The 115,343-nt window shown below is 57.6% G+C and carries 103 protein-coding genes, 3 tRNA genes and 1 riboswitch (2 of these 107 running past the window's edge); of the genes, 37 read left to right on the forward strand and 69 right to left on the reverse strand.

The features are described from left to right. The 10 genes from B9A13_RS05700 to B9A13_RS05745 all read right to left on the reverse strand — a co-directional run. Positions 1-711, reverse strand: partial view of a peptide ABC transporter substrate-binding protein gene (locus B9A13_RS05700; protein WP_084234090.1) — the beginning only. Its footprint begins 930 nt before the window's first position; 711 of the gene's 1,641 nt are visible here — the first part of the coding sequence; its start codon is at positions 709-711; its stop codon lies off the left edge, out of view. A 231-nt stretch (positions 712-942) separates the two neighbouring features. Further along, positions 943-2,592, reverse strand: a complete 1,650-nt coding sequence (locus B9A13_RS05705; RefSeq protein ID WP_084234092.1) for a peptide ABC transporter substrate-binding protein — start codon at positions 2,590-2,592, stop codon at positions 943-945. A gap of 151 nt (positions 2,593-2,743) precedes the next feature. Then, positions 2,744-3,706 carry an ABC transporter ATP-binding protein gene (locus tag B9A13_RS05710; protein WP_084234094.1) on the reverse strand — a complete coding sequence of 321 codons (963 nt, stop codon included), beginning with the start codon at positions 3,704-3,706 and terminating at the stop codon, positions 2,744-2,746. After that, positions 3,699-4,703, reverse strand: a complete 1,005-nt coding sequence (locus tag B9A13_RS05715; RefSeq protein WP_084234096.1) for an ABC transporter ATP-binding protein — start codon at positions 4,701-4,703, stop codon at positions 3,699-3,701. The genes B9A13_RS05710 and B9A13_RS05715 overlap by 8 nt, the downstream gene beginning before the upstream one ends. Positions 4,704-4,715: 12 nt before the next feature. Next, positions 4,716-5,720, reverse strand: a complete 1,005-nt coding sequence (locus tag B9A13_RS05720) for an ABC transporter permease (protein WP_084234383.1) — start codon at positions 5,718-5,720, stop codon at positions 4,716-4,718. Positions 5,721-5,766: 46 nt separating this feature from the next. Beyond that, positions 5,767-6,699 (reverse strand): ABC transporter permease, encoded by a 933-nt coding sequence (locus B9A13_RS05725; RefSeq protein ID WP_084234097.1) that lies wholly within the window; start codon positions 6,697-6,699, stop codon positions 5,767-5,769. A 267-nt stretch (positions 6,700-6,966) separates the two neighbouring features. Then, a complete protein-coding gene (locus B9A13_RS05730; RefSeq protein WP_084234099.1) occupies positions 6,967-7,839 on the reverse strand; it encodes a GNAT family N-acetyltransferase in 873 nt (290 codons plus the stop codon). After that, entirely contained in the window at positions 7,839-8,771 is a 933-nt protein-coding gene (locus tag B9A13_RS05735; protein WP_084234101.1) for a DUF2156 domain-containing protein, read from the reverse strand. The genes B9A13_RS05730 and B9A13_RS05735 overlap by 1 nt, the downstream gene beginning before the upstream one ends. A gap of 130 nt (positions 8,772-8,901) precedes the next feature. Continuing rightward, complete coding sequence (locus B9A13_RS05740) at positions 8,902-9,105, reverse strand: PspC domain-containing protein (protein ID WP_084234103.1); 204 nt, start codon at positions 9,103-9,105, stop codon at positions 8,902-8,904. A 132-nt stretch (positions 9,106-9,237) separates the two neighbouring features. Beyond that, positions 9,238-10,401 carry a DEAD/DEAH box helicase gene (locus tag B9A13_RS05745; RefSeq protein ID WP_084234104.1) on the reverse strand — a complete coding sequence of 388 codons (1,164 nt, stop codon included), beginning with the start codon at positions 10,399-10,401 and terminating at the stop codon, positions 9,238-9,240. Positions 10,402-10,780: 379 nt separating this feature from the next. Here B9A13_RS05745 and yfbR point away from each other — a divergent pair, with 379 nt between their 5' ends. The 11 genes from yfbR to B9A13_RS05800 all read left to right on the forward strand — a co-directional run bounded on the left by yfbR (position 10,781) and on the right by B9A13_RS05800 (position 25,765). Continuing rightward, the gene (yfbR, locus tag B9A13_RS05750) at positions 10,781-11,356 is read left to right on the forward strand and encodes a 5'-deoxynucleotidase (protein ID WP_084234105.1); all 576 of its coding nucleotides are present in this window, start codon (positions 10,781-10,783) and stop codon (positions 11,354-11,356) included. 94 nt (positions 11,357-11,450) lie between these two features. Next, positions 11,451-11,720, forward strand: a complete 270-nt coding sequence (locus tag B9A13_RS05755; RefSeq protein ID WP_084234107.1) for an ACT domain-containing protein — start codon at positions 11,451-11,453, stop codon at positions 11,718-11,720. Between the two features lie 15 nt (positions 11,721-11,735). Beyond that, entirely contained in the window at positions 11,736-13,085 is a 1,350-nt protein-coding gene (locus B9A13_RS05760; protein WP_084234108.1) for a PFL family protein, read from the forward strand. A gap of 382 nt (positions 13,086-13,467) precedes the next feature. After that, on the forward strand, positions 13,468-13,977 hold the full coding sequence (locus B9A13_RS05765) for a DUF5104 domain-containing protein (RefSeq protein WP_242942794.1): 510 nt from the start codon (positions 13,468-13,470) through the stop codon (positions 13,975-13,977). A gap of 339 nt (positions 13,978-14,316) precedes the next feature. Continuing rightward, positions 14,317-15,963 carry an ankyrin repeat domain-containing protein gene (locus tag B9A13_RS05770; RefSeq protein WP_159448039.1) on the forward strand — a complete coding sequence of 549 codons (1,647 nt, stop codon included), beginning with the start codon at positions 14,317-14,319 and terminating at the stop codon, positions 15,961-15,963. Positions 15,964-16,381: 418 nt separating this feature from the next. Beyond that, entirely contained in the window at positions 16,382-16,858 is a 477-nt protein-coding gene (locus tag B9A13_RS05775) for a DUF5104 domain-containing protein (protein WP_242942795.1), read from the forward strand. A 508-nt stretch (positions 16,859-17,366) separates the two neighbouring features. Beyond that, entirely contained in the window at positions 17,367-19,355 is a 1,989-nt protein-coding gene (gene glgB / locus B9A13_RS05780; protein WP_084234112.1) for a 1,4-alpha-glucan branching protein GlgB, read from the forward strand. A gap of 87 nt (positions 19,356-19,442) precedes the next feature. Continuing rightward, the gene (locus B9A13_RS05785; RefSeq protein WP_084234113.1) at positions 19,443-20,648 is read left to right on the forward strand and encodes a glucose-1-phosphate adenylyltransferase; all 1,206 of its coding nucleotides are present in this window, start codon (positions 19,443-19,445) and stop codon (positions 20,646-20,648) included. After that, positions 20,645-21,760, forward strand: coding sequence for a glucose-1-phosphate adenylyltransferase subunit GlgD (gene glgD, locus B9A13_RS05790; RefSeq protein ID WP_084234115.1), 1,116 nt, complete (start codon positions 20,645-20,647; stop codon positions 21,758-21,760). The genes B9A13_RS05785 and glgD overlap by 4 nt, the downstream gene beginning before the upstream one ends. A gap of 78 nt (positions 21,761-21,838) precedes the next feature. Continuing rightward, a complete protein-coding gene (gene glgA, locus B9A13_RS05795; protein WP_084234117.1) occupies positions 21,839-23,254 on the forward strand; it encodes a glycogen synthase GlgA in 1,416 nt (471 codons plus the stop codon). Between the two features lie 57 nt (positions 23,255-23,311). Further along, complete coding sequence (locus B9A13_RS05800) at positions 23,312-25,765, forward strand: glycogen/starch/alpha-glucan phosphorylase (RefSeq protein WP_084234118.1); 2,454 nt, start codon at positions 23,312-23,314, stop codon at positions 25,763-25,765. A 400-nt stretch (positions 25,766-26,165) separates the two neighbouring features. Here B9A13_RS05800 and spoIIP read toward each other — a convergent pair whose 3' ends face one another. Then, the gene (spoIIP, locus tag B9A13_RS05805; RefSeq protein WP_084234120.1) at positions 26,166-27,368 is read right to left on the reverse strand and encodes a stage II sporulation protein P; all 1,203 of its coding nucleotides are present in this window, start codon (positions 27,366-27,368) and stop codon (positions 26,166-26,168) included. A 222-nt stretch (positions 27,369-27,590) separates the two neighbouring features. Here spoIIP and B9A13_RS05810 point away from each other — a divergent pair, with 222 nt between their 5' ends. Together B9A13_RS05810 and B9A13_RS05815 are read left to right on the forward strand one after the other, a co-directional pair. Next, positions 27,591-27,857: a hypothetical protein gene (locus tag B9A13_RS05810; protein ID WP_084234122.1), complete on the forward strand. Its 267-nt coding sequence runs from the start codon at positions 27,591-27,593 to the stop codon at positions 27,855-27,857. A gap of 548 nt (positions 27,858-28,405) precedes the next feature. Beyond that, entirely contained in the window at positions 28,406-29,461 is a 1,056-nt protein-coding gene (locus B9A13_RS05815) for a M23 family metallopeptidase (RefSeq protein WP_084234124.1), read from the forward strand. A 320-nt stretch (positions 29,462-29,781) separates the two neighbouring features. Here the strand turns inward: B9A13_RS05815 and B9A13_RS05820 are convergent, their stop codons facing one another. The 13 genes from B9A13_RS05820 to miaA all read right to left on the reverse strand — a co-directional run bounded on the left by B9A13_RS05820 (position 29,782) and on the right by miaA (position 42,719). Beyond that, positions 29,782-31,230 (reverse strand): sensor histidine kinase, encoded by a 1,449-nt coding sequence (locus B9A13_RS05820; protein WP_084234126.1) that lies wholly within the window; start codon positions 31,228-31,230, stop codon positions 29,782-29,784. Then, positions 31,223-31,906: a response regulator transcription factor gene (locus B9A13_RS05825; RefSeq protein ID WP_084234128.1), complete on the reverse strand. Its 684-nt coding sequence runs from the start codon at positions 31,904-31,906 to the stop codon at positions 31,223-31,225. The genes B9A13_RS05820 and B9A13_RS05825 overlap by 8 nt, the downstream gene beginning before the upstream one ends. A gap of 95 nt (positions 31,907-32,001) precedes the next feature. After that, positions 32,002-32,835 (reverse strand): Cof-type HAD-IIB family hydrolase, encoded by an 834-nt coding sequence (locus B9A13_RS05830; protein ID WP_084234130.1) that lies wholly within the window; start codon positions 32,833-32,835, stop codon positions 32,002-32,004. 36 nt (positions 32,836-32,871) lie between these two features. Further along, the gene (locus B9A13_RS05835; protein ID WP_084234132.1) at positions 32,872-33,408 is read right to left on the reverse strand and encodes an energy-coupled thiamine transporter ThiT; all 537 of its coding nucleotides are present in this window, start codon (positions 33,406-33,408) and stop codon (positions 32,872-32,874) included. A gap of 57 nt (positions 33,409-33,465) precedes the next feature. Next, positions 33,466-33,584, reverse strand: a riboswitch (TPP riboswitch). A gap of 29 nt (positions 33,585-33,613) precedes the next feature. Further along, positions 33,614-34,528 (reverse strand): RluA family pseudouridine synthase, encoded by a 915-nt coding sequence (locus tag B9A13_RS05840; protein WP_084234133.1) that lies wholly within the window; start codon positions 34,526-34,528, stop codon positions 33,614-33,616. Then, positions 34,509-34,994 (reverse strand): signal peptidase II, encoded by a 486-nt coding sequence (gene lspA / locus B9A13_RS05845; RefSeq protein WP_084234134.1) that lies wholly within the window; start codon positions 34,992-34,994, stop codon positions 34,509-34,511. Before lspA ends, B9A13_RS05840 begins: the two co-directional genes overlap by 20 nt. 133 nt (positions 34,995-35,127) lie before the next feature. After that, positions 35,128-37,980: an isoleucine--tRNA ligase gene (ileS, locus tag B9A13_RS05850; RefSeq protein WP_084234135.1), complete on the reverse strand. Its 2,853-nt coding sequence runs from the start codon at positions 37,978-37,980 to the stop codon at positions 35,128-35,130. Between the two features lie 66 nt (positions 37,981-38,046). After that, complete coding sequence (locus B9A13_RS05855; protein ID WP_084234137.1) at positions 38,047-38,772, reverse strand: DivIVA domain-containing protein; 726 nt, start codon at positions 38,770-38,772, stop codon at positions 38,047-38,049. Positions 38,773-38,886: 114 nt separating this feature from the next. Beyond that, on the reverse strand, positions 38,887-39,345 hold the full coding sequence (locus B9A13_RS05860; protein WP_084234138.1) for a cell division protein SepF: 459 nt from the start codon (positions 39,343-39,345) through the stop codon (positions 38,887-38,889). Positions 39,346-39,363: 18 nt separating this feature from the next. After that, entirely contained in the window at positions 39,364-40,065 is a 702-nt protein-coding gene (locus tag B9A13_RS05865; protein ID WP_084234140.1) for a YggS family pyridoxal phosphate-dependent enzyme, read from the reverse strand. Between the two features lie 25 nt (positions 40,066-40,090). Continuing rightward, the gene (locus B9A13_RS05870) at positions 40,091-41,323 is read right to left on the reverse strand and encodes a biotin/lipoyl attachment domain-containing protein (RefSeq protein ID WP_084234142.1); all 1,233 of its coding nucleotides are present in this window, start codon (positions 41,321-41,323) and stop codon (positions 40,091-40,093) included. Between the two features lie 13 nt (positions 41,324-41,336). Continuing rightward, positions 41,337-41,573 carry an RNA chaperone Hfq gene (hfq, locus tag B9A13_RS05875; protein WP_084234143.1) on the reverse strand — a complete coding sequence of 79 codons (237 nt, stop codon included), beginning with the start codon at positions 41,571-41,573 and terminating at the stop codon, positions 41,337-41,339. A 207-nt stretch (positions 41,574-41,780) separates the two neighbouring features. Then, complete coding sequence (gene miaA / locus B9A13_RS05880) at positions 41,781-42,719, reverse strand: tRNA (adenosine(37)-N6)-dimethylallyltransferase MiaA (RefSeq protein WP_084234145.1); 939 nt, start codon at positions 42,717-42,719, stop codon at positions 41,781-41,783. 185 nt (positions 42,720-42,904) lie between these two features. Between miaA and B9A13_RS05885 the strand changes: the two genes are divergently transcribed. Then, entirely contained in the window at positions 42,905-43,720 is an 816-nt protein-coding gene (locus B9A13_RS05885; RefSeq protein ID WP_159448040.1) for an EcsC family protein, read from the forward strand. Between the two features lie 82 nt (positions 43,721-43,802). On the opposite strand, the gene mutL is transcribed toward B9A13_RS05885, so the two are convergent. The 13 genes from mutL to spoIID form a co-directional block, all read right to left on the reverse strand. Next, entirely contained in the window at positions 43,803-45,725 is a 1,923-nt protein-coding gene (gene mutL / locus B9A13_RS05890) for a DNA mismatch repair endonuclease MutL (RefSeq protein ID WP_084234147.1), read from the reverse strand. Positions 45,726-45,760: 35 nt separating this feature from the next. Beyond that, positions 45,761-46,471: a CPBP family intramembrane glutamic endopeptidase gene (locus B9A13_RS05895; RefSeq protein WP_084234149.1), complete on the reverse strand. Its 711-nt coding sequence runs from the start codon at positions 46,469-46,471 to the stop codon at positions 45,761-45,763. Positions 46,472-46,607: 136 nt separating this feature from the next. Continuing rightward, positions 46,608-49,223: a DNA mismatch repair protein MutS gene (gene mutS / locus B9A13_RS05900; protein ID WP_423241261.1), complete on the reverse strand. Its 2,616-nt coding sequence runs from the start codon at positions 49,221-49,223 to the stop codon at positions 46,608-46,610. Next, complete coding sequence (miaB, locus tag B9A13_RS05905) at positions 49,223-50,641, reverse strand: tRNA (N6-isopentenyl adenosine(37)-C2)-methylthiotransferase MiaB (protein WP_242942796.1); 1,419 nt, start codon at positions 50,639-50,641, stop codon at positions 49,223-49,225. The genes mutS and miaB overlap by 1 nt, the downstream gene beginning before the upstream one ends. Before the next feature lie 233 nt (positions 50,642-50,874). After that, positions 50,875-52,083, reverse strand: coding sequence for an FprA family A-type flavoprotein (locus B9A13_RS05910; protein ID WP_084234150.1), 1,209 nt, complete (start codon positions 52,081-52,083; stop codon positions 50,875-50,877). Between the two features lie 177 nt (positions 52,084-52,260). After that, positions 52,261-52,512, reverse strand: coding sequence for a CPF_0552 family protein (locus B9A13_RS05915; protein WP_084234151.1), 252 nt, complete (start codon positions 52,510-52,512; stop codon positions 52,261-52,263). Between the two features lie 35 nt (positions 52,513-52,547). Next, positions 52,548-52,736: a transposase gene (locus B9A13_RS05920; RefSeq protein ID WP_084234153.1), complete on the reverse strand. Its 189-nt coding sequence runs from the start codon at positions 52,734-52,736 to the stop codon at positions 52,548-52,550. A 60-nt stretch (positions 52,737-52,796) separates the two neighbouring features. Further along, positions 52,797-53,963 (reverse strand): cation diffusion facilitator family transporter, encoded by a 1,167-nt coding sequence (locus B9A13_RS05925; RefSeq protein ID WP_084234388.1) that lies wholly within the window; start codon positions 53,961-53,963, stop codon positions 52,797-52,799. 118 nt (positions 53,964-54,081) lie between these two features. Continuing rightward, a complete protein-coding gene (locus B9A13_RS05930) occupies positions 54,082-55,566 on the reverse strand; it encodes a sensor histidine kinase (protein ID WP_084234154.1) in 1,485 nt (494 codons plus the stop codon). Positions 55,567-55,569: 3 nt separating this feature from the next. Beyond that, positions 55,570-56,247, reverse strand: a complete 678-nt coding sequence (locus B9A13_RS05935) for a response regulator transcription factor (protein ID WP_084234156.1) — start codon at positions 56,245-56,247, stop codon at positions 55,570-55,572. 82 nt (positions 56,248-56,329) lie between these two features. Continuing rightward, positions 56,330-56,866: a DUF4342 domain-containing protein gene (locus tag B9A13_RS05940; RefSeq protein WP_084234157.1), complete on the reverse strand. Its 537-nt coding sequence runs from the start codon at positions 56,864-56,866 to the stop codon at positions 56,330-56,332. A gap of 122 nt (positions 56,867-56,988) precedes the next feature. After that, positions 56,989-58,158, reverse strand: a complete 1,170-nt coding sequence (locus B9A13_RS05945; protein WP_084234159.1) for an NAD(P)-dependent malic enzyme — start codon at positions 58,156-58,158, stop codon at positions 56,989-56,991. Between the two features lie 127 nt (positions 58,159-58,285). Then, entirely contained in the window at positions 58,286-59,296 is a 1,011-nt protein-coding gene (gene spoIID / locus B9A13_RS05950) for a stage II sporulation protein D (RefSeq protein ID WP_084234161.1), read from the reverse strand. Between the two features lie 329 nt (positions 59,297-59,625). Here spoIID and B9A13_RS05955 point away from each other — a divergent pair, with 329 nt between their 5' ends. Beyond that, entirely contained in the window at positions 59,626-60,996 is a 1,371-nt protein-coding gene (locus B9A13_RS05955) for a citrate/2-methylcitrate synthase (protein WP_084234162.1), read from the forward strand. 317 nt (positions 60,997-61,313) lie between these two features. Further along, the gene (locus tag B9A13_RS05960) at positions 61,314-62,096 is read left to right on the forward strand and encodes a hypothetical protein (protein WP_084234164.1); all 783 of its coding nucleotides are present in this window, start codon (positions 61,314-61,316) and stop codon (positions 62,094-62,096) included. Between the two features lie 323 nt (positions 62,097-62,419). Here B9A13_RS05960 and B9A13_RS05965 read toward each other — a convergent pair whose 3' ends face one another. Together B9A13_RS05965 and B9A13_RS05970 are read right to left on the reverse strand one after the other, a co-directional pair. Beyond that, entirely contained in the window at positions 62,420-63,376 is a 957-nt protein-coding gene (locus B9A13_RS05965) for an SPFH domain-containing protein (RefSeq protein WP_084234166.1), read from the reverse strand. Positions 63,377-63,427: 51 nt separating this feature from the next. After that, a complete protein-coding gene (locus B9A13_RS05970) occupies positions 63,428-63,874 on the reverse strand; it encodes an NfeD family protein (protein ID WP_084234167.1) in 447 nt (148 codons plus the stop codon). Between the two features lie 313 nt (positions 63,875-64,187). Between B9A13_RS05970 and B9A13_RS05975 the strand changes: the two genes are divergently transcribed. The 5 genes from B9A13_RS05975 (at position 64,188) to groL (ending at position 68,961) form a co-directional block, all read left to right on the forward strand. Then, a complete protein-coding gene (locus B9A13_RS05975) occupies positions 64,188-65,294 on the forward strand; it encodes a THUMP domain-containing class I SAM-dependent RNA methyltransferase (RefSeq protein WP_084234168.1) in 1,107 nt (368 codons plus the stop codon). Between the two features lie 87 nt (positions 65,295-65,381). Further along, positions 65,382-66,317, forward strand: a complete 936-nt coding sequence (locus tag B9A13_RS05980) for a diacylglycerol/lipid kinase family protein (RefSeq protein WP_084234169.1) — start codon at positions 65,382-65,384, stop codon at positions 66,315-66,317. Positions 66,318-66,353: 36 nt separating this feature from the next. Then, positions 66,354-66,689, forward strand: a complete 336-nt coding sequence (locus tag B9A13_RS05985) for a hypothetical protein (protein ID WP_084234171.1) — start codon at positions 66,354-66,356, stop codon at positions 66,687-66,689. Between the two features lie 323 nt (positions 66,690-67,012). Next, on the forward strand, positions 67,013-67,297 hold the full coding sequence (locus B9A13_RS05990) for a co-chaperone GroES (protein WP_084234173.1): 285 nt from the start codon (positions 67,013-67,015) through the stop codon (positions 67,295-67,297). Positions 67,298-67,326: 29 nt separating this feature from the next. Further along, positions 67,327-68,961, forward strand: a complete 1,635-nt coding sequence (gene groL, locus B9A13_RS05995; protein ID WP_084234175.1) for a chaperonin GroEL — start codon at positions 67,327-67,329, stop codon at positions 68,959-68,961. 527 nt (positions 68,962-69,488) lie between these two features. Here the strand turns inward: groL and B9A13_RS06000 are convergent. From B9A13_RS06000 to B9A13_RS06040, 9 genes are all read right to left on the reverse strand, one after another. Next, positions 69,489-70,292, reverse strand: a complete 804-nt coding sequence (locus B9A13_RS06000; protein ID WP_242942797.1) for a radical SAM protein — start codon at positions 70,290-70,292, stop codon at positions 69,489-69,491. Positions 70,293-70,378: 86 nt separating this feature from the next. Further along, positions 70,379-70,945, reverse strand: coding sequence for a thymidine kinase (locus B9A13_RS06005; RefSeq protein WP_084234178.1), 567 nt, complete (start codon positions 70,943-70,945; stop codon positions 70,379-70,381). Positions 70,946-70,999: 54 nt separating this feature from the next. Next, positions 71,000-72,076, reverse strand: a complete 1,077-nt coding sequence (gene mutY, locus B9A13_RS06010; RefSeq protein WP_084234179.1) for an A/G-specific adenine glycosylase — start codon at positions 72,074-72,076, stop codon at positions 71,000-71,002. Between the two features lie 170 nt (positions 72,077-72,246). Beyond that, on the reverse strand, positions 72,247-73,560 hold the full coding sequence (locus B9A13_RS06015; RefSeq protein ID WP_084234181.1) for a cation:proton antiporter: 1,314 nt from the start codon (positions 73,558-73,560) through the stop codon (positions 72,247-72,249). A 248-nt stretch (positions 73,561-73,808) separates the two neighbouring features. Further along, a complete protein-coding gene (gene panD / locus B9A13_RS06020) occupies positions 73,809-74,162 on the reverse strand; it encodes an aspartate 1-decarboxylase (RefSeq protein WP_084234182.1) in 354 nt (117 codons plus the stop codon). Further along, complete coding sequence (gene panC, locus B9A13_RS06025) at positions 74,159-75,028, reverse strand: pantoate--beta-alanine ligase (RefSeq protein ID WP_084234389.1); 870 nt, start codon at positions 75,026-75,028, stop codon at positions 74,159-74,161. Before panC ends, panD begins: the two co-directional genes overlap by 4 nt. A gap of 7 nt (positions 75,029-75,035) precedes the next feature. Beyond that, positions 75,036-75,863, reverse strand: coding sequence for a 3-methyl-2-oxobutanoate hydroxymethyltransferase (gene panB / locus B9A13_RS06030; protein ID WP_084234184.1), 828 nt, complete (start codon positions 75,861-75,863; stop codon positions 75,036-75,038). 18 nt (positions 75,864-75,881) lie between these two features. Next, positions 75,882-76,733, reverse strand: a complete 852-nt coding sequence (locus B9A13_RS06035) for a Rossmann-like and DUF2520 domain-containing protein (RefSeq protein ID WP_143806895.1) — start codon at positions 76,731-76,733, stop codon at positions 75,882-75,884. Between the two features lie 170 nt (positions 76,734-76,903). Then, positions 76,904-77,452 (reverse strand): O-acetyl-ADP-ribose deacetylase, encoded by a 549-nt coding sequence (locus tag B9A13_RS06040; RefSeq protein ID WP_084234390.1) that lies wholly within the window; start codon positions 77,450-77,452, stop codon positions 76,904-76,906. 310 nt (positions 77,453-77,762) lie between these two features. Between B9A13_RS06040 and B9A13_RS06045 the strand changes: the two genes are divergently transcribed. Continuing rightward, a complete protein-coding gene (locus tag B9A13_RS06045; protein ID WP_159448041.1) occupies positions 77,763-78,905 on the forward strand; it encodes a GGDEF domain-containing protein in 1,143 nt (380 codons plus the stop codon). Positions 78,906-78,996: 91 nt separating this feature from the next. On the opposite strand, the gene B9A13_RS06050 is transcribed toward B9A13_RS06045, so the two are convergent. Both B9A13_RS06050 and hemW read right to left on the reverse strand, forming a co-directional pair. Continuing rightward, positions 78,997-81,966 (reverse strand): phosphodiester glycosidase family protein, encoded by a 2,970-nt coding sequence (locus B9A13_RS06050; RefSeq protein WP_084234189.1) that lies wholly within the window; start codon positions 81,964-81,966, stop codon positions 78,997-78,999. A gap of 130 nt (positions 81,967-82,096) precedes the next feature. Then, a complete protein-coding gene (hemW, locus tag B9A13_RS06055) occupies positions 82,097-83,290 on the reverse strand; it encodes a radical SAM family heme chaperone HemW (RefSeq protein WP_084234190.1) in 1,194 nt (397 codons plus the stop codon). Between the two features lie 154 nt (positions 83,291-83,444). Here hemW and B9A13_RS06060 point away from each other — a divergent pair, with 154 nt between their 5' ends. After that, positions 83,445-84,353 (forward strand): RluA family pseudouridine synthase, encoded by a 909-nt coding sequence (locus B9A13_RS06060; protein ID WP_084234191.1) that lies wholly within the window; start codon positions 83,445-83,447, stop codon positions 84,351-84,353. Between the two features lie 52 nt (positions 84,354-84,405). Here the strand turns inward: B9A13_RS06060 and B9A13_RS06065 are convergent, their stop codons facing one another. The 3 genes from B9A13_RS06065 to B9A13_RS06075 are packed head-to-tail and all read right to left on the reverse strand — an operon-like array spanning position 84,406 to position 85,593. Continuing rightward, positions 84,406-84,738, reverse strand: a complete 333-nt coding sequence (locus B9A13_RS06065; RefSeq protein WP_242942798.1) for a DUF2087 domain-containing protein — start codon at positions 84,736-84,738, stop codon at positions 84,406-84,408. Beyond that, a complete protein-coding gene (locus tag B9A13_RS06070) occupies positions 84,731-85,108 on the reverse strand; it encodes a GIY-YIG nuclease family protein (RefSeq protein WP_084234193.1) in 378 nt (125 codons plus the stop codon). The genes B9A13_RS06065 and B9A13_RS06070 overlap by 8 nt, the downstream gene beginning before the upstream one ends. Positions 85,109-85,113: 5 nt before the next feature. Beyond that, positions 85,114-85,593, reverse strand: a complete 480-nt coding sequence (locus tag B9A13_RS06075; RefSeq protein ID WP_084234195.1) for a DUF6530 family protein — start codon at positions 85,591-85,593, stop codon at positions 85,114-85,116. Between the two features lie 221 nt (positions 85,594-85,814). On the opposite strand from B9A13_RS06075, the gene spoVAC reads away from it, so the two are divergent. Next, positions 85,815-86,252: a stage V sporulation protein AC gene (spoVAC, locus tag B9A13_RS06080; RefSeq protein ID WP_084234196.1), complete on the forward strand. Its 438-nt coding sequence runs from the start codon at positions 85,815-85,817 to the stop codon at positions 86,250-86,252. A 172-nt stretch (positions 86,253-86,424) separates the two neighbouring features. Beyond that, positions 86,425-87,333, forward strand: coding sequence for an AEC family transporter (locus B9A13_RS06085; protein ID WP_084234197.1), 909 nt, complete (start codon positions 86,425-86,427; stop codon positions 87,331-87,333). A gap of 332 nt (positions 87,334-87,665) precedes the next feature. On the opposite strand, the gene B9A13_RS06090 is transcribed toward B9A13_RS06085, so the two are convergent. Beyond that, positions 87,666-88,067, reverse strand: coding sequence for a hypothetical protein (locus B9A13_RS06090; RefSeq protein WP_084234199.1), 402 nt, complete (start codon positions 88,065-88,067; stop codon positions 87,666-87,668). A 298-nt stretch (positions 88,068-88,365) separates the two neighbouring features. Between B9A13_RS06090 and B9A13_RS06095 the strand changes: the two genes are divergently transcribed. Beyond that, positions 88,366-89,214: a polysaccharide deacetylase family protein gene (locus B9A13_RS06095; RefSeq protein ID WP_084234201.1), complete on the forward strand. Its 849-nt coding sequence runs from the start codon at positions 88,366-88,368 to the stop codon at positions 89,212-89,214. A 93-nt stretch (positions 89,215-89,307) separates the two neighbouring features. On the opposite strand, the gene B9A13_RS14440 is transcribed toward B9A13_RS06095, so the two are convergent. The 8 genes from B9A13_RS14440 to proB all read right to left on the reverse strand — a co-directional run bounded on the left by B9A13_RS14440 (position 89,308) and on the right by proB (position 93,883). Next, positions 89,308-89,538 (reverse strand): VOC family protein, encoded by a 231-nt coding sequence (locus B9A13_RS14440; protein ID WP_242942799.1) that lies wholly within the window; start codon positions 89,536-89,538, stop codon positions 89,308-89,310. Between the two features lie 156 nt (positions 89,539-89,694). Further along, positions 89,695-90,153, reverse strand: coding sequence for a VOC family protein (locus tag B9A13_RS06105; RefSeq protein ID WP_200809690.1), 459 nt, complete (start codon positions 90,151-90,153; stop codon positions 89,695-89,697). A gap of 62 nt (positions 90,154-90,215) precedes the next feature. Further along, positions 90,216-90,986: a 4,5-DOPA-extradiol-dioxygenase gene (ygiD, locus tag B9A13_RS06110; protein ID WP_084234203.1), complete on the reverse strand. Its 771-nt coding sequence runs from the start codon at positions 90,984-90,986 to the stop codon at positions 90,216-90,218. 350 nt (positions 90,987-91,336) lie between these two features. Beyond that, positions 91,337-91,412 (reverse strand) — tRNA-Val (locus tag B9A13_RS06115). 55 nt (positions 91,413-91,467) lie between these two features. Continuing rightward, positions 91,468-91,542, reverse strand: a tRNA-Glu gene (locus B9A13_RS06120). A gap of 33 nt (positions 91,543-91,575) precedes the next feature. Continuing rightward, positions 91,576-91,652: transfer RNA gene (locus tag B9A13_RS06125), tRNA-Met, on the reverse strand. A 159-nt stretch (positions 91,653-91,811) separates the two neighbouring features. Beyond that, entirely contained in the window at positions 91,812-93,059 is a 1,248-nt protein-coding gene (locus B9A13_RS06130) for a glutamate-5-semialdehyde dehydrogenase (RefSeq protein ID WP_084234205.1), read from the reverse strand. Positions 93,060-93,073: 14 nt separating this feature from the next. Continuing rightward, the gene (proB, locus tag B9A13_RS06135; RefSeq protein WP_084234206.1) at positions 93,074-93,883 is read right to left on the reverse strand and encodes a glutamate 5-kinase; all 810 of its coding nucleotides are present in this window, start codon (positions 93,881-93,883) and stop codon (positions 93,074-93,076) included. A gap of 213 nt (positions 93,884-94,096) precedes the next feature. Here proB and trmL point away from each other — a divergent pair, with 213 nt between their 5' ends. From trmL to B9A13_RS06175, 8 genes are all read left to right on the forward strand, one after another. After that, entirely contained in the window at positions 94,097-94,606 is a 510-nt protein-coding gene (trmL, locus tag B9A13_RS06140; protein WP_084234392.1) for a tRNA (uridine(34)/cytosine(34)/5-carboxymethylaminomethyluridine(34)-2'-O)-methyltransferase TrmL, read from the forward strand. A gap of 145 nt (positions 94,607-94,751) precedes the next feature. After that, positions 94,752-95,945 carry a phosphoglycerate kinase gene (locus B9A13_RS06145; protein ID WP_084234208.1) on the forward strand — a complete coding sequence of 398 codons (1,194 nt, stop codon included), beginning with the start codon at positions 94,752-94,754 and terminating at the stop codon, positions 95,943-95,945. Between the two features lie 56 nt (positions 95,946-96,001). Further along, positions 96,002-96,775, forward strand: a complete 774-nt coding sequence (tpiA, locus tag B9A13_RS06150; protein WP_084234209.1) for a triose-phosphate isomerase — start codon at positions 96,002-96,004, stop codon at positions 96,773-96,775. Between the two features lie 204 nt (positions 96,776-96,979). Beyond that, positions 96,980-98,524: a 2,3-bisphosphoglycerate-independent phosphoglycerate mutase gene (gpmI, locus tag B9A13_RS06155; RefSeq protein WP_084234210.1), complete on the forward strand. Its 1,545-nt coding sequence runs from the start codon at positions 96,980-96,982 to the stop codon at positions 98,522-98,524. 6 nt (positions 98,525-98,530) lie between these two features. Next, positions 98,531-99,829 carry a phosphopyruvate hydratase gene (eno, locus tag B9A13_RS06160; RefSeq protein WP_084234212.1) on the forward strand — a complete coding sequence of 433 codons (1,299 nt, stop codon included), beginning with the start codon at positions 98,531-98,533 and terminating at the stop codon, positions 99,827-99,829. Positions 99,830-100,016: 187 nt separating this feature from the next. Next, complete coding sequence (gene rpoN / locus B9A13_RS06165; protein ID WP_084234213.1) at positions 100,017-101,387, forward strand: RNA polymerase factor sigma-54; 1,371 nt, start codon at positions 100,017-100,019, stop codon at positions 101,385-101,387. Positions 101,388-101,498: 111 nt separating this feature from the next. After that, positions 101,499-102,668 carry a GNAT family N-acetyltransferase gene (locus B9A13_RS06170; RefSeq protein ID WP_084234215.1) on the forward strand — a complete coding sequence of 390 codons (1,170 nt, stop codon included), beginning with the start codon at positions 101,499-101,501 and terminating at the stop codon, positions 102,666-102,668. A 162-nt stretch (positions 102,669-102,830) separates the two neighbouring features. Next, positions 102,831-103,526, forward strand: a complete 696-nt coding sequence (locus B9A13_RS06175) for a M23 family metallopeptidase (protein ID WP_084234217.1) — start codon at positions 102,831-102,833, stop codon at positions 103,524-103,526. Positions 103,527-103,614: 88 nt separating this feature from the next. On the opposite strand, the gene prfB is transcribed toward B9A13_RS06175, so the two are convergent. Continuing rightward, entirely contained in the window at positions 103,615-104,739 is a 1,125-nt protein-coding gene (prfB, locus tag B9A13_RS06180; RefSeq protein WP_084234219.1) for a peptide chain release factor 2, read from the reverse strand. Positions 104,740-104,984: 245 nt separating this feature from the next. On the opposite strand from prfB, the gene B9A13_RS06185 reads away from it, so the two are divergent. Then, positions 104,985-106,049, forward strand: a complete 1,065-nt coding sequence (locus tag B9A13_RS06185; RefSeq protein WP_084234220.1) for a branched-chain amino acid aminotransferase — start codon at positions 104,985-104,987, stop codon at positions 106,047-106,049. 117 nt (positions 106,050-106,166) lie between these two features. On the opposite strand, the gene prmA is transcribed toward B9A13_RS06185, so the two are convergent. After that, positions 106,167-107,138 carry a 50S ribosomal protein L11 methyltransferase gene (prmA, locus tag B9A13_RS06190; protein ID WP_242942800.1) on the reverse strand — a complete coding sequence of 324 codons (972 nt, stop codon included), beginning with the start codon at positions 107,136-107,138 and terminating at the stop codon, positions 106,167-106,169. A gap of 198 nt (positions 107,139-107,336) precedes the next feature. On the opposite strand from prmA, the gene B9A13_RS06195 reads away from it, so the two are divergent. After that, a complete protein-coding gene (locus B9A13_RS06195) occupies positions 107,337-107,774 on the forward strand; it encodes a hypothetical protein (protein WP_084234222.1) in 438 nt (145 codons plus the stop codon). Positions 107,775-107,897: 123 nt separating this feature from the next. Here the strand turns inward: B9A13_RS06195 and B9A13_RS06200 are convergent, their stop codons facing one another. Beyond that, on the reverse strand, positions 107,898-108,770 hold the full coding sequence (locus B9A13_RS06200; RefSeq protein WP_084234224.1) for a DegV family protein: 873 nt from the start codon (positions 108,768-108,770) through the stop codon (positions 107,898-107,900). After that, on the reverse strand, positions 108,770-109,351 hold the full coding sequence (locus B9A13_RS06205) for a DUF1836 domain-containing protein (protein WP_084234225.1): 582 nt from the start codon (positions 109,349-109,351) through the stop codon (positions 108,770-108,772). The genes B9A13_RS06200 and B9A13_RS06205 overlap by 1 nt, the downstream gene beginning before the upstream one ends. Positions 109,352-109,544: 193 nt before the next feature. Between B9A13_RS06205 and B9A13_RS06210 the strand changes: the two genes are divergently transcribed. Then, on the forward strand, positions 109,545-110,234 hold the full coding sequence (locus B9A13_RS06210; RefSeq protein WP_084234227.1) for an SGNH/GDSL hydrolase family protein: 690 nt from the start codon (positions 109,545-109,547) through the stop codon (positions 110,232-110,234). A 247-nt stretch (positions 110,235-110,481) separates the two neighbouring features. Here B9A13_RS06210 and mnmE read toward each other — a convergent pair whose 3' ends face one another. From mnmE to B9A13_RS06225, 3 genes are all read right to left on the reverse strand, one after another. Further along, positions 110,482-111,852: a tRNA uridine-5-carboxymethylaminomethyl(34) synthesis GTPase MnmE gene (gene mnmE / locus B9A13_RS06215; RefSeq protein ID WP_084234228.1), complete on the reverse strand. Its 1,371-nt coding sequence runs from the start codon at positions 111,850-111,852 to the stop codon at positions 110,482-110,484. 33 nt (positions 111,853-111,885) lie between these two features. Then, the gene (locus tag B9A13_RS06220; RefSeq protein WP_084234230.1) at positions 111,886-113,145 is read right to left on the reverse strand and encodes a M16 family metallopeptidase; all 1,260 of its coding nucleotides are present in this window, start codon (positions 113,143-113,145) and stop codon (positions 111,886-111,888) included. 80 nt (positions 113,146-113,225) lie between these two features. Continuing rightward, positions 113,226-115,343, reverse strand: the 3' portion of a protein-coding gene (locus tag B9A13_RS06225; protein WP_084234232.1) for a polyribonucleotide nucleotidyltransferase. Its footprint extends 9 nt past the window's final position; the window shows 2,118 of its 2,127 coding nt (coding positions 10-2,127); its start codon lies off the right edge, out of view — the gene reads right to left on this strand; the stop codon is at positions 113,226-113,228.

A 115,343-nucleotide genomic window follows, 5' to 3' on the forward strand; every position in this document is an offset into this window, starting at 1 on the left:
GGCGTTATAATACTCGGGATTTTTTGAATAGAGCATATACGAGTTGTGGGACCAGTCGGTAAGGACATAGGGGCCGTTGCATACATAGTCTTCAAAAGTCCACTGGTCGCCGTTTTTTTCAATGACATCTTCCCGTACGGGATAGGTGTTGGGAAAAGCGCAGATCTCCAGAAAATACGGGCAGGGTGCCGAAAGCGTGATCTCCACGGTTCTGTCATCCGGCGCCGTTATCCCCAGCTGATCCGACGTCATATCCCCCGCCAGGATTTCGTCGGCATTTTTCACCATCTCCAGGATATAGGAGTATCCCGCGCCGGTGGTGGGATCCATGAGCCGCCGCCACGCGTAAACAAAATCGGAGGCGGTAACTGGCTGACCGTCAGACCATTTGATGTCGTCCCGGAGGGTGAAGGTATAAACCGTGCCGCTGTCGTCCACCGTATAGCCGGCCGCCTGGGCGGGAACGATGTCCCCGTCTGCGTCCAGCCTCATAAGGCCTTCAAAGGCATGGTTTATGAGGGTGGCCCCGTCCACTGTGGCATTGAGCTGGGGATCGATGGTACCCGGTTCCGATCCCACGCATACGTTCAGGTTCAGCACCGGAGCGGCCGTGGGAGTGGCCGCGGCGCCGCCGGTCTGCGCGCAGCCCGCCAGGGCTGCCGCCAGAAGCAATGCGGCAAGAATCGCCGCCGTCACCTGTTTTTTCTTCATCCATTTATCTCCCCTAACTTTTCTCTTTTTCTGCATCGCATCCTATTGAATACTTTCGATAATTTCCGCACAACAGCCGTAATTCGCCGAATATCGGCCGATTCCCATTTTAAACGATCACCCGGATTATTTTACCATAATTTTCGCCTTTCGTACAGGACGATTTCGGGCGAAAAAAGTTCCCCGCGCCGCAAAGGCGCGGGGAACTTTTTAATTCTTGCAGGAAAGGACTCAGGCAGCCATGCTGGTGTACATGAAGTACTTGTAGCCCAGAGGCGAAGAATAGAAGCCCTGGAGATTGGGATTGATCATATAGAGATCGGTGTAGAAATAGATGGGGGCGACGGGCATATCCGCCATCAGAATATCTTCCGCCTCGTGCATCTTGGTGATGCGCTCGGTCCTGTCGGAGGAAGTCTTGACGGCCGAGATGAGCGCGTCATAGTCGGCGTTGGAGTAGTTTGCATCGTTGTTGCCGCCGCCGGTGACCCACATATCCAGGAAGGAGATGGGATCGTTGTAGTCGGCCAGCCAGCCGTGACGGGCAATCTGGAAGTCTCCGTTATGCCGGGTGTCGATAAACGCCGCCCAATCCTGGTTGGTGATGGTCACGGTGACGCCCAGCTCGGTCTGCCACATGTTCTGAAGGGCCTCTGCAATAGCTTTGTGGCCTTCGGAGGTGTTGTACATATACTCCACGGCGGGGAAGCTCTTTCCATCGGGATATCCGGCCTCGGAGAGAAGCTGGCGGGCCTGCTCGCAGTTGGCCTCGTAATCCTCGGTCTTTACGCTGTAGTAATCGCCGCCCACCGCGCGGAAGTCATCGGTGGGAGAAACATCTGACAGTCCGGTGGGAACATACGCAGAAGCGGGAATCTGGCCGCCCTGGGCAACCTGATCCACAATATAGTTTCTGTCGATGACAAGAGAGAACGCCTTGCGGACGCGGGCATCGTCAAAGGGAGCCTTTTCGGTGTTGAAGCAGACAAAATAGGTGCCCATCTGGCCCTCGATGGTAAGCGTGCCGGCTTCTTTCAGGGCGGGGATCTCATTGGTGGGAACATCGTCGATAAAGGCAAGCTCGCCGCTGTTGAAGGCTGCCAGCATGGCATTGGTGTCGTCCATCAGATAGAACTTGATGGTGTCGGGGCCCAGGCTGTCCACGCCGTAATACTCGGGGTTCTTGGAATAGAGCATATACTCGTTGTGGGACCAGTCGGTGAGGACATAGGGGCCGTTGCAGACATAGTCTTCAAAGGTCCACTGATCTCCCTTGGCATCAATGACGTCCTTGCGGACCGGGTATGTGGCCGGGAACGCGGCAATCTCGAGGAAATAGGCGGTGGGGTTATTCAGGGTGATTTCAACGGTCTTGTCGTCTTTGGCGACAATGCCCAGCTCGGAGGGATCCTTCTCGCCGGCCATGATCTCGTTGGCGTTAACCACCATATCGATCATGTAGTTGTACTCGGAAGCCGTCGCGGGATCGACCAGCCTCTGCCATGCATAGACGAAATCAGAAGCCTTGACGGGCTCGCCGTCGGACCACTTGATATCGTCCCGGAGGGTGAAGGTGTATACGGTTCCGGTATCGTCCACGGAGTAGCTGGCTGCCTGGGCGGGAACGATCTCGCCTTCGGAATCCAGTTTCATGAGGCCTTCAAACGCGTGATTGATGAGGGTAGCTCCGTCAACCGCCGTGTTCAGCTGCGGGTCGATGGTATTGGGTTCGGAAGCGATGCAGACGTTCAGGTTGAACGCTTCGGGTGCCGCCGCCGTAGGCGTGGGGGTCGCTGCAGTCTGCGTGCCGCAGCCCGCCAGCAAGGATACCATCAAACCTAAGGCAAGAGCAAGAGCCAATAGCTTTCTGTTTTTCTTCATCAAACAATCCTCCTAATTCTTTTCTTCCCTTATTTATCACTTATTGGACAACACGACCAATACTGAATCAAATTATAATCTATTGTTATGTAAATGTAAACAGTCGCAGCCGCAATTGCCCAAAAATAATACGATTCAATCTGCGGTTCTTCTACAGCAAATGACAGGCCGCCCAGTGCCCGGGCTGGTGCTCAAGGAAGGGGGGCGTTTCTTCGGCACATTTCGGCATGGCATAGGGGCACCGAGTGTGGAACCGGCAGCCGGAGGGGGGATTGATGGGGCTGGGGATATCTCCCTCCAGAACAATCCGCTTTTTCTCTTTGCTCTTCCGGGGATCGGGGATGGGTACGGCCGACAGGAGCGTCCTGGTATAGGGGTGGAGCGGATTTTTATAAAGCTCGTAGCTCTCCCCCAGCTCCACGAGGTTTCCCAGATACATGACCCCGATGCGGCTGCTGATGTGCCTCACCACGGACAGATCGTGAGCAATGAAGAGATACGTAAGCCCCAGTTCCTGCTGCATATCCTCCAGCATGTTTACAATCTGGGACTGGATGGACACGTCCAGAGCGGAAATCGGTTCGTCGCACACGATGAATTCCGGCTGGACCGCCAGAGCTCGGGCGATTCCGATCCGCTGCTGCTGACCGCCGGAAAACTCATGGGGGTACCGGTTGGCGTGTTCGCTGTTGAGTCCCACCTGCTCCAGAATGGTCCGGATCTTGTCCTGGCGTTCTTTTTTACTGCCATAGAGATTGTGGATGTCCATCGCTTCGCCCACGATTTCCCCAACAGTCATGCGCGGGTCCAAAGAGGCGGAGGGATCCTGAAAGATGATCTGCATCTTTCTGCGGTAGGGCAGCATGTTGGCGTGGGTGATATCCTTCCCCCGATACAGGATCTGGCCGGAAGTGGGTTCATAGAGCCGCAGAAGCGTCCGGCCCAGGGTGGTTTTTCCGCAGCCGGACTCGCCCACCAGGCCCAAAGTTTCTCCCTCACGGATATAGAAGCTGACATCCTCCACCGCCTGGACGTTTTTTGTCTTCAGAAGGCCGAGCTTAACCGGAAAGTACTTTTTCAGGTTCTTGATCTCAACCAGCCTGTTCTCATTCATTCCGGCCGCCCTCCTTTCCGCAGTCCCTGGCCAGAAGCCAGCAGGCAGCCGTGTGCCCGCCTTCCACCCGAATGTTGGGAGGGGCCTCCCGGAGGCAAATCTTCATGCAGTGCTCGCAGCGGGGCCCGAAGGGGCAGCCTTCCGGAGGGTCAAGCATGTCCACGGGCGTCCCCTCAATTGGGATGAGCCGCTCGTGGGACTCGGCGTCCACCCGGGGCATGGAGCGGAGCAGCCCATGGGTATAGGGATGCTTCGGGTTGTAGAAGATATCGTTCACCGAGCCGGACTCGATGATGTGGCCGGCATACATGACGGACACCCAGTCGCAGATCTCCGCCACCACGCCCAGATTGTGGGTGATGAAGATGATGGACATATTTATCTTCTGCTGAAGCTGCTTCATGAGCTCCAGAATCTGGGCCTGTATCGTTACGTCCAGAGCGGTGGTGGGCTCGTCGGCGATGAGGAGCTTGGGATTGCAGATAAGTCCCATAGCGATCATCACCCGCTGGCGCATTCCGCCGGAAAACTCATGGGGATACTGGGTCATGCGCTTCTCCACGTTGTTGATGCCCACCAGCTCCAGCATCTCTTTGGCCCGGCGCTCGGCTTCCTTTCTGGGTATCTTTTCGTGGCACAGCACCGCTTCCACAAGCTGATTCCCGATGGTATAAACCGGGTTGAGGCAGGTCATGGGGTTCTGGAAGATCATACTGATCTCGCTGCCGCGCATGGTCTGCTTTTCCTTTTCTCCCATCGCAAGGACGTCTTTTCCGTCGAATATGATGGAGCCTCCCACCACCTTGCCCGGGCTTTGAAGAAGCCCCATAATGGAATACGCCTCGACGCTCTTCCCACTGCCGGACTCCCCCACGATGCCCATGACACGCCCTTTTTCCAGGCTGTAGGAGATCCCGTCCACCGCCTTGACCTCGCCGGCGGAAGTGAAAAAGGAGACCTTAAGGTCTTTTATTTCCAATAAATTCTTGTTCTCCATATTCTCCACCCCCTATTTCTTCAGCCGCGGATCCAGCGCGTCCCGCAGACCGTCGCCGAACAGGTTGAAGGCCAGAATCAGGATGCTAAGAATCACGGCCGGAAAGACCAGACGCATGGGATAGGTATAGATTCCGTTGAGCGCGTCCGAGCAGAGGGAGCCAAGGCTGGCCAAAGGCGCAGCAATGCCCAGCCCCAAAAAGGAGAGAAATGACTCCAGAAAAATGGCCGACGGGATCTGAAGCATGGTGGTTACAATGATCTGGCCGATGCAGTTGGGGAGAAGATGCCGCCGGATGATCCGGGAGCTGTTGGCCCCCAGGGCGCGCGCGGCCGTAACGTATTCCTGCTGCTTGAGCTGCAGGATCTGACCGCGGAGAATCCTCGCCATGCCCACCCAATAGAGCATGCCGAAAACAATAAAGATGCTGATGAGGCCGGGACCCAGCGTGCTGAGAAATCGGAAAAAGTTGTTGCTGTTAAAAGCCTGCTGCAGCGGCACTTTCAGTACGGTGGAAAGCAGCAGGACCACCAGGACGTCCGGAATGGAATAGATGAGCTCCACGATTCGCATCATAATATCGTCCACGCGACCGCCCAGGTATCCGGAAACGGACCCGTAAATGGAGCCGATCACCAGAACGATCAGGCTGGCAATCACGCCCACAGCCAGCGAAATCCGGGAACCGTACATCACGCGGACCAGGAGATCGCGCCCCAGGCTGTCCGTACCGAAGGGATGGGCAAGGCTGGAGGCGAGGTTTTCAGCGCCCCGGATCTGCTGTTCATAGGAGTAGGGGGAGAAAAGCGGGCCGACAAAGGCGAAGAGAAGAAACAGAATGATGACCCCCAGGGCAACCATGGCGACTTTGTTCTTTTTCAGTCTCCGCCAGGCATCCTGCCAGTAGGACATGCTTTTGCGGACCTCGATGAAGGTCTCCTTTTCGCTCTGGGTGGCGGGCTCAAAATCGTCCTCCCGAAAAGGGGGGCACTGGCCCATGGCCAAAATGGACTCCATATCCGGCTGCAGGCTTCCAAAGCCGGGACTCATGGCATCGCGCACGTCAGTCCACCCCCTTTGTAAGATTGATTCTGGGATCCACGACCTTATACAGGATATCCACGATCAGGTTCATGGTCACAATGATGATGGCAAGAAAAATCGTGGTGCCCATGATGAGAGGGTAATCCCGGTTGAGAAGGCTCTGAATGAAGTACCGGCCCAGGCCGCCGATGCTGAAAACCTTTTCCACCACGAAGCCACCGGTGAGGATATACGCGGTGAGGGGGCCCAGGTAGGTGATAACGGGGATCAAAGAGTTCCGCAGGGCATGCTTGAATATGATCCTGTTGGTGGGAAGGCCCTTGGCCCGGGCGGTCTTGATATAGTCCTGCCCGATGGCGTCCAGCATGCTGGAGCGGGTGAGCCGGGCTACATAGCACATGGGATACAGCCCCAGAGAGAAGCAGGGCATAAGATAACTCTGCCAGGTGGTGAGGCCCACCGTGGGCAGCACCTTCCACACCACGCCGAACAGAATGAGCAGCATGGTGGCCACCACGAAGGTGGGAATGGCAATGCCGATGGTGGATATCACCGTCAGGGCATTATCCACCGCCTTTCCTCGGAAGTACGCCTCGATACAGCCGATGGGCACTCCTATCAGCACGGCAAAAACCAAGGCAATGGCTCCCACCTTCGCCGAGATGGGAAAGAGTTCGGATATAATCGTGGTCACCGGGCGGTTCTTCTGCATTTTAAAAGACACTCCGAAGTCGCCCTGGGCCGCGTGAATCAAATAATTCTTCAGCTGGACAATCACGGGCTGATCCAGGCCGTATTTTTCGTTCAAGGCGTCCAGAACCGCCTGGGACGGCGCTTTTTCGCTCAGAAAAGGGCCGCCCGGCACCATATTCATAAGTCCAAAGGTAATACAGGCGATCAGCAGAACCGTCACGGCGGCCATGAGGATCCGCTTCAATATGTATTTTACCATTCCTTCACTTCCCATATATTTCTATAAAATCAGTCCGAAAAAATCGTAATATTTTGTTTATTTTATCCCACAGGCACAGGTTCGTCAAGGCGAAATCTATTCCTGCAGCGCATATATCCATCTATTTCCAACAGAAATGCAGATACTCTCCGGAACGCCGCCGTTGGTTTCCGGTCCGTATCTGCATCGGCAATTTTTCTTCAGGCGCTTATCAAAATCTATTCCGCAGCCACCGAGTCTACCGACAGTATATCGCTTTTCATTTCATCAGTCAAACCCAAAGCCCAAGTATCCCGAGCCGGAAAATGTTTCCCATTTCTTATCCTCGGGAAAATAACGCCAAATCATTCCAAACTCTATGTCCCGGCCATCGGATTCTTTTCCGCATCCCGCCGGTACGCGCACCCGGTACCCCGCCGCGGGAAGTTCCCGCGCAATCAGGTTTAAGCCCTTCTCCAGAAGAGCATCCGGAAGGAGCAGCTCCTTCACCGTTACAAGCTTCCCGGGACCCCGCTCCGCCGCGGCGCAGCCCGTGAAGCCGTCCAGGTCCAGCCTGTACAGATCCGCCCCGGACCGCCGGGACAGACCCTTTTGAAAAAGAGCTCCGTCGGAGCCGCAGCGGACATGGAGACTTCCCGCCAGAAGGCGCTCCCGGAGAGCGTCATATTCCTCCGCTCCTGCCGGCGCCAGTCTGCCGACGGGCCGCCTGACCGGCGGACGTTCAAAACGAAGCTCCCTGTGGGAAAATTTCTCCTCGTAGCCGTGACTTCCAAAATAATCATGGAGGCTCCGCTCCGCCGGAACCAGGATGATATTGTCAACGCCCAGACGCGCGGCGCGGCTGCCCGCTTCCTCCAGGAGAACCGTTCCCAGGCCCCGGCCCTTTACGCGGTCTGCGGAAGCGATGGCATACAGGTACAGCGTCGGCGCGGTTTTTCCCCCGGCGCTCACCAGTCCCATGGGCATGAGAGTCAGCATGGCGGCAAGGACCCCGTCTTCCAGAAGAAGAAGGGTTTCGTCCCGGCGGTAGCGCTCCTTATAATAAGAGTGGATGTAGGACCAGGGATCGTGAAAGCGTTCTCTCCAGATCTGTTTCTGGGCGGTCACGTCCCCGAACCGGGCCAAACGGATTTCGGTCATTACACGCTCTCTCCCGTAAATTCAGATCGGAACTCCGGCTTCAGGGTGGCCACATATTTTTCCACCATGAGATCGGGGTCATAAGACTGCTTAGCGCGGCGGAGGCCCTCGATCCCCAGGTCGTCCTCACGGTTGATATAAACGATGTCGGGGTAAGTTTCGCGGATATACCGGGCGAACTCCCGGTTTATCATGGCGTAGGCTCCCTGCACCGAAGCGTAGGCCTTTTCGAAATGGGTGTCGAAGGTGTCGGAATTCAGGCGCTCCCCGATGGTGAAAGCGATGCATCTGCCGTCCTGGCGGAGAAGCCCGCCGTCCAGCTTCAGCTGCGCAAAGTTGTCAAACATCTTTTCCATGGCCGCGTCGTCGCTCGCCCCGTCCTCGTTTTCGGTTCCATTCAGGCGGTTCCATTCGGCATTGAGCCGGCGGCACTCGTCCAGATTCTTCTCCGTCACGGGCTCGAAGCTCCAGGGTTTTCCGGATTCCAGGAAGCGGTTTATATGGGTGCGCTTCGCGTGGAGCTTCTTCCCGGGCAGCTCCGCCAGCTTTTCCACCTTGTACAGGTAGTCGAAATTGCTGCGTTCCTCCCGGTAAGAAAACCTGCCGGGAAACAAATTTTCCAGTTCGGCCACGGTCCGAAGCGTAAGGCCGATGAGCGTAAATTCCTCGCCGGCAGGCCGGGACTCGCCGCCCAGGTGCAGGAGAATCAGGCGCCTGTCCCCCGCGCCCGCGGGGTACAGGCAGGCGCAGCCGTTTTTCGTGGTCGCCTTGACCAGCAGAAATCCGTCCTGAAGCGCGATTTTCTGGGTAAAAGGTTCGCTCCATACAAAGATGTTGGTAAAATTATATTCACAGCCCCGGTAATCCGACAGGGCAACGGTCCTGTCGAACCACTCCTTGTCGGACAGCTCGGGGGTTTTAAATGGTATCATGCAGTATCCTCTCCGGTATCAATCGCACAGATTTCGGCGCGGCCGCCGGAGGTATCCGGAGCCATGCGCCGATTTTATTCCAATGGACATGGTAATTCCGGGGATAAACGAATCCCCGGAATTGTTCCAGCTACACTACGGAGCTCTTTTTTGGCAAAATGATCGCCGCGATGATGTAGATCGCAATCCCGACGGCAACGCCGCTGGCGAAAATCAGGAGCGCCGCAATCAGGCGGACGATGCTGGGGTCGACATTCAGGTATTCCGCAATGCCGCCGCAGACCCCGGAAATAATTTTGTCGTCGTCAGATTTATAAAGCCGTTTCGCGGTCATACTATGTTCTCCTTCCGCTTTGAAAATTCCGTTTCTTTTTCCGTCCCGACGCCTCCCGCACTCGCAGGAGATCTTACAACCGAGTATACCACAGGGCGGGACGGGGCACAAGAAGGCTGGGGGGCCGCGCTTTTATTTTCCGGTTTCCGCAGGAATCAGCTCGCCGTTTTCCGCAAATTTCATCGGATGCAGCTCCGACTTGGTGAATCTCGCTATCTCGGCCATGCGTATGGCCTCGGCATAGTTTGCGATAAAGGTATAGGCAACGCCGTGCTTTTTCGCCCGGCCGGTGCGGCCGATCCTATGGATGTAATATTCGTTTTCGTCGGGTACGTCGTAGTTGAACACCACGTCCACGTCGTCCACGTCGATTCCCCGTGCGGCCACGTCGGTGGCCACCAGGAGGCGCAGATTGCCCTTCTTGAACGTTGCCATCACCTTTTCCCGGAGGCTCTGCCGGATATCCCCGTGGATACACTCGGCGGGATATCCCCGCATGGAGAGAAGCTTAGTCAGTCGCTCCACCATGAGCTTTGTGTTGCAAAATGCGATGGCCCGGCCGATGTCCTGGGATTCCATGATGCGCACCAGGGCGTCCACCTTGGCGTTTCCGGACACCTGGAGGCTGTACTGCCGGATATCCGGCTTGTTTTCCAGGTCCGCCTCCACGGTGAGCTCCACGGGATCCCGCTGATAAATCCAGGAAATGTCCATCACTTCCCGGGAAATAGTGGCGGAAAACAGGGCCATGTTTTTCCGGTTTGGCATCCTGTCCAAAATCTTGGTGACTTCCTTGATGAAACCCATATCCAGCATGCGGTCCGCCTCGTCCAGAATCGCGGTGCGCACGCCATCTAAACGGATGGTCTTCCGGTTCATGTGGTCCATGAGGCGGCCCGGAGTGGCCACCACGATCTGGGGTTTTCTCTTGAGGGCCTGGATCTGGCGGTCGATGGGCTGGCCGCCGTAGACGCAACAGATCCGGATCCCTTTCATAAACTCGGCCAGGGCCCGGAGTTCGTCGTTGATCTGCATGGCAAGCTCCCGGGTGGGAGCCATGATAACCGTCTGGACCTGCAGGTCCTCGGGGTCGGTCTGCTCCAGGATGGGGATGCCGAAGGCGAAGGTTTTGCCGGTGCCGGTGGGCGCCTTGGCGATCACGTCTTTTTTCTCCATCATGGGAGGGATGGCAAAGGCCTGGATGGGAGTCGTTTCGGCAAAACCCCGCTTTTCCAGGGCGCGGAGGATCTCCGGCGACAGGCCGAGGCTGTCGAAGCGTACGGGCTGATTTTCCATAGTACAATTCCTTTCATTTTACGCTTGATTCAAGGTCTCCAAACAAGCATAAAATGATTGTTTCCCGATGCCCGGCATTCCCCCGGGCACAACCTCAAATCAAAAAGGAGAACGCATCCAAAGCCTTCTCCTTACGGTTCCCGCCATGTCGATTTGTATGCGTGCATTCCTTCTGCAAACAAACTGTATTCATTTTGTATCTGTAGGCTGTAGTAGTATATCATATTCCCCGGTTTTCCGCAATATTTTTTATTGCCGCCGCCTTTTCGCCGTCCTCCGGGATTTACAACCCCCCCCCTGTTGTGATAAACTGAAAATTCAAACGGTTCCAGGCTGCCGGCGGTAAGGCCGGCGGAAACGGCAAAAGGGAGGGGATCGGATGGCCAGCAATTTCTTCGCGCTCATCTCCCGTATGCGGTATATTTCCCGGTGGGGACTCATGCGCAACACCTTCCGGGAAAACATCCAGGAGCACTCCCATATGGTGGCGGTACTGGCCCACGCGCTGGCCGTCATCCGCAGGGACGTATTCGGCGGGGACATCCGGCCCGAGGAGGCCGCGGTGGCCGCCCTCTATCACGACGCCCCGGAGATCCTCACGGGGGATCTGCCCACGCCGGTGAAGTACTACAACCCCGAGATCCGTCTTGCCTACCAGCAGGTGGAATCGGTGGCGGCGGAAAAGCTTCTTTTCATGCTGCCCGAGGAATTCCGGGAGACCTACCGGCCGCTTCTTATAGGCGGCGATCCTGAAATCGCGGAGCTGGTAAAGGCGGCCGACAAGCTCTCGGCCTACATTAAATGCCTGGAAGAGCTGAAGGCCGGGAACGACGAATTCCGGGAGGCGGGAGACCAGATCCGGGGGATTCTGGACGCCTCTCCCCTCCCTGAGGTCCGGTATTTTCTCGATCACTTCCTGCCCGGCTTTTCCCTCACCCTGGACGAGCTGCGGTAACCGGAAACAGCGCGGAGTTTCTGATTTTCTTCTGGGAACAGCATCCCGCGGCTTTAACGCCGCGCCCATTTCATCCATGAGAGGAGCAACCGCCATGCACGCCATCGTCACCGTAATCGGGCGAGACCAGGTCGGCATCATCGCCGACGTATGCACGCGGCTTTCCAGCCACAACATCAACGTCCTGGACATCAGTCAAACCATCCTGCAGGGATATTTCACCATGATCATGCTGGTGGACACCGCGGGATGCGATCTTTCCTTCGACGAGCTGTCCCGGGAGCTTCACGAGGCGGGAGCAGCCCGGCAGCTGTCCATCCGGATCCAGCGGGAGGACATCTTCAACTCCATGCACCGGATCTGAGGCGGGAGGGATACGATGATCAACAACCGGGAAATTTTACAGACGATCGAAATGATCGACCAGCAGCATCTGGATATCCGCACCATCACCATGGGCATTTCCCTTTTGTCCTGCAGTCACCCCGAAATGAAGGAGTGCTGCAGCCGGATTTACGATAAAGTGACACGGCAGGCCGAGCATCTGGTGGAAACCGGGGAGGCAATCGAACGGGAATTCGGCATCCCCATCGTCAACAAGCGCATCGCCGTCACCCCCATTTCGCTGGTGGCGGAGAGCTGTTCGGCGTCGGACTACGTGCCCCTGGCCGAGGCGATGGACCGGGCGGCCTCCGCATGCGGCGTCAACTTCATCGGAGGATTTTCCGCCCTGGTGCACAAAGGATTCACCAACGGGGACCGGAAGCTCATCGCCTCCATCCCCGAGGCCCTGGCCCGGACCGAACGGGTGTGCAGCTCGGTGAACATCGCCACCACCCGGGCCGGCATCAACATGGACGCGGCGGCCCTCATGGGGGAGATCATCTGCCGGACGGCGGAGCTCTCCGGGGGGATCGGCTGCGGCAAGCTGGTGGTCTTCGCCAACGCCGTGGAGGACAATCCCTTCATGGCGGGGGCCTATCACGGGACCGGGGAGCCGGAGTGCGTCATCAACGTGGGGGTCTCGGGCCCCGGCGTCGTGCATCACGCCCTCCAGTCGGTGAAGGGGCAGCCCTTCGACGTGGTGGCGGAAACCATCAAAAAAACCGCCTTCCGGGTGACCCGGATGGGCCAGCTGGTGGCTCAGGAGGCCTCCCGGCGGCTGGGCGTTCCCTTCGGCGTGGTGGACCTGTCTCTGGCGCCCACTCCGGCTGTGGGGGACAGCGTGGCCCGGATCCTGGAGGAAATGGGACTGGAGGCATGCGGCACCCACGGGACCACGGCGGCCCTCGCCCTGCTCAATGACGCGGTGAAAAAGGGCGGCGTCATGGCATCCAGCCACGTGGGCGGGCTCTCCGGCGCCTTCATCCCGGTCTCCGAGGACGAGGGCATGATCGCGGCGGCCCGCCTGGGCTCCCTCTCCCTCGACAAGCTGGAGGCCATGACCTGCGTATGCTCCGTGGGGCTGGACATGATCGCGGTTCCGGGGGATACGCCGCCGGAGACCATTGCCGCCATCATCGCGGACGAGGCGGCCATCGGCATGGTGAACGGCAAGACCACCGCGGTGCGCATCATCCCCGCCCCGGGAAAGACCGTGGGGGACGTCCTGGAGTTCGGGGGGCTTCTGGGCAGCGCGCCGGTGATCGCCGTGCACCCCTTTTCCAGCCGTGAATTCATCGCCAGGGGCGGCCGGATTCCCGCGCCGCTGCACAGTTTGAAAAACTGAGTTTTTTCGTTCCAGCAAATTTCAAGCATCCTTTCGCGCCAGGCGTGAAAGGATGCTTTTATTGTTATCCCCGGTGAGCGGGACGGTTTTTCTCCGGACGGCCATAAAGCGAAAGGAGTAAATCCCGTTTCCGATTTCTCCCCCGCCTATGGCGCCATCGGCGACGGGGTGGTATAATATTCCATGAAAAGGGTAAGCGCAGCGAACGGCTGCCGGGCGAACCGAACCGGCAGACAATATAACCCTATCTGTATCAAAGGATTTTCGTTCTTATAGGAGGCGGGAAATGAGATCCTATGGAATAATGAAACGATTTGTTGCCTTACTATGTGCGTCGGCCATGCTTATGCTGTGCTCGTGTGCCCGAATGGGGGGACCGGTCGTGTATAATGATGACGGATCAAAAGCGGACGCCAGATTGGAAGAGGTCATTGAAGCCATTAAAAATGAGGACAAAGAAGCTTTAAAAGCGATGTTTTCCGAACAAGCGCTAAATGAAGCAGATGACCTTGACGGACAGATGGATTATTTATTAGGATTTATACAAGGGAATATTGAATCCTGGAAATTTCAAGGAGGTAGCGCTGATGGAGCCAACTATGAGGGACATAAAACGAGGAAATCCAGATATTGGTATTCCGTAAAAACGGATAAAGAAGAATACCTTTTCTTCCTGCTGGAATACACGGAAGACACCGATCATCCTGAAAATGTTGGCCTATATATGCTGCAGGTAATTTATATGAAGGATGAGGATACCCAATTTGATGGAGGAAATGATATATTGTGCGCGGGTATTTATAAACCGGAAGAAGAGAACAATGAGACTGTTCAGCCATCTGGAGATATAGAAAAGTCCGAGGGAGAAGAAGAAATAGTTCAGCCGTCTTAACTATGCAGTACTATTCCCATATATGTATTCTCCGAATGATTCTCTTGATTGAGACAAATTACTTATAACTATACAGCTAGTTTGTTTTCCAATGAATAAGCTCCCGCACCTGTATCAACATGGGTGCGGGAGCGTAATATAAATTTAATGCCGGAATGATTAACTTATGCAGTTCTATGACATAAGAGGTTTATGGCAATGAGAAAAAGAGCGGTAAATTTAATACTTATCATTATTCTTACAGCAAACTTAACGGCCTGCTCCGGCGGTAGTGTCAATTCAGCCGGTCAGAATGACCTGAAGATGGCGCGCAGTATTAAATGGGGAAATGTTGAGGCGGTGAAAGAAGCGATCGAAGACGGAGCGGATATCAACCAGATCAGCATCGATAACATCGACATAAATCCCGCAGAATATGCATTGATCGAACAGCAATGGGATGTTGCGGAAGCCCTGATCGGGCGGGGAGCGGACGTCAATTCTGTCGATAGCCGAGGCAAATCGTTACTTATGACGGCGGCGGAGGACGACGCGTTTGACTTTTGCCGGCTTCTGCTGGAAAGCGGGGCTGATGCGTCGCTGTGCGACCGCAATGGACACTCTGCGCTTGAGTATGCCCTGGAGGGGGATACTGCGCTTAGCAATACAAAAGCGACCGATGAGCTTATTACGCTGCTTCTCGGCAGCGGAGCTGAAATCAGACCGGTGAGCTTGCAGGCCCTGATGAGTGAAGAAAACCCCGATGACTGCAGGTACGGTTTGGTGAAGAGGATTTTGGAGGGCCTGCTATCCGAAGGGTATGCTTCCGGCCTGGATTCCGTGCTGGAATCGGCGATACTTGGGCGGGATCCGGAAGTCCGAAGGTTGATTCAAGAGGGAAGCCTGCAGAAAAAATCTGCGCAGCAAGTCCTGTTTTTTACCGCTGCCTTCGGTGATGCGGAAACGCTCCAACTGCTTGCCGATCAGGGATACGATATTTATGCATGCGATAAAAACGGAAATGCTCCTCTTGCGATTGCGGCTCAGAGCGGCAATCTCAGCACGCTGGAATATTACATCGGCCAGGGAGTGAATCTGGAAGCGCAGAACAAGGATTACGAAACGGCATTGCAGCAGGCAATCATGACGGATCAATACGATGCGGTGAAATGCCTCCTGAATGGGGGGGCCGCTATCGCTCCCTATAATACGATTGAGGTTCCTTCGGTAGGCCTTCACTATTTAACCAAGGACGGGTTCAGCGCGGCTGCCGGAAACGGAAACGTAACCATGATGGAACTATTGGTGGAGAACGATTTTCCCCTGAATAACGAAACCATGTGCAGCGCTTTATTGGAGGCCGCAAGCAGCGATCAGATCGTTGCCATACAGTATCTTCTGGACCGCGGGGCTTCTCCGGAGCTGGAAAGCGCGTTCACTTCTCCGCTGCTGGCTGCCATTGGAGCTGGAAATCTTAAAACGGTCAAACTGCTGATAGCGAGCGGCGCCGATGCAGACGGGAAGCGAAAAGACGGCAGCCTTCTTTATTCCGCCTGCAGCGGGGGTCAGTATGAGATTGCAAAGTACCTGATCGATCAGGGAGCCAATGTAAACCTAGCCAGTACGAAAGCGGACTCGGCATTAACCGCGGCAATATTGTCCGGTCATATGGATATTGTTGAATTACTGGTCAAGCACGGCGCCGATATCGCATTGAAAGGCAACGACGACGGAACCACGGCAGTTATGATAGCGGCAAGAAATTGCAGCAGGAATATATTGGATTATATTGCAAAGCAGGGTGTTGCCATCAACAGCCAGGATGAGGAAGGAATGACTGCGCTGATGTATGCGGCGGAAAACGGACTTGCGGATAACGTCAAAATCCTGCTGCAATACAGCCCCGATGTGGGATTAGAAAACAAGGAAGGGAAGACTGCTCTGGACATTGCCGAAGAAAAGGGGAACAAAGAGATTGCCACGCTGCTGCACAGTCTGAAAAACTGAGCTTTTTCGTTCCAGCAAATTTCAAGCATCCTTTCGCGCCAGGCGTGAAAGGATGCTTTTATTATTATCCCCTGTCAGCGGGACGGTTTTTCGCCGGACGGCCATAAAGCGAAAGGAGTGCATCCCGTTTCCGATTTTTCCCCCGCCTATGGCGCCATCGGCGGCGGGGTGGTATAATATTCCATGGAAAGGGTGAACGCGGCGAACGGCTGCCAGGCGAACCGAACCGGCAGGCAGTAGAACCGTGTCTATATCAAAGGATTTTCGTTCTTATAGGAGGCGGGAAATGAGATCCTATGGAATAATAAAACGATTCGGCGCTTTCCTGTGTGCGTCGGCCATGCTTATGCTGTGCTCGTGCACCCGATTGGGGGCACCGATAGTGTATAATAATGACGGAGAAAAAGCGGACGCCAGATTGGAAGAGGTCATTGAAACCATTAAAAATGAGGACAAAGAAGCTTTAGAGGCGATGTTTTCCGAACAAGCGCTGAGTGAAGCGGAAGACCTTGACGGACGGATGGACTATTTGTTCGGATTTATACAAGGGAACGCTATTTCCTGGAAAGCAATTGTGGCAGGCCCTGCAGCTGAGACAAACATCCGTGGACACATAGTAAAAAAATCGAAGTCATGGTATTCTGTAAAGACGGATAAAGAAGAGTACCTCTTCTTCCTGCTGGAATACACGGAAGACACCGATCATCCTGAAAATGTTGGCATATATATGCTGCAGGTAATTTATATGAAGGATGAGGATACCCAATTTGATGGAGGAAATGATATATTGTGCGCGGGTATTTATAAACCGGAAGAAGAGAACAATGAGACTGTTCAGCCATCTGGAGATATAGAAAAGTCCGAGGGAGAAGAAGAAATAGTTCAGCCGTCTTAACTATGCAGTATTATTCTGGTATATATAACACCGGATGTTTTTCCCGACCGCTCAAATTCTGCCCGCAATATGTATGAAAAGAACCGAATGAAACCATCCTTTTTAGAGGCGGGCTTTCGCGCGGAACGCGCGGGGGCCCGCTTTTCGCGGGGGTTTGACGCGGATTTTTGCTCCGGGCGGTTTTAATACTGTTCTTCCATTAAAGAGCAAACATCTTTACGATCAATTTTCCGCCCTGCCGCGTTCTCTTCGTCGGCGGGCGCCAGCCCGCTCTCCTCCTCGGCCTTGCAGGACATAAAATTTTCTCGCAAATCTCATTTGCTCTTTAATGGAAGAACAGTATTTACATTTTCTTTGCGCCGTTCCCCTTGACGGCGAGGCGATTTCATTGTATAATTTATGCAAATAATACAAATATTTTGAGCCTGTGTTGTGCGCTTTGCTCACTTTTCCCGCTATTTTTCCATGCAGGGGGAAGCACACCGACAGGTTGAACCGGAGGACGTCTATGGCTGAGCAAAACGGGGCAAACCCCCGTGAAACCGGGGAATACCACCGATATCTCTTCCACCAGGGAACCGACAGCGGAGCGTACGGTTTCTTCGGCGCGCATGCGGAAGAGCGGAACGGAGCCCGGGGAGTGTGTTTTCGGGTCTGGGCGCCCCATGCCGCCGCGGTTTCCGTCATCGGGGATTTCAACGCCTGGAATGAAAATTCAAATCCCATGGAGCAAGAATCGCCCGGTATCTGGGCGCTTTTTGTTCCCGGACCCGGGCAGTTCGACTCCTATAAATATTCCGTCCTGACAAAGTCGGGTACAAGGCTCGACAAAAGCGACCCCTACGCCTTTCACGCGGAAACGCGGCCCCGGAGCGCCTCTAAGGTCTACAGCCTGGAGGGGTTCGAGTGGCACGACGAAGCCTGGCTCTCCTACCGGAAGGCAAACCCCGTCTATCACGCCCCTCTCAACGCCTACGAGGTGCACCTGGGCTCTTGGCAAAGGTCGGAGACCGGCGAATTTCTCTCCTACCGGGAGACGGTCTCGCGGCTGATCCCCTACGTGAAGGAGATGGGATTCACCCATGTGGAGCTGATGCCGGTAACGGAGCACCCCCTGGACGCCTCCTGGGGCTATCAGTGCACGGGATATTTCGCGGCCACCTCCCGCTTCGGGACGCCCCACGACTTCATGTATTTTGTGGACGAGTGCCACAGGGCCGGGGTGGGAGTCATTCTGGACTGGGTGCCCGCCCATTTTCCCAAGGACGCCCACGGACTCATGGAATTCGACGGCGGATGCTGCTACGAAGCCAAAGATCCCAGGCAGCGGGAGCACCCGGACTGGGGAACCCGGATCTTCGACTACGGCAGGAACGAGGTGCGCTCTTTCCTTCTCTCTTCGGCCCTTTTCTGGCTGGAGCAGTATCACATCGACGGGCTGCGGGTGGACGCGGTGGCTTCCATGCTGTATTTGGACTACGGGCGCAAACCCGGGGAATGGCGCCCCAACCGGTATGGCGGCAAGGAAAACCTGGAGGCGATCTCTTTCCTGCGGGCGCTGAACGAGGCGGTCTTCACCCGGTTCCCGGACGTTCTGATGATCGCGGAAGAGTCCACCGCCTGGCCCATGGTGACCAAGCCCGGCTATGTGGGAGGTCTGGGCTTCAACCTGAAATGGAACATGGGCTGGATGAACGACATGTTCCACTATATGAAGCTGGACCCGATTTACCGGCAGTACAACCACAAGGACATCACATTCTCCATCCTGTACGCCTTCTCGGAAAACTTTCTCCTGCCCGTCTCTCACGACGAGGTGGTGCACATGAAGGGTTCCCTTCTGGGAAAGATGCCGGGAGACGAACAGTCACAGTTTGCCGGAGTCCGGGCGTTTTACGCATACATGCTGGCCCACCCGGGAAAAAAGATGCTCTTCATGGGGTGCGAATTCGGCCAGAGGGCGGAATGGGCCTTCGACCGGGCGCTGGACTGGCACCTTCTGGAGGAGGAGCGGAATCAGCAGCTGAAGGAGTATTTTAAAGAGATCAACGAATTTTACCTCGGCAGCCGCGAGCTCTGGGAGCTGGATTTCCAGGAGGATGGCTTCCAGTGGATCTGCCCGGACGACAGCCAGGGGAACACCGTCTCCTTCCTGAGAAAAAACGCGGCCGGGGAGTTTCTTGTCTGCGTCTGCAACTTTTCCGGGACCCGGCGGGAGGGATACCGGACAGGAGTCCCCGAGGCTCCAGGATACCGGTTGGAATTATCCACGGACGATGTCCGGTTCGGAGGGACGGGACAAGCGGAGACCCGAGAGGTGCCCACGGAGCTTTTTCCCTGGCACGGGCACCCCTGCTCCATCGTTCTGGACCTGCCGCCTCTGAGCGCCCTGTTTTTCCGCAAGACCGAAGGGGCCAAACCGGAGGCGGCGGAAGGGGCGGCTTTGTCAATGTGCGAAGGTAGCGGTCTCTTTACAGCCGCCGAACCCCGGACGTAAATCGGCTGAGAATACCGGGAGATTCCGGCCGCGCCGGCCGATCACAGAAAACGGATTTCCGAAATGTTTTGGAAAGAGGTGTCGCATATGAAAAAGGAATGTATCGCCATGCTGCTGGCAGGGGGCCAGGGGAGCCGACTGTATGTGCTCACCAAACACATGGCCAAACCCGCCATTCCCTTCGGGGGCAAATACCGGATCATCGATTTTCCTCTCTCCAACTGCGTCAACTCCGGAATCGACACGGTGGGGGTCCTCACCCAGTACCGGCCGCTGGAGCTCAACAGCTACATCGGCAACGGCCAGAGCTGGGACTTAGACCGCATCAGCGGCGGCGTGCACATCCTCCCGCCCTACGTCAGGGAGGGCTCCGCCGGGACCTGGTACAAGGGAACGGCAAACGCCATCTATCAGAACATGGACTTCATCGAGCAGTACAACCCCGAGTACGTCCTCATTCTCAGCGGGGACCACGTCTACAAGATGGACTACTCGGAAATGCTGGACGCCCACAAAAAGCAGGAGGCGGCCTGCACCATCTCCGTCCTGGAAGTCCCCCGGGAGGAGGCGTCCCGGTTCGGCATCATGAATGTCAACGAGGAAGACCTTATTTACGAATTCGAGGAAAAGCCCAAGGCGCCCAAGAGCAATCTGGCGTCCATGGGGATTTACATATTTACCTGGAGCAAGCTCAGGGAATACCTCATTGCGGACGAGGCAAACGCCCGTTCAAAGAACGACTTCGGCGCCGACGTCATCCCCGCCATGCTGGGTGCCGGGGAACGGATGCTGGCCTTCCGCTTTTCCGGCTACTGGAAGGACGTGGGCACCATCGAAAGCCTGTGGGACGCCAATATGGATATGCTCTCCCGAAACACGCTCAATCTGCTGGACCAAAGCTGGCCTATCTACGCCAGATCCCCCACCAGGCCTCCCCACTATACGGGAAACGAAGCCATTATCCACCACAGCATCATTACCCAGGGCTGCGAAATCGAGGGCACGGTGGAAAATTCCGTCCTCTTCCACTCGGTGACGGTGGAAACGGGCGCTGAGGTGCGCTACTCCATTCTGATGCCGGGGGTAACCGTGGAGGCCGGGGCCGTAGTGGAATATGCCATCGTGGCGGAGGGCAGCCGGATCGGCGCCGGGGCCCGTGTGGGAGCGCCGCCGGGGGACACGGCCCCGGAGGACTGGGGCGTTGCCGTGGTGGGCGGAGGAGCGGTGAAGCCGGGTCGGGTGATCCCTCCGAAAGTCATGGTTGACCGGAAAGGCAAAGAGGTGGTACGATGAACGACATGCACGGCATCCTGTTCGCCTACTCCGCGGGCTCAAGACTGCAGCAGCTGGTGGAGCACCGGACCACATCCTCCCTTCCCTTCGCGGGCCGATACCGGCTCATCGATTTCATGCTTTCCAACATGGTGAACTCCGGCATCCCGGACATCGGCGTCATCATGCACGAAAACTACCAGTCTTTGCTTGACCACCTGGGCTCGGGCAAGGACTGGGATTTAAGCCGCAAGCACGGAGGTCTGAAGCTTCTGCCTCCCTTCGCCTACACCGGCAACGGGCGGCAGGGGGGATACCGGGGCAAGCTGGAGGCCCTTTCCGGGGTTTACAGCTACCTGGAGAAGATCCGCCAGGAATACGTGGTGCTGGCAAACGGGGATATGGCGGTGAATCTTCCCCTGGAGAAGGTGCTCAAGGCCCATCTGGACCACTGCGCGGACATCACCGCCGTCTGCACCCGGCGCACCCGGGGCACTCCAGCCGAGTCCACCTATTTTTCCCTGCTGCCGGACGGGCGCATCACCGACACCGCCTGCGGCCATTATCAAGAGGGAAGCTTCGAGTCCCTGGATGTCTACATCCTTTCCAAGTCCCTCCTTCTCAACCTGGTGGACTACTGCTCCGGGCACAACCAATACAGTTTCGAGCAGGACGTGATGCAGCGCATGCGCGAGTCCCTTCTGCTGTACGGCTACGAGTGGGACGGATACGCGGCCCGGTTTCAGTGCATCGCGGACTATTACACAAAGAGCATGGAGCTTCTGGATCCCCGGATCCGGCAGGAGCTCTTCTGCCGGGACCGGAACATCCGAACCCGGGACTATTCCAATCCTTCCACCTACTACGGGCCGGACTCCTCCTGCCAAAACAGCCTGATTTCCGACGGCTGCCTCATCGAGGGTCGGGCGGAAAACAGCATTTTGTTCCGGAGCGTGGTGATCGAACCCGGAGCCACCGTAACAAACTGCGTGCTGATGCAGGGAACAAGGGTGCAGTCGGGGGCGGTGATGAAATACGTGATCGCCGACAAACGCGTGACGGTCCATTCCGGCCGCGTGCTCATTGGGCACGAAACCTATCCCCTGGCAATCTCCAAGGGCAGCGTCATATAATACGGATAACCGGCATCATCACGGGGGAACCTTTTCCAAAGGAGCGCCGTTTATTTCCTTTTCTGAAAGGAGCCTGATATGACAGTTCTGTTTGCCGTGAGCGAGGCCGTCCCTTTCTGCAAAACGGGAGGGCTGGCGGACGTGGCGGGTTCCCTTCCCGCGGCCCTGGCGGAAGCGGGGGTGGAAACGGCGGTCATTCTGCCCTTGTACGAGAGCGTAGCGGAGACCTGGAAGGACAGAATGAGCTTCGTGGGCAGCCTTACGGTCCCTTTGGCCTGGCGGTATCAGTACTGCGGGCTGTTCCGCCTGGAGCTGGAGGGCGTCACCTATTATTTTGTGGACAACGAGTATTATTTCAAGCGGCCGGGACTTTACGGATATTACGACGACGGGGAGCGCTTCGGCTTTTTCTCCCGGGCGGTGGCGGAAATCTTCCCTCTCCTCGGCAAGCGGCCCGACGTTATTCACTGCAACGACTGGCAGACCGCGCTGATTCCCGTCTATCTCCGGGAGTCGGGCCTCGCGGGGGAAATAAAAACCGTATTTACCATTCATAATATCGAGTATCAGGGGCGGTACGCCAAGGAAACGCTGGGGGACCTCTTCGGCCTGCCGCAGCGGCTCTACGACGACGGGACGACGGAATACTACGGCGATATCTGCCTTCTCAAGGGGGGGCTCATGTGCTGCGACCGCATCACCACCGTTAGCCCCACCTACGCCCGGGAGCTTCAGTATTCCTTTTACGCCCACGGTATGGAGGGCGTGATCGCGGCATGCGGGTATAAGCTCAGGGGCATCCTCAACGGCATCGACACCCGGCTGTACGACCCGGAAACCGACCCTTTCCTTCGGAAGCCCTATTCCGCCGCAAATACCGGGGGAAAGGCCACCGATAAGCGGCACCTCCGGGCGGCGCTGGGGCTGGGCGAAGAGAGCGGGACGGCGATTGCGGCATGCATCACCCGCATGGCGGAGCACAAGGGGATGGACCTGATCGTCTCGGCGTTCCCCCGGATGATGGAGCTGCCCCTTCAGTTTGTGATCCTGGGGCAGGGAGAGCGGCGGTACGAGGAGTTTTTTCGGTCCATGCAGGAGCGGTACCCCGGGCGGGTCTCCGCCAATATCCAGTATTCCGCGGAGCTCTCTTCCCGGATCTATGCCGGAGCCGACCTGTTCCTCATGCCTTCCCGGAGCGAGCCCTGCGGCCTTTCCCAGATGATCGCCATGCGGTACGGCACGGCGCCGGTGGTGCGGGAGACGGGGGGCCTCCGGGACACGGTTTCCCCGTACATGCCCGGCGCGGGGACCGGCTTTACCTTCGCAAACTACGACGCGGACGACATGCTGGGGGCGCTGCAAAGGGCCCTGACGGTCTACGCGGACCGGAAGGAATGGCTCCATCTCCGGAAGCGGTGCATGTCCGCCGACTTCAGCTGGAGCCGCTCCGCCGCGGAATATCTGAAAATCTACCGGGACCTCGCGGGAGTCTGATCCCGGCGGGGTATGCAATACAGGCATACCTACAACCTTCCGAAGGAGAATTCTTTCATGGCTTCATACTCCAAACAGGCTCTGGCGGACGCGATATACAGCAAGCTTCGCCTCAATTGCGGGCGGGAGCTCTGCGAGGCGAACGCCTCCCACATGTTCAGAGCCTGCGCTCTGGTCCTCCGGGACATTCTGGCCGAGCGAAACCTAGACACTCAGAACTGGGTGCGGGAAACCATGTCCAGGCAGGTCCACTATATGTCCATGGAGTTTCTCCTTGGGCGCTCTCTGATGAAAAACGCCTTCAACCTGGGAATTTTGGACGCATTGACCGAAGCCCTCTCCGATATGGGGTTCCACCCCTCCGACATCTTTGAAACCGAGCCGGACGCCGGCCTCGGCAACGGGGGCCTGGGACGGCTCGCCGCATGCTACATGGACAGCATGGCAACCCTGGGCATTCCCGCCACGGGATATTCCATCTGCTACGAGCTGGGCGCTTTCCGGCAGAAGATCGTAAACGGGGAACAGACGGAGCTGCCGGACGACTGGCTGAACCTGGGGGAGGCATGGCTGATTCCCAAGCCGGACGAAACGGAGGAGGTCCGGTTCGGCGGCACCGTGGACCAGCGCTGGGAAGACGGGCGGCTGCGGGTCTTTCACACGGGATACGTCTCCGTCCTGGCCGTTCCCCGGGACATGGCCGTCTCGGGCTACGGCACCCGGCAGGTGAACACTCTGCGGCTCTGGGACGCCAAGGCTCCGGTTTCCATCGACATGTCCCTTTTTTCAAAGGGAGAATACCTGAAGGCCTCGGAGCAGAACGCCATGGCAGCGGTCATCGCAAAGGTGCTGTATCCCGCCGACCACCATCCTGAGGGGAAGGCGCTGCGCCTCAAGCAGCAGTACTTTTTCGTTTCGGCCACCGCGCAGTCCATCCTGCGGCGGCATTACAACGAGTTCGGGACCCTTCGGGATTTTCATCTGAGGCACGTGATCCAGATCAACGACACCCATCCGGCCCTGGCGATCCCCGAGCTGATGCGGATTTTTATGGACGACTACGGATTCGGCTGGGACGAAGCCTGGCGCATCGTTTCCAATACCGTTGCCTACACCAACCACACGGTCCTGCCGGAAGCGCTGGAGCATTGGTCCCAGGATCTGATGGAGCCTCTTCTTCCCCGGATCTGGAACATCCTGTGCGAAATCAACAACCGATACGGCGCCCAGGTGAGCGCCTTTTATCCGGGAGACGGGGATAAGCTCCGGGATACGGCCATCGTATGGAACCGGGAGGTGCGCATGGCGAACCTCTGCGTCGCGGCCTGTTTTTCGGTCAACGGCGTGTCCGCCATGCATTCCGACATCCTGAGAAACCAGCTTTTCCGGGACGCGGCCGCCATGGCGCCGGACAAATTCAAAAACGTCACCAACGGCATCGATCACCGGCGGTGGCTGGCCCAGGTGAATCCCGGCATGGACGCTCTGGTGCGGGAGCTCACGGGAAACGACGGCTATCTTCTGGAGCCTCAGCGGCTCCGGGAGCTGGAACGCTTTTCCTCCGACGGCGCCGTTCTGGAACGTCTGGAAAAGATCAAGGCGCAAAACAAGGAGTCCTTCGCGCGTTATGCCCGGCGGGAGTGGGGCTTCGCCCTGAACACCGGGGCCATATTCGACGTGCAGGCCAAGCGGCTGCACGAGTATAAGCGGCAGCTTTTAAACGCCATGCACATTCTGCACCTCTACCTCACCCTGAAAGACAATCCCAACATGGATTTTCACCCCCGGGTCTTTCTCTTCGGGGCCAAGGCCGCCCCGGCCTATCAGACCGCCAAGGAGATCATCCGGCTGATCAGCAGCCTTTCCGCCCAAATCGCAGCGGACCCGGTATGCAAGGACCGGCTGCAGGTTTTTTTCCTCCCGAATTACCGGGTCTCTCTGGCGGAAGCTCTGATCCCGGCAAGCGAAATCTCCGAACAGATCTCCGCCGCGGGCAAAGAGGCCTCGGGCACGGGAAACATGAAGTTCATGATGAACGGGGCCGTCACCATCGGCACCCTGGACGGGGCCAATGTGGAAATGCACCAGCTTCTGGGAGACGAGAACATGTTTCTCTTCGGGCTGACAGCGAAGGAGGCGGAGGCGCTCCGGGCCGCGGGATACAATCCCCGGGAGTATTATGACCGGAACCCCGCCCTGCGCCGCGTGCTGGAGGAGATGGCCAAAGGATTCGGAGACGGGGTGTCCTACGCCCATCTCACGGAACGGCTTCTCACCGGAGCGCACTGCCTGCCCGACGAATTCTTCCTTCTCCCCGACTTTGAGCCTTACCGCCGCGCTCAGGAACGCGCCGGGGAAGTCTATCGGGACCGGGATGCCTGGAACCGGATGTCTCTGCTGAACATCGCCCGCTCCGGGGGCTTTGCGGCCGACAGGAGCATCGGAGATTACGCCCGGGAGATCTGGAGCGTTCCCTATCGCAAATTTCCCGATCCGAATCATTCCAGGTAACCGGGGCATGTTTCGGACCGCGGCGCCGCTTCGATAACGGTTTTTATAGCATCCCATCCCCCTGCCCCCTTCCCTGGGGGAAGGGGGATATTATTTTGAAGGGGGACTGATATCGATATGCGATGAACCCAATGATAAAAATCGAGGATGTTTTTCGCCCCGCGTCGTCTGCCTTGCGGGATAAAAAACAGGCTGATTTTTATTTTCATCGTTTTCATCGCATATCAGCATGAAATCTGACCGGACTTTCAACTCCCCGAAACTGTCAGGAAAGTGCCAAAGGCACTTTTTCGAGCGGGATGCGGCTTGCAGCGCGCGCGGCGCGAACTCTGCGAGGCTTTTTCGACAGATCGTAAATCGGCCGGAACCGTCAACCGTTATTACGGCATGAAATGACTTGCTATTTCAGGCTCTTGAGTACCTCGGCGACGCAGGCGGCGAAAAGGCGGGCGGACGCGAGGGCTTCCTGGAGGGTATTTCCGCTGCTTCCCACCTCTACGATGAGGGAACCTGTGGTGGCGTGCTGATTGAAGCGGGCCGTGCGAAGGCTGACGGGCCGCATCAGGGTGGGATACTCCTTGTTCAGCGCGGCCTGCAGGCAAAGGGCCAGCTTCAGGTTTTCCTTCCATTTGGGATGCTCCAGGCCGCTGTCGTTGGTACCCACCACAAACATGACCTGGGCGACCTTTTCTCCGTTTTGGGTGCTCACCACTTTGTAAACCGTCCCGTCATCCGCCTCCAGGGCGTCCCTGTGGATGTCAAAGACAAACTGGATGGAGGGGTATTTTTTCAGATAGGTTTCGATAGCAGCCAGAGAGCGGGTATAGGAACCGCTGTAGCTGGGATAATCATAAAGCGCCCGGTCATGCACCACGGAAATGCCCGCTTTTTCCAGGGTTTCCGTGATTTCGTCCCCCACCCGCACCACATTGTAGCGCATATCTTCGGTCCGATCCGGGTCGGTGGGCATATAGACGTCCTCCCCGTCGGGGGTGTAGGCTTCGCTGCCGTGGGTATGAATCACCAGCACCTGGGGCTCCGTTTTGCCGAAGACGATACCAGGGCCCGCCTTCAGCAGGGCCGCGATATCGATGCTCTGGCTGGTCTGATTGTTGACATAGATGCCGTCGGCAACCTCATACCCCTCCCCGGACACGGGAATGAGCGTTCTTTCGACAATTGTGCCGGGGGCGGGCGTTTCGGCCACGGGACTGTCCGTTATCAGCGGGTCCTTGTCATTCTCCTCTCCCTCCGATTCCGGCGGGTTGGTATTTTGGGCCAGCTCCGTCTCCCAATAGGCGGCGACCGCCTTCCGTCCGTCCAGAAATACGGCGGATTCGGAGACGGCGAGAGCCCGCAGAAAACCGAGAGACTCCCAAAGGTCACCCCGATCTCCCGGCTTTCCCAGTTCCGCGCCAAGGACCGTGTCAATGAGCAGTTCGCTTCCAGCCGCGGCTTTCCATACGGTTTCCGCCGCGGGGGTGCCGCTGAGGGCATAAAAGACCAGCAGAGTAGCCGCGGCCGCAATCAAAGAAAGAACCCGCCGCAGACCGGTTCTTGTCCGCCCGCTTTTCACCGTCTTTTTTTTCCCGTGCTTTTGCATTGTATTCCCCCGATTCCGTACTCTCCTGCCTCACTGTATGCTTCGGACAACCCGATTATGAGCAGGGGTCCCTCCGGCGGGCGAAATGAGGGGGACAAATTGTAATCAAATTTTAAATAAATTTCTCTTGCAAATTTTACTTTTCTATAGTAGCATAATTATAGAACGTTTGTTTGATTTTTAGCAACCGCCATTCGGGATGGATTTACAGGAGGGGTTTCCATGCAGACACTCTATTTCGCATCGGACTGTCTGGTGCAGCGCAATTCCAACGTCCTGGACTTCTGTCAGTACAAAGCCGCCCGGGAGCGGGCCCTGAAGCCGGCGGGAGAAGAGGAGAGCTTTTCGGAAGCCACACGCGTTTCGGAAAAACCCGCCAGGCTCCAGAAGAACCGGCTGAAAACCGTCCGAGACGCGGCGGATCTGGCCGCAACACTTTTCATCGCTGTTTTCCTGTGTACGTTTTCCATCTGCTTTTTCATGCTTTAACCGTTTCAGGCAGGAATCCGGTTTTTTCGCACACAGCAGAAATCGTGTTCTATCCTGCGCTTTTTTACGATATTAAACCGCCCCTTTCGGGGGCGGTTTAAGCTTGTTGAAAAAGGCGGAACGCCTTTTTCAACAAAAGAGATTGCAGCCTGCCGCGCGCCTTGCCGTCCGCCATAGGCGGACGGCAAGGCGCGCGGCAGGCTGAGAGGTATTTTCGGGCACGTACACGCCGCACCCTAAAATAATCCGATTTTATTTCGCCGCTCCGGCGGCAAAACTCTGCGAGGCTTTTTCGACAGACTGAAACCACCCCTTTAGGGGCGGTTTTTCGTATATCCCGATTACATATTTCTATTTTCGGTATCTACTTTCTATTTCAGGAACGGACTTCCTCCGGGTACGGTTTCTGACTGTTTTAGCACGATTTCCGCGACATATTTTTCCCCAACACCGGCATGCTAGTAATGCCTATTTTTGCGTTTATCCAATCGTCCATCAGGCATTGCGCGGCAAATAAATATATTGCGGGACAGCGCACGGAGGTTTAAATGAAACTGCGGAAACTGCATCTGCCCCTGCTTCTGGCATTGGGCGCGGCGCTTTTTATATTCGCTCTTCCCGCCCGGGCCACGGAAGCCGTGCAGGAGGAAGGGTCCGCGCAGGCGGAGCGGGACTTTATCACATGGATGAAATTCGACATCCCCTACGCCGCCCTGAACCGGGCCATGGAACTGGACATCCAGAACCACGGCACGGAGCATCCGGCGGACTGGGTGGAGGTCCTGTCCTATCTCGCGGCCAAAAACTGGGGAAACTGGAGCCGCTACCGCCCGGCGGACATGGAAAAGCTGGCGGGGAAAATCAAGGAGGGCCAGAGCATATCCTCTCTGGCGGAAGGGCTCGCCTATTACAATTATTATCGCGAGGCATACGGCGCAGTGCTCTCCGGATTTTTGGGAACCTATCTGGATGAAACGTCCGGGAATGAGGGCGGCGGTGGAGAGACCCGAGAGGAAAAATACGGACTGAAGGTCTTTTCCCCCATCGCAAAGGGTTTTTGGTACACCCATTATGACGACTTTGGGAACAAACGCTCCTACGGATACGCGCGGATCCACCTGGGAAACGACCTGCTGGGAAGCGTGGGGACGCCGGTGATCGCGGTGGAAAGCGGCGTGGTGGAAGCCCTGGGATGGAACCAGTACGGCGGCTGGCGCATCGGTATCCGAAGCTTTGACGGGAAACGATACTACTATTATGCCCATCTGCGGAAAAACTGGCCCTATGTCAAGACCCTGAAGGAGGGTCAGACGGTTCACGCAGGGGATGTCATCGGCTATCTGGGCAGAACCGGATACAGCACGACGGAAAATGTGAACAATATCAAGACTTCACACCTGCATTTCGGAATGCAGATCATATTCGACGAATCCCAGAAGGAAGGGCCCGGCGAAATCTGGATCGACGTGTACGAGATCGTAAAGCTGTTAAGCCGAAACAAGTCCGAGGTCTCAAAGGACCCGGAGACCCGGGAATATCATAGTGTGAAGACGCTCCTGGAGCCCGAATATGAAGACCGTTTCTCCGCCGGGAACTCCGCTTAGAATTCCGGCACCGGAAAGCGGATGGGGCACTCAGGCGGGATATAAAAAACCATCCCCCGGCCATGCCGGGGGATGGTTGAGACTGTCGAAAAACTCCGTTTTCCGACAGAAACGGGAGAAAGTTCGCGCCTTTGCGAAGGCGCACAAAGTATGCCTTGCGGAAAGTGAATTCCCGCAAGGCATTGGGATTTCATCTTTTGGAATTTCGGTCACGGAACGCAACGCGAAATCCAAAATAGCTTTTCGCCGATGGCGAAAAGGACGATGGGACTTTTTTGACAGGCTGAAACATTCCGGCAATGCCGGAGGATGTTTTGCATTTACATGTGAGACTGCGGAGACTCTCCTTTCGGTTTATCGCTGCGGCAGCGCTCCAGTTCAAACCAGAAGGTACTGCCGGATCCGCCGCTGATCACCCCGAAGGCAGCCCCGTGCAGATCCAGGATCCCTTTGACAATGGCCAGTCCAAGCCCTGTACCCACGCCGATGTTCCTGTCTTCCGGATTGGTATAAGTCGCCCACCGTTCCCAGATCAGCGGAATGCGATCTGCGGGAATTCCCTGCCCGAAATCGGTCACTTCCAGGCGAACGCAGTCGTCAAACACAATCTGGCGGACCACTACGCGCTTATTCGGGCCGGTGTGCTTGACTGCGTTGATGATCAGGTTCTGCAGAACCTGGAGGATTTTCCCCTTGTCCGCCAATACCCAGGCGTCTTCCCCACTCTCCAGGGCAATGACATATCCGCTCAGTCCCACATATTTCCGGACGATATCCACTTTTGCCCTCAGGCTTTCCGTCAGGCTGAACGGAGCTTTTTCGAGATAGGCCCGGTCTTCCAGCAGCCTCGAGAGGTCCATCATATCGTTGACGATTTCGCTCAGCCGCTTAGCCTCGTCGGTCACTGCCTGAAGGTTTCCCGGCGTATTTTCCTCCGGGAAGTCGCGCATCATCTCGGTGCAGCAGATAATCATCATCAGAGGCGTGCGTAGATCGTGGGACACGTTTTCAATCATTTCCCTCCGATACTTCTGCATGCTCAGGAACTTCTGATAGGCGGAATCCAGGGAATCATTGAGCTGGGTGATTTCCTTATAACCGTCCTTGAAAGTCACGCTGCCGGTTTCTCCCGCCATTTTTCTGGGCCATTCCTTCATCTGCTGAAGGGGTTTGACCAACTCTCGCGACAGAACGAAACTGAAAAGGCAAACCGCAATCCCGATAATCGCAACAATACTTAAAACATAAAATCTGGATTCTTCCACGGTGCCGGGCTGGGGCGATACAATTCCCTCCGCAATCAGGACAAAATCTTTTTCTTCCGGATAGGAAACAATTGCGTACCGCGCCCTTTTCTGTTCCTGCTCTTCCATGAGGCGCACGGCATTATTGTCTGAAGAAGCGTATGCGTCCATCGTATAAAGGTATTTTCCCCCCATGGCATATGCTTCCGCATAGATATCCGAGATTTCTTCTTTGGTCAGCGCGGGGGCGGATTGGGAAGCATACAAAAGTACGCCATCCTTGCTGTACAGGCTCATCCAATATCCGCTGTTTCCAATGGCTTCATCGGCTTTTGCCGCGAAATCACGCTGCTCCACCTGCTCCGATACTTCAAGGGCGATCTTTTCCATGCTTTTTATCTTGCTTGCCGCATACATGCTGACAAAAATCTGCCCATGAAAAACCCAGATCACCGCAAAGAGGGCGACAAAGGAAGCCGCAAAATGATAGAAGACAATCCAGCGAAGGCTGAGTCCTTTACCCATCAAAGCGGTATCCCACCTTCCGAAGCGTCACAATGGAACGACTGTGTTCCCCAAGCAGCCGGCGCAGGCGCTTAATATGGGTATCCAGCGTCCGGTCGTCCGCCGGAAGCTCCTCGTTCCAGACGTCCCGGATCAGCCGGTCCCTGGTGAGGGCCACGCCGCGGTTTCTCACAAGGTAAAACAGCAGATCGTATTCCCTGGGGGTCATCACCACCGGCTGGCCCTCGATACTTACCTTTCTGGCTGTAAAATCCACATTCAGACCTCCGTGCTCAAAACATTCCCCCGACGCCGGATCATCCGTTCTGTCATATCTCCGGAGGATCGCCCTGACCCGGAGCATGAGTTCCTTGGGGGAAAAGGGCTTTACGATATAATCATCCACTCCCAGCTCAAAGCCGTGAATCCGGTCGTACTCCTCTCCCAGGGCTGTCAGAAGGATCAGGGCAGTGCCACTGTCCTTCCGGATCTCCCGGCAGGCGGTAAAGCCGTCCATTCGGGGCATCCGGATGTCCATAATGATAACGTTAAAATGCCTCTTCTTACACAGGTTCACCGCTTCCACGCCGTCCTGGGCCGTGTATACCTCATAGCCCTCGTTCATGGCATACTTGCCGATCACTTCCCGGACCAGCCTCTCGTCGTCCACGATCAGCATACGACCCGCTCCACTCATGCCTCTCCCCCTCCGATTCTTTTCCCATCCGATTCTGACTTCCGTCTTTTCCGGCAGACTCTTAGGATGCTTTCTGCATCCAAAAAAGGCCGCGGCTAATGCCGCGGCCCTTCGTGATAAACGCCGTCCAGGATTGTAACGATATCCCGTATGCAGTGCTCGTCGCTGGATCCCACCACCCTGGCTCCCATCGCCTTGACGGCTTCCGCCGCGTTGGAGGGAGCAAAGGGAATCGCGGAAATTTCCAGCATGGGTATATCATTCTTATTATCACCGATACAATAGATATGGGCGTTATCTATCTGCAGCCGGTTGGCAATAAACAGAACCATTTTGCCTTTGTTGCTGTTCTTCTCGGTCAATTCCAGCAGAAACCGATTGGAAAAGATGATTTCGTATTTGTCCGGCCACCGGGTTTTGTAATATGCCTCCACCCGTTCCAGCACGGCGGTCTTCTGCTGAAAAATCACTTTCGACCAGGGCCGCGGGATCTCTTGCGGTTTGGAAAGGGCATACTCCGCACCTACCCGCCTCATATGCATTTCGGTGATTTCATTGGGATTGACCGCGTAGATCCCGTCGTTGTGATATACCTCAAACCCGATTTCGGGAACGGCTTTCATCATTTCCAGGCAGTCTTCCAGCGCGGAGGAGGGAAGATAGGTTCTGAGAAGGTACTTGTCTTCCCGAAAATCGTACACTTCCGATCCGTTGGACAAAACGGCGGGAGCGTTCATGGGGATGGTCTTGGCGAGACCTGCTATGGCCCTGTGGGCGCGCCCCGTGGCAATGGAAAACCGCCCGCCCCGCTCCATAAAATACCGGATGGCGTCCCGGTTTTCCCTTGAAACCTCCAGATTGGAGTTTAATAGCGTATCATCGAAATCGCTGGCGAGGAGGACCCCGTCAAATTTGCCCAACCGACTCACATACCTTCAAGCGAGGCGGCGCACAGCCCCGCGTTCTTATACCGGCAGATGCCAGTATTTTTTCAGAGGAGCGTAAATCAGGGCGGCCGCCACTGTGGTAACGATGATCTCGGGGACCATGTAGGTGGCGTTATAAATCAGCGAACCCTGCCAGAGAGGCATATCGGCCGGCAGGGTCGAGCCCCAGACAACCACTCCCGAAATCCAGTGTACCACAAAACGAAGCGTTCCGCAAATGGGAGCGGCAAGAATGAGGCCATATTTTTTGCCATAGAAAAAGCCGGAAAAGCCCAGGACTCCGAAGGCTACCAGGTAGTCCAGCACCAGGGCCATGGGCGATATGGCGTAAAATCCGGTGAAAAACTGCAGAAAGCTGTAGACAATCGCCGCGCCGAAGCCCCATTTTTTCCCCCAGCGGATGCCCACGATGATCACGGGGAGCATGGAGGCGGGCGTGGCCGAGCCGCCGTTGGGCAGCTCAAAGAGCTTGAGGAGACTGAGAACCGTCGCCAGAGCCAGAAGGATCGCCGTTTCGGTGAGCGCCCGGTAGGTGTTTTTTCTCGTTTCGTTCATCGTTTCTTCCTCCAAAATAAAAATACCGCACTGCAAACCGGACGGTGCAATGCGGTATGAAGAAACAAGAACGCTCTTCCTACGCCGGCATTACCCGGATCAGGTTTAAGGGTTTAAAAGCTGCCATTTGCTTTCCTCTCAGCCGGAAATGACTTCCAGCACCCCTGTGTTAAGTTGTTTCGGTCTGAATACGGTTTAAACTATATTAAGCCCGGGCGTCCAGTTTTGTCAATACCCGCTGAAAATACTCCGGCAGGGGGCAGCTGAGCTCCATTTCCGCGCCTGTCCGGGGATGGACGAAGCGCAGCCTTCCGGCATGAAGGCACTGACCCTCCAAACCCGGAAAGGGTTTTTTACTTCCGTACACCGTATCCCCCAGGACGGGGTGGCCCAGATGGGCCATATGGACGCGGATCTGATGGGTCCTGCCGGTTTCCAGATGGCAGCGCACGCGGGTATACCCGGGATAGCGGGCGAGGACCTCGTAATGGGTCACGGCCCGCTTTCCGTTCCTGTCGGTGACCGCCATCCGTTTCCTGTCCGTGGGGTGCCGGCCCACGGGAGCGTCCACCGTTCCCACGTCGTTTTTCAGATTCCCGCAGACCACGGCCTCGTAAACCCGGGAAAGGGTGTGGTCTTTCAGCTGTTTTGCAAGGGACAGATGGGCCGCGTCGTTTTTCGCCGCTATCACCAGGCCGCTGGTATCCTTGTCAATCCGGTGCACGATGCCGGGGCGCAGAACGCCGCCGATGCCGGAGAGCTCTCCCCTGCAGTGATGAAGCAGGGCGTTGACCATCGTCCCGTCGGCATGACCCGCCGCGGGGTGGACCACCATGCCCTTGGGCTTATTCACCACAATAAGGTCCCCATCTTCATACACCACGTCCAGGGGGATCTCCTGGGGAGATGCGTCCGCCGGGGCGGGGTCCGGAAGGGTCACGAGATAGGTTTCCCCGGCGGCAACCGGGCGGTTCTTTTTAACGGGCTTTCCCAAGAGGGTAACGAAGCCTCCGTCCAAAAGCTTCTGGGCGGCGGAGCGGGTGATGCCGGCTATTTCAGCGGAGAGAAATGCATCCAACCTTCCGCCGCCTTCCTTTCCCTCAATCTCCAGCCGCTTCATCCCGACGTTCCCTCTTCCCGTCGTGTTTCTCATAGAAAAACACGTAGTAGATCCCCGTAAGGATCCCGCCGATGACAACGCACATGTCCGCCACGTTGAATACGGGAAACTCGAAAAACTGGAACCGGAACATATCCGTCACATAGCCGAAAATCGCCCTGTCAATGAGATTGCCCACCGCGCCGGCGAGAACTATCGTGAGTGCCCACCTCCCCAGGGGATACCGCACGATCCGGCGCGAGAGCAGGACGACGATCGCCACGGAGACGACGGCGGAAATCGACACCAGCACCCAGCGCATCCCGGAAAAGGTGGACCAGGCGGCCCCGAGATTCTGAACATGGGTAAGCTGGATAAACCCCTCCAGGAAGGAACGGGCGCCATACAGGGGGATCTGTTCCTTGACCCAGTATTTTACGAACTGGTCCAGTGCGACCAGAATTACGGCCACCGCCGCCAAAAGCATAGTTGTCTCTCCTTTTTCAGGCGGGGACCCCCCACGCCTTCTTTTTCATTCCGCCGTTGAAACGGGCGGCGCGGCGAAATATGCCGCGCCGCCCGGCCGGTTTGAAACAGGGCCTTGCGACGGTACCGTCAAATCAGGATTCAACCGGCGGCAGACCGGCAACGACGCCGGCGCAGCGGGGACAGAGCTGGGGATGTTCGTGGTCGGAGCCCACCTTGGTATCGTGCATCCAGCAGCGGACGCATTTTTCTCCCTCGGCGGGCAGCACCTGTACGGTAATCCCGGGATAATTTTCTCCCTTAACCACGACTCCCTCCGCATCGGGGCATTTCCCCTCCGCTACACGGCAGCCGGAAACGATAAATATCTCTTTCAGATTGACATCCTTAATCGCGGAAAGCATGGCGCCGGTATCGGCATCCTCTGCGTCGGCATACAGCACCACCCGGGCGTCCAGCGCCTTGCCGATGCTCTTCTGGGCCCGGGCGGTCTCCAGGGTCTTGTTCACATCCAGGCGGAGGAGGCGGACCTTTTCCCATTTGTCCTCCAGCGTGGGGGAAAACTCAAGGGAAGCGTCCGGCGAGGGCATGTCGTTAAACAGGACGCTTTCCGTATCGGCTCCCCTGTGATGGGGCATAAACTGCCAGATCTCCTCCGAAGTAAAGGCGAGGATGGGGGCCAGCATGCGGACCAGAGCGTCCAGCACGCGGTACATGGCGGTCTGGGCGCTGCGGCGCGCATGACTGTCCGGCGCCTCGCAGTACAGGCGGTCCTTGATGATATCCAGGTAGAAGTTGGACATGTCCACCACACAGAAATTGTGAATCCCGTGGTAGATCAGGTGGTACTGGCTGGACTCGTAGCCCTCGCGGACCTTTGCAACCACCTTGTTGAGCCGCATCAGGGCCCAGCGGTCCAGCTCCGTCATATCCGCGGGAGCCACCTGGCTGTCTGGATCGAAGCCGTCCAGGTTCCCCAGGATATAGCGGGCGGTGTTACGGATCTTGAGGTAGATCTCTGAAAGCTGCTTGAATATTTCCTTGGAAATCCGCACGTCCACGGTGAAGTCGGCGGAGGAGACCCACAGGCGCAGGATGTCCGCGCCGTATTCCTTCATCACCTCGGCGGGAAGGACGGTGTTGCCCAAAGATTTGGACATTTTCTTACCCTCGCCGTCCACCACCCAGCCGTGGGTGATGATGTTTTTATAAGGTGCCATGTTTTTGGTGGCGATGGAGGTGAGGAGCGAGGACTGGAACCAACCTCTGTACTGGTCTCCCCCTTCCAGGTACAGGTCCGCCGGATAGCGGAGCTCCGGACGGGTCTCCAGGACGGCCTTGTGGGTGGAGCCGGAGTCAAACCAGACGTCCATGATGTCCGTCTCTTTCCGGAACTGCTTATGGCCGCAATGCGGGCAGGAATATCCCTCAGGCAGGATTTCCGAAGCCGATTTTTCAAACCAGGCGTTGGAGCCCTCTTTGGCGAAAAGGGCGGAAACGGCCTTGATGGTCTCGTCGTTGATGATCGCCTCGCCGCACTCGCCGCAGTAGAAGATGGGGATGGGAACGCCCCATTTGCGCTGGCGGGAGACGCACCAGTCGGAGCGTTCCCGGATCATGCTGATCATGCGCTCTTCTCCCCATTCGGGGAGCCAGTGCACCCCGCGGCAGGCTTCCACGGCCGCATCCTTGATGGCGTCCACCGAGGCAAACCACTGCTCGGTAGCCCGGTAGATGACGGGGTTTTTGCACCGCCAGCAGTGGGGATAGGGGTGCACCAGAGTCTCGGAGGCCAAAAGGGCGCCCTGCTGCTTCAGTTCCTCCAGGATCGCGTCGTTGGCCTTGGCGTAGGTAAGGCCAGCAAACTTGCCGGACTCCTTGGTCATAAGCCCTTTGGAGTCCACCGGAACGACGACGCCGATCTTGGTCAGGCCCTTGTCGTCGTAAGTCTTGCAGACGACGAAGTCCTCCATGCCGTGCCCCGGCGCGGTGTGCACGCAGCCGGTGCCGGCCTCCAGGGTGACGTGGTCGCCCAGGAGGACGACGGATTCCCGGTCGTAGAACGGGTGGGAAGCCGTCATGAGCTCAAACTCGCTGCCCTTCAGGCGGCCGAGGCTCTTCCAGTTTTCGATCTTCGCCGCCCGGGCCACGCTCTCGGCCAGTTCGGACGCCACGATATAGGTCTCGCCGCCCGGCACGTTCATAAGGACGTATTCAAAGTCGGGGTTTAAGGAGATGGCAAGGTTCCCCGGAAGGGTCCAGGTGGTGGTGGTCCAGATGACGAAATAGGTGCTGTCCAGGTCCGTGAGGTTTGCGAGCTTCCCCTTGTCGTCCCGGACCTTGAACTTCACATAGATGGACTCGCATTTGTCGTCGGCATACTCGATCTCCGCCTCAGCAAGGGCGGTCTCGTCGTGGGGGCACCAGTAGACGGGCTTGAGGCCGCGGTAGATATATCCCCGCTTGGCCATCTCGCCGAAAATCTCAATCTGCTTCGCTTCAAACTCGGGATACAGGGTGAGATAGGGGTTCTCCCAGTCGCCCACGACGCCGAGGCGCTTGAATTCGTCTCCCTGCGTCCTGACAAAACCCAGGGCAAATTCCTTGCATTTGTCGCGGAACTCCGCCGTGGACATCTCCTCGAGCCTCAGTTTGTTTTTCTTGAGGATCTGGCTTTCGATGGGAAGGCCGTGGGTATCCCAGCCGGGAACGTAAGGGGCTTTAAAACCCGACATATTCTTGTAACGGACGATGAAATCCTTCAGGGTCTTGTTCATCGCGGTCCCCATGTGAATGTCCCCGTTGGCATAGGGCGGCCCGTCGTGCAGAATAAAGAGCGGCTTGCCGCTGTTCTTTTCCATGAGCCGACGGTAGAGCCCCTCTTCCTGCCACTTGCGGAGGATTTCCGGTTCCCGTTTCGGCAGCCCCGCCCGCATGGGAAACTCCGTTTTGGGCAGGTTCACCGTCTTGTTGTAGTCTTGCGCCATTCTGGTTTTCTCCCCTTACTATGGAATGCCGAATCCGCCCCGGGGCGGATTCAGTGCTGTATATTCTTATTTGTTCTCGTAATTTTTTCCGAACTGAAGGTTTTTAAAATCGATCCTCCGGGTGACGCTCATGGTGATTTCCGAATCGGGCTCCTCCTGCTGACGGAGCCGCGCCTTGACAATGTCGGAATACAGGCCTCCCTCGGCCTCCTCGCCGCCGGAATCCCCGGCCGGTTCCTCTTCGTCCCCGCCGTCGTCCTCTATGGCCGAAATCCGATTCAGCGAGCTTTCAATTTCACGGACTGCGCCCAGCACCCCATCCTCCGAAGCGGGAGCCTGAGCCGAGACGGAATCCAGATTTTCCAGGAAGGCCACGCCCTGGGCGTACAGCCCCCGGATTTTTTCGGATACCTCCGCGGTCTCCCGTTTGGCGGAGGCAAGTCGCGCCTGCTCGTCCGCAATCTCCTGCTGGAGGGAGTTGATCTTATCCCTGGCCACCGATTCGGCGGATTCCAGAAGCTCCTCCCGCTTGGCCTTGGCTTCTTCCACCATAGTGTTGGCCATCTTCTGAGCCGCAAGGAGAGCCGAGCGCATGGCGTCTTCCGTGCTCCTGTACTCCTCGATTTTTTCCACGAGGACCTTCATCTTGCTCTTGAGTACGGCGTTTTCCTTGAACAGCGTCGTATAGTCCTCCGTCAGGGTATCCAAAAACTCGTCCACCATGGCCATATTGTAGCCGCCCATCATCGCTTTGCTGAAGGCGTGCTGAGAGACTTCCTGGGGAGTCATCATAGTAATCCGTCCTTTCCTCCGGGCGCGCGAGAGCGCTGCGCCGTTCTTTTTTCCGGATATATTCGAAAAGAGGGCCGGGCTAAACCGCCCAGCCCTGAAGGAGCTGTCCGCCCGTTACAGATACAGTCCGTTGCTTTCCAACTCGTCGATCAGATCGCCCAGAATGTCCACATTATAGGGCGTAATAATATAGGTGCTCACCGCGACCTTCTTGATCTTGCCCTCGTTGGCATAGGCCACCCCGCTCAGAAAGTCCACCAGACGGCGGGCGATTTCCTTGTTGGTGGATTCCAGGTTCAGAACCACCGTGCGCTTCTCCCTGAGATGGTCCGCTATCTCCGCGGCGTTTTCAAACCGTTCGGGTTTGACCAGCACAACCTGAAGCTGCGTGGTGGTATGTATATTGACCACTTTATTGTGGCGGTCTTCACTGCGACGCTCTTCCTGGCCGGAGAAAAGACCCGCGCCGGTTTCCTTTCGGGAAGGGGGCGCAAAATCGTCGAAATCCTCATCCTCTTCGTCTTCATCCTCATAGGGATGCGCCAGACGTTTCAATTCGTCAATCAGTCCCATAGTATCGTTCCTTTCCCATCAAAAATGGATCTGATACCGGCTGCCAAAAATCGCCGTGCCGACCCGCACCAGGTTGGAGCCGGCTTCAATTGCTTCCATAAAGTCTCCGCTCATGCCCATGGACAGGTATTTTATATTGTTATTATCATACGGATTCCTGCTTATGTCAACAAAAAGCTTCCGCATTGCTTCAAAATATTGCCTGGTTTCTCCCGGGCTTTCCGCCTGCGGCGGGATGGCCATGAGCCCTTCCACGGAAATGCTTTTCAGCGGCGAGGCCGCCTCCAGAAGAGCATCCAGATCCGCCGGCGGGACGCCGGATTTGCTGGCCTCTCCGCCGATGTTCACCTCGATGAGGACCGCCTGGACGATCCCCAGCTTTTCCGCCTGCCGGTGAATCTCCCTCAGCTTCTCCAGAGAGTCCACCGATTCGATGAGAAAGACTTTTCCCACAATCTGCCGGATTTTATTGCTCTGGAGATGCCCGATAAAGTGCAGTTCGGCGCCATCGTAAGCCCCTTCCCGCAGCTTTTCCAGCATCTCCTGAACGCGGTTTTCCCCCAGGGCGCGGACCCCGGCCCGCACCGCCCGGCGCACCGACTCCGCCGGCATGGTCTTGCTGGCGCCCACCAGAAGGATTTCCGCGGGATCCCGCCCGGCGCGCCGGGCCGCCTCTTCAATCTGCCGCCTGACACGCAGCACATTTTCTTCCATGGTCATAGTATCACGCCTTTTCGCCGCCGGTTCAGCTCACAACCTTGCCGTCATAAAGCTCCTGGGAGGAGATGATGACCTCATCTCCCGCGCGGAGCATCATCGAACCGTCCGCGGGAGTGCCGTCTTCCTTTTCGGCCGGCTTCACCAGATAGTAATTTTCGCCCTCATAGACCACGGCAATCTTCTTGAATTCCGCCTGGATGCCCATGAGACAGTAGACGCCCGCCTGGCCGTTTTCATCCAGGCGAAGGGCCTGCTTCGGAACCCGGAGGCCCGTATAGCTCTGATAGATCAAGTCCGCCGTCTGACGGCGAAGCAGAGTGGTCTTGGCGATATATTTGTCCAGCGACAGCACCACCACGCAGCTGCCGTTTTCCGCCTCCCCGATGCGCTCCACCTTCATGGAAATATCGCCGGTCATATCCCGGGAAAAACGGACGGTCACGGTTTTGCCGGAATCCAGAAGAGCTGCTTGCTCCTGGGGGAGCACGGAGACGAAATACCAGGTGTATCCCAAAATGAGCTTGCCAACGGCGCCGGCATCCACGCCGGCGGGCGCGATGGAAGCATACTGGGACGGGGTCATGGCGGACAGGGAATCCACCGTCAGAACGGACTCGTATCCGTCCACCATGCCGGAAAAGGTGCCCGACTGGGCAGCGTCGATCTCCACGGTATCGTAGGATGCTTCGGACTGAAGGGATGAAAGCTGAGACTCCAGGTCCGCGATGAGAGTCTGGATGTCATCGCTGCCGTTATACACGGAATCTCTCCGAAAAACCAGGTTCTTCAGGGAGAGGACGTCCTCTTCCATGCCGGAAAGTTCCTCCTTGGCGGCGGACTTTTTTATGTCCAGGATCTCATCGACAATTTCCGAATCCAGCCTTGCCGAGTCCATCGCCTGGGAAGAGGAGCCCTCGGAATACTCAAGCTGCTCCAGGCGCAGCTGAAGCGTTCGGATCTGCTGCTTGCGCTGGAGGGCTTCCTGGGTCTTATACGCCACCGCCACGGCCTGTCCCTTTCCCACCCGCTCGCCCTCGTCCCGGACAATATCTATGATACTGTAGTCGGAGAGGACCGGCTCTTCGTCGCGAACCACATAGCCGGAGGCCGTGACAGCGTTCTCCGCCGTATATTCGTAAACGAGAGAGGTCTTATAGGGGGACAGGGCCACCTGCAGGATATAAAACCCCACATAGCAGACCACCGCGCCGAAGAGTATAAGCATGGCGATTTTGGTTGTAAGCGTTCCCTGTTTCATTCAGCCGGCTTCCTCAGTCTCCGGTCGTACCTTCCTGCAGCGGGAGGGGGTGTTCCGGAATGATGGTGGAAATCGCGTGTTTGAAGATCAGCTGCTGCTTGCCGTCTGAATTGAGGACCACGGTAAAGCTGTCGAATCCCGTGACCTGACCGCGAAGCTGAAATCCGTTGATCAAGAAAACCGTTACGGATATGCGCCCTTTTTTTGCAAGGGTTAGAAACGTGTCCTGATAGTTGGGCAATTTCTGCATCCTGCTCACCCTTTTCAAAAAATACGGAGCAGCCCCGCCTTTCGCGGCAGAGGCCGTCCGGGCCTGGAATCCGGTCCCGCGCCGACCCTTCTCCCACCGGGCAAGGGTCTCAGCACCGTTATTTCCTGTAATCTTTCTCTATACCATACAGTGTATCATGCCCGCGCGCCAAAGAAAAGTATAAAACGACACGTCCTTTCGGTCAGTTTACACCCAGTTTTTTAAATAGTTCCACGAAATCTGTCGCGCCAGTTCCAAATCCGGGGTTTTATCCCACGATATCCAATGGATTTCCGGGTTTTTCCGAAACCAGGTCAGCTGGCGCTTGGCATAGCGCCGGGATTCCATCTTGATTTTATCTACAGCGGAGGCAAGATCCGCCGTCCCCTGGACCACGTTCACGAGTTCTTTGTATCCGATGGCCTGCAGGGCGGTTCCGTTTTTCGGCACCCCGCCGGCCAGCAGGGCGCGCACCTCTTCCAGAAGGCCGGCGGCCAGCATCCTGTCCACACGGGAGTCAATGCGGTCGTACAAGTCCTGCCTGTTCAAATAATTCAGCCCAATCCAAAAAGCCTCATACCGGGGCGGAGCGCGCCGGGTCTCCTCGTTATGCTGTGAAATGGTTTTCCCGCTTACATACCAGACCTCCAGAGCGCGCAAAATACGCTTTGAGTCGTTTCTATGAAGCCGCGCCGCGCTGTCCGGGTCAAACCGCCGCAGCAGCTCCAGCATAGCCTCCGGGCCCTCCCGCTCCAGCTGCTTCTGAAGCTCCTCCCGGCAGGCCGTCTGGGTCCCCGCGGGGGCAAAGTCTCTCCCGGAAACAAGGGCCTCGGCGTAAAGCCCGGTGCCACCCACGACAATGGGGAGCTTCCCTCTAGCCAGGATATCGTCCACGCAGGAGGACGCGTCCCGGACGTAGCGGGCCGCCGAGTATTCCTCCTCCGGACCCACCACGTCCAGCATGTGGTGGGGAACGCCCTTTCTTTCCGCCTCGCCGGGCTTCGCCGTCCCGATGTCCATTCCCCGGTAAACCTGCATGGAATCGGCGGACACGATCTCCCCGTCCAGAGCAAGGGCAAGCTCCACCCCCAGGGCGGTTTTCCCCGTGGCTGTGGGGCCGACGACGCATACGATCCGATGTTTCATGGAATCCTCCTGCGTAAAGGCCGGCACGCCGGAAACCGGGCGGTCCGTTTCTTGTCATTTGAGGCCGGCTCTGATATCATGTTACCAGAAGCATCCTCCAAAGGGAAGCGGCGGCCGCGCGCCGCCGGGCATAGCGGGATCCGTTCGGCGGGATCCCCGGTGAATTCAAACAGGGAGGCAGGGCATTGAAACCGAATAAAATCCTCTCCCAGCACAAGGCAAGGCTCCTTCGGGAGGAAAAAAGGCTCCTTCAGAGACGGGAGAGCTCCTACTGGAAGGAAACCCTGGCGCCGGTAAAGGAAAAGCTCTCAGACCTTATCCCCGACAAGGCCCTGGGCGTTCTGCGTGAGGCCTTCGAAACGGGATTTTACGTGGTCTTCGACAAGGGCACGGCGATCATCGAAAAAAGTTACTCGGCGCAGAAGCACCGGGATCAGTACGACGTCAACCGCTATATCCTGGGCAAAGCCATCACGAAAAAGAACTTAAAGCGCTTTGACCGGCACGCATCCAAAAACGCCGCGGCCAACAAGGGCATATCGGCGGCGGAGGGCGCCGTCCTGGGCGTGCTGGGAATCGGGCTGCCGGACATCCCGGTTTTCATCGGGGTCATATTGCGGACCGTCTATGAAATCTGTCTCAGCTACGGATTTGAATATGATGCCCCCCAGGAGCGAATCTTTATTCTCGGCATCATCTGCACCGCCTCCAGCAAGGGGGACGCCCGCGCGGAGCATTCCGCACGGACGGATCGGATCGGATACCTCATCGACACGGGGCAGGCCGTCCCGGACGATCTGAAGGGTTCCATCCGAGAGGCGGCGGATTGTCTGTCCGGGGCCCTTCTGGGGGCCAAATTCCTGCAGGGGTTCGCCTTGGTGGGCGCGGTGGGCGGCATCACCAATCTGAGCCTTATTCAGTCGGTGAGCCGGATCGCCATTTTCAAATACAAAAAGCGGTTCCTGCGCCGGGCTATTTCCGCCGGAGAGACGGAAAAGTAAAAGGCGGAGCGGAAAACCGAGCCTACGTGTCCGATACCGGATAAACGCCTTGCTTCCGATGCAAAGGGGAGCAGGGCGTTTCCTATTGAATCCGCCCGAACTGTTTTTCCAGCTGGGCCCTGGAAAGGGAGATCGCCACGGGCCGCCCGTGGGGACAGTACCGGACCCGGCCCGCCATCACCTCTTCCACAAGGGCGGTCATCTCCTCGGGGCTGCTTTTGGAGCCGGCCTTGACGGCGGCTTTGCAGGCGATGGAGCTGAGCACCTCGCCTCGGACGCTTTTAGGATCCACCCTTTTAGCATCCAGAATACAGCCGGCCAGCTCCGAAAGGGCGGAGGGAATCCCGCCGGGATCGATGTCCCAGGGGGTCTGACGGACGATCAGGCTCCCGCCGCCGAAGTCCTCCACCTCAAAGCCGAATTCCGAAAGCATGCCGCGGTTTTCCAGCAGGACGGCCGACTCCTCTTTGGGCAGGGCCACCACCGCGGGGGAAAGCAGGACCTGGGCCATGACGGAGCCAGGCTCCTTCACCAGCCGGTCGAAGAGGATACGCTCGTGAGCGGCGTGCTTGTCTATGAGGAGCAGGCCCCCGGGCTTCTCCACGACAATATAGGTTTCCAGGGCCTCCCCCAGGATGCGAAAGAGGCCAGGGCTTTCCGGGGGAAGCGGAGCGGATTCATGCGGCTGCTGCCGCTCTTCCCGGTCCGGCGCTAGTGCGGACTGTACGGACACGCTCCCCGGGGACACAGAGGGGGCGGTTATGCTGCTGTCCGTTTCCCGATACGGAAGCCGGACAGAGGCGGAAGGGACTCCATACGTCAGGAAGCGGCCGCTTTCCAGCGCAAGCCCCCCGTCTTTCAGCTCGGTGTCGGCGGGAAAAACCGAGGTCTGGAATCCGGAGGCGGCGGAGGGCGGGCCCACACGGACCTCGGGTCCGGCAGGAAAACCGCCATGTTCCGGAGTATCCGTCCGGCGGGCGCCGTCCTGCGCGCGCAGCGCCATCTCCGGATGAGACAGCTCTCCCTCCAGCGCGGAGAGCACCGCATAATACACGGCGTCAAAAACGCGCCGCTCGCTTAAAAACTTGACTTCGGTCTTGGCGGGGTGCACGTTCACGTCCACCGCGCCGGGGTGCAGCCGCAGATGGAGGACGCAGCCGGGGAATTTCCCGGTCATGGCGCGGTTTTTGTAGGCCTCCTCCAGGGCCGCCGTCATAAGCCGGGACTTCACATACCGGCCGTTTACGAAAAAGTGCTGGTATCCGCGGGTCCCGTGCCCGCTGAGGGGCTTCGTGACATAGCCCCAGACCCGGGCGTCTGCGCCGGAGGAGGAAACCTCCATGAGGCCCAGGGCGAATTCCCTGCCCAGAGCGCCGTAAATCGCGGAAAGCAGCTTCCCGTCCCCGGGAGTGAGCATTTCCTCTTTGCCGTCCCGGATAAATTTAAAGGAAACCTCCGGATGGGACAGGGCGGCGTTCTGGACGACGGCGGCGACGTTGGCCGCCTCGGCGGAGTCCTTTTTCATGAATTTGAGCCTTGCGGGGGTGTTGTAAAAAAGATTGCGCACCACAAGAGTCGTGCCCCGGGGGCACCCGGCCGGCTCCCGCTCCCCCGGCACTCCGGCCTCCAAAGACAGGGCGGTCCCCATCTCCTCCTCCGAAGAGCAGGTGAGAAGCTCCACCCGGGAGACCGCGGCGACGGCCGCCAGGGCTTCGCCCCGGAAGCCCAGAGTCCCGATAGCGGCAAGGTCGCTCTCGTCCCGGATCTTGCTGGTGGCGTGCCTCAAAAAAGCGGTCTCCACGTCCTCCGAGGGGATGCCGCAGCCGTTGTCCGACACACGGATATAGCTCATGCCGCCGCTGCGGATCTCCACCGTCACGGCGGAGGCTCCGGCATCTATGGCGTTATCCAGCAGTTCCTTCACCACCGAGCCCGGGCGCTCCACCACTTCCCCGGCGGCAATCAGGTCGGCGACATGGGAATCAAGCTGCAGAATCCTGGGCAAGGGCGAACCTCCTTTTCCATACGCCGAACCGGCGGTCAGGCGCCAAAAATAGCCACCAGCGCAAAGGCGTTTATCAGCATGTGCAGCATGATGGCCGCCCACACGTTCCCGGACTTCTCATAGCACCAGGCCAGAGCCAGAGAAGGGGGGAGATACTGCAAAATCGCGATGAGATAGGTGTAGTCTCCCGAGGTGAAGATATACTGCCACACATGGAGAATACAGAAGAGGAGCGCGGATATCACATAAGCCAGAATCCGGTTCTTTTCCCGGATGGAGCCGAAGATCAGGCCGCGGAACAGGGTCTCCTCCACGAAGGGGGAAAGAAAGAGAACCATCACCATGGTGGCCCGGGCGTTCTCCCGGGCCTGGGCGACGATGGCGTCGGTATTCACGTTATCAAAGCCGCCCGGCACCAGAGAGAGCAGCAGGCCCATAAGAAAGTTCGCCACAAAGTAAAAGCCGAAGGCGAGGGCGACGACCTTCAGACTTCCCATAACGTTGTCCGAAAACTCGTCGAAGGACTTGAGATGAAACTTACGGAACAGGAGGATGACACAGCCGAACAGGATAAAGTAGTACACCAGGTTCACCGTGGAATCGCTGGGGGAAATGCTCCAGTTCCGTTCCAGAAACAGGCAGGCAAAGGACACCGCAAAGGGCAGAACCAGCATGTAGATAGGGAAAAACACGATGCCCAGCTTGATCTCCCGGGCGGAAAGATTGGAATGAAATTTGTTTTCCATGCGATTGCTCCATTTCCCCGCCGGGACAATTCCCACGGCGGTTTCCGGCAGGCCCCCCAGGCGGCGGGCCGCTGTTCCGGATAAAACCCTGCGGCGCTCACGGCGGGCCGCGCATACGCGCGGCGCCCTTCCCGCCTCAGTTCAAAGACTGTTTCAGCTCAAACAGAAGATTCATGGCCTCGATGGGGGTGAGGGTGTTGACGTCCAGCTCCCGGAGACGGTCCGCCACCCGGGAGGCGCCCATGTCCAGCATGGACAGCTGATCGCCGGAGGCAGCGGGGGCGCTTTTTCCCCGGGCTTTTACCGGACCGCCGTTTTCCAGGGCCAGGAGGATCTCTTTGGCGCGGTCGATCACCCGGTCCGGGATACCTGCCAGCTTGGCCACTTCCACGCCGTAGCTCTTGTCCGCGCCGCCCCTTACGATCTTCCGGAGGAAGATGATTTCGTCTCCCCGCTTTTTCACGGCGATGTTGAAATTTTTCACCCCCGCCAGCTGCTCCTCCATTTCGGTCAGTTCGTGGAAGTGGGTGGCAAAGAGGGTCTTTGCCCCCAGGCGCTTTTTGTCCGCGCAGTACTCCAGGACGGCCCGGGCGATGGACATTCCGTCGAAGGTGGAGGTCCCCCTGCCGATCTCGTCCAGGATCAAAAGGCTCTTTGCGGTCGCGTGCCTCAAGATATCGGCCACCTCGGTCATTTCCACCATGAAGGTGGACTGGCCGGCGGCCAAATCGTCCGAAGCTCCCACCCGGGTGAAAATCCGGTCCACCACGCCCAGGCGCGCGCTTTTGGCGGGGACGAAGCTGCCGATCTGGGCCATGAGGGCGATGAGGGCCACCTGACGCATATAGGTGGATTTTCCCGCCATGTTGGGGCCGGTGATGATGGCCACGCGTTCTTCTTCGGTACCCATCCTCGTGTCGTTGGGGACAAAGAGACTCCCCTTCAGCACCTTTTCCACCACCGGATGGCGGCCCTCCCGGATCTCCAGAAGACCGGAATCGTCCACCTCCGGCATAACGTATCCGTTTTTGCCCGCCGCCTCGGCGAAGGAAGCCAAAGTGTCCAGCCTTGCCACGGCGGAGGCGGTTTTCTGAATCCGGTGCACCGCGCCGGCCACCGCTTCCCGCACCCCGGTAAACAGTTCGTACTCCAAGGCCACCACCTTATCGTGGGCGGTGAGGATGGTGCTCTCCATCTCCTTGAGCTCGGGGGTGATATACCGCTCGCAGTTTGCCAGGGTCTGCTTGCGGATATAGTCCTGGGGCACCAGGGCGTAATTGGACTTGCTGACCTCTATGTAATAGCCGAATACCTTGTTGTATCCGATCTTCAGGTTCTTAATCCCGCTTTTCTCCCGCTCGGAAGCCTCGATGGCTGCCACCGAGCCTTTCCCGCCGCTCATGACGTCCCGGAGGCGGTCCACCTCCGCGTCATACCCGGTCCGGATGACGCCCCCTTCCCGCACGGAAAAGGGAGGCTCTTCCGCAATGGCCCGGTCGATGAGCGCCCGGATATCGGAAAGCTCGTCCAGGTTCGAGAAAATCTCCCGCAGGGCCACGGAGGAGAAGGGCGCGATGAGGCGCTTTATATCCGGCACATAGGACAGGGCCAGAGACAGGGCCACAAGGTCCCTGCCGTTGGCGGTGCCGTAGACCGCACGGCTCACGAGGCGCTCCATGTCGGTGATCTTCTTTAAAACCAGAATCAGCTCCGCCCTGGGCACCGCGCTGTTTAAAAGCTCCTGCACCGCCAGGTGCCGCCGGCGGATGGCCACGGGGCTGAGGAGGGGCTTTTCAATCCAGCTCCGGAGAAGCCGGCCTCCCATGGCGGTCTGGGTATGATCCAGCACCCAGAGGAGGCTCCCCCGCTTTTCCTTGGAGCGCATGGTCTCCGTCAGTTCCAGGTTCCGCCGGGCCGTCAAATCCAGTTCCATGTACTGGCCGCTCTGATAGTAGCTCAGAACATTGATATGGGAAAGATCCGTCTTCTGGGTCTCATAGAGATAGGCCAGAAGGGCCCCCGCGGAGCGCGCGACGGCCTCTTTTTCCCGGGGAATGGTCCCGCGGGCCTCCGCGCCGAACTGGCGGAGGATGCGCTCTTCCGCGGCCGCCGGTTCAAAGCGGCCCGCGCCGCCGGATTCGCAACGGCAGCCCAGCTTATCATTGAGCGCTGTCAGAAGATCGGGTTCGGCAAAGGCTTCCTCCGACAGCACCGCCTCGGCGGGGGCAAACCGGCCCAGCTCGTTTATCAGGTGGGAAACCCGGTCCGGCCCGTCAAAGCCGGAGGCGAAAAATTCCCCCGTGGAGATATCGCAGAAGCAGATTCCGGAGCTTTCCGCGTCCAGGCAGACGGAGCAGATGAAATTGTTGCGCCCCTCGTCCAGCATGGAGCTGTCGATCACCGTTCCGGGAGTCACGATCCGGATGACCTCCCGGGAGACCAGGCCCTTGGCCAGGGCGGGGTCCTCCATCTGCTCGCAGATGGCCACCTTGTAGCCCTTGGCGATGAGGCGGGCGATATAGGCCTCGCTGGAGTGGTACGGCACGCCGCACATGGGGACCCGGTCGTCGGGGTTTTCCTTGGTCCGGTCCCGGGTGGTAAGAGTCAGGTCCAGCTCTTTGGAGGCGAGGCGGGCGTCGTCCTCAAACATCTCATAAAAGTCGCCCAGTCTGAAAAACAGGATGCAGTCCTGATTTTGTTCCTTTATCTCCAGGTACTGCTTCATCATGGGGGTCAAATCCGCCAAGGCCATCACCCGCCTTCCGATATGGTTCCGAACAGCGACCAGGTGGAGCTGCCGGTAATTTCCGCTTCCGCGAAGGTGCCGAGCCGGGACTCGTCCCCCCGGAGATGCACCAGGCGCCCGCCGTTTGTACGGGCGGTGAGATCAAAGCGTTCGTCCCGGCTGAGCCCGTCCACCAGAACGCGGACACGTTTTCCCACGTAGGCCGCGTGCTTTTCCGCGGAAATTTCATTCTGGAGGTCCACCAAAGACGCAAAGCGCCGCTGTTTTTCTTCTTTGGGCACGGGGTCCGGCAGGCGCGAGGCCGGGGTTCCCGGACGGGGAGAAAAAAGAAAGGTAAAAAGCGCGTCGTACCGGACTTCGCGCACCAGGTCCAGGGTTTCCTCAAATTCCGCCTCCGTCTCCCCGGGGAAACCCACGATCACGTCGCTGGTGAGGACCAGATCCGGCATGGCGCGCTTTGCTTCTTCTATGAGGCTTAAATAGTGTTCTCTCGTGTATCCCCGGTTCATGGCGGAAAGGACCCGGCTGCTGCCCGACTGGAAGGGCAGATGCAGGTGCTTTTCCACCCTGGGGCTTCCCGCCATGGTCTCAAAAAGGCGGGGAGAAGCGTCCTTGGGATGGCTCGTCATAAAGCGGAGCCAGAAATCCCCGGGGATTTCCCCCGCAAGGCGCAGAAGCTCCGAGAAATCCTCCCGGCCCAGGTCGCGCCCGTAGGAATTGACGTTCTGGCCCAGAAGGGTGATGTCCTTATATCCGGAATCCACAAGGCCCCGGATCTCCTCCAGCACGCAGGGGAGCTCCCGGCTGCGCTCCCGGCCCCGGACATAAGGGACCACGCAGTAGGAACAGAAATTGTTGCACCCGTACATGATGGAGACCCAGGCCTTACTGCCGCCGGAGCGGAGAACCGGGAGTCCCTCGGCAATGCTGCCGTCGGACTCCGGGATTTCAAATACACGCTCCCGCTGCCCAATGACACGGTACAGAAGTTCGGGGAAGCGCCAGAGGGCGTGGGTGCCGAAAACCAGGTCCACATGGCGGAAGGAGCGGCGGATCCTCTCGGCGGTCTCTCCCCGCTGCATCATGCACCCGCAAAGGGCGATGATCTGATCGGGTTTCACCCTCTTGGAATGGACCAGGGCTCCCACGTTGCCGAAAACCCGCTGCTCGGCGTGCTCCCGGATGGCGCAGGTGTTGATGACGATGACGTCCGCCTCTTCCGGGCCGGAGGCCTCGCCGTATCCCATCCGGGAGAGCATCCCGCGAAGGTGCTCGCTGTCGGCCTCGTTCTGCTGGCAGCCGTAAGTGTCCACAAAGGCAAGAGGGCGCTTCCCTTCCGATTCAAACCGAAGGCGGAGCTCCGACTCCAGATCGCGCTGGCGCTGCATTTCACTTTCGGGGATGAGCACTTGTTTTCCGTTCACCCATTTGCCTCCGAGTCCTGATTTAATCCGCTTTATGCCTATCAGTTTAACATTTTCCCCCGGATTATTCAAGGAAAACCCGCCCTGCGCGCCACTGCCCCGCGCCCGGCCGGCAATATAAGGGATGCCCCGGTTCCGTTACGGTCCGGGGCATCCGCCGGCGCGTTCGCTACAGGCCGCGACATCGGGGCAGTATGCGGCGCTGTTTTTCGCTTTTTCAGGGAATCATGCCCTCATTTCCCGGACAAGGACGCCGCTATGGCGTCCGCCAGAGCGTCCATATCCGCCTCTCCCTCCGGCTTCAGGGAGGAGCGGATATCCATGGGCGGCGTCAGCAGCTCCATTTCCTTCATGGCAGACAGGAGCTCCTCCATCCGTTTGGCGGCGGCACTGGCCCAGGAATGGCAGCCGAGGACGGCGACCTTCCGGTTTTTCAGGCCCAGAACGCCCATATCCTGGAGAAGGGTCTCCATAGGGAAATACAGGTGCAGGTTATAGGTGGGAGAGGCAAAAACCAAATGGCTGTATTTCCAGGCGTCGGATATGAGATAAGACGGGTGGGTCTTGGAAACGTCGTACATCCGCATGTCCGTAACGCCCCGCTGAGCCAGCTTATTGCAGAGAACGGATGCGGCGTTTTCCGTATTGCCGTACATGGAGCCGTAAAACAGGGCAACGCCCTTCTTTTCCGGCTCGTACCGGCTCCAGAGATCGTACTTTTCCAGAATACACGGGAGATCCTTCCTCCAGAGAAGCCCATGGAGGGGGCAGATCATGCGGATGTCCCGGCCGGCGAGCTTTTTCATGGCCGACTGGACCTGAACCCCGTAGCGTCCCACGATATTGGCATAGTAGCGCCTGGCCTCGTCCAAATACCCGTCGGTTATATCCACCTCATCGGCGAAAAGGTTCCCCGCCAGGGCGCCGAAGGAGCCGAAGGCGTCCGCCGAGAAGAGGATTCCCCGGGTTGCCTCCCAGGTGAAGATCACCTCGGGCCAGTGTACCATAGGGGCGAAGGTAAAGCGAAGAAGGCTCTCCCCCAGGCTCAGTTCCTGGTTCTCCTGGACTACCAGGCGGTTTTTGCCCAGTTCGGGGGTGAAAAACTGGCCCAAAAGCTGAAAAGTCTTCTGATTGCCCACCACCTGCACCTCCGGATACCGGCGCAGGATTTCCGCGATCACCGCACTGTGGTCGGGCTCCATGTGGCTGATCACCAGATAATCCAGTTTCCTTCCGTCCAGCACATGGGCAACGTTCTCCAGATAGAGGTCCGCTACGGAAGAGTCCACGGTGTCGAAGAGAGCGGTTTTCTCATCCAGAATCAGATAGGCATTATACGACACCCCGCCGGGCAGGGGAAACATATTCTCAAACCGCTCCAGCCGGCGGTCGCTCCCGCCGACCCAGAACACCCGGGGCGCAATTTCCTGAACGCAATACACTGTTCATGCCTCCTATTTTATTGCTTGATTCCGCAATCGTAAGTACAATTGTACCATGGAATATATCGGAAGTACAAGTCTGGGAATCTGCGGATAAGAGAGATCCGGGCGGCTGAGCGGAGATTAGGGGGCCGGCGCGCACGCCGGCCCCCTAATCTCCGCTTTTACACGGAAAAATCAAAACACCATCTTCTGAATTTCCACCTCGCCCAGGGCCAGCGCCTCTTTTTCAAAGGCCGCGGCCTCACTCTGGGCACCGTTTAAAAATTCCAGGATAATGAGGCCGTCCGGGCTGCAGGCGTCCGCGCCTGTCGAGTGAAGTCCCAGGCGGGTGGAAATGCTGCATCCGTAACGGGACAGCAGCGCCTGAAACTCCGATGCGTTCTTCATGCGCTCTTTGAGTTTTACTCCCATGATGATCTTTGACATAATTATCTACCTCCGTCTTTTGTTATCCATTCTTTTTACCATTCCTTGCCGCAGTCACTGCAGCGGAACGTATTGCGCATTTCCAAAAACGCCCGTTCCCCTTTGAGGAAAGCCAGACCCAGCTTTTCCGTAAAGGCGATCCTGCGGACCTTCCGGGAACCGCAGGCAGGGCATACGGGCATGTCCTCCCCGGAAGGGGCGCTGCCTTTTTCCGTATCCTGCACAGCAAATCACTTCCTCTTATCTATCCGCAATCCGGCTTTTAATATACACTCGGCAAGCCGTTAGATGTCTGCCTTGTCGATCCTCACCACGGCTGCATATTCCGAACCCAGGGCCTTTACGGCGGCCTGAATCTTCTCTTTGATCTGCCGGTCGGCAAGCGGGCAGGAATAGGGCACGATAACGTCAAAGATGAGATTCGTCTGATCCGAGCGCCGGACCACGCGAAAATCGTGAATGGTGAAAACCGGGTTTATCTGCTCCACCAGAGAAACTACCTCCTGCCGCAGTTCCAGAACGGCCTCGTCCCGGGTCACGATGGGGTCCAGATGGATGACAGCGTCGCAGTCGAAGCGTTTCCGCAGCTCCCGTTCGGCGAGGTCCACCACTTCGTGCATCGAAAGAAGATTCGCGTCCCTGGGAACTTCGGCGTGAAGGGAAATCATGATCCGGCCGGGACCATAGTTATGGATGATCAGGTCGTGGATCCCCACGATTTCACGATGAGACAGGACGATCTTCGTGACCTCGTCCACCAGTTCCGGGTCCGGCACCTCGCCCAGAATGGGACTGAGGGTTTCCTTCGCCGACGAAAAGCCGGTATAGAAGATAAAACATGCCACCACGGCGCCCAGGTATCCGTCCAGACGAAGGCCGTACCGGCTGCCCAGAAACATTCCCACGAGGACCACGCTGGTGGCCGCACAGTCGCTGAGGCTGTCGCGGCTGGTGGCGCGCATGGCGGTGGAACCGATTTTTACCGCAAGGCGGCGGTTAAACAGGTACATCCAGAGCTTGATGCACACGGAAGCGGCAAGGACAATGCCCACCAGAGGCTTAAACTCCACGAGAACCGGCTGAATTATCCTCCCCACGGAAGTCTGGAACAGTTCGATCCCCGCCAGCATGACGAGAAGGGAAATGATGAGACCCGCCAGGTATTCCATCCTCCCGTGTCCGAAGGGATGGTCCTTGTCCCCGGGAGCGCCGGCCATACGGAAGCCGAAAAGGGTGACAAAAGAGGAGGCGGCGTCTGACAGGTTGTTGAAGGCATCCGCCGTCACCGATATGGAGGCCACCGCCGTCCCGGCTATGAACTTGCCGCAGGCCAGCGAAAGATTCAGAATGATTCCCACGGTCCCGCTGAGCATCCCGTACTGCTTGCGGACGGAGGGGTCCTGTATCCTGTCGCTGTCCCGAATGAAAAACCGTATCAAAAAATCCGTCATGCGTTCGTCTCCCGAAAGGCCGTTTTCGCCGGCCGCTGCTCCGCCCATGCGGCGTTTTTATATTATCCCATATACTGGTACAAAAATCAATCCCAACACACAGGAAGGGTATTTCACGTCAGTCCGGCCCGGCGGTTTTTAGGGCGTCTTCCGCCTGCGCCAGGGGCAGAAAAAGCATCATCCGGGTCCCGATATTTTCCCGGCTGAGCACCTGGAAGCTGCCCCCGTGTTCGTCGGCGATACGCTTGGCAATGGAAAGGCCCAGTCCGGCTCCTCCCGTCTTCCGGGCCCTGGACTCCTCCGCCCGGTAGAACCGGTCGAATATCCTGGGGAGCGCCTCGGGAGATACTCCCGTTCCCTCGTCCTCCACCAGGAGTACCGCCTCGTTCCCTTCCCGTTTCGCTCCGATGAGAATCCTTCCTCCCGGAGGCGTATACTTGATGCTGTTGTCTACCAGAATCCGAAGGGCCTGCTTTAAAAGCCCCGCGTCTCCGCTCACCACCACGGGGGGGCCGGGCGCTCGTTCCAGCCGGTGCTCCGTGTGGACCAGATTGGTCTCCCGGTATACCTCCTCCACGATTTCCATGAGGTCCACCGGGGACAGAGTAAGGCGCAGAGTGTCATTGTCGCTGCGGGCGAGGAAGAGAAGCTGCTCCACCAGCTCCTGCATGGCCTCCGACTCGTGTTTGATGGCGGTGATGGCCTCCTGGGTGGTCTCCGGATCGTTTTTGCCCCAGCGGTCCAGGAGATTTGCATACCCCCGGATGACGGAGATGGGGGTGCGCAGCTCGTGAGACGCGTCGGAAACGAAGCGGGCCTGGGCCCGATAGGATTCATTGATGCGGTCCAGGAGGGAGTTGATGGCGGCGGCCAGGGTTTTCAGCTCCTCCTGGGCGCCTGAAACGGGGATACGGGTGTCCAGGTGGTCGGCGTTGATGGCGTTAAGGGTACCGGCCAGGCGGCGAAGCTCGGCGGGGGACATTTCACCCCGCTCATTGAGGGTCCTGGCCGCTTCGGCCAGCTCGTTCACCGGGCGGATGGCCTCCCGGATGGTCCGGGCGTTTCTCGCAAGGCCCCTCAAAAGCGCCAAAGCCTGGGCTATCGCAAAGATCAGCAGCAGCCAGCCGAAGAGGCGCAGGGGTTCCCCCAGGGAAAAATAAACCGCCAGAGGCGGGTCCAGCCCCGAGGGAACCACCACATACTCGCTGCCCAGAACAGAATCCCACCAGGTGTCCCCGCTTCCCATGCGAAGGCTCCGGGCGGCGTCCGCCGTCGCTTCGGGGTAAAGGAAGCGGAAAGCCTCCGGCGGAACGTATCCCTTCAGGTCCGCGTCCGGAGAGGCCAGCCGGAAACCGGCGGCCTCCGTAAAGGCTAGTTCCCCGCCGCCCGGCGCGCCGGCGGCTTCCGCCGCCAGGACGTATTTTGCGGACACCGACTCGGCATAAAATAAAAGCCCCCCCGCAAAAAGGGCGCAAAGGAGCACGTCCATCGAAATAAACACGCCCAGATACCGGAAAAAGAGCCGGGTATTCAGGCTTAAAACGATGGACTGCCGCATCCTGTCGGAAAATCGCCTGCCCGTTTCGCTTTGAGAGCGGTCCATGGTTCATTCATCCTTAATCATATATCCGAGGCCCCGCACGGTGTGAATCAGCTTGATGCCGAAGGCCTCGTCCAGCTTGGAGCGGAGGAAGCGCACGTAGACGTCCACCGCGTTGGTCTCCCCCGCAAAATCAAAGCCCCAGACTTTGTCCAGGAGCGACTCCCGGGTGATCACCCGGCCTTTGTTCTCCAGAAAATACTGCAGCAGGTCAAATTCCCGCTTGGTGAGCTCCACCTGGGTCCCGTTTACCCGGACCTCATGCCGGGAGGGGCACAGGGTGAGAGGGCCGGCGGAAAGGACCGGGTCCTCCCGGGCTGCCTGCCGCTTGCGGAGAGCGACGCGGATCCGGGCAAGAAGCTCCTCGATGGCAAAGGGCTTTGCAATATAGTCGTCGGCCCCGCTGTCCAGGCCCGCCACCTTATCCATCACGCTGTCCCTGGCGGTGAGCATGATCACAGGAACGTCGGACAGGCGGCGCACGCGGCGGAGGATCTCCATGCCGGAAAGGCCCGGCAGCATGATGTCCAGAAGCAGGAGATCGTACTCCCCTGCCTCGGCCAGCTCCAGACCTCTTCTTCCCTCGTGGGCTTTTATGACTTCGTATCCCTCGTACCGCAGTTCCAGCTCGATAAACCGGGCCAGGTTTTCCTCGTCCTCTATGAGAAGAATCCTGTCCGCCACATTCCCGCCTCCCGCAGGCGCTGCGGCGCGGCTCCAGCCGGACCGCAGCGCGTTTTGCTGTAAGTTGAGGACTTATGCCGCTTTATTCCTTGGTGAAGTTCTTTTTGATATCCTCCGCCACTTCCGAGGCGGAATCCACGATCCGGTTCACCGAGTCTTTGCCGAGATCTGGGCCGCGGAAATGATAGGTGCAGTCGAAAAACAGGCCGACGATCATAAGGGGCAGAGTGATCCAGAAGGTGAAGACCAGCAGGAAAACGAGGACGATCACGGGAATGGAGATGAGCACCTCTCCCTTGCGGATCACTTCAAAGTGATTGGATAGTCCCTTTTTCAGCAGATCGCCGATGGTCTTCCAAAAGTTGTCGGCCCGATGACAGTGACGGCGCTGCTCCTCCCGGGGCGGAGGAGCGGAGGTCTGCCCGCTCTGGGTCTCCTGCGCGGAAGAAGAGGTGTCGTACCGGCCGCCCTGCGCGGGTTCCTTCACCTTTCCCTTTTTCTCCAGATAGACCACCGCGTCCAGAAGATTGTCGCCGCATGCCTCCAGGGCCTCCTTGGCCTCCGCGAAGCTGACGTTTGCATACTGCCTGAGTTTTTCCACCTGTTCCAGGGTTGCCATGCTTGAAAGCCTCCTTTGTATTTGGTGCTTTCAATATAACAAAACAATCTTCAAATCCAATTGACGAAGGATTAAACCCGGATTAAAAACCGGTAAAGAAACCGGTTTGCCGCGCGGCACGCCTATATTCTCGCCACACCCGTTTTTCTGGCGGCTTTGGCAACCGCCTCGGAAACGGCGGGGCAGACACGGGGATCGAAGGCCGCGGGCAGGATATACCCCGGCGCCAGCTTGTCCCCCACGAGGCCGGCCAGAGCAAAGGCCGCGGCAAGCTTCATCTCGTCGTTGATATCCCGGGCGCGCACATCCAGGGCGCCGCGGAAAATGCCCGGGAAAGCCAGGACGTTGTTGATCTGGTTGGGAAAATCGCTCCGGCCCGTCCCCACCACGGCGGCTCCCGCGTCATGGGCCAGGTCCGGCATGATTTCGGGGACGGGATTCGCCATAGGAAACAGAATGGCCTTGGGCGCCATGGAACGGACCATTTCCCGGGTGACCGAGTCCGGCGCGGAAACGCCGATGAACACATCCGCGCCCCGGAGAACCTCCGCCAGAGATCCGGTTTTCTTTTCCCGGTTCGTGAAGCGGGCCAGCTCCTCCTTGGCGGGATTGAGATCGGACCGTCCCTCGTAAATCGCTCCGTGACGGTCGCAGAGGATCACATGGTTCAGACCCAGGGCCGTAAGGAGCCGGATGATGGCGACGCCCGCGGCGCCCGCCCCCTGGGTGACGACCTTGATATCTCCTATTTTCTTGTCCACAATCTTCAGAGCGTTGAGAAGGGCCGCGGCCACCACCACCGCCGTCCCGTGCTGGTCGTCGTGAAAAATTGGGATGTCGCAGCGTTCCTTCAGACGGCTCTCGATTTCAAAACAGCGGGGCGCGCTGATGTCTTCCAGGTTAATACCGCCGAAGCTTCCGGCGAGAAGAGAAACGGTCTCTACGATGGCGTCCGGATCCTTGGACCGGATGCAGAGGGGAACCGCGTTCACGCCGCCGAAAGCGTGAAACAGGACGCACTTGCCCTCCATTACGGGCATCCCCGCCTCGGGGCCGATATCTCCCAGGCCCAGGACGGCCGTTCCGTCCGTAACGACGGCCACCGTGTTCCAGCGGCCGGTGAGCTCATAACTCTTGTCGGGGTCCTTCTGTATTTCCAGGCAGGGCTGGGCAACTCCCGGGGTATAGGCCAGCGACAGCTCTTCCTTGTTTGTCACCGGCATCTTGGGAACGATGTCCAGTTTTCCGCGCCACTCGTAATGCAGTTTCAGCGATTCCTTTGCATAGTCCATTCGGGGGGCCTCCCATTCCTATCCGTAGTATTTCTGCAGCGTGTAGTCATTATATACCACTTCGCCTGTTTTGAAAACAGGCAAGTGCAGGGGTCCGGAAGAGACTTGAAAAGATATTTTCGGCAGTTCAGCCCTGCCAGCGCTCCACACTGACGCCCGTGTAGTACCATTCCAGGATTTCCACATAGTTTTTCCCCTGGGAGGCCAGTACGTTAGCTCCGTACTGGCTCATGCCGACACCATGCCCGTACCCCGTGACAAAGAAGACCACCGAGCCGTCTTCCGTATCCACCCGAAAGTCTGCCGAGCGCAGGGAAAACAGAGAGCGGACAGCCGGGCCGGAAACCGTGACGCCGCCGATGTCCAGGGAAATCACATACCCCGCTTCCGAGCGGGTCTCGTTTTTAAACCAGCCGGAGAGGGAAGCGGAGAGATCAGCGTTTGGATATTCGGCCAAAAAGGCTTCCTTGAACCGGGAAACGGAAACTTCCACCCTGCTGTAATAATTGGGGACCGTGGCGTCGGTTTCCGGGGATTCCACGCTCTGGAGATAGGGCAGATCCTTTCCCCAGACGTTCACGGCCGCCTCCGTACGGCCTGCGGAGGAGGAGTGGAACACCGTGTCGATGAGGGTCCCGTTGTAAAGCGCCACCATGCCGTCGGTTTCCGCCACCGCTTCCGTGATTTTTTCCCAGTACGCCGAGGCGTTTTCTCCCCAGGCCGCCGCTGCCGCCGCCTCGCCGATATACGCGGCGCAGCAGAGGGAGTCGGTGCACACGTCCGCCTCGGGGTGGGCGGAGCAGCCGTTTTGAATCCGGTAAAGAGTATAGGTCCTGGCTGCCACCGCCTGAGCCTTCAGGGCCTCCGGCTCAAAGGAGGCGGGCATTTCCGCCGCCAGGACGCCCCTCAGATATTGGTCCATGGGCATGACGGTTACGCTGCCCTCCTCCAACACCCGCACCGCGATGCCCGCGTCGACGGTCTTTGCGGACGAATACGTTATCCGCGGGGACGGCGCGGATAAAAAGGATACCCCCGGCGAAACGGCGGGCGAAGCCGGCAGGCCCGACACCGAAATGAGAGGCATGGAAAAGGTAAAAAGCAGCAGCAGCACGGAAATCACAAAGGTCTGTTTCATGGTGTTCTCCCTATGACGCGCGGCGCCGGCCCGGATACTCTTTTCTGTTTCCCATCAAACGGGAAGAACATGTTTTCGGGCTTCGCGGCACCGTCCGATTCAGCTATCGCACTATTTTTTATCACGAGGCATAATGCAGGATTCGTCCCGAAATGTTGCAATAAAAAGCAAAGTTTTTCCTTCCCCTCACTGTTCATATTTACTGAAACGTCTCTTCAAAGATTAATAAAATAAACTAAAACCTTTGATTTTTCAAAGGATTTAGATTGACTCGCCGGAGGGAAGAGAATATAATAGGGAAAATCTGATCTGGGAGGAGGCTGCGGATCATGCAAGACGACCTTCTGCTGAATTCCGATGCGTTCATCGGAAGCCTTTGCGATGAGTTCTGCAAGCACAATTACATCGATCCAACCTATTATGATAAATTCGACGTCAAACGCGGGCTGCGAAACGCGGACGGCACGGGCGTCATGGCGGGTCTGACTCAGATCGGCAACGTCCAGGGCTACGTGGTGCAGGATGGAGAGCGCGTCCCCAGAGAGGGCCGTCTCATCTACCGGGGCATCAACGTGGAGGACCTCATCGACGGATTTGTCTCGGAAAAGCGGTTCGGGTTCGAGGAGACCGCGTACCTGCTGCTTTTCGGCGCCCTTCCCAACCGCTCCCAGCTGGAGCAGTTCACCCGCCTCATCGCCCAGTGCCGCACCCTGCCGGCTTCTTTCACCGAGGACATGATCATCAAGGCGCCGAGCCCGGATGTCATGAATAAGCTGGCGCGGTCCGTTCTGGCTTTATATTCCTACGACCCGCGCCCGGAGGACGGATCTTTGGAAAATCTACTGCGGCAGTCTCTGGAGCTCATCGCCCGGGTGCCCACCATCGTGGCCCACGCCTACGCCGTCAAGAGGCATTACTACGACAATCAGAGCCTGTACCTGCACCGGCCCCAGGAGGATATGTCCTCGGCGGAAAACTTCCTGTATTCCGTACGCCGGGACAACGCCTTCACAGAGGATGAGGCTCGGCTTCTGGACCTGTGCCTGGTGCTCCACGCAGAGCACGGCGGCGGCAACAACTCCGCATTTGCCTGCCGCGTCCTTTCCTCCTCGGGAACGGACACCTATTCCTCCATCGCGGCGGCCGTCGGCTCCCTGAAAGGGCCCAGGCACGGCGGCGCCAACAAAAAGGTGATGGAAATGTTCGGCTGCATCGAGGAAACGGTGCGGGACTGGAAGGACGACGACGAGATCAAGGCCTGCCTTGAGGAGATCATAAACGGCCGGCTGGGAGACGGAAGCGGGCTGATTTACGGCATGGGACACGCCATTTACACGCTGTCGGATCCACGGGCCGTGATCCTCAAGCGGTTTGCCCGGTCGCTGGCGGCAAAAAAAGGAATGAGCGAGGAGTTCGATCTCTTTGAAACGGTGGAGAGGCTCTCCCCGGAGGTATTCCTGTCCGTGAAGGGCGAGACCAAAACCATGTGTGCCAATATTGATATGTATTCGGGACTTGTCTATAAAATGATGAATATCCCCATGGATTTATACACGCCCCTGTTTGCCATCGCGAGAATCGTCGGCTGGTGCGCCCACAGGATCGAGGAAATCCACAATCCGGGCAACCGAATCATGCGGCCCGCCTACAAGGCGGTGGCTCCCACCCGGCCTTTCGTGCCCATGGACAGAAGAATATAGCTTCAGTATGAAAGAACCCCCCGCATAAAATATGCGGGGGGTTTTAAAATACATTGTTTGTTGGTTTTCAATTGTGGTATAATAGCCGCAAAGCGTCTATTATACCGGGCTTGACGGCGCGGTTTGCTCCCGCCCTTCGGACGGAACCGCAAACGATGCCATATACCACGATACGCTCCGCGTTTGTGGCATAACAGCCGCAAAGCGTCCATTACACCGGGCTTGACGGCGCGTCCGCCTCGCACCTCAAGGCGAAACCGGCGGCGATGCTGTTATTTCACCGTTACATTCAACCTCGCAAAGAAAAGAGGACTAGCATGAGGAACTATCAGCTGCTGCCCGTTTTTCCAATCGCCGCGGGCATCGCAGGCGCCATACTCCGGCATTTTGAGCTTCTGCGGGCTTTTGAACCGGACACCGGCCTCGCCGTGCCCGGTCATCCCCTTTCGGCCGCCATGATCCTGCTCTCTATGGCAGCGGCGGCCGTACTGCTGCTTTTCACACTGAAAATGCGCATCCTGCCTATTAAGGGCGGATACCGGGAAGCCTTCCGCATCGACGGGCCCGCCCTTGCCGCGGTCCTGGTCGCCTCCTGCTTCCTGCTGCTTTTTTACGGCGCGTCCGAAGTCGTGGCTTTTGCGCGGGATGTTCCCCATCTCGTCTCCCACCTTTTACTTGCCGGACTTATCATCTGGGCGGGCATTTCCATGCTGTTCACCATTCAGAGCAGCTTTCGGGGCGGGCAGAGGGAGGCATTCGGCCTTGAAACGCTGGTTCCCGTCTTCTTTTCCTGCTTCTGGCTGATCCTATCCTACCGGGACCGGGCGGCTGACCCCGTGATTCTGGATTATATCTACGAGCTACTGGCCATTATCCTGTTTGTTCTGACACTTTACTTCATGGCCGGATTTGCCTTCGGAAAACCGAAGGTACACAGGGTCTCCTTCACGGCCATGCTGGGCGTTTATTTTTCCATCGTGACAATCGCGGACGCCCACAGCCTTGGAAAAACCGCGGCTTTTGCCGGAATCGCGCTGTACGAAGCGGCCAACGCTTTTATCCTGATGAAGAACATTCGGTTCAAGTCCGGACAGCCCTGAAAACGCAAATTCGAAATCTCATCTGCACAATATAAAAGTAAAGAGCCGTCCCGCACAGCGAAGACGGCTCTTTCAACCGCCGAAAGGCTTTGCCATTCGGCGGAGCAACGGGAGAAGGATCGCGTTTTTGAGAAAACGCGCAAAGTGTGCCTTGCGGAAAGTGAATTCCCGCAAGGCACCTGGATTTCATCTTTTTCAGATTTTGGTCACGGAACGCAACACAAAATCTGAAAAAGCTTTTCGCCAGCGGCGAAAAGTACGAAAAGTTTTTGGAGAAATAAAGAGCCGTCCCGCACAGCGAAGACGGCTCCCTTTTTCTGTTATTAGGCTTTGGGCGGTTTGGGCGGCTCCGCTTTAACATCCGGTTCGATGAGGGCTTTGACGCCGGCGGCGAGGCCCGCGAGCCCCTGGATTTCCGAGGGAATAATAATCTTGGTCGCCTTTCCGTTGGCCGCTGCGGCAAAAGCCTCCAGCGACTTGATTTTAACCACCTGATCGTTGGGGTTGGATTCGTTGAGCAGCTTCAGGGAATCGGCCAGGGCCTTCTGGACCTTCAGGATTGCCTCGGCTTCGCCTTCCGCCTCCAAAATTCTCGCCTGCTTTGCGGCGTTTGCCCGCAGGATGGCGGCCTGCTGATCGCCCTCCGCCACCAGGATCTGAGAGGCCTTCGTGCCTTCCGCCTGAAGAATGGACTGGCGGCGCTCCCGTTCGGCCTTCATCTGCTTCTCCATGGAATCCTGGATCTCACGCGGCGGGATGATGTTTTTGAGCTCGACACGGTTTACCTTGATCCCCCAGGGGTCCGTCGCCTCGTCCAGGATGGTCCTCATCTGGGTATTGATGATGTCCCGGGAGGTAAGGGTCTGGTCCAGCTCCAGGTCGCCGATGATGTTACGCAGGGTGGTGGCGGAAAGATTCTCGATGGCGGAAAGCGGATGCTCCACGCCGTAGGTATACAGCTTCGGGTCGGTGATCTGAAAATACAGGACCGTGTCGATCTGCATGGTGACGTTGTCCTCGGTGATCACGGGCTGGGGCGGGAAGTCGATGACCTGCTCCTTCAGGGATACCACCTTTGCCACCCGCTCGATGAAGGGGATCTTGAAGTGGAGCCCCACTTCCCACACGGTGGAAAACGCACCCAGGCGCTCCATTACAAAGGCCTTGGACTGCTGCACGATGAATACGTTCTTCACCACAATCACGAGCACCACGACGATGAGAATGATCCATCCGGCAATGCTACCTACCGCGCTGAAAAAGGTTCCGGGAAAAAACATAACTTACCTCCTTTATTGTTGCCGGGCACAGGCGCCCGAGGCATATCCGGGCTATACTCCCGCTTCCACCGGGGCAGCGGCCCTGATTACAAATACTTTGACTCCCTCGATCCTGGTCACGTTCACCCTTGTATCCACAGGGAATATTTCGTCCCCCTCGGAACGCGCCGTCCACAGAACGCCGCCGATGGACACCATCCCGGTGGCTTTGAGGTTGTCGATGGTCTCGGTGACAATCCCCGTTTTCCCGATGACCCTGTCGGCATTGGTGCGAGTCTTTTTCGGGGACAGATATTTTTTGGCCAGCGGCCTGGTAAACAAAAGGGTGACGGCGGAAACCGCGAAAAACAGGACGACCTGCAGCGGAAGGCCCGCTCCCAGGGCGGCGGCAATCATAGCCGCCACGGAGCCGATGGCAAACCAGATGGAGGTCAGACCCACGGTCAATCCCTCTATAACGGCAAACACAATGATGCCAATCAGCCAGAATCCCGTCAAATCAAATCATTCCTTTCTGTGGCGCCGGGCGGGCGCCCGCCGCGGGAGGCGGCATACGCTAGTATTCCATGAATCGGCGGCGATTATCGTATCGCGCTTTGTTCGCAGCCGCGCAAGGCGGGGACGATATAAAACAAAGCTTTTTTCATAACGAAATGACTATACGCTATATAATAGCCGCAAACTACCATGTAGTTATTATATCATATCATTTTTCAAAGCGCTATCCATTGTTTGGGAGGCGGCGGAGGGTAAAATTTACGTAAGGAATTTACCGGGGAGCCGTCTTACGCAGTTAAAAGGAGTATTCAAAATGGAATTTACCGTTCCCTGCCTGTTCGGGCTGGAAGCACCGGCGGCGGACGAATTAAAGCGGATGGGCCTTTCCAACGTAAGGGCGGAAAACGGACGGGTGCACTTTTCCGGGGAGGCCCGGGATATTGCCAGGGTCAACCTCCGCCTGCGCACCGGAGAGCGGGTCCTCATCCGCATGGGCACTTTTCCCGCCAGATCCTTCGAGGAGCTGTTCGAGGGGACAAAAGCTCTTCCCTGGGAGGAATATATCCCCATTCACGGCGCTTTCCCCGTCAAGGGATATTCCCTCAACTCCAAGCTGCATTCCGTTCCGGACTGCCAGAGCATCATCAAAAAGGCCGCTGTGGAGCGCCTTAAGGGAAGGTATAAAACCGCCTGGTTCCAGGAAACCGGCGAAATATACCAGATCCAGTTTTCCATCATGAAGGACGAGGCCTCGCTTTACATCGACACCACGGGAGCCGGGCTTCACAAGCGGGGATACCGGGCCGTGGGCGTGGCTGCGCCTTTGCGGGAAACCCTGGCGGCAGGCATGGTGAACATTTCCCGCTATCGGGGCAAAGAGCCCTTCTGCGATCCCTTCTGCGGGTCCGGCACCATCGCAATCGAGGCGGCTTTAGCGGCAATCAACCGGGCTCCGGGCCTCACCCGCTCGTTTTCCTCCCAAAAATGGGGACTGGTGCCCGGCGACGTCTGGCAACAGGCCGCCCAGGAGGCGAAAAGCCTGGAATATTCGGGGACTTACGACATCTGGGGCGGAGATATCGACCCGGACGCCGTTCGAATCGCAAGGGACAACGCGCGCAAGGCCGGGGTGGACAAGCTCATCCGATTCGAGGTTTCGGACGCCGCTAAGTTCACGAGGGCCGAGCCGGGTGGCATAATCATCAGCAATCCGCCGTACGGGGAGCGCATGATGGACAAGGAGGCGGCGGAGATGCTTTACCGGGCTTTCGGAAAAGCGGCCCTGGGGCTGCTCCGGTGGAAGCTCTATCTCCTCTCCTCTCAGGAGCACTTTGAACAGGCTTTCGGCCGCAGGGCGGACAAAAAGCGGAAGCTATACAACGGTATGATTCAGTGCAACCTCTTTATGTTCGGAATCTGATACTGATATGCGATAAACCCAATATAAAATCGGCCTGTTTTCCGCACCGCAGGGCGCTAAAATTGAGTTTGGACCGGTGAAGCACGAATGAAGCATCTCTTTGTAATCAACCCCACGGCGGGAAAGACGGACAGAAGCCATGAAATCCGCGCGGAAATCGAAGAACTGGCCAGGGAAATGGGTTTTCCCTGCGAAATCATACTTACCCGGGGCCCCATGGACGCGGCCGACATCGTTCAGCGGGCGGCCGGGCAGGGAGACGAGCTGCGGGTTTACGCCTGCGGCGGGGACGGGACGCTGAACGAAGCGGTCAACGGCGCGGCGGGGTATCCTCACGTGGCCGTTACCCAGTATCCCACGGGCAGCGGGAACGATTTTATCCGCATTTTCGGCAAAGACACCTCTCGGTTTTCGGATCTGCGGGAATTGGTGGAGGGCGAGACGGCGGAGTTTGATCTCATCGACTGCAACGGCCGGCTCTGCCTCAACATCTGCTCAGTGGGACTGGACGCCAGAATCGCCGCGGGAATGCAGTCTTTCAAAAAGCTCCCCTTTCTCTCCGGAAGAGGAGCTTATGCTCTGTCCACCCTGTATCACGTTCTCCGGGGAATTTCCCGCCCCTATGAAGCGGAAGTGGACGGGCGGCATTTTTCCGGCGATTTCACCATGCTGGTGGCCGCCAGCGGGCGATACTACGGCGGAGGGATGTACGTGATGCCGGAAGCGGAGCCGGACGACGGGCGGATTGAGTTCCTTCTGGTCCGGAAGGTAACCGTACTTAAGGTGGCTGAGGTCATCGGCGATTACAAGACCGGAAATTACAGGCGGCATCCGGATCTGGCAACCCATCTCACGGGAAAAGAAATGGCCATCCTGAGCCGGGAGGGGCGCACAGCCATCAACATCGACGGCGAGGTGATGATGAGCCGGGAAGTCCGTCTGTCCCTTTCCCCCAGAAAAATCCGTTTTATTTTTCCACGCGGTGCCCGATGGGAATCCACTTTTTTCGCCGATCCCATATAAACCGCGGAAGGCGGCAAGGACCGGGAGGTTTGACGTTTGGAGACGCTCAGAGTGGGTATCAAGTACTGCGGAAACTGCAATCCCCAGATGAACGGGCCGGCACTGGTACAGGTTCTCCGGGACAACATGCCGGATACTCTGTTTCTGCCCTATGACGATCCCCGCCGGGATGTGCTGCTGGTGGTCAGTTCCTGCCCCGTGGACTGCGCCACCCGGCCTCAGGTACCCGGACCGGAGGTATCCGTGGCCGGCTTCAGCGTAAACCGCGTGTCCTGCGGAGAGGACGAGCTGCCGGGAGCCGTCATGCGGGCGCTGGAATCCTTCCGGCCGTCACGTCCCGGGAATAACGAGCCGGCGGTCGGGGCAGAGTAGCTATGGTCGGACATGCAAACCGGCCGATTCCCCGTCTATCGGGGTTCTATCCGCGATTTTTATTCTATTTCATGTTATTACAGGCGACATTAATCTGAATATCAAAGGATTTCTTCGATAATCGGAGATACAAGAACCTTCAGAGATATATTTCTTAATATTGGCCGTTTTTAATCGATAATCATATAAAAATCAGTTCTCATTTACTTGCATTCATTTTCCATCTGAATTATTATAATAATTGCGTTAGCACTCTCGCACAATGAGTGCTAACGCTCTTAACAAGTCTATACCGCGAAGATAAATTTAGGAGGTATTATTGAATGAAACTGAAACCGCTGGCAGACAGAGTGATTTTAAAGATGACGGAAGTAGAGGAAACCACAAAGAGCGGGATCATCCTGACGGGCTCGGCAAAGGAAAAGCCCTCGGTTGCTGAAGTAATCTCCGTCGGCCCCGGCGGGCTGGTGGACGGCAAAGAGGTCACCATGACCGTCAAACCGGGAGACAAGGTCATCACCAGCAAATACTCCGGAACCGAAGTCAAGCTGGACAAGGAAGAACTTATCATCGTCCGGCAGAGCGACATCCTTGCAATTGTCGAATAATATTTCCGTAAACAACAGGAGGTAAAAACATGGCTAAACAGATTCTTTACGGCGACGAGGCCCGCCAGGCTCTGGAACGGGGCATCAACACACTTGCCGACACGGTTAAAATCACTCTTGGGCCCAAGGGCCGCAACGTCGTCCTGGACCGCAAGTTCGGCTCTCCCCTCATCACCAACGACGGCGTCACCATCGCAAAGGAAATCGAGCTGGAGGACCCCTTTGAAAATATGGGCGCCCAGCTTCTGAAGGAAGTCGCCACCAAGACCAACGACGTGGCCGGAGACGGCACCACCACCGCCACCCTTCTGGCCCAGGCCATGATCCGGGAAGGCCTTAAAAACCTGGCCGCCGGAGCAAGCCCCATGGTTATGAAAAAGGGTATCGCCAAGGCCGTAGATACTGCCGTGACCGCCATCAAGAACAACTCCAAGAAGGTCAACGGCACGGCGGACATCGCCCGTGTCGGCGCCATTTCCTCCAGCGACGAGACCATCGGTAAACTCATCGCCGAGGCCATGGAGAAGGTCTCCAGCGACGGCGTCATTACCGTGGAGGAGTCCAAGACTGCCGAGACCTACAGCGAGATCGTGGAAGGCATGATGTTCGACCGGGGTTACATCACCCCCTACATGGTCACCGATACCGAAAAGATGGAAGCGGTCATCGACGACGCCTACATCCTGATCACCGACAAGAAGATCAGCAATATCCAGGAGCTGCTTCCCCTGCTGGAGCAGGTGGTCCAGAGCGGCAAGAAACTGGTCATCATCGCCGAGGACGTGGAAGGCGAAGCTCTTTCCACCCTCATCGTAAACCGCCTGCGCGGCACCATCAACTGCGTCTGCGTCAAGGCCCCCGGCTTCGGAGACAGGCGCAAGGAAATGCTTCAGGATATCGCCATTCTCACCGGCGGCCAGGTAGTCACCGAGGAGATGGGCCTGGAGCTCAAGAACGCGACCATGGATCAGCTGGGCAGAGCCCGCCAGGTGAAGGTCCGCAAAGAGGACACCATCATCGTGGACGGCGCCGGCTCCGCCAAGGCGATCAAGGATCGTATCCACCAGATCCGGAACCAGATCGAAGCCAGCACTTCCGAATACGACAAGGAAAAGCTCCAGGAGCGGCTTGCCAAGCTCTCCGGCGGCGTCGCAGTCATCAAGGTGGGCGCGGCCACGGAGACCGAGATGAAGGAAAAGAAGCTGCGCATCGAGGACGCGCTCAACGCCACCCGCGCAGCCGTGGAAGAGGGCATCGTACCCGGCGGCGGAACGGTCTTCATCAACGCCATTCCCGAAGTGGAAAAGCTGATCTCCAAGGTGGAGGGCGACGAAAAGACGGGTGTGCGCATCGTCGTCAAAGCCCTTCAGGAGCCCCTCAAGCAGATCGCCGTCAACGCCGGCGTGGAAGGCGCCGTCGTCCTGGAGAAAGTCAAGAACAGCCGCAGGTCCGGGTACGGCTTCGACGCCTATAAGGAAGTATACTGCGATATGATCTCCGCCGGCATCGTTGACCCCACCAAGGTCACCCGTAGCGCGCTGGAAAACGCGGCGTCGGTTGCCGCCATCGTTCTTACCACCGAATCCCTCGTGGGCGACAAGCCCCAGCCGCCCGCGCCCCACGCTCCCGCGCCCGACATGGGCGGCGGAATGGGAATGTATTAATCCCCTCTCACAGCCAAAAGCAGGGAAAGCGAATTGCTTTCCCTGCTTTTTTCTTTGTCTGAATAATAAGAAGGAGACTCGAATTTTACTCGTATATTCTGAAATGGTTTGAAAGAAATGATATTTCGAGAGGTTTGGACGGGAGCGGCGCGCTCCCCGCCGGGGGTAACTTTTCCTGCATAGGAAAAGTCACCAAAAGGATGCCAAGGGGCTCCGGCCTCTTGGATCTCCGGGAAGGATGCTCCTATGGGTGCTCTTAATAAGTGATTAACTATCGGCAGTTTCGAACGCACGGACGGCTCTGTGGCAAGGGACCGCTTTTCAGCCCGCGATCGGAGCTCTCCGGGTTTTGGTCTGTGGGACTTAAGGGGTCTGCGAAAACCTGCTTTGTGAGGCGTTTCAGAAGATTTTGCCAGCAACCGGAGAGTTCCGGGTTTTAAGCTGTTGAGCTCAACTGGTTTTGGAAAAACCGCGTTGGGATACGTTTGGGAAGATTTCGAAGAAAGCGGCGGCGGCATCGAGCCTTTTCATATGCCGGTGAGGTCGAAGTCAGGGATACAGGCGGGACCGGAGGCGTCGGGCTCCTGGAGGTAGCCGTCCGTTATGCCGGCGGCCAGGAGATACTCCTCCATGGCCCGGTATTCGGCCCGGGTCACGCGCCGGTCCAGGGGCGGAGAGGCGGCGGCGGGGCCGCAGGGGGTATACTGGCCCATGAGGGACACCAGAACCGTTTTCGGCGGAAAGGCGGCGGAAATCCAGTCGATGACACCCCGGGTGTTATCCATCTGCCCCGGAAGGATCAGGTGGCGGATCAGGACGCCCTTTTCCAGCAGCCCATCTTTCATTTCATACGGCCCCGTCTGGCGGACCATTTCCGTTATCGCGGCCTTTGCCGTCTCAAAATAATCCGTCGCGCCGGAATACCGGAGAGACAGGGCATCATCCGAATACTTCATATCGGGCAGATAGACCTGCACTTTGCCCTCCAGGCGCCGCAGCGTATCCACGCGATCATACCCGCCGCTGTTCCACACTACGGGGACCGGGAGAGGCGGGTCCAGAGACTCCAGGACCGCATCGGCAAAATGCGCGGGGCTAACGAGGTTAATGTTGTGGGCACCCTGCCCGAGGAGCTCCCGGTAGATCTCCCGGAGGCGAGAAACCGAAATCTCCCGGCCGAAACACTCCGAGCTGATTTTATAATTCTGGCAAAAAACGCACCCCAAAGAACAGCCGCTGAAAAACACCGTCCCGGATCCCCGGGCACCGCTGATACAGGGTTCCTCCCAAAGGTGAAGCCCCGCTCTCGCCACAACGGGAAGGCGGCCCATTCTGCAGGCTCCGGGCCCTTTTCCGGGAGGAGCCGATTCGGGGCGAAGCACAAGGCAGCGCCTGGGGCACAGCTGGCAAGGTTTGCTCATTTCGGCTTGTTCCCCATATTCCCTTCCGCCCAATGCTTCCGGCAGAGGCCCACGTATTTTTCCCCCGCGCCCAGCACCACCTGCTCGCCCTCCTTGAGGACGACGCCGTTTTCGTCAAACCGGGCGTTGTAGGTGGCCTTTTTCCCGCACCAGCAGATGGTTTTCACTTCCTCAATGATATCCGAAATCGCCAGAAGCTCCTGACTGCCCGGAAACAGGTCTCCCCGGAAATCCGCCCGCAGCCCGTAGCAGATGACGGGGATCCCCAGGTCGTCCACCACGTGCGCCAGATACTGAACTTCCGCCTTGGTGAGAAACTGGGCCTCGTCCACGATGACGCAGTCATACTCTTTGACCATGGCATCGTCTATCTCATGAAAATAAACGCAGGGGTGCTCCAGTCCCATTCTGGAGCGGATCACATGCCCGCCGTCCCGCCTGTCCACGGAAGGCTTTGCCAGCAGGGCCCTCTGGCCCCGCTCGGCGTAATTGTAATGCACCATGAGGGCGTTCGCGGTTTTGCTGGAGCCCATCACTCCGTACCGGAAATACAGCTTTGCCAATCCAGCCACCCCTATCCGAAAATGTTCTTCCTTTTTGTTTTGCGTCCGCGGCTCTTATGCCCCTTCCATGTGCCTGAGGGCTTCCTCCAGGTACGCCCGGAAGGCGGAAGGGACCGCAAGCTCTTCCCGGAGGGCCCGGGCGTCGGCCCAGCGCCAGCACGCCGGCAGCTCGTTAGGCGCCGCATCGGCCATAATCCCCGTCATGTCCCATTCCACATGGGTAAAAACATGAAACCCCTTCACGGAGGAAACAGCATTTCTCACATTCAGTCCCCAGCTTTGCAGGACCGGTACGGCCTCTTCGGCCGATAGAAATCCGTTCTCACCGGGAAACTCCCAAAGGCCAGCCAACAGGCCCCGGTCCGGCCGGCGCCGGAGGGCCACACCCAGGGGAGAAAAAACGAGAAAGACCGTGCGGCATTCCCGGCGGCGGGGCTTTTTTGCAGTTTTGACCGGCAGGCTTTCCGCGACTCCCCGTCTATACCCCTCGCAGAAGGACGACAAGGGACAGCGGGAACAGAGGGGCGCACCGTTGGGAAGGCAGATTTCCGCCCCCAGGTCCATGAGCGCCTGATTGAAATCCCCCGGGCGGCTGTGGGGGATAATCTTCCGGATCGCATCCCCGACAGATTTTTTCACTTCCGGGCGCCCGATATCCGTATCGCTCGCCGTAAGGCGGGAGACCACCCGGAGCACGTTGCCGTCCACCGCGGGGACCGGAAGGCCGAAGGCGATGGAGGATACGGCTCCCGCGGTATATTCCCCCACGCCGGGAAGCCGGAGGATCTCCTCAAAGGCCGAGGGGAACCGCCCTTCGCAGCGCTCCATAATACTGCGGGCGGCTTTCTGCATATTCCGGGCGCGGCTGTAGTACCCCAAGCCCTCCCAGAGCTTCATGAGTTCCCCTTCTCCGGCTGCGGCCAGGGCCTCCAGGTCGGGAAGTTCTCTCAGAAACGTTTCAAACCGCTCGATGACCGCCGCCACCCGGGTCTGCTGGAGCATGATCTCTGAAACCCACACCCGGTAGGGCGACGGATCGGAGCGCCAGGGCAGCGTCCTGGCGCTTTTATCATACCACCGGAGCAAAGACGGGACCATATCCTCCGGCAGAGCAAAGTTTCTATTTTCCATCGGCGCACCTCTCAAGAGCTCACAGCGAAAGCTGCGTCTTTTTCAACAAATATATAGTATACAGCATATCGGGAAACGGAACAATCGGTTTCTTTCCCGCGGCGGGAATGGGCGGCGGATAAAAGTTCCGCCGCAGACGGCAGCGTCTGCGGCGGGTTTTCCGGGGAAATCTATTTCTTTGTTTGCGGCGGCTTCTTTTTATGTTCGTCGTTTAGCTTCAGCAGATGCTGCTCGGCAAGATCCAGCTGCTCCGTCTCCTGGTAGCCATCCACCAAACTGCTCTCCACAAGGTCGGCATATTTGTTTTCCGCTTTCTGCTTGCTGAATACGATTTTCAGCAGCACCGGCGTCAGGATCGTCGTAATGATCACCATGAGGATCACCGGCCCGAAAAACACGGAGCTGATAAGTCCCAAAGAACTACCCCGGTTGGCCACAATCAGGGCCACCTCTCCCCGGGAGATCATCCCCACTCCAATCTGAAGGGATTCGTCGCTGCGGTAGCCGCACAGCTTCGCCCCCAGGCCGCAGCCCACAATCTTGGTGACAACCGCCACCAGAAGCAGCAGGACGGAAAACAGGATAATAGCGCCGGACATGGGGGGCAGAACCACCTGAATGCCAATGCTGGCAAAGAACACCGGGGACAGGAGCATGTAGGAAAGGATCTCAAAGCGGGAGGCTATATATTTCGTTCGCTGGGTATTGCAGATGATGAGGCCGGCAAAATACGCACCCGTTATATCCGCAACCCCGAAAATATGCTCCGCCGCAAATGCCAGCAGCAGGCAAAAGGTAAACGCCACGATGACGAACCGGCGCATGTTTCTGTCAAATTTTTTGATCCACCAGATGAAGCCGCGGTGAAACAGGTACCCCACCACCACCAGAAACACAAAAAACAGTACGATTTTCAGGAGCACCAGAAGCACGTTTACCTCCTTGTCGGCAAAGCTTGTAATGACGGTGAGCGCGATGATGCCCAGAATATCGTCAATGAGCGCCGCGCCCAGAATGGCGCTGCCCGCGCGGGTATCCAGGCGCCCCAGCTCCTTGAGGGTCTCCACGGTAATGCTCACCGAGGTGGCGGTCAAAATCACGCCGATGAATATGTTCTGAAGAAAGGCGCTGACATTTCCCGAGGAAAGCGCCCCCCGGTTAAAGAAATACGCCAAGAGAGTCCCGCCTCCCAAAGGGACCAGAACGCCGATCAGGGCTATCACAAAGGAGTTTTTACCGCTTTTTTTCAGTTCCGTGATGTTGGTTTCCAGCCCTGCGGTAAACATCAGAATAATCACGCCGAGTTCGGCGATCTTTTTTATAAAATCGGTTTCCTGCAAAAGATTGAAGCCCACCGGCCCAAGAAGCAGGCCGGCCAGCAGAGCGCCCACCACCTGGGGCATCTGCAGCTTTTTGGTGGCCATGCTCAGAAGTTTTGTGGTAATCAGGATCAGCGCAAGGTTAAACAAGAAGAGATACGACATGCAGCAGCCTCCTTATCGTCGTCAAGTCGTTTTTCTTGACATTCGATTGACATTTCAAGGAATAATCATAAAGTATAGTACCCTTGCACAAATAAATCAACATATTTTTATGCAATATACTCAACATATATCTTTAGTAATTGTTGATATTCAATAAATTTTAAGCACATTTTTCCCAGATCAAGGAGTCGATTGCAAACAAAAAAAGAAGCGGACGGGAACCCGTCCGCTTCTTTTTTTGTTTTTATTCAGCTTGGGATAATATGATTGCTCCGGTCCACCCGGACGACGGCGGGAACATGTTCTTTCGCCTCCGCGGGAGTCATTCCGGCGTAAGCGATGATGATGACCACGTCGCCCCTCAGGGCATGCCGGGCAGCCGCGCCGTTTAAACAGATCGTCCCGCTACCGGGCGGCCCTGCAATGGTATAGGTCTCCAGGCGGCTGCCATTGTTGCAGTTGACCACCTGGACCTTTTCATATTCCAGGATACCCGCGGCTTCCAGAAGCTCTTTGTCTATGGTGATGCTGCCGACGTAATTGAGATCCGCATCGGTCACGGTGGCCCGGTGTATTTTGGATTTCAGCATGGTAACTGTCATAGCTCAGGATCCTCCTCGTCATCAGGGTCGAGGAGAGTATTGTCGATCAGACGGGTTTTCCCGATATACACAGCCAGCGCCGCCAGGGCTTTTTTCTCAATCGTCTTCACGCTGTGAAAGGTCACGGCGTCCACGATCTCCACGTAATCCGGAACGGCGGAAGAGGCGCCGGCGATGATCCCGCGCATTTCCTCCTTCAGCGCCTGGGCGTCCCGGCAGCCGCTTTGGAACCGCTCCCGGCACTGCCGGAGGGCCCGGGACAGGACAAGAGCGTCGGCTCTCTCCTCCTTGGAAAGATAGCTGTTTCTGGAGCTCATGGCAAGGCCGTCGGGTTCCCGGACGATGGGGCAGCCCACAATCTCCAGGTCCATATTCAGATCCTTTGCCATGCGCCGTATCACGGCCAGCTGCTGGGCGTCCTTCCGCCCGAAATACGCCCTGTCCGGGCGGACGATGTTGAACAGCTTCGTCACCACGGTGGCAACGCCCCGGAAATGAGCGGGACGGGATCTGCCGCACAGCTCCCCCGTGATGCCTCCCACCTCCACATAGGTGGAATAGGCTTCCGGATACATGGCGGAGGCCTCCGGGTAAAAGATCATGTCGCCCCCGCTGCGCTCGACAGTTTCAATGTCCCTCACCAGGTCTCTGGGGTAGGAAGACAGATCTTCTTTGGGGCCGAACTGGGTGGGATTCACAAAAACGCTCACGACAACGCGGTCGTTTTCTTCCGCCGCCCGCCGGATCAAGGAAGCGTGGCCCTCGTGGAGGTATCCCATTGTGGGGACCAGCCCCACGGTGAAGCCCTGTTCCCGCCATGCGCGGACCTGTTCCCGAACGCCTTCGATTTCTTTCAGTACCGTCATGCCCATTTCAGCTCACCCGGGCCGAAACCGTGCCCTCGAAGCGGAAGGTGTGCTCGGCAGAGGGGAAGCTCCCCTCATTCACCGCCTCGATATACCGGCGGAAGGCCTCCCGCATCACCGTGCCGCAGTCGGCAAATTTTCTAACAAACTTGGGCGTTACGTCGCTGTAGAGCCCCAGCATGTCCTGATACACCAGCACCTGCCCGTCGCAGTATTTGCCCGCGCCGATACCGACGGTGGGAATGGACAGGGACTCCGTAATCTGCCGGGCCGGCAGTTCCGGGATGCACTCCAGGACAACGGCAAAGCACCCGGCGTCCTCCAAGCGTTTCGCGTCGTCCAAGAGCTTCTGGGCGGCCTCCACGGTTTTGCCCTGGACCTTGAAGCCCCCGAAGGCGTTTATGGACTGAGGCGTCAGCCCGATGTGGCCGCAGACCGGAATCTGGGCACGGACGATGGCGGCCACCGTTTCCGCCATGTCCGCCCCGCCCTCCAGCTTCACCGCCTGAGCTCCGCCCTCCTTGATGAGCCGGCCGGCGTTCACCACGGCGTCGTACACCGAGGTATGGTAGGACAGAAACGGCATATCTCCGATCACGAGGGCGTTTTTCGCTCCTCTGGACACGCATTTTGTATGATGAATCATATCCTCCATGGTGACCGCCAGGGTGTTTTCATACCCCATCATCACCATACCCAGGGAATCACCCACCAGCAGGGAATTGACGCCGCTCTCGTCCATGAGCTTGGCCGTGGAATAATCATAGCAGGTCAGCATGGTGAGCTTTTCGCCCTTTTCCTTTGCCTGCCGGAAGGTTAAAGCCGTATTTTTCATAATAAAAAAACCCCCTATCTAACGTAGCAGGTCTTTCAGCTCTCTGTAATCCCGTTCTTCGTGCTTTTCTTCGGCCAAACTTACGAGAGAGCGGGAAAGCTCCCTGTAGATCGCCTCGTCGGAAGGGGGAATGACGGATAAGTGCCGCTTCACGGTAGCGCAGTCGCCCCGTTCCACCGGCCCCGTCAGGGCTCCCAGGATCCCTTTTTCCAGCACGTTGCGGATGTTCGCCTCCATCAATGGAGACAGGGCGCGTATCGCGTCGCCCTCCTCAAATCCGCAGGATGCCAGATACCGGGCGGCCTTCGCCATGAGCGGCAGGTACAAATTCGATACCGTCACATTGGCCAGGTGATAAAGGGCCTTGTTTTCCCCCGTCAGCCGGGTCGTCCGGTTGGGAAGCCGGGAAAAAACCTCTTCCATCACCCGTTTATAGGCCGCGTCGCTTCCTTCCAAAGAAAAGTAACAGGTTTCCAGATTGCGATAAGACTGATACTTGTCCGAAATCGGACAGATGGGGTGGATCGATATGGGTTCAACACCGAATAGATTTGTGGGTTTGAATACGTCCGCGGACATGCCGCCGCTCATATGGGCGACGATTCTCCCCTCCAGGGGGTATCGGGTCAGTTCTTCATACACCGGCCTCACGGAGGAATCGGGAGTGGTGATCAGGATCATGTCGCTCTCCCGTATCAAAGAGGGGTAATCCAGAAACACTTCCGTGGAAACGAATTCCGCGGCCGCCCGGCTGCTGTCCGGGTTCCTGCTCAAATAGCCTGCGATTTCGAGTCCGTGCTTCTTGAGATATTTGCCGAATGAAAAACCAACCTTTCCTGCTCCGATAAAGCTGATTCTTATAGTCTTCACCTCTTGTCTTATTCCGAGTTCTCGGATATAAGCAATTCGCCGGGAAATTTCAAATCTATCGGTGTAGCTCCCTAGGGATGCCACCCGTCTATTAATAAATAACAGAATCGCTTTTAAAAAGCAAGGGAAATATTTGCGTTTCCAACAAAAAGAAGGGGCCAACGGCTTCTTTACGAGCCGGAATGATGCCCCTTGCACCCGCAGCCGTTTCCCCGATAGAGAGAGGCCATGGCATCCTCGTAGGCCTTTCTGGTCTTTTCGTCGAAGCAGACCATGGTAACCTCACCCAGGCGGTGATCCCTGTCCAAAAAATCGCAGATGGTCTTTACCGCCACCGCGGCGGCGCGGTCCAGGGGGAAACCGTATACGCCGGTGCTGATGGAGGGAAAGGCAATGGTTTTACAGTCGTTTTCGGCCGCCAGAGTCAGGCTGCTGCGATAGCTGTTCGCCAGAAGCTCCTCTTCCCCATGGTCTCCTCCCCGCCATACGGGCCCCGGGGTATGGATCACAAACCGGGCGGGCAGCCGATATCCCTTCGTAATCTTCGCTTCCCCCGTTTTGCAGCCCCCCAGAGTACGGCATTCCTCCAGCAGCTCCGGGCCGGCGGCCCGGTGAATGGCGCCGTCCACGCCGCCCCCGCCCAGAAGGCCGGTGTTGGCAGCGTTTACGATGGCATCCGCCCGAAATTTGGTGATATCTCCTTTGACGATTCCAATCATGTCGATTCCTCCTCCGCCGGTGTCCCGAGTTCCTGCTCCGGCGAATTCCGTGTACATATTTTTCATTTCGCTTTCCCTTTTCATGGATATAGAACAAGGGAAACCATCCATATTGTAGCCGCCTATGGCTATTCTGTCAACAAATCGGAATCTGTGGGGCGTCGTCCTGTCAGTATTCTATAAATTTATTGAAATCGGATGAAAATTATTTTGTCGAATGGTATAATGCTACAGTTAATTTCCCCGGAGACATGCGGTACTTCTTTCGAGCATTCCTATGAATCGGATGACAGAGGGGCAGGCATTTCGCATGACAAGCTGGATGTATGTACAAATCAATCTATTTGCGCTGGTTATTCTGCTGCTGATTTATCTGAGCCTGCGCAACCGCCTGTCGGTCCGGATTCCGGATCAAAGGCTTTTTTCACTGCTCCTGCTGCTCAATGCCATCATGCTGGTCCTGGACTCGGGTATGTGGCTTCTGGACGGGAGAGCGGGTCCGGCAGTGAATCACATCTATTGGATCGTCACGCTGCTTTATTATATCCTGAATCCCGCGGTCTGCATGGTCTGGTCTCTCTATGCCGACTACAGCATCCGCAGAAGCAGCCGAAGGATCCGGCGGCTGCTTTTACCCATGCACATACCGCTTATCTTCAACGCGGCGCTGTCCGTGGCCAGTCTGCCGGGACATTTCCTGTTCTATATCGACACCGCCAATCTCTATCACCGGGGCAGCTGGTTCTGGGTCATGGCTGCAATCAGCTTTCTTTATTTGATCCACACACAGATATTTATTCTGGTCAATCACAAGAGAATCTCAAAAGACTATTTTTTCCCGATTTTAATTTTCTCTATTCCGCCTATCCTGGGAGGAATCATACAGAGTCTGATTTACGGGCTTTCTCTTATCTGGACCAGCATGACGATTTCCATTCTTATCATCTTCATCAACATCCAGTATCATTACCTGTATATCGATCACCTGACCGGACTGTTCAACCGGCGGCAGCTGGACTATTATCTCCGGAACATACTTATCAACTTCAGCCACGGCTATATCGGCGGCATTATGATCGATCTGGACGGTTTTAAGGCCATCAACGACGAATTCGGCCATCAGACGGGGGATCAGGCGCTGGAACAGACGGCTGCTCTGCTGAAAAAAACGTTCCGGAACAGCGATTTCATTTCCCGGTACGGAGGCGACGAATTTCTTATCATTATGGAAATTCACGATCCGGCGGAGCTGGTCCAGGCCATCGAGCGGCTCAATGGCACCATCGAGGCCTTCAACAGTCAGAATTCCGCTCCCTATGCCATCCGCCTCAGTATCGGATACGACTGCGTAAGCTGTAAAAATAAGATTTCCGCGGATCAATTCCTTGAACGCATCGACCAGCTGATGTATAAAAACAAGCCCCCGCGGGCGGACCGGACTCTTGCGGTTTAGCCGCTGCGGGGCATCGCGAAACTCTGTATTTATTCTTCCTGAAAAACACAAACCGCCCTCTCCGCATTTCGCGGAGAGGGCGGTTTCAGCGTCATGTCAGACTGTACAGTATTTTAGCCACTTCTCCCCGGCTGATGGTGTTGTTGGGGAAGATCTCATTGTTGTATCCGTTTACGACCTGCTGGGAAACCAGCGTCTTCACGTAGCACAGGGACCAGGAAGGAACGCTTCCGGAATCCTGGAAGGTAAGCTCCGGTTCCGCATAGCCCCGCTCCAGGGTCCGTCCGATGAGGGTCATGGCTTCCGCCCGGGATATGGAGCCGGAGGGATTGAAGGTCAGGACCCCGTTATTCTTGCTGCCCTTCAGGATTCCCATGGAATAGGTCGCTTTCACCGCGTCCAGCGCCCAGGCCGGGATCTCCGAAGCGTCGGCAAAAGGCAGAGTAACGGTGCTGTAATCGGATCCGTCCGTCTTCAGCCATTTGTACAGAATCATGGCAAACTCCGAACGGGTCATGCTCTTGTCCGGCTGATAGGTAAGACCAGCATCCGTTGTGATCCCGGACACCACGCTCTGCCGGTACAGATAGATCGTGCTCAGTTCCGCCCAATGCCCCGGCATGTCCGTAAAGGGGTCAGTCCCGGAGTCGGTTGCGGGAATCTCCAAGGATTTGCGGGCCACGTTCCCGCTTTTATCCCTGGCGGTTACGGTGATCCTGTGCAGGTTCCCGTCCTCCGCCGGAAGTGCGGCGGTGAGGATCCCCGTGGATTCCGAATAGGTAAAGCTCAGGGCGTCTCCGTCGTATGTCACGGCTACGTTTGCCTTCAGGGGAACCGTGTCCACGGTATCGGAAAGGGTCGCGTTCAGCTGCCCTGCGCTGATGCCGGCGTCTATAACGGGGGCTTCGGTATCGCACAGGTCCTCATTGGAAGCGGTGATCTGGTCCAACCAGATGGTGCCGGTGTAGGAAGCGCCCGTATAGATGACGCCGAGGGAGGCAATCGACGCCGTTCCGGAGGGAAGAGGCAGAGAAACCTGCTTCCAGCCGGTAAAATTGAGCGCCGTCACCAGGAGGCTGGAGGTGTTCCCGTAAATATCCGCGATCCCAAGAATCAGCGTGTTGCCGGAGCCGTCTCCGTATACCCAGAGGCTCAGGTGAGTATATCCGCCGGGAAGGGACAAGGACAGGGGAATACCGGCAGTGCCCGCAGCAGCGGTATCATAGGTCAGCGCCGCGCTTTCATAGCCGTATTTTACATGCTCGGCGCCGGATTCCGCGGCGGCAGCCATGCCGGCGGAGCTTCCGAATGCCGAAACGCCCTGTTCGAATCCCTCCACCGTGCTGACGGAGCCCTTGACGGTGACGGGAATGGACACAGACCGGTCGCCGGCGGAAACCGTTATGTTCCCGGAACCGCTTTTAGCCGCGGCCGTGAATGTCCCGTCCTGGTCCACCGTGCCGGCGGAGGCGTCGGCGCTCCAGGTAAAGTCGGAGTCCAGAGTGAGAATGGGCAGATATCTTATACAGGCCGCCGCGGTAAGAGAAACCGTATCACCGGGCGCCAGCTTGAGAGCCGTTATTTTGCCGCCGCCCTCCCTGGAAACCGCGATACTGTCCGGTGTCTTTACGGCGGTAATCACTGCGGTCCCTGTTTTTCCGCCTGCAAAGGCGGTGACTGTGGAAATCCCCGCGTCAGCGCCGGCGGTGAAGAGCCCCGCCGAAGTAACGGAGCCTCCGCCGGAGACCGAGTAGAAAAGACCCGCGGGGGTCCCCATACCGTAACCGGCGGTATCCACGGAGGTGGCGGCGATCTGAACGCTGCCGCCCGTCAGGACAAGGCTGTCATAAGGTGAAAGATAAAAATGGTCCAGAACGCCCGTGGCCGGCTGAGAGGACACCAAAAAGATCTGGGTGGACACCGCCCGCTCGCTGCCGTCGGAAGGCTTATTGATCACCTCGGCCGAACCGGTGTCCGGGAAGTTCACCGCCATGGCGGTGGACCCGCCCCCGTCCAGGCAGACCGCCTCCACGCAGCCCAGCTCAATAAGCCGCTGGGCCACCTGGGCCAGGGTCGCACCGATGCTGTATCCGCTCTGGCGCCCGTCTATGGTGTAGAAAATCGCGGTGCCGTCCGCCTTGATACCCAGGGCCGTACGGGGAGCCGCCCCCGCCTCCAGCCCGCTGACAACGGTGCCGGCGCTCACCAGCTGATACAAGGCTCCCGTGGCATACTGAACATTGTTCCAGCGGGAATCCGCGGCAGTGACGGCAATGCTGACGGTCTCCCCCGGAAGCAGAGCCCTGAGGGCGGCCACCTGATCGGCCGCGCTTTTCAGATTTACGCTGAGGATGATTTTCCCTTCCGGAATGGCGACGGCGCCCGCGGACTCCAGAACCTGGTCCACCGTGCCGCTGACGGTGCCGCCGATGGAAAGGGAGCCTTCCGTGGGGGTGATGATCACGTCCACGCCGGGCTGGGTGTTGCCCGTGGTGTCATTGAAGTCGGAGTTGAACAGATATATCCCGCCGGTATCCGTCCGGGCTTTATTGATGTCCGCGATTGCAAAAGTGCTCCCGCCGGCCTGCGCGGCAATGGTCAGCTTGGGAATGCTGATGAAGGCAGTGCCGTCGGCATTGAAGCCCACCGCCCAGTGATAGGAGGAACCGGAACGGATAATTCCGTCGGTCACCACCAGACCCAGGGGTATGCCGCTGGCTACTACATAAAAATCGCCGTTCACGCCGCCCACCACGTGTTTTCCCTGGGCTTCCAGCTCCCCGGCCGCCTGGGTGAGGGTGGTCGTGTCGGTGATTTGATTTCCGTAAGTGACCACGGGGGTCACCGCGGAGTTGGGCGTATATTCTATGTACCGCTCCACCCGCTGGTCGGAATAAGTGCTGCTCCAGAACACACCGGTGGCCAAAGTCGCGTTTTCCGACAGGGCCAGGGTGGAGGTATGTATCTCCGAGCCTATTGCGTCGGAGGCAAAAACGGTTCCGACGAGAAACGCGAGAGCGGTGACAGCGGCCGCCGCCCTTTGCAGGGTTTTTTTCAGCATGATTTTCTCCTTCAGGCACTATAACGCATAATTTCCAGCTCTTCTAGTGTTATGTTAACATCCTTCCTCCCACCGGTAAATTGTCAGATGTGCAGAAAATTCGATAAAATATTTTACATTTCTTCGGCGCTCACCGTTTTCCGTATTCATGGCGGAGAATGGGAAGCTGCGTTTTGAGTTTTGCCTCGCTCTGGGCATCCAGAAGCTCCCCGATGAGGCGGTTGGAGATCAAAAAGCCCCGGGGAGTGAAAAACCAGCGGCGGCCGTCCGTATCGGCCCAGCCCCGGTCCCGATAGCTCTTCATCAGCTCTTCCAGGGGGGCGAAGTCCAGGCGGAAGCTGCCGAAGTACTCCTTTTCCGAAATCCCCTCACTGGTGCGCAGCCGGAGCATGATATACTCCCCGTCCCTCTCCCGGGGAGTGAGGGTCTCGGATTCCGCCACGATGGCGTCTCCGTCCAGAACTCCTTTGATGTACCCCTTGAGATCGGCAAAATAAGAGTACCGGCTGCCGCCGAAATCCGAATGGGCCGCAGCACCCAGGCCCACGTATTCCCCGCCCGTCCAATATTTCAGATTGTGCCGGGACTCCCGGTCCGGCAGGGCGAAATTGGAGATCTCATACTGGCGAAACCCCTGTTTTCCCAGGGTTTCCACGGCGGACAGGTACATGTCGGCCTGCAGATCGTCGTCCGGAAAGTCAAGCTCGTTTTGTTTGGCGAAAAACGGGGTATGCTCCTCGATCTTCAGGCCGTAGCACGACAGATGCTCCGGGCGGAGGGAAAGGGCGGCTCCCAGGCTCTCCCGCCAGCTCTCGGCCGTCTGGGAGGGAAGCCCGTAAATCAGATCCAGGCTCAGGTTTTTGAATCCCGCATCCCGGGCGTCCGCAACAGCGCGTCGGACATCCCCGAAGGTATGAGGGCGGCCCAGGGTTTTCAGCTTATCGTCGTCCGCGGACTGCATTCCCAGGGAAATCCGGTTAAATCCCGCCCTGGCCAGGGACTTGAGCTCTTTTTTATCTGCGCTGTCGGGATTGGCTTCCAGGGTGATCTCTGCCCTAACATCCAGGTTAAACCGCTTTTGGATCATCGAGAGGAGCTTTGTCAGGTTCTTTTCGCCGTAGAGGCTGGGCGTGCCTCCCCCAAAATAAACGGTATCCACCGTATAGCCGGCAGCAAAGGGGGCCACTTCCCCGATATGCTGCAGCAGCGCCTTCTGATACTCCGGCATGAGGGCCTCTGCTCCCGCCAGGGAATAAAAATCGCAGTACTGACACTTGCTGCGGCAAAACGGAATGTGCACATAGATACCCAGATTCTTTTTCATGCTTCACGCCTCCCGCTCGTATTTGGGACATCCCTATCATAATCCATCCGAGAAGGGAGCACAAGGCGCCGGGGGCGGGAATCCGACTTTTTTAGCCATTACGCCGTGCCGGTTTGGTGATACAATGGGAGCAGAAGAGAAACGGGAGGAAGCCATGGAACGGATCTGGACAACCGTCGTACCGGACCGGTGGGACGGAAAGAGGGCGGGAGTCTACCTGCGGCGGGAGCTGGGCCTTTCGGCGGGGCTTCTGGCCAGGGTCAAACGTACCCCCGGAGGGCTTTTGCGCAACGGTTTGCCCCTTCGCTCGGACGAGATCCTGCGCCGGGGAGACACGGTCTCCGTTTTGCTGGAGCGGGAAGGGGCCCGCTCGGAGGCTATTTCCCCCGAGCCGGGGGAGCTTTCCATCCTGTTTGAAGACCAGGACCTGCTCATTGTGGACAAGCCGGCGGGGCTCCCCGTGCATCAGCCGGCCGGGCGCCCCGGGCCCTCTCTGGGGAGCATCGTTCTGGCGCATTACGGGGCCGAAGGGCAGAGCTTCGTGTTCCGTCCGGTCCACCGGCTGGACCGGGGCACCTCCGGCGTCATGGTCATCGCCAAAAACCCCTATGTGCAGGAAAAACTCAAGGGGCAGATGCACACCGGGGACTTTCAGCGGGAATACCTCGCCCTGGTGATGGGAACGCCCGACCCTCCCGAGGGTATTATACGCGCGCCCATCGGCAGAAAGGACGGCTCCGTTCTGCTGCGGGAGGTCCGGGAGGACGGGTCCCCCGCAGTCACACGGTATGAGACGATTCTCACGGGGGAAAAGTTCACGCTTTTACACTTAATTCTCGAAACCGGGAGGACGCATCAGATCCGTGTCCACCTGAACTATCTGGGCCACCCCGTTCTGGGGGATTTCCTGTACGGGACGGAGGAGCCGGAGATCCTCTCCCGCCCGGCGCTCCACTCCTCCGTTTTGTCCCTGCGGCATCCCATGACGGGGGCGAGGCTCCGGCTGGAGGCCCCTCTCCCCGCGGACATGGAGCATTTTCTTACGGGAATGGAACCTGTCTGATAGAAAACAAAGCTCCCCGGATACCATATCCGGGGAGCTTTGTTTTACCATGCTACAGAGATTTGTCCGGCTCCGCTTCGGTGCCGGCCGGTTTTTCTTCCGGTTTCCAGTACCTTGCCCCGTTGGCGGTCCTGCAGAGAAGCCGATGGTCCACCAGCTCCCTGCGGAGAAGAAAATAGTCGTCAAAGGTATGCCATCGGGCGAGAATTTCATTGACTTCCCCCTCGGAATAGGCTTCCCTGCCGTCAAATTTAGAAGCCAGATACCGGAGAACCGCCAGTCTGCGTTCGGTTCTCGCCGGAAATTCGCGAACCCTGCCCGCCGGATCCAAATATCTGCGGATCAGCCGTTCCATCTCCGGCGAAACGGTTTGCTTTTCAACCACAGTATCCATCCTTTCCCTCGCCGCCCGTCCGGCGGCTTTCATCCTCCAGCTTGCCTTTCCAGAGCTCCAGGAGGACCTCCAGGTCTTTCCGGAACTCCCGATCGGTCTGATCTTCCTTTTTCTTCAGCTCCTCCAGCACCACCAGTTCAAAGGCGCCAGCGCCGTATTCCCGCCAGGCGTCCTGGAGCTTCATATGCACGCAGGATTCTGTCTGCCGGGAAAAGTCGAACTGGTTTTTCGTCCCTTCCAGATTGGGCGTGGAGAGGACGAGAAGCTCCCCGGTCCTGTTATTCCGGTAAGCGTATACGCCGCCCACCACCGGGCGGCGCAGATACGCCCGGATCATCTCTTTTTTGCTCTGCTTATCCAAAAAAATCAGTACCCCATTTCCTTCAAAATAGACGAGAGAACCCGGAACCGCTCCCCCAGAAGCTCGTCGTCCTGAACCAGGGCCGCCATGAAGAGGCGAAGGTCCTCCTCCAGCATGGGGTTCCGGGTGCAGACGGCAACATCCATGGCGTCTCCCTGAAGACCGATCCTGTCTATTTCAGGATGCGCGGGATCGTAAAACTTCTCAAAGCGATAGGCCTCCCGGAAATACCCTGCGGTGCGGCAGACGAGGATGGCCAGATCCAGCACGCGGTGCAGCGGCAGCTCCTCCGACTGGCGGGACCACTTTTCACCGGTATAGCGCCAGACCTTCGCCGAAATATCCACCCTGCCCCTGTCGTTCCACTGGGCGAGGCCCAGAGAAAGCCCCTTGGCGTCGGAGCGGTAGGCACTGCGCCCGTCCACCTTTTCATAGTTTTCCGAAACTACCACCGGCTTGTGCTTCAATGTCACGGGAATATCCATATCAAAACCTCCGAAGTCGATTGATATTACTAAATTAGTAAATTACTTATTTAGTAATACACGAAGATGACCCCTTTGTCAAGAAAATTCTGCATAGCGCGGCGCAGAAAGGGAAAACTGTGGCAAAGAGCACGATACGAACTTCTGCCGGGAACATCGACATGCCAATATCTCCAGCCGGAGTTCGCATCAGCAGCATTCATGGGGCGAGGAGCGATCTTATGGACATGACAAACCAGGAATATCAGCAGTATGTGGCTTCCAAGGCGCAAAAGTCTCCCATCGTGAAAAACACGCTCTGGGCCTTTGCGGTGGGAGGGCTGATCTGCACGGCCGGGCAGGGGCTTTTAAACCTGTATCAGTATTACGGCCTCGATAAGCAGGACGCCTCCGCGGGCGTCACCGTGTCCCTCATTTTTCTCAGCGCGCTGCTCACCGGTCTGAAGGTCTACGACAAAATCGCGAAATTCGCCGGAGCAGGCACGCTGGTGCCGGTGACGGGGTTTGCGAACTCCATCGTCTCCCCGGCGCTGGAGTTCAAAAGCGAGGGATTTATCCTGGGCATGAGCGCAAAAATGTTCGTCATCGCGGGGCCGGTACTGGTCTTCGGTATATCGGCCTCGGTGATCTACGGTCTTCTGCTGCTGCTTTTCACATAGCGGCGGCCAAAAAACAAGCGAAGAGCCCGGACCCGCGGCTGCAGGTCCGGGCTCTTCACGCGAAAATTTACATTTCACTGCAATCGGTTCAATTTTACACTTGCGCCGCGGCCTATCCTTCCATATAATAATGAAATAGTCTTTCACTCCATAAAAAGCGGTGGTTTTACATATGGAAAACTTCCTTGCGATGCTGCAGGTGCAGTTGACCCTTTTCGTCTATCTGGCCGTGGGTTTTTTCATCCGAAAACGCGGCTTTATCACCGACGCGATGCGCTCCGGCCTCACGAACCTTCTGATCTACCTGCTGCTGCCCTGCATGATCTTCAATTCTTTCCACCTGGACGTGACCTTCAGCCAACTTCTTTCCGCCGCAACCATGCTGGGGTCTGCCGTGGGGCTTGCGGTATTTGCCTGGTTCATGGGATATGTCCTTTTCCGCAGATTCCCCAAGGGACAGGAAATGATCCTCCGGTACGGCGCCCTTGTGGCCAACTCCAGCTTCGCGGGTCTTCCGGTCATTCAAAGCGCCTACGGCACCGAGGGGCTGTTTTACGCGGCCGTTTTCATCATCCCCAACCGCATCTTCATGTGGAGCGCCGGGATTTCCCTGTTTACAGAAAAGGAAAAAGGGGGCTGGGTGCGCAACATCCTGCTCAATCCCGGGATCATCGCGGTGTTTCTGGGACTTGCGCGCATGCTGCTGCGGATTCCGCTGCCTGGCTTTGTCAACACGGCCGTCGCCAACATCGGAAACTGCACCACCTCCATGTCCATCATCATCGTGGGCTCCATCCTGGCCGACGTGGATCTCCGCTCCATCTTCTCCAAGGGGACCCTGTACATGTCTTTCATCCGGCTGATCTTTTTGCCGGTTGTCGCGCTTCTTGTACTGAAGGCGATCCATTTCGGGAGCCTCACCACCGCCGTGTCCGTGGTGCTGACGGGGATGCCCGTGGGCTCCACCGCCGCGATTTTGGCGGAAAAATACGGGGCGGACGCGGGGTTTGCGTCCAAATGCGTCTTTGTGACGACGGTGCTCAGCCTCATTACCATTCCCGTATTGAGCATTTTCCTTTAAAAAACTGGTTAAAAGCTGAAACCGCCTCCGGCTGTCGCCGGGGGCGGAACTTATCGAAAAAGGCGGAACGCCTTTTTTTGATAAAAGGGCTTGCAGTCTGCCGCGTGCCTCACCGTCCGCCGCAGGCGGACGGTTCGACGCTTGCAGCCTGAGAAGTATTTTCGGACACGTACACGCCGCGCCCGAAAATGATCCGATTTTATTTCGCCGCTCCGGCGGCGAAACTCTGCGAGGCTTTTTCGACAAACTGCGCCTCCGGTTGTCGCCGGAGGCGGTTTTATTTGCCGGAGCTGTTCTTGGGAAAAAGCGGCGTTCTTCCGGCGCGTACCGGGCTAATCCGTCCTGACTGTATAATCGGAGACCGCGCCGCTCCGGAAGGTGATCACCAGCCACTCGCTATCGATGCTGAAAAGGCCCCTTTCCGGGCCCAGGTAGTATACGATGCTGTCCTCCTCCGGACTGTAGCGGGCGTATTTCCCGTCGTCACCTCCCAGAAGGGCGGTTATTTCCTCCTCGGTCATTCCGATCACCCGATATTTTGCCAGCATGTCGTCCACGATATCGACCCTGTGTTCCGGGCGGTTCATCCACTTTTCCTGCGTAAAGGTATGCTGATGCCGATAGACGAACCAGCCGATGGCGGCGGCGGCAAAGAGCGCGGCGAAAACGCAGAAGATGACGATATTCGCCCGTCTGGCTCTGGTAACCTCCCGAAGCATTTCCTCTTCCGTCATTTTATCGCCTCCGCCGCTATTTGATCTGGGCCGCGGGAGCGGCCTCCCGCTTCAGACAGGGCGGCCGCGCCGTCAAGCCCGGTATAACAAACTGCTTACGGCCATTATATCACAAACGCAAAGCGGTTGGTGGTATATGGCATCGCCGCCGGTTACCCCGCTGGGGGCGAGGCAGCCGCGCCATCCGGCCCGGTATGACGGCCGCCTTGCGGCTATTATACCATAGCACTGCTCCGATAGAAAAGCGCGGACATTCAGGCTTATTTTTATCCGGCCTTTGTTGTCAGCAGATTCCTGTATGAATCATGAAGAACACGGGAAAATAATCATGACTGCGGGGGTTTCGAATTTGAAAAAGGCTGTTTTGCTTTTATTTTTAATCATTACGGCGGCGGTACTAACCTTCCGCGCCGCGTCGCGCTATGCGGATCTGGAGGGGCTGAAGCCGGGTTCGGCGCAGCAATCGGAAACAGGACAATCGGCGGGTTTCCCGGCGGAGGGTATCCCCGTGCTTTTATATCATTCCATCCGCAGCGAGGCGAACAATCCCATGTGCGTTTTCCCGGAGCAGTTCCGGGAAGAGATGGACTGGCTGAAGGAGCATAAGTATCACACTCTGACACTGGAGGAATTCTACAATACCCTGACAGGCGGCGGGGAGGTCCCGGAAAATCCGGTGCTCATCACCTTCGACGACGGATACGCGGACAACTACCAGACCGCCTGGCCCATTCTGCGGCAGCATGGCTTCACCGCGGCCTTTTTTATCGTCACCGATTACGTGGGTCCCTACCGGATCTCCTGGGAGCAGCTGAAGGAGCTCTCCCAGGCCGGAATTTCCATCGGCAGCCACTCGGTAAGCCACCGCGACCTCTCCGCGCTGACGCGGAAGCAGCAGGAGGAGGAGCTGGAGGTATCCAGGCAGCTTCTGGAGGACAACCTGGGGATTCCCCTTCGCGCGTTCTGCTATCCTTACGGAAAATACAACAAAACGACCATGAAGCTTCTGGGGAACCTGGAGTACCGGATGGGCTTCACCACCCGGCCGGGCAGGGTGCACGCCGGGGACGATCTCTTCCAGCTCAGGCGGATTTATATTCTGGGGGGAATTCCGCTTTCCGAATTTATTGAAAAGGTCTCCGCATAATAACGGCTTTGGTACCATAACTAAAGAACCGCCCCGAAAACGGGACGGTTCTTTGCTTTACCGGTCTTTCGCCGGAAGGGCGACAATGCAATATCAGTCTTTGGCGCACAGACAGAAAGGGTGGCCCGCCGGGTCCAGCATGGTTACAAAATGGGTTTCCCCGAACTGCGCTTTGGCCCGGACCGCGCCCAGGGCCTCGGCCTGCCGGACGGCGGAGGGCACGTCGGAAACCTGAAAATCAAAATGCATCTGCTTCTGCTGCATTCCCTCTTCTTCCGGCCACACGGGAGGGACATACCCCTCCTCCTGAATAAACAGAAACACGATGCCGCTTCCGTTTTTCACCGCCGGGCGGTCATGACGCACTTTTCCCAGCCCAGGAGATCCGCGTAAAAGGCACAAAGTTTTTCCTCGTCATCGCAGTCCACCATGACGTTGCCGAGACAGATTCCCCGTATCATATCCTCACCTCATGCGCGTTTACTTCGTATCGGTCTTTCTCCAGCTCTGCAGCTCGATAATATTTCCCTCCGGATCGCCGGCATACACGAAAACCGCCCGCCTGCCCGGATACTCGGCGGCGACCACCCTGCCGACCTGGCACCCGCCGGCCTTTAAAACCCGGTCCAGCGTTTCCTCCACATCGTCCACCTCAAAGGCCAGATGGGCAAGTCCGCAGGAATTCACACGGCGCTCTCCCCGTTCGGCCATGTCGTCATAGGAGAATATCTCCAGGGTGGGATGGTCGTCCCCATACCCGGGCAGGCAAAGGTGCTCCCCCGTGATATGAGCGCCGGAGAGCCCGGTGAGCTCGTCCAGCCACGGGCCCCGAAGATCCCTGGTTTCCCCGATGCTCTTACAATGGAAAACTTCCTTGTAAAAGCGGATCAGCCTTTCGCTGTCTCTCGCAACGATATTGGTATGCGCATATCGAAACACCGGTGTTTCACCTTCATTCCGCATATTCTGTCCCGCCGCCCGATCCGATGCCGTCCGCAGGATTAAGGTTCGAACAGATAACTCGTCATGGACAGGGAACCAAGAACACAGGCATCGTTGAGAACGGTTACCTGCTCCTTCTCTTCAGCAGCGCCCAGTACATACAGAAGCGGCGCATAATGATCCAGCGTCGTAAAGGCCATGGAGGCGGACGGTCCCGCCTTATGGTATCCGATCACGTTATCGTCTTTCCGACCTAAAATGTTCTCTTTTATATATGCGTCAAATTCCATCGCCCAGGAGTAGCCTCCGTCCATACCCCATTGAATTCTCGACAGGTTATGAACCACGTTGCCACTTCCCAGAATCAGAACTCCCTTCTCTCTGAGAGGGCGCAACTCCCGGCCGATGGCATAATGCTCCCCGGGAGCGGCGAGCTTGTCCACGCTGAGCTGAAATACCGGGATATCGGCCTTAGGGTACATTCTGCACAGGACGGACCAGGTGCCGTGATCGATTCCCCAGGTATTGTCCGTCGTCACCTGGCGGCTTATCGTATTCCGGGCGAGATTTGCATAGGAGGGCGCGCCCTTTGCATTGTACACGACCTTGTAAAGCTCTTCCGGAAATCCGTACATATCATAGATCGTTGCGGGTGTTTCCGCATCGTTAACCCGAGTTCCCCTTGTAAACCAGTGGGCGGAAACGCAGAGGATGGCATCCGGCCGGGGAAGCTTTTCCCCCAGCGCCTCCCACTGTCTTGTGAACGGATTGTCTTCAATGGCGTTCATAGGGGAACCGTGCCCAATAAACAGAACCGGCATTTTTTTCATACGATTGCCTCCCCCGGCTTGGTGATTCTATTTTTTCTGATATCTGAACCGGCGTTTCGGGGTATCCGATATCGGTTTCATTATAGCGGATACCGGATACCGAATACAACCATTATGGCAATAAACCATACGCCCCGGCATATGCGTGCCCCGTCAGATGAAACGGCCTCCGGTATAAAGCAGACTGCGCTTTTCCCGTGTCCTGCCGCCGGCGAAGCGGAGAATACACCCCAAGCGGGCTTTATCTCCGCCTTGGCTAACCGATTCCGGCAGACGGATGCTTTCCAAAGCAGCTTAAAAAAACCAATATAAACAAAAGTCCTACAACCATTGCGGCTGCAGGACTTTTTTGGTGGAGACAGCAGAACTCGAATCTGCGACCCCCTGCGTGTGGAGCAGGTGCTCTACCGGCTGAGCTATGCCTCCGTATGACAAAGAGCGAAAACAGCGGCGCGGATGCCTCCGGTCCCGCTCTTTGATTTGGTGACCCGTAGGAGAATCGAACTCCTGTTACCGCCGTGAAAGGGCGGTGTCTTAGCCTCTTGACCAACGGGCCAGGTAAGGGCGGGAACTTTCCCGCCCTAAGGTGTGGTAGCGGCAGCTGGATTCGAACCGGCGACACTTCGGGTATGAACCGAATGCTCTGACCAACTGAGCTATGCCGCCACACTTACCCCGTTTATCCGACAGGGCAAAGAGTATTCTACATGAACGGTTTCATCTTGTCAACACTTTTGCTTTGAATTACCGGAAACTTTCTGCCCCGTTTCCGGGAGACGATCTTTCTCCGGGGAAACGCAAAATACCGGGAGTCCGGTTTTCGCTTCAGCGGATCTGCCCTTCTCCGTAGATCACGAACTTGCTGCTGGTGAGCTCCTCCAGGCCCATGGGGCCTCTGGCGTGCATCTTCTGAGTGGAAATGCCGATTTCCGCACCCAGGCCGAACTCAGACCCGTCGGTAAACCGGGTGGAGGCGTTCACGTAGACCGCCGCGGAATCCACTTCGTTTAAAAACTTCTGGGCCGTAAAGTAATTATTGGTCACGATGGCCTCCGAATGGCCCGAGCTGTGCTTATTGATAAACCGGATGGCTTCTTCCGCGTCGTTCACCACTTTCACGGCCAGGATATAATCCAGAAACTCGGTGTAATAATCCTCATGAGTGGCAGGAATGACACAGTCCCCCAGGATTTCCCGGGTAATGGGGCAGCCCCGGAGCTCCACGTTGTCCTTGTCCAGGAGCATCTTCGCCATGGGGAGGAAATCCCAGGCCACCGCGCGGGAAACCAGAAGGGTCTCCGCCGCGTTGCAGACGGAGGGCCGGGAGCATTTGGCGTTATAGATGATCTCCGCGCCCATCTGAAGGTCCGCGTCGCAGTCCACATAGACATGGCAGTTGCCCACCCCGGTTTCGATCACCGGAACCTTGGAGTTTTCCGTGACGGATTTAATGAGACCGGCGCCTCCCCGGGGAATGAGGACATCCAGATACTCCGTGAGCCCCATGAGCTCCACGGCGCTTTTCCGGCTGGTGTCGGAAACCGAGCAGATGCAGTCCGCGGGAAGTCCCGCTTTTTCCACCGCTTCCCGCATCACCCGGGTAAGCACGGCGTTGGATTTCGCCGCGTCGCTCCCGCCCCGGAGAATGACGGCGTTCCCGGATTTCAGGCAGAGGACGGCGGCATCCACCGTCACGTTGGGGCGCGCTTCATAGATGATCCCGATGACCCCCAGGGGCACGCGGCGCTTGCCGATAATGAGCCCGTTGGGGCGGGTGGTCATTTTGATCATGGACCCAACGGGATCCTCGAGAGCCGCCACCTGAAGGACGCCCTCCACCATGCCGTCGATCCGGGCCGTGCTTAATTTGAGCCTATCCTGCAAGGATTTCGACATTCCGCCGGCCCTGGCCTTTTCCATATCTTCGGCATTGGCCGCGAGGATGTCGGCGCTGCGCTCCTTCAGCGCTTCGGCAATCTCCGAAAGCGCCCGATTCTTTTTGGCGGCGCCGGCCACGGCCAGTTCGTAAGACGCCGCCTTCGCCGCGGCGCCCATGCGTTCCATTTCCGTCAAATCGTGTCCCTCCCTCATGATTTCGCTCCCTGGAACACCGTTCCCACGGGTTCTCCCCGGAGGAGCGGATAGAGTTTCTCCATTTCGCCGCCGTCGGCAATCACCATATCGATCCCCCGGGCCATGACGATCTCCGCGGCGCTCAGCTTGGTGCACATTCCCCCGGTACCCCAGCAGCTTCCCGCGCCGCCTGCCAGGCTCCGGATCTCCTCCGTGATGCTCTCCACCACGGGGATCCGGCAGGCGTCCGGATGGATCCTGGGATCCTTGTCGTAGAGCCCGTCGATGTCCGAAATGAGAATCAGCAGATCGGCTTTACACAAAACCGCCACGATGGCCGAAAGGGTGTCGTTGTCGCCGAACACCTTGTTGTGCCCGGACTCGATCTCGGCAAAGCTCACGGAGTCGTTTTCATTGACGATGGGGATGATGCCCATGTCCAGGAGGGCCTGAAAGGTGTTTATCAGGTTTTCCCGGTGATGCGTCTCGGCCACGTCCTCCTCGGTGAGGAGGATCTGGGACACCGTCTGGCCGTATTCCCCAAAAAATTTGTCGTACAGGTGCATCATTTCACACTGGCCCACCGCGGCCACCGCCTGCTTATACCGAAGCTCCGAGGGCCGTTCCTTCAGGCCCAGCTTGGCCGCACCGATCCCGATGGCTCCGGAGCTCACCAGGATTATCTCATATCCCATGCCTTTAATATCCGATAAAATCCGGGCCAGAAGGTCCATATTCCGAAAGTTGACGCTGCCGTTTTCCCGGGTCAGGGTCGTCGTGCCCACCTTCACCACAATGCGTCTGAGTTTTCCCGTGCCCGCCATTTTGATACCACCTTGCTCATTCTACGCGCCAGAAGCCGGGGAATTCCGGCGTCTTGGCTATTTCCCATAATAACACAACTTTTTTATGGAATAAAGCACGAAATTTAAGAATAACCTCACTTATACTGTTGAATTTGTCCAGCAATTAGATTAGAATGTATTAGACGCGAAAGTCCATATATTACCGCCGGAAACAAAGTGGTGACCTTATTCATGCTGAATATTGTTCTTGTGGAACCGGAAATTCCCATGAACACGGGAAATATCGCCCGCACCTGCGCGGCCACGGGGAGCCGCCTTCATCTGATCCGCCCCCTGGGCTTCGACATCAGCGACAGGGCGGTGAAGCGAGCGGGGCTGGACTACTGGCATCTCGTGGATTTGTCGGTATACGACAGCCTCCCGGATTTCTTTTCCCGCACCGGAGCGGAAAAAAATCTCTGGCTCGCCTCCACAAAGGCTCCCCGCCCCTATACGGAAGCAAAATTTGAAGACGGCTGCTACCTTTTTTTCGGAAAGGAAACGGCGGGACTCCCGGAGCCGCTGCGGACGGCCCATTACGATCGCTGCATCCGGATCCCCATGTTCGCAGAGGCAAGAAGCCTGAATCTCGCCAACAGCGTCGCCGTCGTCGTCTATGAAGCTTTGCGACAACTTGACTTCCCAGGCCTGTGCCAAGAGGGGGAGATGCGCCCTGCCGGAAGCCGGCAGGTTGTTTTATGATACGGCAAGTCAAGCCGTCTTTTAACGAAAATCAAAGGTTCCCGGTATTTTCAACCGATCCGCGCGCCCCAAGGTCCCGCTTACCGCAGCAAATCCTTTACTCTCTTTTAAAGAGAGCAGATTGAAATACAAAGGAGTCCGCACGATGAATTACAGTAAAAAAACGGTGAAAGATATTGATGTAACCGGAAAAAAAGTCCTCCTGCGCTGCGATTTCAACGTTCCCTGCGACAAGAAAACCGGCAAAATCACCGACAACACGCGTATCGTAGCTTCTCTGCCCACCATCCGCTATCTTCTGGACCACAACGCATCCGTTATTCTCTGTTCCCACCTGGGACGGCCGAAAGGAGAATATAAAAGCGAACTGTCACTGTCCATCGTTGCAGACACTCTTTCCCAGATGCTCGGCAGACCCGTCCCCATGGCGAAGGACGCCGTGGGAGAAGACGCCAGGGCCATGGCAGCTTCCCTGAAGCCCGGCCAGCTCATGCTGCTGGAAAACCTCCGCTTCTGGAAAGGGGAAGAAAAGAACGACCCCGAGTTTGCAAAAGCGCTCGCTTCGATGGCGGATATCTATGTGAACGACGCATTCGGAACCATCCATCGGGCACACGCGTCCACCGTGGGCGTCACCCGGTATCTCCCCTCCGTGGCGGGCCTTCTTGCCAGCCGGGAACTTGAAATCATGGGGGGCGTGCTCACCAATCCCAAGCATCCCTTCGTTTTGGTACTGGGAGGCGCCAAGGTATCGGACAAGATCGGCGTCATCGTGAACCTTCTGGAAAAGGCCGACACGATTCTCATCGGAGGAGGCATGGCATATACATTTATCAAGGCCCAGGGCGGAGACATCGGGAAGTCCCTGTGCGAAACGGACGAGCTGGATTTCGCCCGGGAGATCATGAAAAAAGCAAAGCATAAGAACGTGCAGTTTCTTCTCCCTGTGGATACCCTGGCCGCGAAGGAGTTTTCGGCCGACGCCGTCCCCGTGACCGTGGAGGCTCTACATATTCCCGAAGGCTATATGGGAATGGACATCGGTCCGAAAACCATTGAGATCTTCACAAAGGCAATTCATACGGCCGGAACGGTCATCTGGAACGGACCCATGGGCGTTTTCGAATTCCCCGCTTTTGCCGAAGGGACCCGGGCCGTCGCCAGCGCCATGGCCGGCAGCAGCGCCGTTACCGTGGTGGGAGGCGGCGATTCCGCGGCCGCGGTGGACCAGATGGGATTCGGGGACAAAATGACCCACGTGTCCACGGGCGGAGGCGCTTCCCTGGAGTTTCTGGCGGGACTGGAGCTGCCGGGAATCGCCTGCCTCATGGATCAGTAAACACAAAGCCGCCCTGAGCGGCATTGCGTATATAGCAATGGAAAGGAGTACTTAGTTTGAACAGAAGATACCGTAAAACCATCATTGCCGGCAACTGGAAAATGAATAAAACGGCTACGGAAACCCGTATATACGCCGATCAGATGAAGACCCTCCTGCCCAAGGCAAAGTGGTGCGAAATCGTCCTGTGCGTTTCTTTTGTCAATATTCCCACAGCAGCCAAGTCATTCAAGGACACCCGTCTCTCCGTGGGCGCGCAGAACCTCCATTATGCTCCGGAAGGCGCGTATACCGGGGAGGTTTCCGCCTCCATGCTGAAGGACGCCGGCACAAAATATGTAATCGTCGGCCACAGCGAGCGCAGAGCTCAGTTCGGGGAGACCGACCTTATGGTAAATAAAAAGGCGCGGGCCGCCGTGGACGCGGGTCTGTATCCCATCATCTGTGTGGGCGAAACTGAAGAGCAGCGCGAGCTGGGGCTAACTGCGGAGCTGGTATCCCTTCAGGTCCGGGCCGCTCTGGCCGGGATCTCGGCAGACAAGCTCCGCCGGGTTGTGATCGCCTATGAACCGGTATGGGCAATCGGCACCGGAAATACCGCCACCAGCGCCCAGGCGGGCGAGATCTGCAACGAAATCCGGGCTACGATCCGGCATCTTTACGGAGCCCGGATCGCCCGCTCGGTTACCATCCTGTACGGGGGCTCCATGAACCCGGAAAACGCCTACGAGCTCCTGTCCCAGCCGGATATCGACGGCGGGCTCGTTGGGAACGCCTCCCTCAGCGCTTCCGATTTTACGGCCATCATCAACGCGGCAAACCAGGAGTAATACTAATATCCCATTAATAATCAGACATCTTTGCGGTTCATTTTCCGCCCTGCCGCCCTCTCGTCGTCGGCGGACGTCAGCCCGCTCTCCTTCTCGGCCTTGCAGGACAAAAAATTTGCTTGCAAATCTTATCCGCCCTTTTATGGGATATCAATATCAGTTTTCCTTAGGCAAAGAGGTTCCCGCAAAAGAATAGAGGTAAATATGAAAACTCCCAGTACGCTCATTATTATGGACGGTTACGGGCTTGGCGACGCGGCAACAGGAAACGCGATCAAGGCGGCCAACACGCCTAATCTGGACCGTCTCTTCGCAGAGTGCTCTCACAGCCGGCTTGCCGCCTCCGGGCTGGACGTGGGCCTGCCCCGGGGACAGATCGGAAACAGCGAAGTGGGACATACCAATATCGGTGCCGGGCGCGTGGTCTTTCAGGACCTGCCCCGAATCACCCTGGCAATCGAGGACGGCTCCTTTTTTAAAAATCCCGCGTTTCTGGACGCCATGCGCGCCTGCCGCAAGGGCGGAGGCGCGCTGCATCTCATGGGACTTCTGTCCGACGGCGGCGTCCACAGCCACATCACCCACCTTTGGGCCTTCCTGCGCATGGCAAAGCAGGAGGGGCTGACCCGCGTATACCTTCACTGTTTTCTGGACGGACGGGACGTTTCCCCCACCTCCGGGGCGGGCTTTATCAGCGACTGCGTACGGACCTGCGGCGAACTGGGCGTCGGGCGGATCGCCACGGTAATGGGCCGGTACTATGCCATGGACAGGGACAACCGGTGGGACCGAGTGGAACAGGCATACGCGGCCATGGTATACGGCGAAGGGATCCAGAATCCGGACCCGGAGGACGCCGTCAGGGCTTCCTACGCATCCGGAGTCACCGACGAATTCGTGAAACCCGTGGTCTGTCTTAAGGAGGGAACCATCTCCCCCGGAGATTCGGTGATTTTTACCAATTTCCGGCCGGATCGAGCACGGGAAATCACCCGCGCTCTGGTTGACCCCGCCTTTTCCCATTTCCCCAGAAAAAAGGGGTTTTTCCCGCTTTGCTTCGTCTGCCTCACGGAGTACGACGCGGCTATGCCCAACATTCAGGTGGCCTACTGCCACGAACCGCTGGAAAACATTTTCGGGGAGTACATCAGCCGCCTGGGGCTCACCCAGGTTCGCATCGCCGAAACCGAAAAGTACGCCCACGTGACATTTTTCTTCAACGGCGGACGCGAGGAGCCCTTCGAGGGGGAAGACAGAATCCTCATCCCCTCCCCCAAGGTGGCCACCTATGACTTAAAGCCGGAAATGAGCGCACATGAAGTGGCGGACGCCGCGGTCCGCTCTATTTCCAGCGGAAAATACGACGTGGTCATCGTCAATTTCGCGAACTGCGACATGGTGGGGCACACCGGCGTCTTCGACGCGGCGCGCCGCGCGGTGGAAGCGGTGGACGAATGCGTCGGCCGCGTGGTGGCCGCCACGGCGGACATGGGCGGCATCACCATCCTCACGGCGGACCACGGAAACGCGGAGTCCATGCTGGAGCCGGACGGCGTTTCCCCCATGACGGCTCATACCACGAACCCGGTGCCCTTTCTCATCCACGGCGTCCGGGCCCCCGTACGAAACGGAAGACTTGCGGACATTGCGCCCACATTGCTGGACGTTTTGGGTTTAAAAAAACCGTCTGAAATGGACGGAGAAACTCTTATCGTCACATCTCACGCATCGAAGTCTGAAAAGGAGTGATCGGTTATGAACCAGAAACATACCATTACCGGCGTTCTTGGCAGAGAGATCCTGGACTCCCGGGGAAATCCCACGGTGGAGGCGGAGATAACCCTGGAGGACGGCTCCGTCGGCAGGGCCGCGGTACCTTCCGGGGCATCCACGGGGATCTATGAGGCCTGCGAGCTCCGGGACGGGGACAAGAACCGGTATCTGGGCAAGGGCGTTTTAAAGGCTGTGGGCCATGTAAACGGGGAAATCGCCCAGGCAATTTTGGGCATGAACGCACTGCGTCAAGCCGAGCTGGACCGGGCGCTTATCCGCCTGGACGGCACGGAAAACAAAACCCGGCTCGGAGCGAACGCCATCCTGGCTGTTTCTTTGGCCGCCGCCCGGGCATCGGCAAACTCCCTGGGGCTGCCGATGTACCGCTATATCGGAGGGGTCAATGCCAAAACCCTGCCGGTCCCCATGATGAACATTCTCAACGGGGGAGCCCACGCCACCAACAACGTGGACATCCAGGAGTTCATGATTCTGCCGGTGGGCGCTGAGAACTTTGCCACGGGGCTTCAGATGTGCGCCCAGGTGTTCCACAACCTGAAAAAGGTGATTTCCGCCGCGGGCGGCTTTACCGGCGTGGGCGACGAGGGCGGCTTCGCCCCCAATCTGAAAAAGGACGAGGACGCGCTGAAGCTTATTATGGAAGCCATCGAAAAAGCAGGCTTCCGGCCCGGGGAAGATATCATGATCGCCCTGGACCCCGCCGTTTCCGAATGGTACCAGGAGGACGGGACCTATAAGCTGCCCAAGGCGGGCAAAGTACTTACCCGGGCCCAGATGGTCAAGATGTGGAAGGATTTCGCATCCCGGTATCCCATTGTTTCTCTGGAAGACGGGATGGGCGAGGAGGACTGGGAAGGCTGGAAGATGCTCACCGACACGCTGGGCGGCAAGATCCAGCTGGTGGGCGACGATTTGTTCGTGACCAACGCCCAGCGGCTCTCCCGGGGAATCCAAATGGGGGTCACCAATTCCATCCTCATCAAGGTCAATCAGATCGGAACGCTGACGGAAACTCTGGACACCATCGAGACGGCCAAGCGCGCGGGTTACACCGCAGTGGTTTCCCACCGTTCGGGAGAGACGGAGGACACCACCATCGCCGATATCGCCGTGGCGGTAAACGCCGGGCAGATCAAGACGGGCGCGCCCTCCCGGACCGACCGGGTGGCCAAGTACAATCAGCTTCTGCGCATCGAAGGGGAGCTGGGGGACGCGGCGGTATATCTCGGAAAGAGCGCCTTTTATCAGTTGGGCCGGTGACGCCGAAAAGATGCGCATCGGCGGAAAGGCCGCGTCGGATTTCCAGCGGCGGCCTGTCCATGGAAATTGCACCATTTTACATAAAGGAGAGAATGGTATATACTAAGGGTTACCGCAGGACCGTTTCCGGTGCGGGTATTTGTTTTTCCATTGTCTTTACAGTACATCGGATGAGCGGAGGTGGCGTATGGAGCTGAATATGCATCTGAAGCAGACGACAACCCTGTCGCCCCAGATGCTTCAATCCATGGAGATCCTGCAGATGGGATCCCAGGAGCTGCTGGACTATGTGGAGGAACTGGTCCAGGAAAATCCCACCATCGAAGTGGAGGAGACCTACAAAAAGCAGGATGAGTTTTCCCTGCTTAAACGGAAGCTGGAATGGCTGGAGTCGGTGGATTCCCAAAACCGCTATTATCACCAGATGGACACCGAGGACACTGTCGATCCCATCTCCGCTTACGGCAGCCAGACGGACAACGAGGACAATCTGTATTTTTATATTCTGTCCCAGCTCCGGCTGATGGATCTGCCCCCGGATATCGGCGGCGCGGCCAATTATATTGTGGAGAGCCTGGACGGCAGCGGTTATCTGGACGAGGACGTTCCTGCCATCGCGAAACGGCTGGGCATCCCGGAGGAAACCACGGCCAGAGCGCTGCGGCTGGTCCAGTCCCTGGATCCCGCGGGAATCGGCGCGCACTCGCTGCAGGAATGCCTCCTGCTTCAGCTGGACCGGCGGGAGGGAGACTATTCTCTTGCCAGAGCCATCATCCGGGAACACCTGGATTCAGTGGGGAAAAACCGCTTCGGCCTGATCGCGAAGCAGCTGAACGTTTCCGCGGAGCAGGTGCACGCGGCGTGCGCCCTCATCAAGGGCCTGAATCCCCGGCCCGGAGCCGGATTTTCCGCCCGGGAAAATCTTATCTACATCAATCCCGACATTTTTGTCGTAAATTTTCCGGATCATTTCGAACTGCTCATCAACGACTACTTTTTCCCCACCCTCAACATCAGCAGCTATTACCGGAGCCTGCTGAAGGAGACCGAAGAGGACGAGGTGAAGGAGTACCTCAGCGGAAAAGTACGGCAGGCCAAATGGGTGGTAAAGAGCATCGAGCAGCGCAGGAGCACATTGCTTCGCTGCGCCGAGTGTATCCTTGACATCCAAAAGAGCTTTTTCCGTCTCGGACCGGGGCATCTTGTCCCCATGTCCCTCGCCGATATCGCTTCCCGGCTCAGCCTGCACGAGTCCACCATCTGCCGGGCGGTAAAGGACAAATATATTCAGTGCAGCAGCGGCGTATACCCCCTGAGCTATTTCTTCTCCCGGGCTTTGAGCAACACTTCGGGCTGCTCCAGTGCCCTTTCCCCGGACCACGCCAAGGCCCGCATCAAAAAGCTCATCGAAGAGGAAAACAAAAAGAAGCCGCTGAGCGACCGAAAACTTTCAGAGCTTCTGCTGCAGGACGGCCTGGAGATCTCACGGCGCACCGTTGCAAAATACAGGGACGAGCTGGGAATTCCCAGCACCGCCGGGAGAAAGCAGTACGAATAACCGGCGGCCGGCGGCGGATATCTTCAAGATCAAGCCGCAGCCGATCGGCAAAACCGCATCCTTTCAGCCGGCCATATCGGCCGGCTATATCTTTTATTATTGAGGTAACATATGAAGTATTCCGCCCTGCTGTTTGATTTCGACTTTACCCTGGCCGACGCGTCGGAGGGGATTTTCCAGAGCTATGAATACGGCTTTTCAAAAATGGGGCTCCCCCTGCCCGCCCGGGACGCCATCCGACAAACCATCGGCATGACGCTGCCGGACGGCTACACCTATCTTACGGGGGATACGGACCCCGGGCACCGGAGCGAATTTCACGACGCTTTCGTGGCCATGGCGGACAAGGTGATGGTGCCCAACACCCGGTTTTTGCCAGGAGCCGCGGCGCTGCTGGAGACGCTCGGCCAAAGAAAGATTCCCGCGGGCATCGTAAGCACCAAGTACAGTCACCGGATCGTGGACTTTCTGGCAGGACTCGGCAAATCCGATCTCGTGGGCTGTGTGATCGGTCTGGAAAAGGTCAAGGCTCCCAAGCCGGACCCGGACGGTATCCGCCTGGGAATTTCCCTGCTGGGGGCCGCCGGCCCGGTTCTGTACGTGGGAGACACCACCATCGACGCCCGGGCGGCGCAGAACGCGGGGGTCGACTTTGCCGCCGTTCTGACGGGAACCACCGCGAGGGAAGCGTTTTCCGCTTTTCCCTACGTTTATATCGCGGAGGATCTCCCTTCTCTGAGCCGGTGGCTTTTCCGGGAGGAAACCGACGGCGAGGAAGAGCCCCGGGAGCTGTTCCGCACGGCAACGGAGGCGGATTTGCCCGATATCGAGCGTCTGGGCGCGGCGGCCAAAGATACTCTGACGGCGGCGGGGATCGCGCAGTGGGACGAGTTTTATCCCACCGGCGAGGATTTCCGGGAAGATATCCGGGCCGGCGCACTCCATGTTCTGTACCGCGGCGGGCGGCTTGCCGCCATGGCGGCGCTGGACGAATTTCAATTGCCGGAATACCGGGAGCCCGACTGGCTTTACCGGGAGGAACGGGCCTGCGTATTCCACCGGCTCTGCGTGGCCCCGGCGCTCCAGGGGACGGGTGTGGGAAAAGACATGCTCCGGCAAATGGATAGACTGGCCCGATCTTTGGGATACGGAGCCGTCCGCTTGGACGCCTTCAGCCAGAATTCCATATCGCTGCGGCTGTATGAATCTTCCGGGTATCGAAGGGCGGGGACGGTATACTTTCGCAAGGGCAAGTTCTTCTGCTACGAAAAAAAGCTGTAAGAAAATGCGGCCGCACCCATTCCCATGTACAAAGAGCCCCGCGCGCGGTCTGTCCTCCGCCCGTGGGGCCTTATTTTTTTCTTTACGGACAGCAGAAATATTTCCTCCGCTGGTGTATATCTCCGGGGCGTGCAGTCAATAATATCCTCGGAGGTGCAACCAATGAAAAAAATGAATACCGAAAAGCTGCTGGACTTCTTCGGCGGAAAGGGCTTTTACATAGTCCTGTTCCTATGCGTGGCGGCAATTGGAATATCGGGCTATCTGCTGCTCTTTTCGAATAACGGTACCGGAGGACAAAGTCTCAGCGCTACGGACGACGCAAACGCCGCGGGAGGCGCGGCCACCGTCGTTGTCACCGCGGCGCCCACTGCGGCTCCGCCCACGGTGGCTCCGGCACCCACACCGGTTCCCACCGCCAAGCCGTCCAAGATTTCCGTTACCCCTGCGGTGGTAGTCTGGCCTCTACGGGGAGAAATCATAACGGCTTTCAGCGTAACGAAGCTTCAGTATAACGAAACCATGGACGACTGGCGCACCCACGGCGGCATCGATATCGCGGCCGCCCTGGGTACGGAAGTTACGGCGGCCAGTTCCGGCACCGTTTTGCAGGTGATCAGCGATCCCCTCATGGGAACCACGGTGGTCATCGACCACGGAAGCGGAGTTACCACCGTATACGCCAATCTTCAGGCCACGCCCACCGTGGAGGCATCCGACCATGTCTCCGCCGGAGATGTGATCGGCGCGGTGGGGAACACGGCAATCGCGGAGTGCGCCCTGGCGTCGCACCTGCACTTTGAGTTGCGAAAGGACGGCGTAGCCGCGGATCCCATGGAGTATCTGCCGGAACGGTAAAAAGCAAAATGCCGCTTTATCCAAACACAAACAATAATCCCCGGACGAAATCGTCCGGGGATATTTATTATTTCAGGAGAGGAGCGGTTCAGGATTTTACCGCCCAGTTGCCGGTGGCCTGGGCCTTCAGATAGGCGTTGATAAATCCGTCCAGGTCGCCGTCCATCACGGCCCCAATATTGCCCGATTCAAAGCCGGTTCGGTGGTCCTTGGCCAGGGTATAGGGCATGAAAACATAAGAGCGGATCTGGCTGCCCCATTCGATGGCCTTCTGCACGCCCTTGATGTCCTCGATCTTATCCAGGTGTTCCCGCTCCTTGATCTCCACCAGCTTGGAGCGGAGCATCCGCATGGCCACCTCCCGGTTCTGGTGCTGGCTGCGCTCGTTCTGGCAGGCCACCACGATCCCGGTGGGGATATGGGTGATGCGGATGGCGGATTCGGTCTTGTTTACGTGCTGTCCACCGGCGCCGCCGGAACGGTAGGTATCCACCTTCAGGTCCTCTGAGCGGATGTCGATCTCCACCTCGTCCCCGATCTCGGGCATCACCTCCAGGGCCGCAAAGGAGGTGTGCCTGCGCCCGGAGGCGTCAAAGGGGGAGATACGCACCAAACGGTGCACCCCGGACTCGCTTTTCAGGTATCCGTAGGCATTTTCCCCTTGAATGAGAATGACCGCGCTCTTTATACCGGCCTCGTCCCCGTCCAGATAGTCCAGCACCTTGTAGGAAAACCGGTGGCGCTCGGCCCAGCGGACATACATGCGGTAGAGCATCTGGGCCCAGTCCTGGGCCTCGGTGCCGCCGGCGCCGGCGTGAAAGGACAGTATGGCGTTGTTTTTATCATACTCCCCAGCGAGCAGGGTCTGCATCCTCGCTTCCTCCAGATCGCTCTCCAGTTTGGCGTAACCCTCCTCCAGCTCGGGAAGAAGGCTGTCCTCGTCCTCCTCTATTGCCATGGCGCAGAGGACAGAAAGATCCTCCCACTCCCGGACAAGGCGGGCATGATGCGCAAGCTTGTCTTTGAGCTGCTTGCTCTTCTGGAGCACCTTCTGAGAATTGTCCAGGTCGTTCCAGAAGCCCTCTTTTCCGCTCTCTTCCTCCAGCGCGGCCAGTTCCCGGCGGGCGCCTTCCAGGTCCAGAGCCTGCCCCAGATCCTCCAGGTCAGGGCCGAGATTCTGGAGCTTAATTTTATATTCGTCGAATTCTATCATTGCCGTTTCATTCCTTCTCTGCGCCGCCGGGGTTCCGTTCCGCCGGGGCTCCCACTTAGTAAAGCGAAGCTTATTATATCCGAAAATGGCCGGCGTGTAAAGCGGATTCGGTTCCGCACCGCCGGTTCCCCGACCCCGGAAGCGGGAAATATCGTCAGAAGTGCTATTGCCATCCCATCCGGATGTTGCTATAATGATGTATTATAATTTATCAGGCACAATGAAAGTCAAGGGGAGGAAGCTGCATGGAAACCATCCGGGTGGAGCGGGCCAAAACGCTCAAGGAAAAACCGAATCCGGATACCGTAAAATTCGGGGTCAGTTTTACCGATCACATGTTTTTAATGAACTATGCGGACGGAAAGGGATGGTATGATCCCCGGATCGTACCCTACGGCCCCATTCCGCTGGAGCCTTCCGCCATGGTATTTCACTATGCCCAGGAGATTTTCGAGGGATTGAAGGCCTACCGGCGGGCCGACGGGAAGGTCCAGCTCTTCCGGCCCCGGGATAACATCCGCAGGCTGAACACCTCCGCCCAGAGGCTGTGCATCCCGACGCTGGATGAGGATCTGGCCCTGGAAGCCATCTGCCAGCTGGTACGGCTGGACGAGAGCTGGGTCCCTTCCAAAGAGGGAACCTCCTTATACATCCGTCCTTTTATTATCGCCACCGATCCCACCGTGGGCGTTCATTCGTCCCACACCTATCTTTTCGCTGTCATTTTATGCCCTGTGGGATCCTATTATCCAGAGGGGATCAATCCGGTGAAGATCTTTGTGGAAACCGAAGATGTCCGGGCCGTCCGGGGCGGGACGGGCTTTGCCAAGACCGGGGGCAACTACGCCGCCACCATCCGCGCAGCCGAGCGCGCGGGTCAAAAGGGCTTTACCCAGGTCCTCTGGCTGGACGGCGTGGAGCGCAAGTACATCGAGGAAGTCGGCACGATGAACGTGCTGTTTAAAATTAACGGCGAGGTGGTCACACCGCCGCTCTCCGGCAGCATTCTCGCGGGCATCACCCGGGACTCCTGTATCCAGCTGCTGCGCAGCTGGGGCGTTCCGGTTACCGAGCGGAAAATCACGGCGGTGGAGCTTTTCGCAGCGGGCGAATCCGGCGCTCTCGAGGAGGCTTTTGGCAGCGGGACCGCAGCCGTCATCTCCCCCATCGGGGAAATGGACTGGGACGGGCGCCGGGTGATCGTTTCCGGCGGCAAGATCGGCCCTCTGTCCCAGCGGCTTTACGACACCCTCACCGGGATACAGTGGGGCAAGGTGCCCGATCCCTTCGGATGGGTGCTGCCTCTGTAAAAGCCTGCACCGGACACCATCCATTTGATTCTGCCCGAATCCATCTGATTTTAAAAGCTGTCTCGGAATGCCGGCGGCATTCCGAGACAGCTTTTAAATTTATGCGACGGAACTCCTTTATTCGGCCTTTCGAACCAGGTAGGCCGCCCAGCCTTCCATTTCCCGCTTTTCCCACCGGAAGCCGTTTTGCGTCAAAGCCGCCTCCACCTCATGGGCACGGGTGTCGATAATCCCGGAACAGATGAACGCGCCGCGGTCCGCCAGCCAGTCTTCCACCCGGGGAGAAAGGGCCAGGATCACATCGGCAACGATGTTCGCCAGCACGATGTTATACCCTTTTATATCCGTTTCGCCCAAGAGACCCGGATTTTTCAGCACATCCCCGGAAAAGGCGGAGTACCTGTCCCGGCCGATGCCGTTTAACCCGGCGTTTTCACAGGCCACATCCGGAGCCTTGGGATCGATATCCCAGGCCGAGGCGGTACCGGCTCCCAGAAGGAGCGCGGCTATGGACAGGATCCCGCTGCCGCAGCCCAGATCCAGCACCCGCTCTCCGCCCGTCACGGTTTCCTCCAGAAACTGCAGGCAGAGCTTCGTGGAAGGATGCATGCCCGTGCCGAAGGTCAGGCCGGGATTCAATACGACGGAAATGCGGCCCTCTTCCGGCTGCGTATTCTCCCAGGCCGGGACGATCCGCAGCCGCCTGCCCACGGGGAGGGGCTTATAGTACCGCTTCCAGTTGTTCGCCCAGTCCTCCTCCCTGACGGTTTCCCAGGAGACCGTCAGGGTGCCGGGATCCACTTCCAGTTTTTCAGGCAGAAGGGCAAGCTCCCGGCGCACCCTGGACAAAAGGGCTCGGCCGTCCCCGTCGCCGGTCACATAGAATTTCAGGCAGCATTTGCCCCGCTTCTGTTCCAGCAGCTCCGGGTCCACATAGTCCCAGTACTGCCGGTTCTCTTCCAGAAACCGCCTGAAATCCTCTTCGTCTTCTATGACATATCCGGATACCCCGGCGTCCTCCAGCAGCTCCCCCACGGGAATCAGTCCATATGGAAACATCTCAACGGTCACTTCCAGCCATTCGGACACGGTATGTCCTCCTTTTTTATCCTATCCGGCCTTCCACCGGGCAAAGCTTATTGTATCACAATCCGTTTCCGTTTTCACATACGGCGCCGCGCCGTTTTTTCCTTTCCGGAGCTTTTCTTCCGACGGACAAGTAATTTGCGCCATTTTGGGTAAATTAATACCGCATTTACAATCACGGAAAGGAGACAATATCCGATTATGAATTTCAATAACGAAGCGGCTCTTCTCTGCGGCGTGTATCACGGGGCCGATATCGGCTGCGACAGCATCCGGACGCTGCTTCCCAAGGTGAAAAACCCGGAGTTCCGCAGCGATCTGAAGACCCAGTACCAGCAGTATCAGGAAATCCAGAATCAGGCGGAGGAGCAGCTGAAAACCCTGGGCCAGTGCCCCGAGGCGGCCTCCCTCCCGGCGAAAATGGGAATTATGGCCTCCATTCATCTCAACACCCTGGCAAACCGGGAAACCTCCCATCTGGCAAACATGATGATCCAGGGAAGCACCATGGGCATCACGGAAATGACCAAGGCCTTAAACCACTATGGCCCGGGAGATCCAAAGGTCCGTTCTCTGGCGGAAAATCTGGTGAATACGGAGCAGGGAAACATCGAGCGGATGAAGAAGTATCTCAGCTGATACTATTTCCAGATTAAATAGATGAAACAAGTATGGTTGTTCCCCCGCCTCCGGCGGGGGAACAACCATACTGCGGCTTTATTCAACAAGGATAAAGCAGAAACGAGCTCTTTCTTCGCCGGCTTACCTGCTGCTGCCCAGGAAAAAGAGGGCCAGGGTATTGGGTCCGGAGTGAGAACCGATCACCGGGCCTACGGGGTTGATGACAAACTCCTCAACCTGCATTTTCTCCCGGATCATGTCCGCAAGAGTCCGGGCATCCTCCAGGCAGTCCCCGTGACTGATGAACACCGTCTGCTCAGAGGGATTTTGGGCCGTCTTTTCCATTTCCGCCATCAGGGCTCCCAAAGCCGCTTTACGCCCCCTGGCCTTGCTTACCGGAACCAGCCGCCCTTCGCTGTCCACATGCATGACCGGCTTAATATGCATCATGGTGCCGAAAAAGGCCGCAGCCCCGGAGATCCTGCCTCCCCGCTTGAGATGATTCAGATCGTCCACCGTAAACCAGTGGCAGATACGAAGCTTGTTTTCCTCTACCCAGCGAAAAACCTCCCGGACGCCGTACCCTTTACTCCGCTCCTTCGCAGCCAACCATATAAGCAGGCCCTGCCCCAGAGAAGCGCTCAAAGTGTCCGATACCAGAATCGTCCTGTCCGGATACTGCAGGGAAAGCTCCTGGGCGGCCATCTTGGCCGCACTGTAGGTATTGCTGAGAGCAGAGGAAAAGGAGAGGCAGAGAATATCCTGTCCCGCATTCAACAGAGGCTTCATCGCATCCATGTAGGACCCCATGCTTACGGCCGAAGTGACGGCTCGTTTTTCCGCCCGGAGCTGCTTATAAAATTCGGAAGAGGATATGTCCCGCCCGTCCAGGTAATTGTAATAGGTTTTCCCGTCCAGCTCAACCGCAAGGGGCAGCACACAGAGATCCATCTCCCCGGCCATCTGGGCCGGAAGGTCGCAGCAGGAATCCGTCATGATAGCAAATTGGTTCATTACTTTTCTCCCTTACGTTTTTTAGACCGCTGTTTTTCTATATTCGAATCATTTGTTCCTGTACCGGAGGACGCCTCCGCGTCCCTCTTTTCCCGTACGATCGCCAGCAGCCTTTCGCTGACGATTTTCAGCGCGCAACTGGCCACGGCGGTGGTGACCGCCTCCTCCGCCAGGCGGGGTATGTCCCACTGCTCCTCGATCCCGTCGGCAGCTGTTCCCAGGGATTCATCCAGCGATTCGAGAAATCCCTCGTAAAATGCCCGGAGGTCCCCGTTTTTCGTACCCTCTTCCAGCAGGAGAGCAATATCCCGGACGCTGAGCACCTGCTTCAGGATGCAAATTTCCATCAGATACGCAAGATGGGCGCGGCTGTACTTTTTCCCATCCGCCCGGGGCATGAGCCCGAATTTGATATAGTTGTTCACCATCGCGGGGGTCAGTCCGTCTATGCAGAAAATCGACCCCTGGCGGGTCATATAGGTGGTCACCTGATCCATATACAGGCCGATATCCGGAAGGTTATCCCAATCGGCAGGCCTTTGCCGCTTAATCTGCTCCTTGACGTCAGAAAGTTCCTTCATAAAAGTCCCTCCGATTTATTCAGACTAGTTTTCTGTATTCTGTCCCGCTTCACCTATATTATCACATATGTACCGTTCTTGTAAATAACGTTTTATAATTTACATTATCGTATAATATAATATTGTATACTATATCTCTCTTGACAAAATCCCGCACGCAAGGTACACTGACAGCGAAGGAGGCGGATTGTCCATGGTCTCTCCCATCTGTCTGTTCGGCGATTCCGTTGCCCGGGGCGTCATATTCGACACAGCCGCGGGCAGATACCGGTTTCTGAAGGCCTGTTTCGCCAGCACCGTGGAACAGGAGCTCCAGGTCCGGGTGGACAATTTCTCCAAATACGGCTGCACCATTCTTAAGGGCCGTGATCTGATCAAAAAGCACGCTCTGGAACTGGGCGGCTATCCGTACACCGCCCTGGAATTCGGGGGAAACGACTGCGATTTCGACTGGACGGACGTATCCCGGCATCCCGACCGGGAACATTATTGCAGGACGCCTCTTCCCGTATTTGAAAAGACCTATCTCGAGATCATCGACGAGGTATCGCGCCAGGGCAGCCGTCCCGTGCTCTTTTCCCTGCCTCCCGTCGACCCGGAACGGTACTTTGCGCGAATCTCCCGGGAGCTGAACGCGGAAAACATTCTGCACTGGCTGGGAGACGTGGGCCACATCTACCGCTGGCACGAAATGTACAATTCCGCCGTCTGCCAGATGGCGTACCGGCTGGGGCTCCCCCTCATCGATATCCGGAAGGTGTTTCTGGAGAGCAGAAACTGCCTTCAGTATATCTGCGAGGACGGCATCCATCCCAACGCGGAGGGGCACGCCCTCATCGCGGAAGTGGTGGAAGGATACGTGAAGCAGTACGGTCCCGCGTAAATCATATTCTTATATTAGAATTCAATAAAAATGTTGACACAACAAGTGAAACAGTATGGCTGCCCCCCCGCCTCCGGCGGGGGGCAACCATACGTCTTGTTTAATCTTTTGATTGGATAATAGCATTATATGACAAAAGGAGCCTATGCGGAAAAACCATCCGCACAGGCTTCTTCTTATTTCAGCTTGAAGAAAGAGCAATTTTAATCATCGGGCGGGAATTCCGGACTGCGCCGGGAGCTCTTCCCTATTTCCCGACGCAGAATCGCTCAAAGATCCTGTCCACCATATCGCTTTGAACGGTTCTGCCGGTAAGTTCTCCCAGGGCGGCAAGGCCCTCCTCCACATCCATGAGCACAGTGTCGGGCGTAAGACCGCCGCGAAGGGCCTTTAACGCCGACTCCAGGCTCTTCAAGGCGCGGGACACCGCCTCCCCCTGGCGGGCGTTGGTGAGGATTTCCCCGGTTTCGCAGGGAGTCCGGTCCGCAAACAGCTGCCGGACAATATCCTCCAGTTGGCCTAGTCCCTCCCCGGTGAGGGCGCTCACCTCGCAGACCCGGGTGAAGCGGCGCTGGATTTCGCCTTTTTCCAATTTTGCAGGAAGGTCGGATTTATTGATGACGGCGACGGAATATTTGGCGGCCGCCGCCTGATCCATGGCCTCCCAGTCGTCCTTCGCCAGGGGTTCCGACCCTTCCAGCACCAGGAGGGCAAGCTCCGCCTCCCTGGCCGCCGATCTGGTCCTTTCAACGCCCAGCCGCTCCACCGGATCCTCCGACTCCCGGATTCCGGCGGTGTCCGCAAGACGGAGCAGAATGCCGCCCAGCTTCACCCGCTCCACAACGGTATCGCGGGTGGTACCCGCAAAAGGGGTCACAATGGCCCGGTCGTAACCCAAGATCGCGTTGAGCAAAGAGGATTTTCCCGTATTGGGCCTTCCCAGCAGGACACAGGGAATCCCATAGCGCAGAATGCGGCCCCGCCGGCCGCTCTGAAGCAAGCGGCGAAGAACGAGGGAGGAATGATCGAGCTGCTCTTCCATCTTTTCCACTTCCACGGGAACCAGTTCCTCGTCCGGATAATCCACCACGGCCTGGACATGGGCCGCCATATCCAGAAGGGTTTCATACACCCCGTTTACCCGGCCGCTTACGGCGCCCGCCAGCTGTCCAGCCGCGTTTGCGGCCGCTTCCGCCGTCTCCGCTTCCATGAGATCGGCCACCGCCTCGGCCTGGACCAGGTCCATCCTGCCGTTTAAAAAGGCGCGCTGGGTAAACTCGCCGGCCCGCGCCTGGCGCACTCCCCGCTCAAACAAGGCCTCCAGGCACTCGGCGAGCACCACCGGCGAGCCGTGGCAGTGAAATTCCACGCAATCCTCTCCGGTATAGCTTCCGGGGCCTCTGGACACCACGGCGAGAGCCTGATCGATAACCATACCGCCCCTGCTTCGGAGAGAACCCAAAATCATTTTATGGTTTTCCGCCTGTTCCAGCGGCCGTCCGTTCCGGGGAGAAAACACGGCGGCGGCGGCCGGGACGGCTCCGTCCCCGCTGATCCGCACGATGCCAATAGCCGCGGCGGTCCTTCCGGTGGCGAGGGCCGCAATGGTATCCGACATGGGTTCTCCTCCTTTCAGGCTGCCCTTGTCCTTCTACGACAGCAGAATCTGCCGGTATTCTTCCGCGGTGCGCACTCGACCCACCGCAGAGAGGGAAATGCGTTCAAAATCAAAGGTTCTGGCGGCAAGGGCCCGGATCTGCTCCGGGGTCACCGCGTCGTACGCCGCGATAATTTCCTCTTCGCCCAGGTGTTTTTCCAAATAGAGCTCCGATCTCGCCAGATGGTTCATCCGGGCGGCGGTGGACTCCATCCCCATGAGGACATTGGCCTTGACCTGCTCCCTTGCCCGGAGGAGCTCGGCATCCGTCACGCCCTCACTGGCAAAACGGCGTACTTCCCGGGAAATCAGTTCCAGCGCCTGCCGCTCCGTTTCCCTTCCCAGGGCGGTATAGATCCCAAAAACCCCAGTGTCCTCGTGCCCCGCGCCGAAGGTATAGACGGAATAGCACAGGCCTTCCTTTTCCCGGACCGACTGAAACAGGCGGGAGGAAACGCCGCCGCCCAGAATGCTGCTGAGCAGCTGCATGGCATACCGCTCCGGGCTGTTGAAGGGAATGCCGGGGAAGGCTATCTCAACGTGGTTCTGCTCGATCGACTTGCGACGGACGGTGAAGGCGGGGCGGTAAACCACCGGCTTTCCCAGCCGCCGGGATTTTCCCTCCATCCCCGCGAACTGGGCCTTCAGATATTCCACATCCTTGTCGGAAAAGCTGCCCGACAGGGCAATCACCGTCTCTTTGGGACCGTAGTTTTCCTTCATATACCGCTTCAGGGATTCCCCCGTCTGGCGGCGGAGCACCTGAGGACGGCCCAGGATCGGCCTTCCCACGGAGGTTCCCCGGTATACGGCAGCAAACAGCCGCTCCATCACCAGGTCCTCGGGGGAGTCCTCATACATGCTGATCTCTTCCAGGATAACCCCCAGTTCGGTGGCCACGTCCGCATCGTCAAAGCGGGCGTTGAAAAAGAGATCGCACAGGGCGTCCAGCGCCTGGTCCATATGGGAGTCCAGCACCCGGGCGTAAAAGCAGGTGTATTCCTTGGTGGTAAATGCGTTGAGCTGCCCGCCCACGCTGTCGGTGAGCTCCGCCAGCTCCGCGGCGGTGCGGCGAGGCGTCCCCTTGAACACCATGTGCTCGATAAAATGGGAAACCCCGCTCTCAGAGGGGCGCTCGTGCCTGGAGCCGGACTTCACCCAGACGCCCACGGAGGCGGAGCGCACATAGGGCAGGCGCTCGAACACGATGCGCACCCCGTTGGGGAGGGTTATCTTTTCAATCCTGTCCTGCATCGGTTTCCTTTCCCGGTTTCTGTCGTCATACCGGAACGGGGACGGGCTTGCGCCCGCCCCCGCTATTTTTCGTCCTGTTATTATTTCTCGCCCTTGGCGGCTATTTCACGAAGGGCATCCTTGTGGGAGAGGTTTACGCGCCCCTTTTCGTCGATATCCGTCACCTTGACCCAAATCATATCGCCGATCTTGACCACGTCCTCCACCTTCTCCACCCGCTTTTCCGCAAGCTTGGAGATGTGAACCAGGCCGTCCTTTCCGGGAGCCAGCTCCACAAAAGCGCCGAAGTTCATGATGCGGACCACTTTGCCGTAATAGAGCGTTCCCACTTCCGGGACGAAGACAATGGCCTCGATGCTCTTTTTCGCCTCCATGCAGGCGGTCTCGTCCGCCGCGGCGATATAGATGGTGCCGTCGTCCTCGATATCGATCTTGGCGCCCGTCTCGGCGACGATCTTCTGGATGACCTTGCCGCCGGAGCCGATGACCTCGCGGATCTTGTCCACGTCGATCTTCATCTTGATCATTCTGGGGGCGTACTTGGAAAGCTGCTCCCTGGGCTTTGCGATGCAGGGCAGCATGACCTTGTCCAGGATATCGATGCGGGCCTCACGGGTCAGTTCCAGGGCCTCCTTGATGATGGCGGCGGTAAGCCCGTCGTTTTTCAGGTCCATCTGGATGGCAGTAATGCCGTCCTTTGTGCCGGCCACCTTGAAGTCCATCTCCCCGTGGAAATCCTCCACTCCCTGGATGTCGATAAAGGTGGTGAAGGTGTCCCCGTCCTGAATAAGGCCGCAGGAGATGCCGGCCACCGGCTTTTTAATGGGAACGCCCGCGTCCATAAGGGCCAGAGTGGAAGCGCAGACGGAGCCCTGGGAGGTAGAACCGTTGGAGGAGAGCACCTCGGAGACCAGGCGGATGGCATAGGGGAAATCCTCCTCGGGAGGAATCACGGGCTCCAGGGCCCGCTCGGCCAGGGCGCCGTGGCCAATCTCTCGGCGGTTGGTGCTCCTGCTGCCCCGGGCCTCGCCCACGGAGAAGGCGGGGAAGTTATAGTGATGCATGTAGCGCTTGGATTCTTCTTCAAATATGGTATCCAGCTTCTGGGCGGCGCTGAGGGTGTTGAGGGTCACGGAGGTGAGCACCTGGGTCTGGCCCCTGGTGAACATGGCGGAGCCGTGAGCCCTGGGCAGAAGTCCCACCTCGGCGGCCAGAGGCCGGATCTCGTCTTTGGAACGGCCGTCCACCCGTTTGCCCTCCAGCAGCCAGTGCTTGACCACATCCTTCTGGAGCCGGTAAAGGCATTCCTCCAGGTATTTGCCCATTTCGGGGTATTTTTCCCCGAAGTGTTCCTCCAGGTCGCCCCTCAAACCGTTGAGGCGCTCTTCCCGGACGTTCTTGTCGTCGGTGTCCATGCAGGCCTTGACCTTGTCAAGAGCGTATTCCTTAAGATCGTTATAGAGTGCCGCATCAAAGTCCGCGTGGGGATATTCGAATTTCGCTTTGCCGATTTCGGCCACGATACCATCAATGAAAGCAATCTGCTTTTTGATTTCCTCATGGGCTTTGCAGATCCCGTCAAACAGGATGTTCTCCGGAATCTCCTTCGCACCCGCCTCGATCATGACCACCTTGTTTCTGGTGGCGGCGATGGTCACGGCCATCTGGGAAACCTTCCTCTGCTCGCTGGTGGGATTAAAAACGATCTGCCCGTCCACATATCCCACGTTCAGGCAGCCGATAGGGCCGCTCCAGGGGATATCGGAAATGGACAGGGCAATGGAAGTGCCGATCATCGCGGCAATCTCAGGTGAATTGTCATGGTCCACGGACATAATGGTGGCGGTGATGACCACGTCGTTGCGGAAATCGCCGGGGAAGAGAGGCCGGATGGGCCTGTCAATGAGGCGGGCGGCCAGAACGCCCTTTTCGGAGGGGCGCCCTTCCCTGCGCAGGAAGGAACCGGGAATCCGGCCCACCGAGTAAAGCTTTTCCTCGAAGTCCACGGAGAGGGGGAAGAAGTCGATCCCGTCACGGGGTTTGGCCGAAGCGGTAGCCGCCACCAGCACTACGGTTTCCCCGTAGCGGACGAGGCAGGAGCCGTTCGCCAGTTCCGCCATCTTCCCGGTTTCGATCACCAGGGGACGGCCGGCCAGTTCCGTCTTGTAGACTCTCAGGTTTGAAAACTCTTTATTCGT

This window comes from Papillibacter cinnamivorans DSM 12816, from assembly GCF_900176335.1.
Lineage (GTDB): Bacteria > Bacillota > Clostridia > Oscillospirales > Oscillospiraceae > Papillibacter > Papillibacter cinnamivorans.

Bases quoted from the DNA above. Each gene is read 5' to 3' on its own strand.
- B9A13_RS05945 (WP_084234159.1), bottom strand. From the start codon at position 58,158: ATGGACTATGCAAAGGAATCGCTGAAACTGCATTACGAGTGGCGCGGA.
- B9A13_RS06050 (WP_084234189.1), bottom strand. From the start codon at position 81,966: ATGCTGAAAAAAACCCTGCAAAGGGCGGCGGCCGCTGTCACCGCTCTC.
- B9A13_RS05810 (WP_084234122.1), top strand. From the start codon at position 27,591: ATGCAGACACTCTATTTCGCATCGGACTGTCTGGTGCAGCGCAATTCC.
- B9A13_RS06095 (WP_084234201.1), top strand. From the start codon at position 88,366: ATGAATCATGAAGAACACGGGAAAATAATCATGACTGCGGGGGTTTCG.
- hemW (WP_084234190.1), bottom strand. From the start codon at position 83,290: ATGAAAAAGAATCTGGGTATCTATGTGCACATTCCGTTTTGCCGCAGC.
- B9A13_RS05760 (WP_084234108.1), top strand. From the start codon at position 11,736: ATGATCAACAACCGGGAAATTTTACAGACGATCGAAATGATCGACCAG.
- B9A13_RS05855 (WP_084234137.1), bottom strand. From the start codon at position 38,772: ATGATGACTCCCCAGGAAGTCTCTCAGCACGCCTTCAGCAAAGCGATG.
- B9A13_RS05705 (WP_084234092.1), bottom strand. From the start codon at position 2,592: ATGAAGAAAAACAGAAAGCTATTGGCTCTTGCTCTTGCCTTAGGTTTG.
- ygiD (WP_084234203.1), bottom strand. From the start codon at position 90,986: ATGAAAAAAATGCCGGTTCTGTTTATTGGGCACGGTTCCCCTATGAAC.
- B9A13_RS05835 (WP_084234132.1), bottom strand. From the start codon at position 33,408: ATGAACGAAACGAGAAAAAACACCTACCGGGCGCTCACCGAAACGGCG.
- B9A13_RS06000 (WP_242942797.1), bottom strand. From the start codon at position 70,292: ATGGGCCGCCTTCCCGTTGTGGCGAGAGCGGGGCTTCACCTTTGGGAG.
- B9A13_RS06205 (WP_084234225.1), bottom strand. From the start codon at position 109,351: ATGAAGGAACTTTCTGACGTCAAGGAGCAGATTAAGCGGCAAAGGCCT.
- panD (WP_084234182.1), bottom strand. From the start codon at position 74,162: ATGACAGTTACCATGCTGAAATCCAAAATACACCGGGCCACCGTGACC.
- B9A13_RS05730 (WP_084234099.1), bottom strand. From the start codon at position 7,839: ATGACCGAAATCCGTTTGGCCCGGTTCGGGGACGTGACCGCCCAGAAA.
- hfq (WP_084234143.1), bottom strand. From the start codon at position 41,573: ATGCAGAAATTGCCCAACTATCAGGACACGTTTCTAACCCTTGCAAAA.
- B9A13_RS06195 (WP_084234222.1), top strand. From the start codon at position 107,337: ATGAATTTCAATAACGAAGCGGCTCTTCTCTGCGGCGTGTATCACGGG.
- gpmI (WP_084234210.1), top strand. From the start codon at position 96,980: ATGAAAACTCCCAGTACGCTCATTATTATGGACGGTTACGGGCTTGGC.
- B9A13_RS06185 (WP_084234220.1), top strand. From the start codon at position 104,985: ATGGAAACCATCCGGGTGGAGCGGGCCAAAACGCTCAAGGAAAAACCG.
- B9A13_RS05800 (WP_084234118.1), top strand. From the start codon at position 23,312: ATGGCTTCATACTCCAAACAGGCTCTGGCGGACGCGATATACAGCAAG.
- mutY (WP_084234179.1), bottom strand. From the start codon at position 72,076: ATGGAAAATAGAAACTTTGCTCTGCCGGAGGATATGGTCCCGTCTTTG.
- B9A13_RS05860 (WP_084234138.1), bottom strand. From the start codon at position 39,345: ATGGGACTGATTGACGAATTGAAACGTCTGGCGCATCCCTATGAGGAT.
- prfB (WP_084234219.1), bottom strand. From the start codon at position 104,739: ATGATAGAATTCGACGAATATAAAATTAAGCTCCAGAATCTCGGCCCT.
- groL (WP_084234175.1), top strand. From the start codon at position 67,327: ATGGCTAAACAGATTCTTTACGGCGACGAGGCCCGCCAGGCTCTGGAA.
- B9A13_RS05895 (WP_084234149.1), bottom strand. From the start codon at position 46,471: ATGGAAAACAAATTTCATTCCAATCTTTCCGCCCGGGAGATCAAGCTG.
- panB (WP_084234184.1), bottom strand. From the start codon at position 75,863: ATGAAAAATACGGCTTTAACCTTCCGGCAGGCAAAGGAAAAGGGCGAA.
- B9A13_RS05735 (WP_084234101.1), bottom strand. From the start codon at position 8,771: ATGATACCATTTAAAACCCCCGAGCTGTCCGACAAGGAGTGGTTCGAC.
- B9A13_RS05955 (WP_084234162.1), top strand. From the start codon at position 59,626: ATGCAAGACGACCTTCTGCTGAATTCCGATGCGTTCATCGGAAGCCTT.
- B9A13_RS05865 (WP_084234140.1), bottom strand. From the start codon at position 40,065: ATGACCATGGAAGAAAATGTGCTGCGTGTCAGGCGGCAGATTGAAGAG.
- B9A13_RS06175 (WP_084234217.1), top strand. From the start codon at position 102,831: ATGAAAAAAATGAATACCGAAAAGCTGCTGGACTTCTTCGGCGGAAAG.
- B9A13_RS06220 (WP_084234230.1), bottom strand. From the start codon at position 113,145: ATGCAGGACAGGATTGAAAAGATAACCCTCCCCAACGGGGTGCGCATC.
- B9A13_RS05725 (WP_084234097.1), bottom strand. From the start codon at position 6,699: ATGGTAAAATACATATTGAAGCGGATCCTCATGGCCGCCGTGACGGTT.
- rpoN (WP_084234213.1), top strand. From the start codon at position 100,017: ATGGAGCTGAATATGCATCTGAAGCAGACGACAACCCTGTCGCCCCAG.
- B9A13_RS05975 (WP_084234168.1), top strand. From the start codon at position 64,188: ATGGAATTTACCGTTCCCTGCCTGTTCGGGCTGGAAGCACCGGCGGCG.
- lspA (WP_084234134.1), bottom strand. From the start codon at position 34,994: ATGCTTTTGGCGGCGGTGGCCGTAATTCTGGTCGCACTGGACCAGTTC.
- B9A13_RS05870 (WP_084234142.1), bottom strand. From the start codon at position 41,323: ATGAAACAGGGAACGCTTACAACCAAAATCGCCATGCTTATACTCTTC.
- B9A13_RS06145 (WP_084234208.1), top strand. From the start codon at position 94,752: ATGAATTACAGTAAAAAAACGGTGAAAGATATTGATGTAACCGGAAAA.
- spoIID (WP_084234161.1), bottom strand. From the start codon at position 59,296: ATGAAACAGACCTTTGTGATTTCCGTGCTGCTGCTGCTTTTTACCTTT.
- spoIIP (WP_084234120.1), bottom strand. From the start codon at position 27,368: ATGCAAAAGCACGGGAAAAAAAAGACGGTGAAAAGCGGGCGGACAAGA.
- B9A13_RS06170 (WP_084234215.1), top strand. From the start codon at position 101,499: ATGAAGTATTCCGCCCTGCTGTTTGATTTCGACTTTACCCTGGCCGAC.
- eno (WP_084234212.1), top strand. From the start codon at position 98,531: ATGAACCAGAAACATACCATTACCGGCGTTCTTGGCAGAGAGATCCTG.
- B9A13_RS06200 (WP_084234224.1), bottom strand. From the start codon at position 108,770: ATGAACCAATTTGCTATCATGACGGATTCCTGCTGCGACCTTCCGGCC.
- B9A13_RS05745 (WP_084234104.1), bottom strand. From the start codon at position 10,401: ATGGAAAATCAGCCCGTACGCTTCGACAGCCTCGGCCTGTCGCCGGAG.
- B9A13_RS05940 (WP_084234157.1), bottom strand. From the start codon at position 56,866: ATGGCAACCCTGGAACAGGTGGAAAAACTCAGGCAGTATGCAAACGTC.
- mutS (WP_423241261.1), bottom strand. From the start codon at position 49,223: ATGGCCTTGGCGGATTTGACCCCCATGATGAAGCAGTACCTGGAGATA.
- B9A13_RS05990 (WP_084234173.1), top strand. From the start codon at position 67,013: ATGAAACTGAAACCGCTGGCAGACAGAGTGATTTTAAAGATGACGGAA.
- B9A13_RS05925 (WP_084234388.1), bottom strand. From the start codon at position 53,963: ATGACGGATTTTTTGATACGGTTTTTCATTCGGGACAGCGACAGGATA.
- ileS (WP_084234135.1), bottom strand. From the start codon at position 37,980: ATGGCGCAAGACTACAACAAGACGGTGAACCTGCCCAAAACGGAGTTT.
- B9A13_RS05825 (WP_084234128.1), bottom strand. From the start codon at position 31,906: ATGAGTGGAGCGGGTCGTATGCTGATCGTGGACGACGAGAGGCTGGTC.
- B9A13_RS05815 (WP_084234124.1), top strand. From the start codon at position 28,406: ATGAAACTGCGGAAACTGCATCTGCCCCTGCTTCTGGCATTGGGCGCG.
- trmL (WP_084234392.1), top strand. From the start codon at position 94,097: ATGCTGAATATTGTTCTTGTGGAACCGGAAATTCCCATGAACACGGGA.
- proB (WP_084234206.1), bottom strand. From the start codon at position 93,883: ATGGCGGGCACGGGAAAACTCAGACGCATTGTGGTGAAGGTGGGCACG.
- B9A13_RS05710 (WP_084234094.1), bottom strand. From the start codon at position 3,706: ATGAATGAGAACAGGCTGGTTGAGATCAAGAACCTGAAAAAGTACTTT.
- B9A13_RS06075 (WP_084234195.1), bottom strand. From the start codon at position 85,593: ATGGATATTCCCGTGACATTGAAGCACAAGCCGGTGGTAGTTTCGGAA.
- B9A13_RS06085 (WP_084234197.1), top strand. From the start codon at position 86,425: ATGGAAAACTTCCTTGCGATGCTGCAGGTGCAGTTGACCCTTTTCGTC.
- panC (WP_084234389.1), bottom strand. From the start codon at position 75,028: ATGACGGTACTGAAAGAAATCGAAGGCGTTCGGGAACAGGTCCGCGCA.
- B9A13_RS05820 (WP_084234126.1), bottom strand. From the start codon at position 31,230: ATGGGTAAAGGACTCAGCCTTCGCTGGATTGTCTTCTATCATTTTGCG.
- spoVAC (WP_084234196.1), top strand. From the start codon at position 85,815: ATGGACATGACAAACCAGGAATATCAGCAGTATGTGGCTTCCAAGGCG.
- glgA (WP_084234117.1), top strand. From the start codon at position 21,839: ATGACAGTTCTGTTTGCCGTGAGCGAGGCCGTCCCTTTCTGCAAAACG.
- glgB (WP_084234112.1), top strand. From the start codon at position 17,367: ATGGCTGAGCAAAACGGGGCAAACCCCCGTGAAACCGGGGAATACCAC.
- B9A13_RS05915 (WP_084234151.1), bottom strand. From the start codon at position 52,512: ATGTCAAAGATCATCATGGGAGTAAAACTCAAAGAGCGCATGAAGAAC.
- B9A13_RS05965 (WP_084234166.1), bottom strand. From the start codon at position 63,376: ATGTTTTTTCCCGGAACCTTTTTCAGCGCGGTAGGTAGCATTGCCGGA.
- yfbR (WP_084234105.1), top strand. From the start codon at position 10,781: ATGGCCAGCAATTTCTTCGCGCTCATCTCCCGTATGCGGTATATTTCC.
- B9A13_RS06015 (WP_084234181.1), bottom strand. From the start codon at position 73,560: ATGTCGTATCTCTTCTTGTTTAACCTTGCGCTGATCCTGATTACCACA.
- miaA (WP_084234145.1), bottom strand. From the start codon at position 42,719: ATGAAACATCGGATCGTATGCGTCGTCGGCCCCACAGCCACGGGGAAA.
- B9A13_RS05980 (WP_084234169.1), top strand. From the start codon at position 65,382: ATGAAGCATCTCTTTGTAATCAACCCCACGGCGGGAAAGACGGACAGA.
- B9A13_RS05930 (WP_084234154.1), bottom strand. From the start codon at position 55,566: ATGGACCGCTCTCAAAGCGAAACGGGCAGGCGATTTTCCGACAGGATG.
- B9A13_RS05740 (WP_084234103.1), bottom strand. From the start codon at position 9,105: ATGACCGCGAAACGGCTTTATAAATCTGACGACGACAAAATTATTTCC.
- B9A13_RS05715 (WP_084234096.1), bottom strand. From the start codon at position 4,703: ATGGAGAACAAGAATTTATTGGAAATAAAAGACCTTAAGGTCTCCTTT.
- B9A13_RS05720 (WP_084234383.1), bottom strand. From the start codon at position 5,720: ATGGAGTCCATTTTGGCCATGGGCCAGTGCCCCCCTTTTCGGGAGGAC.
- glgD (WP_084234115.1), top strand. From the start codon at position 20,645: ATGAACGACATGCACGGCATCCTGTTCGCCTACTCCGCGGGCTCAAGA.
- B9A13_RS06060 (WP_084234191.1), top strand. From the start codon at position 83,445: ATGGAACGGATCTGGACAACCGTCGTACCGGACCGGTGGGACGGAAAG.
- B9A13_RS06040 (WP_084234390.1), bottom strand. From the start codon at position 77,452: ATGATTGGAATCGTCAAAGGAGATATCACCAAATTTCGGGCGGATGCC.
- B9A13_RS05785 (WP_084234113.1), top strand. From the start codon at position 19,443: ATGAAAAAGGAATGTATCGCCATGCTGCTGGCAGGGGGCCAGGGGAGC.
- B9A13_RS06045 (WP_159448041.1), top strand. From the start codon at position 77,763: ATGACAAGCTGGATGTATGTACAAATCAATCTATTTGCGCTGGTTATT.
- B9A13_RS05755 (WP_084234107.1), top strand. From the start codon at position 11,451: ATGCACGCCATCGTCACCGTAATCGGGCGAGACCAGGTCGGCATCATC.
- B9A13_RS06090 (WP_084234199.1), bottom strand. From the start codon at position 88,067: ATGACGGAAGAGGAAATGCTTCGGGAGGTTACCAGAGCCAGACGGGCG.
- B9A13_RS06210 (WP_084234227.1), top strand. From the start codon at position 109,545: ATGGTCTCTCCCATCTGTCTGTTCGGCGATTCCGTTGCCCGGGGCGTC.
- B9A13_RS05840 (WP_084234133.1), bottom strand. From the start codon at position 34,528: ATGAAGCGGCTGGAGATTGAGGGAAAGGAAGGCGGCGGAAGGTTGGAT.
- B9A13_RS05960 (WP_084234164.1), top strand. From the start codon at position 61,314: ATGAGGAACTATCAGCTGCTGCCCGTTTTTCCAATCGCCGCGGGCATC.
- mnmE (WP_084234228.1), bottom strand. From the start codon at position 111,852: ATGTCGGATACCATTGCGGCCCTCGCCACCGGAAGGACCGCCGCGGCT.